The following is a 115,343-nucleotide window of genomic DNA, read 5'->3' as shown; positions in this document are numbered from 1 at the left end:
CGGAACTCCGCATGTCGCACCCTCTCCACGGCAAGATCCAGCACAAGTTCCTTCTGGGCCTTGCGTGCATCTTCCTGCTGCTGGGGGGTGTGTTTCTCTTTTCGCTCAACCTGCACCTGCGCGAGATGCTGCACATCGAGGCCGAGGCCAAGGCGGAACTGGTGTTCTCGCACGTCTCGTCCCTGCAGCAGTATGTGCGCGACACCCTGCGCCCCTCGGTGCGCGGGCACATCCCGGACGAGGACTTTCTGCTGGAGGCCATGAGCACCTCCTTCGTCACCCGCAAGGTGTTCGTGGAACTGAACGGCCAGCGCGACCAGTACCTGTACCGCCGGGTGTCCATGTCGCCGCGCAACCCCGCCTCGCAGGCCAACGAGCTGGAGCGCGAACTCATCACCGGCTTCCGCAACGACGGCGACCTCCGGACGCTGCGCGGCTACCGGGTCATCGACGGGGTGGAGCACTACATCCTGGCCCGGCCCGTGTATTTCGAGGCCGACTGCATGTACTGCCACGGCGACCCGGCGAACGCCCCGCGCGTGCTCCTGGACCGCTACGGCGCCGTGCGCGGCTTCGGCCACAAGACCGGTGACCTTGCGGGCATGGACTTCGTGGGCATGCCCGTGGACAGAAGCGTGCAGCAGGTGCGCGAGGCCATCACCCTGTTCGGCAGTTCGTTCTACGCCGCAGCCGCCGGGGTGTTCCTGCTGATCATCATCTTTTTCAACCGGCTGGTGGTGGCCAACCTGCGCCGCCTGACGGGCATCTTCCGCCAGAACTTCCAGAGCCCCGGCGACAGGAGCATCCTGAACCGGCTGGACGAGGGCGACGAAATCAACTCGCTCATGGAGGCCTTTGGCGCGTTTGCCGCGCACCTGCGCGAGGCCCGCGTGAAGCTGGAGGACTACGCCGCCAACCTCGAGGACAAGGTGCGCGAGCGTACCGAGGACCTCAGCCTGGAAGCTTCGGAGCACCGCACCGACGTGGAGCTGTTCGTGGATCTTTTGGGCGACCTGAACAGCAGTCAGAGCCACGCCGAACTGCTGAAGGGCGCGCTGCCGCGCATTGCCGCCCGCTTCGGGGCCAGCCGGGCCACCTACCTGTGCGCGCCCATGGGCCGCGAACAGTACGCCTGGCCCACACCGCCCGACGCCGACGACGCCACCCGCATGCCCGAAGACTGGCTGAGCGTGGTCAACGCCCGCCAGGTGCGGGTGGAACCGGACCGGGTGCTGGTGCCGGTAAGCACGTCGGATTTCAGCCGGGGGCTCATGGCCCTGTACTGGGAGAACGGCGGCACGCCGGACCTGACGCCGGAAGTGCTGCTGGCCCTTGGGCAGCAGTTGGGCATCGCCATCGAGAATCTGGACGCCATTGACGCGCTGCTGCGCCAGAACCGCCTGCTGGAACTCATTTTCGAGGGCATTTCCGACCCGGTGCTGCTGGTGGAGGAAGGCGGCACGGTGGTGCTGGCCAACACCTCGGCCCGTGCACTGGCCGACGGGGTGCGCCCCGGCGCGCGCATCGGCACGTGGCTGGGCTCCATTTCCGCAAAGGCGCTGGCCGACGGCCACCTTGCGGCGGCCATTGCCGGGCGCGACCCGTCGAACCTGGAACTGGAGCTGCCGGGGCCGTGCGTCATGGCCGTGAGCGTGTACCCCCTGCGCGACGGCGGTGACATGGGCCGCGCCGTGGTCTACCTGCGCGACACCACGCTGGAGCGGCGCGTGCGCGCCCAGATGCAGCAGAGCGAAAAGCTGGCCGCGCTGGGCCAGCTGGCCGCGGGCCTTGCCCACGAGATCAACAACCCCCTCGGGGTCATCAACTGTTACGCCCAGCTGTTGCAGAAGACCCAGAAGGATCCGCAGGCGCAGGAAGACCTGGAGGTCATCGTGCAGCACACCCAGAAGGCCCGGCTGGTGTTGCAGGACCTGCTGGGGCTGGCCCGCGCCAACCGCACGCTGACCGGGCCGTCGGACCTCAACGCCGTGCTGCGCGACATGGCCCAGATATTCCGCGTGCAACTGGAAAGCGCGGGCGCGGACATCGAACTGGACCTGGCGCGCGGGCTGCCCCGCGTGGCGGCGGACACCACCTCGCTGGAGCAGATACTGACCAACCTGCTGGTCAACGCCATCGACGCCATGCCCCAGGGCAAGGGGCGCATCCGGGTGCGCACCGAACCGCTGGAGGCCACGGACTCGGGGCCGGATGGCGGCGACGGTGGACCAGGTGAAGGCGGGACTGGCGGAAATGGCGGAAGTGGCAAGGCAGGGGGCTACGTGCGCCTGACCGTGTCCGACAACGGCCCCGGCATTCCGCCCGAGAACATGACCCAGATTTTCGACCCGTTCTTCACCACCAAGGAAATCGGCAAGGGCACCGGCCTTGGCCTGACCGTGGTGCACGAACTGCTGCGCGACCTGGGCGGCATGGTGGAGGTGACGGGCGAGGGCGGTGCCACGTTTGTGATAACCCTGCCCGTGGCGCCCGAACTGCCCGGGACTTCCGAAAACCGGGACGCCGATGGCGATGACGCCGCCGCCTGCGCCGACCGGACCGGTCAGACAGACAAGGCCGACCGGACTGGCCGGACAGACCAGATCGGCCAGGCAGGCAGGGCCGACCATGAAGGAGATTCCGCATGAGCCCCGCATCAATCCCGTGCTGCGGCAGCGTGCTGGTGGTGGACGACGAACGCGTGTTCGCCGTGGGCCTGGCGCGCCTGCTGTCCACCCAGTTTCCGGACTGGACCTTCGACGTGCGATGCAGCGGAGAGGAAGCCCTTTCCGCGCTGGTCCACGGCGACTATGCCGTGCTGATCACCGACCTGCGCATGCCCGGCCTGTCCGGCCAGACCCTGATGCGGGAAGCCCTGGCCCAGGACCCCGCGCTGACGGTGATCATGCTCACCGCCTTCGGCTCCGTGGAAACGGCGGTGGCCGCGCTGAAGCAGGGGGCCTACGACTTTCTGACCAAGCCCATCGACCAGGAACACCTGTTCCGGGTGGTGGGCAAGGCCATGGAGCGCGGCGTGCTGCTGCGCGAAAACGGCCGCCTGCGCCAGAAGGCCGCCGACGGCGACCTCGGCCCCATGCTCATCGGCAAGAGCCCGGCCATGCAGCGGCTGCGCAAGTCCATCGCGGCGGTGGCCGCGTCGGACTACACGGTGCTCATCCGGGGCGAATCGGGCACCGGCAAGGAACTGGTGGCCCGGGCCGTGCAGTCGCTCAGCCAGCGGGCCGACGGGCCGTTCATCATGGTCAACTGTCCGGCCATTCCGGATGCGCTGCTGGAAAGCGAGCTGTTCGGCCACGTGAAGGGGGCCTTCACCGGCGCGGACAGGAACCGCAAGGGCCTGTTCATGGCGGCGGACAAGGGCACCATCCTGCTGGACGAAATAGGGGACATTCCGGCCTCTGTGCAGAGCAAGCTCTTGCGGGTGATCCAGGAGGGCGAGGTGCGCCCCGTGGGCACCAACGAGGCCCAGCGGGTCAACGTGCGCATCGTGGCCTCCACCAACCGCAACCTGGAAGCCAAGATCGCCGACGGCAGCTTTCGCGAGGACCTGTACTTCCGGCTCAACGTGCTGACCATCAACGTGCCCCCGCTGCGCGAGCGCATCGAGGACATTCCCCACATCGCCTCCCACTTCCTGTTCCGGGTGTGCAACGAACTGGGCGTGCCGGAAAAGGAATTCTCCAACGAGGCGCTGTCCTACCTTTCGTGCCGCCCGTGGCCGGGCAACGTGCGCGAACTGCTGAACCTGGTGCGGCGCATGGCCGTGTTCTGCCCCGGCGAGCGCATCGAGGGGGCCTTCATCCACCGCATGGAACACGGCGCCGACACGGAACCGGAATGCGGGGCGGGCTTTTCGCCCTACAAGGACGCCAAGCAGGTGGCCGTGGACGAATTTACCCGCAGCTACGTGCACCGGCTGCTGGAGCATACCCACGGCAACATTTCCGAGGCCGCGCGCCTCAGCGGGGTGGAACGGTTCACCCTGCAGAAGATCCTGAAACGCATGCACATCGACACGGCGGACTACCGCAGGGGGTAGCGCCATGGGAGAACACGACATGGAAACCGCAACCACCTCCGGGGCCGCCATGACCAACCGCGACACCGTCCCTACCCCCCGGGACCCGGAACTGGAGCGCGTGCTGCAAGGCCTGCTGGCCATGCTGCGCGACGGCGAACGCGACCGCCTGCGCGCCCGCATCGAGGCCGCAGTGGCCGCAGAGGCGCGCGGCGAGGCCGACGACGCTGCCCGGCAACTGCGCTTCGTGCAGGACCTGGACATTCTGGTGCACGTGCACGGCCCGCAGTTCATGTATTCGCGCGGCATCGCCGAAACCCTGCGCGTGGGCGAGGACATCGTGGAGTTGGCGTATGACCTTCAGAAGGCGCTGAAGTAACTCCGAATGGTCTTTTCGCCCGTTGGCGTCCGGCCCGAAGGGCGCGAAGCGTGCCCGTTAGGTGGGCTTGCGAACCTTACGGGCATCGTGCGCAACGCGGTCAAACTTCGCCCGCCAAAGCGCTGCTGTCCCCATCCGTACGGCTCGCAAGCTCGCCTAACGGCTGAGGCGCTTTGCGGACGCCATCCGTAATGCTCGAAGACTCGCATAACGGCTGCCGCACTCCCTCATGGCGGGCTTGTTTTCCTCGCCAACGAACGAAAATCCTCATTCGGATCAATCACTCGTGGCAACATTGCCCGTCGGGATGCTGCACCCGCGCGGCGCGCATGTACCGGCCCTTGCCGGGGGGGCGCCGCGTTTTTCGTCTGCCCACGCTGCTCGTCTCGTCCGTCGGCCATTCCTTCGACATGGTTCCCAAAGGGGTACTATCTACCCTCGCGGACAGTTCTTGCCTTTTCCCCACCAGCGGGCATCATGGCCCTTTCGCAACCCGCAACCGGCCATCGGGCAGGAGCGCCATGAACATCATCGCCATCAACGGCAGCCCGCGCAAGAAATGGAACACCGCCACCCTGCTCCGGAACGCGCTGGAGGGCGCTGCGGAACGGGCCACGCAGGCGGGCCGCACCGCCAGCACCGAGCTGGTGCACCTGTACGAGCACGACTACAAGGGCTGCATCAGCTGCTTTGCCTGCAAGAAGATCGGCGGCAAGAGCTACGGCCATTGTGCGGTGAAGGACGGCCTGACCCCCATTCTGGAGCGCGTGGCCGAGGCCGACGTGCTGCTGCTGGGCTCGCCCATCTATTTCTACACCGAAACCGGCGAGATGCGCTCGTTCCTTGAACGGCTGCTGTTTCCGTACCTGTCCTACACGCCGGGCTACCAGCCGCTGTTTCCGCGTCCGCTGCCCACGGGGCTGGTGTACACCATGAACATCCCCGAAGAAAAAATGGCCGACTACCAGATGGACCGCGCGGTAAAGGCCACCTGGGCGGTCACCCGCAGGATCTTCGGCAGTTGCGAGCTGTTCCTGTGCTCCGACACCTTCCAGTTCGACGACTATTCCAAGTACGTCTCCACCAGCTGGGACCCGGTGGCCAAGGCCAAGCGGCGCGAAGAGGTCTTTCCGCAGGACTGTGCCCGCGCGCGCGAGTTGGGCGCGCTGCTGGTGGATCAGGCCCAGGCCGGGCAGGTGGGACAGGTGGGACAGGCGGAACAGGCCGATTAGGCTGTATGGGCCATGCGGACCGAACGGATCAGACAGGCCGAGCGGGCCATGGCCGCCGGTGACAGTGGTGCTGCCGCCGGGGTGGACACCGGAGCGGCCCGGTCGTAGATACTAGCCTCCACCCCGCATCGTTTTGTTTCGTCGCACTCCGCAACGCGGATGCGCAACGCAACCCGTCCCTGCACGGTTCTTGCGCCGTCCACCCTGGCACGGCACGAGGACGTGCGGGGACGGGCGGCGCGGGCCATCGTTTTTTCCGCGAGGTATCGCAATGCAGTTCACGCCGGTACGGCTGGGAGATGCCGGATCGCCGCGCATGGTGCTGGCCACCGTGTGCATCGCCCAGTTCATGGTGCCGTTCATGCTCACCGCCGTGGGCGTGGCCCTGCCTTCGCTGGGGCGCGACCTGGGCGCGTCCGCCGTGCAGCTGGGCCTTGTGGAGCAGTTGTACGCGTTGGCACTGGCCATGAGCATGCTGGCCTGCGGACGCCTTGGCGACATCGTGGGGCAGCGCCGGGTGCTGCTGCCCGGCCTTGCCGTGTTCACCGGCATTACCCTGCTGGTGGGCCTGGCCCCTTCCGTGGAACTGGTCATGGCCCTGCGCTTCGGGCAGGGCATCGGCGCGGCCATGATGCTGTCCGGCAGCCTGGCGCTGGTGGCGGTGGCCTACCCGCCGGAACTGCGGGGCCGGGTCATAGGCATCGTCTCCGCGTTCACCTATGCCGGGCTGTCCATCGGCCCGGTGCTGGGCGGCTACACCACGGACCACTTCGGTTGGCGCAGCGTGTTCCTGATGGTGGTGCCCCCCGGCCTCGGGGCCACGGCCATGTGCCTGTGGCGCATGCGCCCCCAGCCCGGCGCGGACAAGGGCGCGCACATGGACTGGCCCGGCAGCCTGGTCTACGCGGCGTCGGTGTGCATGGTCATGACCGGGGCCGCCCGCGCCACCTCCGTGCCGCTGGGGCCGGTGCTGATGGCGGCGGGCCTGGCGGGCCTTGTGCTGTTCCTGAAGGTGGAGGGGCGCAGCAAAAGCCCCCTGCTGGACGTGGACCTGCTGCTGCGCAACCGGTTCTTCTCGTTGAGCTGCCTTGCCGCCTTCGGCAACTATGCCGCCGTGTTCGGCGTCACCTTCCTGTTCAGCCTGTTCCTGCAATACGCCAAGGGCCTGCCCCCGCGCGAGGCCGGGCTGATCCTGCTCATCCAGCCGGTGATGCAGGTGCTTACCGCGCCGCTGTCGGGACGACTGTCCGACCGGGCCGACCCCGGCCGCGTGGCCACGGCGGGCATGCTGTTCAGCGCCGCAGGGCTGCTGCTGGCCATGGCCACCCTGTCGCCGGGCATGCCCGTGTGGCTGCTGGCGGCGGAACTGGTGTGCATCGGCATCGGGTTCGGCATCTTCGTCACGGCTAACTCGGTGGCCATCATGAGCAGCGTGGACAAGGCCCACTTCGGCGTGGCCTCCGGCATGGTGGGGGCCATGCGCACCCTGGGCATGGCGTGCAGCATGACCACCGTGTCGCTCATCTTCGCCCTGCATCTGGGCGAGGCCGCCATCACCCCCGCCGTGCTGCCCGAATTCCTGTCCGCCACCCGCACCGGCCTTGCCGTGGCCGCCGTGTTCTCGTGTCTGGGCGTGCTGGTTTCCGTGGGGCGCGGGCGCAAACGGGATTGACGGAACGTCTGAATCCCCCGGCCCCCCTCCCTCCTTCCCCGAAACGTTTTGATTCGGGTGTTACAAGTAAAAAGGCGTCGCAACCAGCTGGTTGCGACGCCTTGCGTTTCGGTGCGTATCTGGAGCGTGCCTACAGCACGGGCAGGTAGCGCTGCAATTCGAACTCGGAGACGTGGGTGCGGTAGGCGTCCCACTCGATGAGCTTGTTGCCCACCAGGTTGGCGTGGGTGTGTTCGCCCAGCACTTCCTGCATCAGGGCGCTGCCCTTCAGTTCCATGGCCGCCTCGTACAGCGAGCCGGGCAGGGATCCGATGCCGTGCTTGGTCAGGTCTTCCTCGCCCATGTGGAAGATGTTGGCTTCCACGGCCTTGGGCAGTTCGTAGCTCTTTTCGATGCCTTCCAGCCCGGCGGCCAGCATCACCGAGAAGGCCAGGTAGGGGTTGCAGGCCGGGTCGGGGCTGCGCAGTTCGATGCGGGTGGCCGCTTCCTTGCCGGGCTTGTACATGGGCACGCGGATGAGGGCCGAACGGTTGCGCTGCGCCCAGGCCAGGTACACCGGGGCCTCGTAGCCGGGCACCAGGCGCTTGTACGAGTTGATCCACTGGTTGGTGACGCAGCAGAACTCGCGCGCGTGCTTCAGCAGGCCCGCGATGTACGAGCGGCATTCGCCCGAAAGGTGGTGCGGGTCGTTGGGGTCGAAGAAGGCGTTGCGCCCGTTGCGGAACAGCGACTGGTGCACGTGCATGCCGCTGCCGTTCTGGCCGAAGATGGGCTTGGGCATGAAGGTGGCGTACACCCCGTGCTTGCGGGCCATTTCCTTGACCACGACCTTGTAGGTCATGACCACGTCGGCCATCTTCATGGCCTCGTTGTAGCGCAGGTCGATCTCGTGCTGCGAGGGGGCCACCTCGTGGTGCGAATACTCCACGGGAATGCCCATGCGCTGCAACGCGAAGATGATGTCGCGCCGCACGTCGTTGCCCAGGTCCAGCGGGGGTGCGTCGAAGTAGCCGCCCGCGTCGATGGGCTGCGGGCACTGCGAACTGGCGAACAGGAAGAACTCCAGTTCCGGGCCCACGTAGTAGGTATAGCCCTTTTGCGCGGCCTTTTCGGTCAGCTTGCGCAGGATGTAGCGGGGGTCGCCCTCGTAGGGGGTGCCGTCGGGGTTGCGCACGTCGCAGAACATGCGCGCCACCGGGCGCTCCATGGGCCGCCAGGCGCAGATCTGGAAGGTGGTGGCGTCGGGGAAGGCCACCATGTCGCTTTCCTCGATGCGGGTGAAGCCCAGGATGGACGAGCCGTCGAAGCCCATGCCTTCCTCGAAGGCGGATTCGAGCTCGCTGGGGGTCACCTGGAAGCTTTTCAGGTTGCCCAGGATGTCCACGAACCAGAACTGGATGAAGCTGACGTTGTATTCCTTGACCGCCCTGATGACATCATCGCCGTTCTTGCAATTGAATACGGGAAAGTCCATGTGCACCTCCTGCAATTGGTGCTTCGCGCCCGGGTCGCGGCCCGGCCGGCCCCGCAAGGCCGTGGTGTGTCTGTAAGTGCCGCGTCGGGTGGCGCGTGTGAAGCCGGACGAAGTTCCGGCAGGAAACAGGTCGGGGCAATGCTAGCCATAGCAGATACGCAAGGGGGGTCAATGAAAAGCCCCCTGCTTGACATCATTGTAAAACAGCATGGGGATGCAGGCGGGGCGCGGTGTTGCGGGGCTTTTCGGGTGCTGGGCTGCCTGCCGAGGGCGGTGCCGGAGGTGCGGACCCGCACGGACAGGAGACGGCATGGCGGGCAGGTGCATGCGCCTTCGGAGTTCGCATGGCGAAGAAGATGGATATCACCACGCGTGTCGCGGAAAAAAGACATGCATTGATTCCTGCGTCGCCCGCCGGAAATTTTCCGGCCACCCCCTAATACCCTGCCCGGTGCTGCCGAAAAGACTGCCAGCGGGGTATGCCACGCCCCCGGGAGCACCGCATGAGCCTGAATATGACCCTTGGTGCGCTGCGCGCGCAGAACGGCCTTTCTCCGTACGGGGAAGGGCTGGGCGCGCTGCTGGGCACGTCTGTCGGGTCGGGCACCGGAGCGGGTGCGCGGGCTTCGGGCCTTTCGCCGGACAAGACCGCCGACGTGTTCGGCGCGGACATCGTGCGCCGGACATCGGTGGTGCCCGCCGCTGCCGCCACTGCGGACACCGCAGACACGAACACCGACGTCACCACGGGCGCCGCGTCCACGGCACCGACCGACGCCGAGCGCGATGCCCTTTCCGGCGCGCTGTCCGGCAGCGTGCGCTGGGTGGCCGACAAGTTCGGCGATGCTGCGGCCACCGCCGTCATGGGCATCGTGTACAAGAGCGTCGGCGATGGCCCGGTGACCGAGGACTCCTTGGGCGAGGGGCTGCTGAACGCCCTGCGCTTCGTGGACCGCCAGTTCGGCACGGCATCGGGCGATGCGTTCATGGCCCAGCTCAATGGCGGCGGGCTCAACAACGCGCTCAACGACTACTTCGACAACGGCCTTTCCGAGCGGTTCATGGTGGCGGGCGCGGGCAACCTTGCCGACGACGCGGTGCAGGGGGCCGAGACCGCCAAGGCCACGCTGGTGCAGCAGGCGGCGGATGGAGATGGCGACGGCGGGGCCGATGCCATGAAGTCGCTGCTGGACATGCTGCGCAAGATGGGCGTGGAGGACGCCACGGAAAACGGTGTCGCCCCCGGTGGCGCTTCGGGTACCGCATCAGGCACCACCGCAGACTCCATGACCAGCCTGCTGTCCGGCGCGCTGTCCTCTCTCTCCGGGCTCTCGGGCTTTACCGGTCAGGCCGGAAGCCGCACGGGCGGGCTTGCCGCCGGGTATGGTCCCACCGGCGCGGCGGCGGAATCCGCAAGTCCCCTCGCCCCCGGCCTGCTGCTGCACGCCAGCGTCTAGCCGTTCCCCGCTCCTGCGCCAGTGGTCGCCCGCCTGTGTTGGTCGACCGCACATCCTCACCGGGCATTGCCCGGTGTTTCCGTTTCGGAAGCCCTGCCGCCCAAGGGCCCCCAGACCCGCTTGCCATGACCGGGCAGAGGCGTATACCGAACTCACCGCCCGCTCAATGAAACGGCGGTGACCGGTGCCCCGTCTGCTCGCGTCAAATCGGACAGGCCGGACAGGCCGAACAGGCCATGACAGGCCATGACAGGCCATGACAGCCCTTCTCCTCGGTGGCCCTTTCCCACGGCATGGCCTTCATGCCCGGCTTCGACACACTCCGCCACTTCCGGGTTTTCCCATGCCCACACCCACCTCCGCATCGCCGTCCCAGACTCCCTCCGCCACGTCATCGTCCGCCCCGTCTTCATCGCCCGGCCCGTCTTCATCGTCCGGCCCGCAGGGCGGCAATTCGTTCCGCGAGATAACGCATATCCCCTCGCTGCCGCGCTTCTGGATCAGCCAGTGTGGCTCGTACCTGGCCTACAACATGCTGGCCGTGGTCATCGGCTGGCAGATCTACGCCATGACCGGCAGCGCCATGCACCTCGGCCTGGTGGGGCTGGCCCAGTTCACCCCGCAATTGCTGCTCACCCTGGTGGTGGGCGGCGTGGCCGACCGCTTCGACCGGCGGCGCATCGCCTTCTGCTGCCAACTGGCCGAAGGGCTGATGGCCGTGGCACTGGCCGTGGGCAGCGCCACGGGCAATCTGACCCCCGCCGGGGTGTTCGCCGGGGCCTTTCTGACCGGCGCGGCCCGCGCCTTCGAACAGCCCGCCATGAACGCCCTGCTGCCCGGCCTGGTGCCGGTGGTGGTGCTGCCGCGCGTGCTGGCCTTTGGCGCGGGGCTGCGCCAGGCGTCCATCATCGCCGGGCCCGCGCTGGGGGGCTTTCTGTGCGCCGCCGGGGCGCAGGTGGGCTACGGGGTGTGCGGCGCGGCGTTCCTGATTGCCTGCGTGGCCATTCTGCTGGTGCGCCGCCCGGACACGGCGGCCAGGCGCGAACCCATGACCCTGCGTTCGCTGTTCGGGGGCGTCGACTACGTGCGGCGCAACCCGGTCATCCTGGGGGCCATCAGCCTGGATCTCTTTTCCGTGCTGCTGGGCGGGGCCACGGCCCTTCTGCCCATCTACGCCAGCGACATCCTGCACACCGGGCCGTGGGGCCTTGGCCTGCTGCGCGCGTCCCCGGCGGTGGGCGCGCTGTGCATGTCGGTGTACCTGGCCCGCGTGCCCATGCGGCGGCGGGTGGGACGACGGCTGTTTGCCGGGGTGGTGGGCTTTGGCGTGGCCACCATCACCTTCGGGCTGTCGCGCAGCTTCCCCCTGTCCATGGCCGCGCTGGCCGCGCTGGGGGCGTGCGACATGATCAGCGTGGTGGTGCGCCAGACGCTGGTGCAGCTGGAAACGCCGGACGAGATGCGCGGCCGGGTCGGCGCGGTGAACTCCGTGTTCATCGGCACCTCCAATCAGCTTGGCGAATTCGAATCCGGGGTCACCGCCGCGTGGTTCGGCGCCACGGGTTCGGTGGTGCTGGGCGGGGTGGGCACCATCGTGGTGGCCCTGTTGTGGATGCGCCTGTTCCCGGCCCTGCTGCGCCGTGACCAGTTGGTGGGCATGCCCGCCGAAAGCCCGGAACAGGGTTCGGAGCAAGGTTCGGCGCAGGCGCCAGACGCCGCGCCAGACTCCGCGTCATACGCACCGGCTGCTTCATGCGAGCAGGACGCGCCGGTTGCGGACGCCCAGCCGGAAACGGCGCGGGCGTCCGGCTAGCCGCACCGTCTCCCTTCCCTTCGTTCTTCCTTTCCGCACGCACAAGGGCCGCGTAGCCGGACGTGTCATGCCCGGCTGCGCGGCCCTTTTACCCTGCCTTTTGCAGTTGGCAGGGCGTGGACTGGTCCAGATTATCGCAACATGCCGTGCGGTTGTTACCGTCGCAACCTGTCCCGCACGGCCACATAGACCGGGATGTGCGCGCTGGCCACCACCTCTTCGGCCACGCTGCCCAGCAGCAGTCGGGCCAGCCCCCCCTTGCCGTGCGAGGCGATGAACAGGCACTCCGCGCCCAGCCGCCTTGCCGTGGCCAGAATGCGCTCCGCCGCCTCTCCCTGCGCCACGTGGCCGCGCGCCCGCACCCCTTCCTGCGCGGCCCGCGCCGCAATGGCCTCCACCACGGCCCTGCCGTGCTCCACTTCCATGTCCGCCGCCAGTTGCCCTTCCGCGGAATCGGGAAAGGCCAGGTCGGCCACGTACAGCACGTGCAGGTCGGCGTCGTGCTCGCGCGCCAGTTGCAGCGCGGTGACGGCGGCATAGGTGCAGTAGCGCGAACCGTCCGTGGCCAGCAGGATGGACCGGAAGCCCAGCACCGCGCCCTGCGGCACCAGCAGCACGTCGCGGTCGCTGTGGCCGATGGTGCGCAGCGGCACGTTGCCGCGCACCAGCCGCCCCAGGGCCGAACGGTCGGCCACGCCCATGGCGACAAGGTCGGCCTTCAGCCTGCGGGCCGTGTCCACGATGACCTCGAAGGGCTCGCCTTCCTCGCACAGGCAGTCGATGTCCATGCCGCGCGCGTTGGCCATTTCCAGCGCGCGGGCCAGGGCCAGTTCGCTGGGCTGGCGCAGCAGGCGCTTCAGGTCCGCCAGGGCGCTGGAGCCAAGGTCGCCGGTGTAGGGCGGCACCACCGAGAGTACCGCCACCCGGCACTTGCGGGTGGCGGCGAACTCCAGGATCTGGTCCAGCGCGTACAGGGAATGTTCATCGCCGGTGACGGGCACCAGCAGACGCTCAAGCCTGCCCATGCGCCTCCTCCCGCGCGGCCGCGCGGCCCTTCCACATGCTGCCGAGAATGATCACCGCGCCCGTCAGCAGGGCCAGGCACATGGACGCGAAGCTGATCTTGCCCAGCACGTCGAGCATTTCGGGCGACATGTCCATAAATCCCAGCTTCACCAGGTAGCGCGGCAGGGCAATGCCACGGCTCACGGCCACGATGAGCATGATCACGGCCATGACCATCTTGATCATGTGCTCGCGCACGTAGGTGGTGCCGATGGCCCCCAGCTGCACGCCCAGCAGCGATCCGCCGAGGATGATCAGCACCAGGCGGATGTCCACCATGCCGTGCATGGCCCAGTTGATGGACCCGCCAAGGCCCATGACGAAGGCGATGACCAGTTCGGTGGCCGATGCCATCAGCCCCGGCACGCCCATGACGTAGATCATGCCGGGCACGCCGATGAACCCGCCCACGGCGATGGTGGCGGCCAGCATGCCGGTGGCGAAGCCCACGGGCAGGGTGAACCACAGCGAAATGCGGATGCCCGAGCGGCGGAAGGTGATCATGGGAGGCAGTTCGATGGATTGCAGGCGCAGGGCCAGGGGCGCGGTGGTTTCCACGCCGCCGCACCGGGCGCAGCGCAGGGCGTCGCGCATGACGTAGCCACCCACCAGCACCAGCACCGCCACGAAGGACAGGCTGACGTACAGGTCCGACCCGACCTGCCCCCACTTTTCCAGAATGACCTGCTGGATGCGGATGCCCAGCTGCACGCCCACGGCGGCGGACGCGGCCATGACCAGCCCCAGCTTCACGTCCACCTGTCCGTAGCGGAAGCGCTTGATGGCCCCCACCAGAGCCTTGGGAAACTTGTGGCACATGTTGCTGGCCACGGCCACGGTGCCGGGCACGCCAAGGCTCATCATGCCGGGGGTCAGCACGAAGGCTCCGCCAGAGCCGATGAACCCGCTGACCAGCCCGCCGATGAAGCCGACGAGGAACAGGAAACAGATGCCCGATGCGGTAAGGTCGATGAACTTTGTGGGGTCCAGTGCAAGGATATCCATGATGCGTCTCCTGAGGGGCGCCGCTAGGCGTTCAGCGTGGCGCGGCGCGCGGCCGGGCGGACGGTGGCGGGCTGGCCGACAGTGGCCGTGGTCGTTTCCGTCTTGCGGGCTGTCTTGCGGGTGGCCTCTATGCCCAGCACGCTCCACAGGTTGCCGGTGAATTCACCGTGCACGTACGAGAACAGGAACACCGTGGCGATGGGCCCGGCGGCCCAGTACGAGCCCTGGGCGAAATGGGCGGCTATGGTGTCCGCGAAGGCGAATACCCCTGCGTACAGGGCGGCGGACAGAATGCCGAAGATGATGGTCTTGCCCCAGGGCTTGCGTGCTGATTGCGTTGCCATTGCTGACTCCCGTGGTGGCGCCGCCTGCGTGACGGCCCGTTGTCCCCGTTGGCGGGGGTTGTCGAGGGCGGTCGCCCTCATTCCACCGTGAACAGTGCAAGGCCGGTGCGGCCCCGCATCAGTTCGCTCTCTTCCGGTTCGCTCAGGATCAACTCGACGCGGCCATGGGCCCGCGCCGCTTCTTCCACTGCTTGGTCCGGCCTTCCGGACGGGGCAAAGCGCACCTCGTGCAGGGCCGCCATGCCCCGCGCGCGCGCCGCTTCCACCCATTCAAGGGCCCCCGCCCGCGCCTGCCGTTCAAAGGCCGCGCGGCGGTAGGCGTCGTGCGATGCATCGCCCACGTGCAGGAACAGCAGGCCGCTGCCCATGCGCCCGGCAAGGCTCAGGGCGTAGCCCGCAAGGCGAGAGGACAGGCCGCAGCCGTGCCCCAGCACCAGGATGCGGCGAACCTGGGCCTCGCCCCGGCGGATCACCGCCCCGGCCAGCAACTGTTCGCCCGCTTCGGCCAGGGCCAGGGCCTCGGCGTAGTCGGCCAGGCGTTCCTCCACGCGCACGGCGGTGGTGGAACGCATGCGGATGTCGCCCTGCCCGGCGTCACCGCCGGTGGCGGTACGGCGAAACCATCTACCGGGCATGGGCGGCCTCCGCGAAAAGAATGCGGGCGGGTGAGTGGTCGGCTGCGCGAAGGAGGCGGGCCGCCCGAGAACAATGGAACAAAGGCATGGTTACTCGGCTCTCAGCACCGGGCGCTGGCGTTGCCCGGCGGTTGCGGTGCGGGACTGCGCACCAGGTGCGGGGGACGCGGGAGATGCGGAAGGCTGGGCCGCCTCCGTGCGGCGGGCCTGGTTGTCCTGGCGGGTGGCGTCGTCGCTTCCGCGCAGCTGCCACACGGCCTCGTCCGGCCTGTTCCGTTCCGCAAAGGCCACTGCGACAAATGCCGACTCGATCGATTCGCGGATGGTTCCCATTTTGCTTCCTCGCGGTTTGTGTGTGCGCATGCATAAACAAGCGCCGTGCCAGAGCGCGCTGCTTCAGGCATGACACTGATTTTATTGTGTATATTGTGAGGTGAGATGTTGCGGATGGCGAGCTCATGGTGTTGCAAAGTGCAACGCCAACTGCTACCAATCCGCGTAACAGGCCGGTTTCGCGCGGGTTCGTGAAAAAAAGCACAGCGTTGCGAAATGCAACGGTGCTTCACTCCGCAACGGTGATGCCGGTCAGGCCCAGAGGGACTGCGAGGAGGCGCGCATGATCTTCTTTCGGCGGCAGGGCGGGGATACCCCGCCAGACGCGTCCGGCGCGGCGGGGCCGGGAGACGGCCAGTCCGGCCAGACTGGCCAGACTGGCCAGGCGGGCCAGCCCGTTCAGGCAGACCCCACCGGCCTGCGCGCCCGATGCGCGGCGGCAGACCTGCCCGATGCGGTGCGCGGGGTGGTGGAGGCGGAAACAGGCCGCATGGAAAAGACCGACGCAGCCGCGCCGGAAAACGCCATCGTCCTCAACTACGTGGAATGCCTGCTGGACCTGCCGTGGAACGGGCTGACCCGCGACAGCCTGGACCTTGCGCGCGCGGCGGCGGTGTTCGACGCCAGCCACGCGGGCCTTGGCCAGGTGCGCGAACGGGTGCTGGAGCATCTGGCGGCGCGCGTGTTGTGCGCCACCCAGCCCGCCGCCGTGCTGGTGGTGGACGATGAACCCATCGCCCGCGACAACGTGGCCCACGTGCTGGCCCGCGAAGGCTACACGGTGGATACGGCGGCCAACGGCGAAGAAGCCCTGGCCCGGCTGGCCCGGCGCCGCTACGACTGCATCGTCACCGACCTGAAGATGGACCGCATGGACGGCATGCAGCTCATGGAGGCGGCCCGGCGGGTGGCCCCGGACACGCGCATCGTGGTGGTGACCGGCTACGCCACGGTGGACACCGCCGTGCAGGCCCTGAAGACCGGCGCGGTGCAGTACCTTTCCAAGCCCATCGACATCGCGGAACTGCGCGCCACCGTGCGCGAGGCCCTGGCCGACCGCACGCAGGGCCTTTCGTCGCGCGCGCCGGTGCTGTGCTTCACCGGGCCGCCCGGCGTGGGCAAGACCTCCGTGGGGCGGGCGCTGGCCGAGGCGCTGGGGCGGCGCTTCTACCGCATGTCGCTGGCCGACCTGCGCGACGAGGCGGAACTGCGCGGCCACCGGCGCACCTACGTGGGAGCCATGCCGGGGCGGATCATCCAGGCCCTGCGCGCCACGGGGGTGCGCAACCCGGTGTTCATGCTGGACGAGATCGACAAGGTGGGACAGGACGCCAAGGGCGACCCGGCCATGGCCCTGCTGGAGGTGCTGGACCCGGAGCAGAACGCCCGCTTCGTGGACCGCTACCTGGAGATACCCTTCGACCTTTCGCAGGTGCTGTTCATCGCCACGGCCAACGGGGTGGAGCGGCTGCGCGGCCCCCTGCTGGACCGCATGGAGGTGGTGGAATTCCACGGCTACGCAGAGGCGGACAAGCTGGACATCGCCACCCGCTTCCTGCTGCCCCGCCAGCTGCGCGAACACGGCCTGACCGCGCCCTATCCGCAGGTGACGCCGGGAGCCCTGTCGCGGATCATCAACGACTACACCAGCGAGGCGGGCGTGCGCGGGCTGGAGCGGGAACTGGCCCGGCTGTGCCGCAAGCTGGCCCGGTTGCGGCTGGAGGCTGGCGGGCATGCGGGAGAACCTGCGGGAGGGCCTGCGGGAGCGACGGGCGCGACTGGACCGAATGAACGAGCTGAACGAGCTGAACGAGTTGAAAGGGCTGAACGGGCGGGCGGCATCGCCTCCGGTACTCCTTCGCCGGACGCCGTGCCCTCGAACACGCTGCTGGTGGACGATGACGTGGCCGCCGCCCTGCTGGGGCCGCCGCGCTACCGGCACGACGCGGCCCACGGCGTGCCCCGCGTGGGCACGGCCACCGGGCTGGTGTGGTCCGAGGCGGGGGGCGAGATCGTGTTCGTGGAGGCGGCCCGCATGGCCGGTTCCGGCCAGCTCATCCTTACCGGCTCGCTGGGCGAGGTGCTGAAGGAATCGGCGCGCATCGCGCTCAGCCACATCCGGGCCGAGGCGGCACACCTGGGCGTGCCGGGTCTCTTCGGGCAGGCGGACCCCGTCCGGGGGGGCCAAGAGGATCCGTCTGGCCCGTCCGGCCTGTCCGGGCACTCCGGCCAGGGCGACACCTCCGCGCAGGACATCCACATCCACATCCCCGCCGGGGGCATCGCCAAGGATGGCCCCTCCGCCGGGCTGACCATCTGCGTGGCCCTTGTCTCGCTGCTGTCGGGCCGTCCGGCGCGGGCCGACGTGGCCCTTTCGGGCGAACTGTCGCTGTCGGGCCGGGTGCTGCCGGTCAGCGGGGTGCGTGAAAAGCTGCTGGCCGCAGCGCGGGCCGGGGCGCGCACCGTGGTGCTGCCCGCCGCCAACGAGGCGGAGGCGCGCGGCCTGCTGGCGGAATTTGCAGCGCGCGGGTCCGGCGGCCTGCCGCAGGTGGCCTTTGCCGCGCGGGTGCAGGATGCGCTGGCCGTGGCCCTGCTGCCCGCCGGGGCAGCAGATGACCGGGGGGGCGCATGCAGTTCCTGATCCGCCGCCTGGCCGCGGGCAACATCCGGCAACTGGTGCTGTTCGGCATCTCGGTGTCCATTCTGGGGTTCTCGCTGCTGGGCGGGCTGTCGTACAACTACCTGCTGCAGATCGAGGACGCACTGGCCCTGGCCGAGGTGGTGGACGACCTGAGCAGCGACATCCTGGAAATCCGCCGCTACGAAAAGAACTACCTGCTCTACGCCATGGAAGAGGACCACGCCGAGAACCTGGTGTTCATCGGTCGGGCGCTGGATGTCATCGAGCGCATCGAGCCGGGTGGCGGCGGCGTGCAGGGCACCGACCTGCGGGGCAGCGACGGGCTGCGCGCCCTGCGCCGCGACCTGCACGGCTACCGCGACACCTTCAGCCGCCTGGGCGAGGTGCAGCTTGCCGGGCAACTGCGCGAACGCGAGCGGGGTGCGCTGCGCGAAGACCTGCGCGAACAGGGCAAGGCGCTGGTGGCGCAGGCCCGCCAGATCGTCACCTACCAGCGCGAGCGCATCCTGGGCATCGTGGGGTCGCTGAAGCACCAGCTGCTGCTGTCCATCGGGGCCATGGTGGGGCTGGCGACGTTCTTTTCGTGGCTCATCGGGCGGCGCATTCTGGGGGCGCTGTCGGTCATTGAGCGTTCGGCCCGGCAGATCGTGCAGGGCAGCCTGGAACAGCTGCCCCTGCCCGCCACCAGCGACGAGACGCGCGGCGTGGTGGAGGCCTTCAACCACATGCTTGTGGAACTGGAGCACCGCCAGAACCAGCTGGTGCAGGAAAAGAAGCTGGCCTCGCTGGGGGTGCTGACATCGGGCATCGCGCACCAGCTGAACAACCCGCTGAACAACATCTCCACCTCGTGCCAGATACTGCGCGAGGAGTTGCGCTACGCCACGGGCGGCAACGGAGCGGATGGCGGGCCCGGCCAGACTGGCGGCTCCGGCGGCGCAGGCGGGACTGGCGCTCTTGATCCGGCCCTGGCCGGGCGCATGCTGGAAAACATCCATCAGGAAGTGCACCGCTCGCGCGACATCGTGAAGGGGCTGCTGGAATTTTCGCGCGAGACGGAATTCTCGCTCAAACCCGTGGCCCTGCGCGACGTGGTGGGCCGCAGCGTGGCGCTGGTGGCCAGCGAGGTGCCCGCGTGCATCGCCATCGACGCCGAGGTGCCCGGAGACATCGTGCTGCCGCTGGACGTGCAGCGGTTTCAGGAAGTGCTGCTGAACCTGCTCATAAACGCCATCCAGGCGGTGCAGGCCGCGCAGGAGCGGGACGGCAACGCGCCGGAAGGAAGCATGGCGGACGGAAGCGCGCCGGAAGGTGGCATGCCGGACGGGAAGGGGCCGGACGAGAAGAGGCCGGACGGCGTAATGCCGGACGGGGCCTGCCCCCGCGCCGGGGCCATCACGGTCACCGCCACGCGCGACGTGGCGGCGCGGCAGGTGGTGCTGCGCGTGGCCGACACGGGCATCGGCATCGGGCCGGAGCACCTTGGCCGCATCTTCGACCCCTTCTTCACGCTGAAGGAGGTGGGCAAGGGCACCGGCCTCGGGCTGTCCGTGGCCTTCGGCATCATCCGCAAGCATGGCGGCTCCATAGGGGTGGAAAGCACCCCCGGCGCGGGCACGTGCTTCACCATCCGGCTGCCGCTGGGCGCGCCGGAACCCACGGGAGACGCGGCATGAACGACACGCCCGGACGGACAACGGGGGCTGCCGCGAAGACGGCGGGCGCCCCTTCGCCCTTCTCGTCCCTGACCACCCCGCACGCTCCGGCCACTCCCGGCCCGGCGCGCATTCTGGTGGTGGACGACGAGGCCATCGCGCGCGACAACCTGGCCCTGGCGCTGGGGCGGCAGGGGCACGAGACGTTCACCGCCGCCAACGGGGCAGAGGCGCTGGAACTGCTGGCCGGGGCGGATTTCGACCTGGTGCTCACCGACCTGATGATGCAGGGCATGGACGGGCTGGACCTGCTGCGCGCGGTGCGGATGCGCCATCCGGACACCGAGGTGGTGGTGGTCACCGGCTACCCCACGGTGAAGACGGCGGTGGAGGCCATGCACGCCGGGGCCTACCACTACCTGCCCAAGCCCTACGACCTGGACGAGGCGCGGGCGCTGGTGCAGAAGGCGCTGGAAAAGCGCCGCCTGAGGCAGGAGGTGGCCCGCCTGCGCGAACAGCTGCGCGAACGGTCGCTGCCCGTGCCCCTGCTGGGGTCCGCGCCGTGCATGCAGGCGCTGAAGCGCACCATCGCGCAGGTGGCCCCGTCGGACGTCACCGTGCTGATCCTGGGCGAGACGGGCACCGGCAAGGAACTGGCCGCGCGCATGGTGCACCTGTTCAGCCGCCGGTCCGAGGCGCGCTTTCTGGCCATCAACTGCGGGGCCTTCAACGAGGAACTGCTGGAAAGCGAACTGTTCGGCCACGAGCAGGGGGCCTTTTCCGGCGCGGTGCGCCAGCGCAAGGGGCTGTTCGAGGCGGCGGAGGGGGGCACCCTGTTCCTCGACGAGGTGGGCGAGATGTCGCTGCCCATGCAGGTCAAGCTGCTGCGCGCGGTGCAGGAACGCACCATCCGCCGGGTGGGCGGCACGGCGGACATTCCCGTGGACGTGCGCCTGCTGGCCGCCACCAACAAGGATCTGGCGGCGGAGGCGGCGGCGGGGCGCTTCCGGTACGACCTGTACTACCGCCTGAACGTGGTGGTGCTGCGCATGCCCCCGCTGGCCGAGCGCATGGAGGACGTGCCCCTGCTGGCCCAGTACTTCGCGGAAAAGGCCGCGCGCGACACGGGCAGGCCCGCCCCGCACATCGCCCCGGAAACGCTGGGCGTGCTGGCCCGCTATCCCTTTCCGGGCAACGTGCGCGAGCTGCACAACATCATCGAACGGGCCGCCGTGCTCTGCGCGGGTGACGTCATCACCCCGGCGGACCTGCCGCCCGACCTGCGGGCGCTGGCCGGGATTGCGGGGGGTGCTGGCGGGAATGGGGGCAAGGGGGGCGCGGCAGGCCCCGCGCTGGTGCTGCGCGCCGACGAGGCAGCCCGCATGCCCGGCGGGGCCGGAGAAGGCATGACGCCCGATGGCCGCCCCATGACCCTGGACGAGAACGAGCGGGCGCACATCGAATGGGTGCTGGAACTGGCGGGCGGCAACCGGACGCAGGCGGCCAAGGTGCTGGACATCGACCGCGCCTCGCTGTGGCGCAAACTGAAGCGCTACGGGCTGTAGCGGGGTGCACGGCCTGTCGGCAGGAACAGGCGGGAACGGGCGGGAACAGGCGGGAACAGGCGGGAACGGGAGGCGACGGAGTGGGAACCGTCTGGACGCACCACCGCCCGCCGTGCCATTCTGCCCACGACGTTACTGCCCGGATGGGGCCAGATGGGGCCGGATGCGACCCGGTGGGCCCCGGTGGGCCCCGGTGGACCCCCATGAGTTCCCCATGAGCCCCGACGGGGCCGGACGGTTCGGTCCCGCCCGCCACCCATGGGCGGCCAGACATCTTTCGTGAGCACAGGAGATTCGCCATAGCACCGCTTCTGGAACTGCGCGGCATCAGCCGCCACTTCACCGTGCGCCGGGGCATGTTCGACCCCACGCCCGCCGTGCTGCGCGCCGTGGACGGCGTATCGCTGACCCTGGACCGGGGGCGCACCCTGGGGCTGGTGGGCGAAAGCGGCTGCGGCAAGTCCACCCTGGCCCGCATGGTGGTGGGGCTGCTGCCCCCCAGCGCGGGGCAGGTGCTGCTGGATGGCCGCCTGTTCGCGGGCACGAATGCTGCGACGGACGGGGGCACGGGGAACGACGGCGCGACCGCCACTGCCGCTGGCCCTGCCAGCCCGGCCATTTCACGCGCCGAGGCCGCGCAACTGGTGCAGATGGTCTTTCAGGATCCCTTCTCGTCGCTGAACCCGCGCCGCACCGTGGGGGCCTCCATAGGAGAGGCGCTGGCCGTGGCCGGTGTGCCCGGGCCGGAACGGCGGGCCAAGGTGGCGGACATGCTGCAACTGGTGGGCCTGCGGGCGGAACACGCCGACCGCTACCCGCACGAGTTTTCCGGCGGCCAGCGCCAGCGCGTGGCCGTGGCCCGCGCCCTGATCACCCACCCGGCGCTGGTGGTGTGCGACGAGCCGGTATCCTCGCTGGATGCATCCGTGCAGGCGCAGGTGCTGAACCTGCTGCGCGAGTTGCAGGAACACATGGGCCTTGCCTACCTGTTCATTTCGCACGACCTTGGCGTGGTGGGCCACATGAGCGACCACGTGGCCGTGATGTACCTTGGCAAGGTGGTGGAGCAAGCCCCGCGCGACGTGCTGTTCGCCGCGCCCGCCCATCCGTACACCCGCGCCCTGCTGGCCTCGGTGCCCGTGCGCGACCCGTCCCGCCGCGCCGAACATCCGGCCCTGTCCGGCGACCTGCCCAGCCCCATCGCCCCGCCGCCCGGCTGTCCCTTTCACCCGCGCTGCCCGCAGGTCATGGACGTGTGCCGCCGTCAGGTGCCCGGCTGGCATGTTGTGGCCGAGGGGCAGCATGCGCGCTGCCACCTGCACGCGCCGGAACTGCCGTCACGGGCGACCGTGTAGCGGCGACGACACGCGTTGCGTCGGGCTGCATCCTGTCCGGTGACGCCCCTTCCCCACTGCTTGTGAAAAAACGGACTTGACGAGCGGCCTTGCCGTCACCATAGTGCGGGTGCCCCGCCGCGCGCCGCGCCACGATCCGATTTCGTGCGGCCCCGCGCGATTGGGGGCCATCGAAGACCACGAACCCCGCCCCGGCAACCCGGAGCAGGGGTGAACACGCCAAGGAGTGTCCATGTCCGCGGAATTCGTCAACGCCATCCATGCCGTCAGCGAAGTGCTGATGTTTGAAAACTGGCTGCGCTTCTATTTCATCACCGAAGAAGGCGAAAAGCTGTTCATCCGCGTGCCGGAAGCGGCGGAAAAGCGCATTCGCGAGGAATATCCCCACCTGTTCGGGCTGCTGGAGCTGCTGAACAACAAGGAGATCACCTACGAAACCTCGCGCGACGCGGTGTGCAGCTTCGTGGCGTCCGACGTGGACGGTTCGCGCATGAAGGCGGGCAGCTCCGAGAAGGTCTTCGACAGCAGCCTGTTCCAGTTCGAGATGCAGCTGTTCAACATCTGGGTGCAGTCGCACGAGGAACAGCTGGACAAGAATTTCCTGGACCTGCGCAAGTGGCAGGAACTGTACGCGGAATGGAAGCGCTCGGACAAGGTCAAGGAATACATGAACGAGCTGAAGGACGCCTCCACCCGCACCGCGCCCGACTGCGATTCGGTGCAGTAGGTAACGGAGCGGGCCGTTTTTCGGCACCCATGCTCTCCCGCTGAAGATCACGATACCCCCAACCGAAAAGTTTGCGGGATGGGGGTCGGGGGGAAGGGGGCTTTTTAAAGCCCCCTTCCCCCCGTTCGTTTTACACGCCCAGCGTGTCCAGCGCGGTTTCAATCTCGGTTCGGGCCGCCAACGGGGCCAGCCAGCGTTCGGGCATCCAGCCAAGGCCGTGCCGCGCGCCGAACAGCATGCCGATGGCAAGGCCGCGCGCGCACGAATCGCCCCCGGCCATGACGTTGTCGATGAGTCCGGTTTCCGGGTCGGCCTCGTGCTTGAGGGCCACGTGCGCCACCCCCAGAAAGGCCCCCTGCATGCCGCACGACTGCCCGAAGCGGGCGATGGCGGCGGGGGTTTCCTCGGCCAGCGACATGTCGGCAAAGGCCAGCCAGTCTTCGGCGGGCAGGGCCGCGTAGCGGGCCGTGGCGGCATGTTCGAAGGCGCCGCGCATGTCCGCCCCGCGCAGCAGCGCCGCGGCGGCGCGGGCCATGAATTCCGCGCCGTCGGCAATGACCGGGCTGCCGTGGGTCATCAGGGTCTGGGCGCGCGCGGCGTTGACCAGCCCTTCTTCGTCTTTGGGATCTGGGCCCAGAACCGCCAGCAGCGGGGCCATGCGGGCCGCCCCGGCAAAGTCGTTAGTGGCGGCGCCGGTCTGTTCGGGCGCGCGCCCGGCGGCGAAGTTGGCCAGGGCCTCGCGGCTGGCCTTGTCCATGTAGCCGGTGTAGCCGCCTTCCATCAGGCCGCGCCACCGCGTGGCGAAATCGGCCAGATCGAAGCCGCCCCTGGCCACCACCGAGCGGAGCAGCAGCAGGGTCTGATCGCCGTAGTGCGACTGGGCGCCCGCGCCCTTGCCGGAATGGTAGTCGTTGAGGGTGGGCGGCAGCAGGTCGGTCACCCGGCCCAGCTGGCGCACGATGCGCCCCTGATCGTATTCCCAGTGCGCCCCCAGCGACAGTGCATCCGCCGCCAGCGACGCCAGAATGGCGCTGCGTATCCTGCTCATGTTCCACCTCGGGGGTTGCGGCCCGCGGCGGCGGGCCGGTGAGCGACACCTTTCCCAACTATACGACACGATGCGCGTCGGGGCCAGAGGCAGCGGCAGGCAGGCGTGGACGCTGCCGCTAGATGTTGCCTGTGGGCGCTGTCGGTAGTCGCTGTCGATAGTCGCTGCCGGTGGACGCGTCCGTGGCGGCGGTGGGCGGCAGCGGCGCGGCAACGGCCGTTGCCCCGCGCAGGGGGCGGCGCAAAACACGAAACGCACGGGGGGCACCGTGCGTTCATTGGCCCGCGCGGGATGGCGGGCCGAAGCGTGCGTGGGGTAAGGAGGGGCCGGGGAGGCCCTTTCGGGCCTCCCCGGTGCCGGAAACCGCTCGCCCGGTTTGCCGGCGGGGGCAGAGGAGGTCAGCTAGCTGAAGCTGACGGTGGGGATGTCCAGGATGGACGGGGATGCCGGGGATATGCGCTGCGCTTCCCGCCAGAGGGCCGCCAGGGCCACGACGGCTTCCCTGTCTTCTTCGGGAAGGGCATCGATAAGGGCATCCAGGGGAGGAGGGGTTGCCGCTGCGTTGCGGCAAATTTCCGGAGTGTGCATGTCTGTTGTGGCTCCTTGTTCCATTACGCCACAAGTAAAGCAGGGACCGTGCCAAACATTTTTAGTGTGCATGTACGGTGTGTTATGGATGTTTTGTTGATGGGGGCGCGGCGGCGCAGGTGCAAACGGCGGCACAGGGCGGGTGCAGTATGTTGCACATCTGCACAAGTGCGACCCCGCATGGGCGTGGGGTGTGGTTGGGTGCTTGTCGTTTGGGGGGCGGGTGGCGTACCACGGTGCCGGAGGTGCACATGACCCGTTCCGGTTCCGATGCTGCCGCCCGGCCTGCTTTGTTCGTGGAGTTGTCCGGCGGCTGCGGCGGTGATGGATTGCCTGCCCTGCGCGACCTGTCGCAGCAGGCGGTGGCACGTGCGCTGGCTCGTGCGCTGGCTTACGCTCCGACTCATGCACCGGGCCATGTTCCGATCCATGTTCCGACTCATGTTTTGGCCCACGCTTCGAACTGCGCCGTGCCCGGCGATGCCCCTTGGCCCGTGGCCGTGGACGGCACGGCGGGCAACGGCCATGATACGTTGTTTCTGGCCCGGCTGGTGGGGGCGCGCGGACTGGTGCACGCCTTCGACGTGCAGCCCAGGGCGCTGGCTCGCACGGCAGAGCGGCTGGCGTCAGAGGGGCTGGAGGAACGCGTGGCGCTGCATGGCCGGGGGCACGAGGAACTGGCGGCGGCGCTGGCGTCGCATGGGGTCTGGCCGCCCCGCATCTTGGCGGCCATGTTCAACCTGGGCTTTCTGCCCGGCAGTGACCGCAGCGTGACCACCCGACCCGAGACCACCCTGACGGCGCTGGAAGCGCTGCTGCCGATGATGGCGCCGGGCGGGCTGATTTCACTGCACGTCTATGCCGGGCACCCCGGCGGCGAGGACGAGGCCGCCGCGCTGGACCGTCGCCTTGCCGCGCTGGATTGGAGCCGGTGGCGGGTGGCCCGCCACGAGTTCGCCAACAAGCCCCGCAACCCGGAACGGTTGCTGCTGGTGCTGCGGCTGCCCGGCCCGGCGTAGCCTTTCGTCATCCAGAAACCCGCGCGCCGCGCCGTCCATGCTGGCCGCAGCTTGAGGCTGCCGGGGGGCCACCGGCCTTTCTGTCCACGGCTATCGGCCTTTCGGGCCACGTGGCCGCCCGGACCGCCCGGACCGTCCAGATCGCCCGGATCACCCGGGTCACCGGGGTCACCCGAAACATGGGCCGCACGGCGACACCAACATACCTCGCGAGCAGATTGCCATGACCACCGATGCTTCCGTGTTTCCCGACCCTTCCGACGACGACCTGTGGCAGGCCGTGCGCGCCGACCTGGAAACCCGCTTTCCCGGCCGCTACGACGAGGCCACCGTGCGCCGAGCCTTCGAGGCGGTGTGCGCGGGCGAGGACGACTATCTGCCCCGGCGCGCCCTGCTCAAGAAGGTGCGCATGGCCTGCATGTGGACCCGCCCCAGCCTGGACGGACGGGCGGAAGGGGCGGAATAGCCCCCGAGGCCGCGCCGTTCCGGGCGCCGACGCCGCGCGCCTGCGCGAGGGGCGACCATGGCGGAAAAGGAAGGCCCGTGCCCGTTCGCCGCGTCCTTTCTGCCTGTACTCAGGGCAGCAGGGGATGGCGGAACAGCGGGTGCGCGGCGTGGCGGTCCAGCAGCGCGGCCAGCCGGTCCCGCTGGGCCGGAGACAGCCCGGCGTGAAATTCCACGAAGGCATCACGCGCGTGCGCGTAGGCCTGTTCGGCCAGCTGGCGCTTGTCCGCGAACAACCGGTCCAGCGCGTCCGGGGCCATGGCCCCGTCGCGGATGGCCGTGTGCAGGCGCTGGCGCAAGGCCGCGTTGTGGCGGCGCAGTTCGTCCATGGTGCGTTCGTGGGCGTCCAGGCGCCGGGCCAGTTGCCGCGCCTCGTCCGGCGCAAGCTCCAGTTCGCGGGCCACGGTGCGTGCCACGCGGCGCATGTCCACCCCGGCCAGGCGCGCGGCAATGCGCCGCCTGTTGTACCACAGCACGCAGAGCACGGTGGCCTTGACCACCCCCACCCCCACGGCGAATTCCCAACTCATGCGGTGTCTCCGGATATGTTCGTGGCGGCAACGCGCGAAAGAAGGCCCGCCTCTCCGCTCAGGGCCGGCCCGGCCGCCACCGGGTTTCGTGGTGCCCGATCATGTCCATCCGGCATGCACGAAAAAGGGGGAAGGGCCAAGGCCCCTCCCCCGTCGTCATTGCTTGCGTGATCCGCGACCCCTGCCCGCCCCATGCTCAATGACGCCAATGACGCCAATGACGCCAACGAGGCCAATCAATCCGGCGGGCAAAAGGCCGATTCGGGCTAGCGGTGGGCTTCCAGATCCTTCAGGAACTCCGGACGCACCTCGAAGCCGCAGGCAGCGGCCTGGTCGGCGAACTGTATGGCCTGGGCGAATTCGCCCCGCTCGAAGTGGGCCAGCGCCAGGTTGTTGTAGGCCGGGCCAAAGCCGGGTTCGCGCTTGATGGCCTCGCGGCTGATCTGGATGGAGGCCTCGTAGTCGCCCTGCATGTAGTAGGCGGCGCCCATGGTGGCCATGGCCTGGATGAAGTCCGGGTCCCACTTCAGGGCCTTTTTCAGGGCCTTGATGGCTTCTTCCGGCTCGCCGCGTTGCAGGTGCACGAAGCCGATGTTGCTCCACGGCACCGGGAACTTGGCACGGCACTGGGCCGCTTCCTCGTTGTAGCGCAGGCAGCCGTCCAGGTCGCCGCGTTGCAGGCAGATGCCGCCAAGCTGCACATAGGCTTCGCCCAGGCGGGGCGAGTTGCGCACGGCGCTCAGGAACGACTCTTCAGCCGCCACGAAGTCGCGCTTGTGCAGCAGGGCCACGCCAAGGTTGTAGTGATGGTTGGCGCAGTTCTCGCTTTTTTCTATTTCGGCCCGCAGGTCGGCGATGTACTCGTCAATGTCATCGTACTTATCCTTCATCGACGTGACCCTCCTTGATCAGAATATTGTAGTACCACACGCAGAAATCGAACACGCCGCGGTACTTTTCGTCCTTGTTGACGATGCCGAGGGCCGTTTCAAGCGCGCCTCGACCGTATTCGTTGGTGTAGTCCTTCTTGTTGGCCGTCTGCAGAAATTCGCGCACAAGCTGCTGGGTGGTGCGCTTGGTGATGTCCTGGCGCGTGTCCAGCGGATCGTTGGGCTTCTGGAAGGGGTCCCAGTTCTCGTAGCCGATGCGCTCCACATACTTGCGCCGCCGGGGGGACATGGCGTCCCATATGGCGCGTTTCTGGACTTCCTCGTCCGGTGTCAGTTCGCGCGTGGTGCTGTCGCGGAACATGGAGCCCGATATGTTGACCATGCTCAGCTCTCCTTCTTCACCGGGCCGATGCCAAGATAGGCATTGTCGTACCTAGTGATCAGCGCCATGGACACCGGCACGTACACCTGGTCCAGTTCGCGGTAGCGCGACTGCACGGCCACCAGTATTTCGTGGCTGAGGCCCGCCAGGCGCTCGTGGATCTTGTCCAGCGCCACGGTGGGATAGCGTCCGCCGGGGGCGAAGCCGGTGCGGCCACAGGTGTGGGCCACGCCGCCGATGGCGGTGGGAATGCCGTACAGGCGGCAGGTGATGGGCCGGTGGGCGTACATGGCGCAGGTGTCGTCGTCGCCCAGCAGGGGGCAACGGATGCGCTCGCGCGCCACTTCCGCCAGCAGCTCTGCGGAATCGCGCCCGGTCAGCGATTCCTTGTACAGGCGGCGCTTCAGGCGCACGGCGTGGCGGTCTGCCGCGTCGGCCCGTTCGAGGATGGCGGAACGCTCCGCGCCGAAGCCGAAGGCCTCGGCAAAGCGCTGGTTCAGGTACATGGCCTCCACCAGGCCGAGGTCGAACAGGGCGTGGCAGCAGTCGCTGCAACCAAGGCCGCAGGTCACGCAGTCGGCGTGCTGCGAACGCACGCGCTCGAACAGCGCATCGGCCTCTGCCACCAGTCGTTCATATTTGGCGAAGATTTCCGTCAGGTCCACGGTCATCCATTCTGCTCCTTGGGGGCCGCGCGTGCGCGACCGTCATGCGATGGCCCGACAGGTTGGCGTATCGGGCGCTGGGCGGTCTCGGTCGTTCTGTGGCCGGAATGCACACCCCAAGGTTGCCGCCGTCTGCCGCCCTGCGGCACGGTCTGCCGGAAAGGCGTGCGGACGGAGGTTCGCGCGGCTCCCGCGCGGGCGTGCGGATGTGCGGGAATACGCGGTGCGGGCGGGCGACACGCCACGGGAAGGCAACCCCCGTTTCCGCTGTGGCGCGGGGCATGCCATGCCCCTGTCCCCCTCGCGGCCCGCGGGACCGCGTGAAAGGCTGGCCCCGAAGTCTGGCCGCGAAGCCTGGCCCCTGTGCGGGCCCTATGCGTGGTCCTGATGCGGCAAATGCCGCCGGACGGCGCAAACGTCGTCCGGCGGCATGACGTGCAGCAAATCCGGAAAGGCGGCGACTAGTTCTCTTCGACGGTGATCGCGCCGGCTTCGCAGACTTCCACGCAGGATTCACAGCCCAGGCATTCTTCTTCGTTCACGGGAACAGCCTTGCCGTCCTGCAGCTCGTAAACTTCGACGGGGCACACGTCCACGCATTCGCCGTCGCCGGTACACTTATCGGTGTCAACAGTAACAGTCCAACCCATGTCATCCTCCAGGCGTGTTTTTCAGCCGACGACGTAGTCGGCTTTTTGGGAACAATTCCCTGTCGTGATTGCGAAAAAACCGCGTCACGACAGGGTTTGACGGCTTACCATCGAAATTGCAGATAGCTGTCGGCAACCGGGGTGTCAAGCTTTGACGCAAATTCTCATCGTTGCGAGACGCGGGATTTCCGGCAGCCGGAAATCCGTGACCCTTCAAGGCTGTTTTTCCACCGGGTTTTTTGTTTGGCGGGATGGCAGGCACAGCCTGCCGGGCGCAAGCCCCTTGCCGCCGCGCCTACACCGCCAGCGAAACATAGTACCCCTTGCCGCCGCGCAGGATGAGCAGGGTCACCTTGCCCGCCAGCCGGTACCGGGCAAACGCCTGGGCAAAGTCGCGGGGGTTGCCCACGCGCACGCTGCCCACCTGGCGCACCACGTCGCCGGGGGCCAGCCCCAGCCGGGCGGCGGGGCTGTTGGGCAGCACGGCATTGATGCGCACCCCCCCGGCGCGCTGGTCCTGCGCATCCTGCACGCGCAGCCCCCAGCGCCGCTCGGCCAGCCGTTCCGCCATTTCCTGCGTGAACACGGCGGGGGTCATGCGCAGGGTGGCCGTCTTGCCTTCGCGCAGCAGGCCCACCTCCAGCGTGTCGCGGTGGGTGTAGTTGCGCAGCAGCATGATGTAGCCGTCCTTGTCTTCCACGGGGTTGCCGTTGATGGACACCAGCACGTCGCCGGGGCGCAGCCCGGCCTTGGCCGCCGGGGTGTCCTGCTGCACCTCGGTCACCAGCATGCCCGAGGCGCGCTTCAGCCCCAGCCACGCCGCCGTGCGCTGGTCGATGTCCTGCCCCAGCACGCCCAGCCACACCGGGTCCACCCGGCCCTGGCCCAGCAGTTCCTCGACCACGCGGCGGGCCTTGTCCACGGGAATGGCGAAGCCGATGCCCTCGCCCTTGGCGTAGACCGCCGTGTTGATGCCGATGAGCTCGCCCATGATGTTCAGCAGCGGGCCGCCGCTGTTGCCGGGGTTGATGGCCGTGTCGGTCTGGATGAGGTCGGTGATCATGCCCTGCTCCACCTTGATGGACCGGCCAAGGGCCGAGACCACGCCGGTGGTCACGGTGTGCGCGAAGCCGAAGGGGTTGCCGATGGCGATGACCGTCTCGCCGGGCATCAGGTCGGACGAGGTGGCCATCTTGATGGCGGGCAGGTTCTGCGCGCCGGGCACGCGCAGCACGGCGATGTCGAAGTCGGTGTCCGAGCCCAGCAGTTCGGCGTCCAGCGACCGGCCATCCAGCAGGTGCACGGCGATGCCCGTGGCCCCGGCGATGACGTGGGCGTTGGTGAGCACGATGCCGGGGTGCCCGCCATCGGGGTTGATGATGACCCCGGAACCCAGGCTGCGCCGGGTCTGGCGCTGGGTGGGCAGGCTGGGGAACATTTCGCGCGCGGCCTCGTCGTCCATCAGGCCGGGGAAGGGGTTGAAATTGCGCTCCACCACCCGCGCGGTGGTGATGTTGACCACGGCGGGGGCCACGGCGTTGACCGCGCGCACCACCGGGGTAAGGCGCGGGCTGTTGTCCGGGATGCCGGGGGGCAGGGCGGGGGAGCGCGGCGTGGGCACGGTGATGGCCGCACGGCCCGGCTGCGAGGACACCGGCTGGTCCGCCTGCAACGGCGCGGGCGGAGATTCCGCCGCCAGCGCGGTACGGGGCGAAAGCGGATGCTGCGCGGCGGGCAGCGCCACGAAGGCGATGGCCAGAAGGGGCAAAACGATACGGGCGGCACGGGCCGCGCCCCTGACGGCACGGCTGACGCAACCCGTGCGCCGGGGCGACATGTCATGGCCGGGCAACTGTCTATGGATGAACATCATGGGTGCTCCCCTGAGGTGGGCGATTTTCGCACGCATCACTATGCGACCTGCGGCGGGCGTCGGCAAGGGGGCAGGGGCGAGGAAGCAGGGGCGTGCGGCGGCAAGGAGCGGCGAGGCCGGGTGGCGCAGGGGCAGCCCGCGCTGCCGTGGGGCCGTGCGCGCCGGAGCAGCCCGCGCTGCCGTGGGGCCGTGGCGCCGGAGGCCTCACGTTCGCTGCCGCATCCCGCCTGCGGGGCGCGGGGGTGAGGCAGAACCGCCAGCGCGGCGGCAGTTGGCCCCGCCCCGCGTTCGCAGGCGCACGCCGCGCCCCGGCTTGCCTTGCCCGGCCCGTGGGGCTACCGTGCGCCGGTTCGCGATCCACACCGACACCCCGGGGGTTCCCATGCCGTCCTTGTCTCCGCAGCTTCTCGATCTCATCGCCGCCATCGACCCCGTGGACCACGGCCACGACCCCGCCGGGCAGGCCCATCTGGACAACCTGACCAAGCCGCGCGGCAGCCTGGGCCGTCTGGAAGACCTGGCCCTGCAACTGCACCGCATTCAGGGCGGCGCGCGCCCCCTGGCCGCCGACCCCGCGCGCATCTTCACCATCGCGGGCGACCACGGCGTGGCCGCCGAGGGCGTCTCGCTGTTTCCGCAGGAAGTGACCCGCCAGATGGTGCTCAACTTCCTGAACGGCGGCGCGGGCATCAACGTGCTGTGCGCCACCGCGGGCATCGACCTGCGCGTGGTGGATGCCGGGTGCCTGGGCGACGACTTCGACCCGCATCCGCAACTCATCCGCCGCAAGGTGGCCCCCGGCACCGCCAACATGACGCACGGCCCGGCCATGACCCGCGAACAGTGCGAGGCCGCCCTGCTGCTGGGCGCCGACCTTGCCGCGCAGGCCGCCGCCGACGGCTGCCGTTGCGTGGGCACCGGCGACATGGGCATCGCCAACACCACGCCCTCCACCGCCCTGTACTGCGCGTACCTTGGCCTGGACCCCGAAGCCGTCACCGGCCCCGGCACGGGCCTGGACGCCCACGGCGTGGCCCGCAAGGCCCGGGTCATCCGCGCCGCCCTTACCGCCAACCGCCGCACCGTCGAATCCGGCGACCCCGTGGACATCCTGGCCGCCGTTGGGGGCCTCGAAATCGCCGCGTTGGCCGGGCTCATCCTTGGCGCGGCCCGCCACCGCATGGTGGCCGTCATCGACGGGTTCATCTCCACCGCCGCGTACACCGCCGCGTGGAAGATCGCCCCCGCCGTGGCCGGGTACTGCGTGTTCAGCCACGCCTCCGCCGAACTGGGCCACAAGGCCATCCTGCACAAGCTGGACATCCGCCCCCTGCTCGACCTCGGCCTGCGCCTCGGCGAAGGCACCGGCGGCGCGCTGTCCATCTTCCTGCTGCGCAGCGCCGCCGACATCTTCGAGAAGATGGCCACCTTCGGCGATGCCGGGGTGGATGCCGGGAAGTAGGGGCACGGCAGAAGGAAAGCAGGAAAGCGTATCGGGGGAGGGAGGAACCACCTCCCTCCTCCACCAAAGCTTTTTGTATGGGGGGTTGGCGTTCGCCGCTTTTCAGGTGCGCTTTACAGGGTCGTACACAACAGCGTGCAGCGGTGGAGGCCGAGGCCTTCATGTCCTTTGCCCATCAGACCAAATGAAAAATTTGGAGGGATGGGGGTCCGGGGGAAGGGAACTTTTTTAAAAGTTCCCTTCCCCCGGTTCGTTTTCATCTTTTCCGCTATTCCTGCGCCAACACCTGTTGGGCATGACTGACCACGTGGTGGGTGAGGGCATCGAGCAGGCGGGTGCGCAGACCCCAGCAGTGCCAGTAGAGGCGGATGGGCACGGCGTGTCCGGGGGCAAGGTCGATCAGGCGTCCATCGGCAAGGTGTTGGCGGGCCTGGGGCAGGGGGATCATGCCGTAGGCAAGGCCCTGGGCCACCACGTCCACGAAGCGTTCGGACGAGGGGATGTAGTGCAGCGGCAGGCTGCGGGCGATGCGGTCGAAGGAGGCGGCGCTAGGCAGCAGGCTGCGCAGGAACTGATGATGCACCTCGTCCGCACGGTTGAAGATCACGGCGGGCGCGCGGCACAGGGCGGCTTCGGTGAGCCCGGCGGGGAACCATTGCGCGGCGAAGTGGGGCGCGGCCAGGCACAGGTAGTCCACCCGGCCCAGCGGAAGGCAGCGACAGCCCTGTACGGCGGCGGCGCGGGTGGACACGGCGGCGGCCACGTGGCCGTCGCGCAGCAGAAGGTGGGTGCGCTCCTGATCGTCCACGGAAAGATCGAGCAGGGCGCGTTCCGCGCGCAGGAACGGGGCCACGGCGTCGGGAAACCACGTGGCCAGGCTGTCGGCGTTCACGGCCACGGGCAGGGTGGTCCATGGGATGTGTGGAATATCGGAGGTTTCCGCGTCTGGAGAATCGGACGCGCCGCCAGCCCCGCCCTCGGGCCGCAGCGCGACGGCAAGGTCGGTTTCCAGCAGGCCCACCTTGTCGCAATGGGCCAGCAGGCGGCGGCCCTCGTCGGTGGCGCGGGCCGGGGTGGCGCGCACCACCAGCACGGTGCCCAGCTGGTCCTCCAGCGCCTTGACCCGCTGCGACACGGCGGACTGCGTCAGGTGCAGCACCCGCGCGGCCCGCTCGAAGCCCCCTTCACGGATGACGGCGGCCACGGCCTCCACAAGTCGATAGTCGAGCATGGCCGATCATTACGTTTGCTTATGCAACAGCACAACAAGTAATTTCACGCATGTCGCGGAACAGGATAGAGCAGGGGCGTCACGGCGGATCGCCGCCCGTGCGGCATGTACTCCGGGGCATCCCCCCGGAGCTGTCTCTCCCGGACACGATCACCGGACACGATCACCGGACATGATCGCCGGACAGGTTCGCCGGAAACGTGCTTTCGGATGACGTGTGCCGTGTGCCGACGGGCGGCGCTCGCCGGGCATCCATTCCTGCTTTTGGAGTTGCGCCATGCACCTTGCACCCTACCTTCAGGGCCTCGGCATCGGGGCCAGCCTGATCATCGCCATCGGCGCGCAGAACGCCTTCGTGCTGACCCAGAGCCTGCGCCGCAACCACCACATGGCCGTGGCCGCGCTGTGCGCGCTTATCGACGTGGTGCTGATCACCGCCGGGGTGGCCGGGGTGGGCACGGCGGTTGCCGCCAGCCCGCTGCTGCGGCAGGGCGCCGCCGTGGGCGGGGCGGTGTTTCTGGCGTGGTTCGGGTTCGGGGCGCTGCGCTCGGCCCTGCGGCCCGGCATCCTTGAAGCCGACAGGGCAGTGGGCGACGGCGGGCGCACCAGCCTGCGCCGGGCGCTGGGGGCCACGCTGGCCGTGTCCCTGCTGAACCCGCACGTGTACCTCGATACCGTGGTCATGCTGGGCGGCATCAGCGGACACTACCCGGCCCCGGAACGCTTTTCCTTCGGCGCGGGCGCGGCCACGGCCTCGTGCCTGTGGTTCCTTGCCCTTGGCGGCTGCGGCAGGGTGCTGGCCCCGCTGTTCCGCAAGCCCGTGGCCTGGCGCGTGCTGGACGGCAGCGTGTGCCTGGTGGTGTGGGGCGTGGCCCTGTCCCTGGCCCGGCAAGCCTGGGCGGGGTAGGAGACAGGACTACTTGCCGGAGTTGTACGCGAGGTACTGAGAAGCGTGCCTTGCTATCTTGGATTTGCCGACGCTGAATCCCAAAACGCGATTGAATAACGCGCCCAAATTTCACCAAATTCTTCAAAGTTAGTTGCTAGGTCGCTGTGAAGTAAATTGAGGCGTCTTACGACTTCTGTAGTATGTGAGACAAGTTTTCCTAAGTCTCCCCATTTTGTGGTGTCTATCCTTTTACATTTTGATAAGGCGTTTTTTTCTTTCCGACTAATATCTACAGGGTGCGCTAGCTTGTCTCTGAAATTAGTAATGCTGTGTAGCATGTCTTTGAAATAGACGTCGTCGATGAGGGAGGAAAGCTCTTCAAGTTCTGCTTGCACATATCCATCTATAAGCATGGAATCCCGCTCTGCGCGTTTATGTAAAGATTGATTAATTAAATTGCGGGAAGGCTCATCTGGTTCTGTAAGATCAATATGCCCAATTCTGAAAAGTTCTGACTTTCTGCGGAGAATAATTTTATGAGCATTTTCTCTGTAAAATTTGTTTGCATTTATAATCGATAGGCTGTCTTTGTCGTTATCCCAAAGCCTCGTTATGATAATTATTCCATAGTTGTGAAGGGAATATTTTATTACTTCTAGCCCATGGGCAGAGAACGTGTTGTCGTATCTAGATATGTAGTCCTTCTCGAATAGTGGAGTGTGGGCCATTTTGGTGACGGCGACCACCTCACGGGTGTCCATATTGATTTTTTGTATACATTTAGTTGCGTATTCGTCCATTTGGTGCCCCGGCGTTATATGGTCATTTGCGCGTTAGTTTTGTGTGATCGTACAGAAAAAGGTGGGTGCATGTCGAGGATGCACCCACCTATGATTACCGAGAGTGTCGTTTTTGTGGCTTGAAAGCCAATCGTTGCTTACCGATCGCCACCTATTCCCGGTCGCGCGGCGTAGCCGGCTCCACCCCAAGGCGGAAGCCCCGGATCTGGTTGCCGTTCATCACCGAGATGACTTCCTGCGCGTAGTCGGCGGGCACTTCCACGAACGACACGCGGTCGCGGATGTCGATGGCCCCGATCATGCGGCCGGGGATGCCGGTTTCGCCCGCGATGGCGCCCACGATGTCGCGCGCGGTGACGCGCATCTTGCGGCCCACGTTCAGGAACAGGCGCACCATGCCGGGTTCGGCGCCGGTGCCTGCGGGGGTCTTTTCACCGCCGGGCACGGCGTCGCCCAGTTCACGGCGCATCAGCAGCTTCAGCAGCGCTGCGGCCATGTCCACGGTGGTCACGTCCTCGTCCAGGAACGATTCCACGATGTCGGTGTACTTTTCCAGTTCGCCCGCCTCGATGTGGCGGCGCACTTCGGCCAGCAGCTGGTTGGTCTTCACCGTGGCCACGTCGCTGGACGTGGGCACCTGGTGCTGCACGATGTGCGCCTTGGTGAACTTCTTGATGTCGCGCAGCTTGTAGAAGTCGCGCCCGGAGACAAAGGTGAACGCCCGGCCCGAACGCCCGGCGCGGCCCGTGCGGCCGATGCGGTGCACGTAGTGTTCGACGGCGTTGGGGATGTCGTAGTTGACCACGGCTTCCACGTCGTCCACGTCGATGCCGCGCGCGGCCACGTCGGTGGCCACCAGGATTTCGATGCCGTTGCTGCGGAAGCGCGCCATCACCCGGTCGCGCTGCGACTGGTTGAGGTTGCCGTGCAGGCCGTCGGCCTGGTAGCCGCGCCCCTGCAGGTGCTGGGTCAGTTCGTCCACCCCGCGCTTGGTCGAGCAGAACACGATGGCGCGCTTGGGGTTGTACAGGTCCAGCACGCGGCACAGGGCCTCCAGCTTCTGGAAGGGCCGCACCTCGTAGTAGATCTGTTCGATGCTGGGCACGGTGACCTGCTTCTGGGTCACCTTGAGGAATTCGGGCGTCTTCAGGAAGCGCTGGGCCATGTCCAGGATGGCCGGGGGCATGGTGGCCGAGAAGAAGACGGTCTGCGCCTCGCCCGGCACTTGGCCCAGGATGTGCTCGATGTCATCGCGAAAGCCCATGTCGAGCATTTCGTCGGCTTCATCCAGCACGGCCATGCGCACCGTGGAAAGGTTGATGGTGCCGCGCTCCATGTGGTCCATGACGCGGCCCGGCGTGCCCACCACCACCTGCGCGCCGCGGCGCAGGGCCTTGAACTGGCGGTCGATGGGCTGGCCGCCGTACACGGGCAGCACGTACAGGCCGCGCTTGCGCGAGGCCAGTTGGGTAAGTTCTTCCGCCACCTGGATGGCCAGTTCGCGCGTGGGGCACAGGATGATGCCCTGGATGTCCTTTTCGCGCGGGTCGATGCGTTCCAGCAGGGGAATGCCGAAGGCGGCGGTCTTGCCGGTGCCGGTCTGGGCCTGGCCGATGACGTCGCGGCCTTCGAGGATGTGGGGGATGGCCAATGCCTGGATGGGCGAGGCTTCTTCGAAGCCCATCTCTTCGATGGCCTTCAGGATTTCCTTGGAAAGGGACAATTCTTCAAAGCGTAAGGTTTCCATTCTCATTCCTTCGTGCGCGGGGCGCTCGGCGGCGCCGCGACGGGAAGTGCGTTGGCGTATCGTGCCAGTGCTTCCTGCTTCCTGTCGGGGGGCAGCCGTTTGACGTGATGCTCGGCCTTCTGTGCGGTGCTGCGGTCAGGGAACGGGGCGGTGGCGATCAGCGTGACCGGGCGGCGCGAGCGCGTGTAGCGCGCGCCCCTGCCCCGGTTGTGTTCGCCAAGGCGCCGTTCCATGTCCGTGGTGACGCCGCAGTACAGCGTCCCGTCGGCACAGCGCACAAGATAGACAACCCATTTGTATGTTACCGCCGCGTGTTCCATGGAGGTACCGAATCGGGGCACACGCCCCGTTCGCTCCGGACCTCCCGCGCACGATGCCAGCCGCACGCGAAACCGGAGGCGATGCCCTGTGCCCGTGGGCCGGAATCCGCATTCCGGCGCGTGGCGCGCAAGGCGTGTTGCAGTGTTGATGATGCGGGTCCGTTGCCGCGAGCGCGCGGCTGGTGCCCGGTCTTTCCCGAAATACTCGCCGCAGGCGTCGGCTTGCGAGGATTCTTTGTCGCTGCGGGGCTTGCCCGGCGGCAAAAAAGATCGCGCGCGATCAGCAGTAGGCGCAGCCCCGGCCATCCTCACCCATGTCCAGGGTGATGGTGTCGCCGGGCTTCATGTCGAACAGCCGACAGTCCGGGGCATGGTTGCGCAGCTGCTCGCGAAAGCGCTCGGTATTCTGTTCCAGCACCGGAAAGGTGCCCCAGTGCATGGGCACCACCGAGCGGGTGCGCAGCATGGCGCTGGCCATGGCCGCCTGCCGTGCGTCCATGGTGAAGGTGCCGCCGATGGGCAGCATGGCAAGGTCGATGGAATGCAGCCGTCCCCACAGCTCCATCGACGCGAAGATGCCCGTGTCACCGGCGTGGTAGAAGGTGAAGCCGCCCGGCATGGTCACGATGTACCCCACGGGTGCGCCGGATTCGGACGAGTGGAAGGCCTGGGTCATGGTGACGCTGACACCCTTGTGCGTCACCGTGCCGCCGATGTTGAAGCCGATGGAGTTCAGCAGCAGGCCGGGGCGCAGCCCTTCATCCAGCAGGCGCTGGGCGGTGCCCACGATGCACCCCAGCAGCGCGCCGGTGGCGTTGCAGATCTGCACCGCCTGGCCCACGTGGTCGCCGTGGTCGTGGGTGACCAGGACGAGGTCGGGCGGGGCGATGTCGCTCCATGGGGTGGACGCCGAGGGGTTGCCCTCGAAGAACGGGTCCACGAGAACGTTGGCCCCAGCGCAGGAAATCTGGAAATTGGCGTGGCCGTGCCATGTGAGGCTGTACTGCATGGTCTGATCCTGCCTTTCCGCAAAAAGGTTTCCGCGCCGCGTGGCCTGTCCCGGTGCAATCCGCGCACGGGGGCCGGTGGCGATGCGGCAGGGGGAGCGCTGTTCCGGTTCCTTGCGGTATCGACGCAATACCGGGGGAACCGGCGTTCCCGTTTCGTGCCGCGCGGGCGGTTCATCGCCGCGCATGCCCGTATACGTTGCGGCACACGGTTGGGCGCGGCCCCGCGCCCGGCTGGTGGCTGTTCGTGCCCGCAAGTGCCCGCAAGTGCCCGCAAGTGTCAGTCCGTGCCGTTCGTGTCGGGCGGTCATCCGTGCCGTGCGCCGCAGGCGCGGCTATTCCGTGTCGGCGGCCTCGCCCCAGCGGGCGGCAAGGGTGTTGGGCACGCCGATCTGGTCCAGAATGCGCCCGGCAAGGTGGTCCAGGATGTCCTGCACGCTGGCGGGCCGGGCGTAAAAGCCGGGGCAGGGCGGCATGATTACGGCGCCCGCCTCGGCGGCGGCCAGCATGTTGCGCAGGTGCACCCGGCTCACCGGCGTTTCGCGCACCACCAGCACCAGCGGGCGGCGCTCCTTCAGGGTGACGTCGGCGGCGCGGTGCAGCAGGTTGCTGCCGGTGCCGTGGGCGATGGCGGCCAGCGTGCTCATGGAGCAGGGGCAGACCACCATGCCGTCGTGCGGCCACGAACCGCTGGACGGCGGCGCGCCGAAGTCGCGCGCGTCGTGGACCACGTCGGCCAGGGCCAGCAGGTCTTCGGCGCGCAGGTCCGATTCCAGCGCCAGCACCTGCCGGGCGGCGTCGGACACCACAAGATGCACCTGCACGCCGCCGGGCAGGGCGGGCGCGGCGTTGCGCAGCCCGCGCAGCAGGGTGACGGCCAGGGGCATGCCGCTGGCGCCGGATATGCCGACCACGAAACGTTTCATGAAATCTCCGGAATCATGCCCGCCTCCCTGGCGCTGCGCGATGCTGCCGCGCGGCGCGCGGACAACCGGCGCATGACCGTGCCCGCTGACGTCCGCAGACATCCTGTGATGCGGATCGGGCCGATGCCGTGCCAGCCGGGGTGCAAGAATCGGACGGACGGCGGTCGGGGCGGGAGGGGCAGCGCGATGGAGGTGGGGGTGGGGCTGTTTTATCGAAAATGTGCACGACGCGCCATGCCTGCAAGGCCGTCCGACACGATTTTTTTCAAGCCCGTCACACATTGGCGGCCATTCGCACGTGTCGGCAGGGGCGGACGCGGCAATTCGGAGTCTGCCGGTCGTGTTCGTGCCGTGGTGGCGGGGAAAGGGCATGCGTCTGGGGCATACGTCTGGGCATACGTCTGGGCATGCGTCTGGGGCATGCGGTGCGCCCGGTGCGCGTCCGGTCCACATATGTCTTGACAGTGCCGGTAGGCAAGCGATAGTTGTCCCGTTTCGCGGGCAATTAGCTCAGATGGATAGAGCGTTGGCCTCCGGAGCCAAAGGCCACAGGTTCGAATCCTGTATTGCCCACCACGCGACCCTTGGGGGCGCTTTCGCAGCACGGCGGAAGCGCCCCTTTTGCGTGCGCTGCCGTTTTCGGCGGCACCCGCCGCCCGCCCGGGCCCCGCGTTTTGCCCCGCGCTTTCCCCCCTTGGCCCCTTCGGCCCCATTTCTGACCCGGTTCTGCAAAAAAATAATGCCTCGTGGCGATTTTTTTTTATCCGTTTTTCCGGACGCGAATGACCGGACACATCCCCATATTAGTGTGACGCATCGCTGTAAAATAGCGAGCAGGCACACTGCATGACGCGGCGCGTCGTACGCCTCCGCATGGCGCCGCACCCGCAACCCACCACCGTACAAGGCAAATGGGCGGAAAGCCGTTTTGCCGCCGGAAGCCGCCGCGCCGCCTGGCAGCCCGTTGTGAGGTTGGGCGTGCCTGAAGCATGCAGTGTGGATGATCGCGCAATGCGCAGTGTTCATAACCATGCAAAATATGCTTGAATAAGTAGGAATAGGAAAAATTTGTCAGAATTTGAATAATATTTCCAATGCATATTGTTATATGTGAATAGCATGTATCCCTTTCGAAAGAGTTTGTAAGTTCCTACAAAAGAGATTTAATTTGTCGATATGAATGGTTATGGCATTGTATTGGCCTCATATTTTTTGGTTGCATATTGATTATATGAGTCTGTTTGTGGTGTAATCTGCATTACATTAATGCAACAAGCATATTGATTGTATAATCAGTGAATTGGTGCGCGTCCCATATTGCGGAATGGGTATGATTTTTCCTTGAAAATATACACCATGTCCGAAAAAAAAGATTTGCCTTCCCTTCTTGAAGTCGTGTTTTCCATGGGCTAATGCGACCATCAAGAGCAAGCCCATGGGCTGGGGCCGGTGCAGGCCCTCATCATAATCCGTAAGGGAGGAGTTTCATGAACTGGGTGCAGAACTACGATCCGCTCTCGAACATCCTTTTGTCGGCACTGGTCGCCGCCGTGCCGCTGTATGTTCTTTTCTACATGCTGGCCGTGCGCCGCGCGAAGGGTCACTTCGCTGCCGCCCTCGGCACCACCGCGGCCGTGCTGCTCGCCATCCTGGTGTGGGGCATGCCCGTGAACCTGGCCGTCAATGCGACCCTGTACGGTGCAGCGTACGGGTTGTTCCCCATCGTCTGGATCGTCATCACGGCGGTGTGGATCTACAACATGACCGTCGAATCCGGCGAATTCGAGATCATCAAGGATTCGCTGGCACGCCTTACCGATGACCGTCGCCTGCAGGCCATCTTCATCGCCTTCGCGTTCGGTTCGTTCATCGAAGGCACCGCCGGTTTCGGCACCCCCGTGGCCATCACCGCGGCCATGCTGGTGGGCCTGGGCTTCAACCCGCTGTACGCCGCGGGTATCTGCCTTATCGCCAACACCGCTCCGGTGGCCTTCGGCGCCATCGGTATTCCGGTCATCGTCGCCGGCCAGGTGTCGGGCCTCGACACCATGCACATCAGCCAGATCGTGGGCCGTCAGCTGCCCTTCCTGTCGATCATCGTGCCCATGTGGCTGTGCGTGACCATGTGCGGCTTCAAGCGCTCGCTCGAAGTGCTGCCCGCCGTCATCGTGGCTGGCGTGTGCTTCGCCGGTTCGCAGTACGCCTTCTCGAACTTCCACGGCCCGACCCTGCCCGACATCATGTCGGCCATCATCACCATCATCGGCCTCGTGCTGCTGCTGCGCGTGTGGAAGCCCGCCTCCACCTGGCACTTCCCCGACGAAACCCCCTCGGCCCTGACCGGCCCCTCGCCTTACTCCTTCGGTGAAATCATCCGCGCCTGGATGCCCTACATCATCCTGGCCATCATGGTGTTCTTCTGGGGCCTGCCCGAAATCAAGCCCTACCTCGACGGCGCCCTGGGCGCTGGCTTCACCCCGCTGGCCGCCAAGGGCTTTGCCTGGCCGGGCCTGCACAACGCCATCGAAAAGACCGCGCCCATCGTGGCCGCCAATGCCCCGTACGGCGCCATGTTCAAGCTGAACATCATCTCCGCCGCCGGTACCGCGATCCTGTTCACCGGCCTTGCCGCGGTGCCCATGATGCCCAAGTACGGTTACGGCCAGGCCATTCCCTGCCTGTTCCGCACCATGCATCAGCTGCGCTTCCCCATCCTGACCATCGCCATGATCCTTGGCCTTGCCCAGATCATGAACTACTCCGGCATGAGCTCGACCATGGGCCTCGCCTTCACCAAGACCGGCTGGCTGTTCCCGTTCTTCTCGCCGCTGCTGGGCTGGCTGGGCGTGTTCCTGACCGGTTCGGACACCTCGTCCAACGCGCTGTTCAGCGGTCTGCAGCGCACCACCGCCACCAGCGTGGGCATGGACCCGCACCTGGCCGTTGCCGCCAACTCTTCGGGTGGCGTTACCGGCAAGATGATCTCGCCCCAGTCCATCTCGGTCGCCACCGCGGCCACCAAGATGGTCGGCCAGGAAGGCCAGCTGTTCCGCTTCACCCTGTGGCACTCCGTCGCGATGACCGCGTTCATCTGCGTGCTGACCATGCTCCAGGCCTACCCGCTGAAGTGGATGCTGCCGTAGCGTGACAGGACTTTCGTCCGAAAGCGCGGGGCGGGCATGAATGCTCCCGCCTGCCCCGCGCCCCGCGTGCACCCGCCGGGCGAAAACAAGCACCCCCTGGACCTGGTCCGGGGGGTGTCCTTTTTTTGGCACAGCCCGTTGAGGGACGAAGCCGGATGCCCCTGACCACGGCTCTCGGCCGCGCCCCGGCAGGGTGTGCCCGGCAACTGGCGTGGCCGTGGCATGGCCGCCGCGTGGTTGCACATGCGGGGCTGGCTGTGGTGGCTGCAACGGGCATCATGGATCGAGCTCCGCGGCTCGAGCGCCAGCGGGCAAAAGCAAGCGGGCCGATCCTGGTGGACCGGCCCGTTGTCGTTGCGGCGGGGTTCGGGCTGGGCTGCCTGTGTGCCGCCCTTGCCCTCGCGCTTTTCAGTTCGCGCCCTTGAGCTCTCGAATGATGCCCCCGATCAGGGCCATCTGTTCCGACAGTTCGCGCACCGCATCGGAGGTGCGGGCCACGCCGTGGGCGGTATCTGCGGTGATGCGGTTTATCTCGTCGATGGACCGGTTGATTTCGTCGCTGGTGGCGGATTGCTGCTCGGCGGCGGTGGCGATGCCCTGAATCTGGTCGGCAGAGGTTTCCACCCCGCGCACGATTTCCTCAAGCGCCTGGCCGGAGGTTCCGGTCAGTTCCACCGCCCGTTCCATGTCCTGCACAGCGCCTTCCACGGCCTGCATGTTCTGGCGCGCCTCGGCCTGGATGGCCCGGATGGAATCGCCCACCTGCTTGGTGGCGCCCATGGTCTTTTCGGCCAGCTTGCGCACCTCGTCAGCCACCACGGCGAACCCGCGCCCGGCATCGCCCGCGCGCGCCGCCTCGATGGCCGCGTTCAGCGCCAGCAGGTTGGTCTGGTCCGCGATGTCCTCGATGACGGTCATGATGGTGCCGATGGACTCGGCCTGGCGGCCCAGGTTGTCCATGTTGGCCTTCAGCCCCATGGTGCGGTCGCGGGTGGCACGCATGGCCTCCATGGAGTGCTGCACGGTGCGTTCGCCGTCCACGGCCTTGTCCCTGGCGGCGGAGCTTTCGGTGGCGGCCTTGCCCGCGTTGCGCGCCACCTCGAGCACGGTGGCGTTCATTTCTTCCATGGCGGTGGCCGTTTCGGCAATGCGCTGGCCCTGCACCCCTGCTCCGTGGCGGATTTCCTCGGTCTGGCGGGCGATTTCGGCGGAGGCGGCGGTAACGTGGGCCACCACGTCCTCCAGCCGCAGCGCGGCGGCCTGCATGCCCTCGCGCTGGGCCACCTCGGCCATGGCGCAGGCGGCCTCAGCCCGGCCCGACGCCTCCTGGGCATCGCGGGCGCGGCGTTCGGCCTCTTCGGTCTTGTGGGTGATTTCGGCGATGTTGCCTTCCAGCGTGGCGGCCATCTCGTCCAGCGCGGTGTAGATCTGGCCGATCTCGTCGCGTCGGGCAAGGCCGATGCGCGTCGCGTAGTCCCCCTGCGAGATGCCCCGCAGGAACGCGGTGACCCGCAGCAGCCCGCGCACCACCAGGCGGTCCATGAACAGCCCCAGCGCCGCCAGTATCACCACCACGGACACGGCCATGACCATGCCGATCTGGAACAGCAGGTCGTTGGCCCCCGCCAGCACCTCGGCCCTGTCGATGATGCCGATGAACCGCCAGCCCAGTCTGGGCGAGGTGAACACCTCGGCCAGGCACCGGGTGCCGCCGATGGAGACCTGCGCCGAGCCGGAGCCGAGATCGAACAGGGTCTTGAAGGCCGGGTCGCCCGCGTCGGCGATGTTCTTGAAGTTCATGGCCTTGTCGCGCGGGTTGGCGACGACGGTGCCGTCGCCCTGCACCAGCAGCACGTAGCCGCTTTTGCCCAGGCGGATGGTGGACATGGCGTCGGAGAGTTCGTTCAGGGTCAGGTCTATGGCGGCCACGGCCACGGCCTCGCCGCCGCGCACGTACGCCTTGGCCACGCTGATCATGGCATCGCCGGTGGTGCCCTTGTAGGCGGCGGTGACCTGCGGTTGCGAGGTGTCCTTCAGCGCCACCTGCCACCACACCCGGGTGCGCGGGTCGTAGCTCTTGCGGGTGCCCTGCACGTTGCTGAGCACGTTGCCGCCCCAGCGGGTGCCCATGTACACGCTGTCGTAGCTGGGATGAGAGGCCTTGATCCACTGCAACAGCGGGCTCATCTGCTGGCCGTAGGCATCGTCCGGGGCGGGGGTGCGGGGCTTTTCCTCGGGGCCGAGGTAGCTGGTCACCCGTTCGTCGATCAGTTCGTTCAGGGGGCTGGCGGCAAGCATGGCCGCGTTGCGCCGGGCGTCGTCCAGCAGAAAGCCCATGGCCCGGTCCACCTGCGTGATCTCGTTGCGGGTGGCGGTGGAAAAGGCGGCCACGGCCTGGTCGCTGACCCGGGCGTGGATGATGGAATAGATGACCACGAAGGGAACGATGACGGCAAGGCAAAGGCCCACGAGCAAGGTAAGCTTGATGGAGCGCATGGGGGTCTCCTGTGGTGTGCCGCACGCGACGGGCCATGGCGTGCCCGCACAGGGGGCGGGGCGGCGCCGCCGCGCGGGATGCGAACCGATGGCCCGGAGTTGGGAGCGAACGGCAATCATTGTATGGGGGCGCCGGATGCGCGGGAAGTATAACCCGCGCCATGCCGGGAATGCGTAACGGATTCCCGACCGCCGGCAGACGGTCGGGTGAACGCGCGTGGGGAGGGGGATGGGGAAGATTGCCGGGAGCGGGAGCGTGAGGGCAACGGTGCGCGAAGCGCCCCATTTCATGAATTGAACGCACAGTCAAGACGGCGAGGGGGGATGGCGGAAAAGGCCGCCAGACGGCGCACGAGGCGGCCACGGCGGCCTTTTTTGGGGCGGGCGTGTCCATGGTGCCCGAGTGATGTGCGGGGGATGGTTTCGGAGCGGGGCCGGATGCAGCCATGCCGTAGGTGGGATGGCGTGTGGCCGAAGCACCGGGCGGGGCGAGGGGCGGTATTTCGTCAGGGACGATACGTCGTCAGCCCTTGTATTTCGTCAGGGTGCTATTTCGCCAGGCCCGGTATGCCGGGCCTGCAGGATGCGCCGCCCCGCGTCGGGTTGGGGGGCACTGCTGCGGCACGGGCCGGCCTGCCCCCGCCCTGTCGTTTCCTGTCGCCGTCCTACCGTCTGCTGACCGCCAGCATGCCCGCCGCGCCGAACAGGATGGTCGCCGTGGCCTTGTGCTGGAGGTGCTCCAGCGACCGGCGCCGCAGCCAGCGGAACACCCGCGCCCCGAACAGGGCGTACGACACCGCGCTGCTGCCCTGAATGACGAAGAAGCTGCCCGCCAGAATGCAGAAATGCGCGGTGTAGTGGGCGGGTTCGATGAACTGCGGAAAGAGCACGGTGAACACCAGAATGGACTTGGGGTTGGACATGCCCGTGGCAAAGCCCAGGCAGAACTGCCTGCGCGGGGTCGGGGCGGGGTGTGCATCGCCCTGGTCCCCGGCCATGGGCACGGCGCGCCAGTTCTTCAGGGCCAGCACCACCAGATAGGCCACCCCCACCCACTTAATGCAGTTGAACACCACCACCGAACCCTGCACGATGGCCCCCAGTCCGAAATACACCACCACCATCTGCACGCAGTAGGCGCACGAGCCGCCCACAATGGCGGGCACGGTGCGGGCAAAGCCGTTGCGCACGCTGGTGGACATGGAGAACATGGTCATGGGCCCCGGCGTGTACGCGATGGCCGTCATGAGCAGGAAATAGGTGAACCAGGTGCCGAATGCCATGTTGCCCTCCCCCGTGTGGCGTGTGGAACGCAAAAAGGCGCAGGGGTTACCCTTTCGGATAACCCCTGCGAAATTCTGGTGGAGCTGAGGAGAATTGAACTCCTGACCTCTTGAATGCCATTCAAGCGCTCTCCCAACTGAGCTACAGCCCCAAGCGGAAGTAGGTTCTTGCCCGAAACCCCTCGGGTTGTCAACAGCGTTGTGCGCATTTCGTGCGAACTGGCCGGATTCCCGGAACGCGTGAGGCGCGTGGGCTCGTGCGGTGGGTGGAGTGCGCCGGGCTGGCCGGGGGGCGGGACGGGCGGCATGTTCGAGGGAGGCCGGGCGTGCGGGACGCATCCCCGCGGGATGTACGGGCCGGGCGGGGAGACGCGCGGCGCCTGCCGGTGGTCTCGTGGGGAGGGGGGAAGGCGGCTGCCTGTCGGCCGGATACATTCCCCCGGGCCGGGTGTCGTGGCGGTTTGCCGCCCGTGTGATGACGGTTCCGCATCCGGCCTGGCCCGGCCTGGCCCGGCCTGGCCCGGCTCGGCCCGGCTCGGCCCGGCTCGGCATTGACGGAAGCGGGCACTGGTCGTACCACAGCCTCGGATATCGCGCCCCACGCGTGGCCTGCGCCGTACCCTGCCGTGCCATATCGTGTCGTGGTGGGGGCATGGTCTGGCGCCGCCTGGCGCTACCCCGGCGCTACTCTGGCGCGCTGTTGTGCCACGCGAGCCTACGCGGCCTCGTGGTCCCCTGCCGCGCCCGGCCCGTGTCCCTTTTCCGCAACCCAAGCATCACCGGGAGTCCCGATGCTCGCATATCCCCGCATAGATCCCGTGGCCGTTTCCATTGGCCCGTTGCAGTTCCGCTGGTACGGGCTGATGTACCTGTTCGGCTTCATCTCCGGCTGGTGGCTGGGCCGCCGCCGCGCGGCGCAGCCCGGCAGTGGCTGGCACCCGCAGCAGGTGGACGACATGGTCACCTGGGCCATCTTCGGCGTGGTGCTGGGGGGGCGGCTGGGCTACATCCTGTTCTACGATCTGGCCTACTACGTCAGCCAGCCCGCGGCCATCTTCCAGATCTGGCACGGGGGCATGTCGTTTCACGGCGGGTTGCTGGGGGTGCTGTTCGCGGTGTGGTTGTACGCCCGGCGCGCCGAGCGCGAATTCCTGTCCGTGGTGGACTTCGTGGCGCCGCTGATTCCGCCGGGGCTGTTCTTTGGCCGCATCGGCAACTTCATCAACGGCGAGCTGTGGGGCGCACCCACCACGCTGCCGTGGGCCATGGTGTTTCCCGACGGCGGCCCCTTTCCCCGTCATCCCTCGCAGTTGTACGAGGCCGTGCTGGAAGGCGTGGTGCTGTTTGCCGCCGTGTGGTGGTTTTCCGGGCGCAAGCGCCCGGTGGGCGCGGTGTCCGGCCTGTTCGGCGTGCTGTATGCGATCTTCCGCTTTGCCGTGGAATTCGTGCGCGAGCCCGATCCGCAACTGGGCTACCTGGCCTTCGGCTGGCTGACCATGGGCCAGGTGCTGTGCCTGCCGCTGTTCGGCGTGGGGATGTGGCTGCTGCTGCGCAACCGTGGGGCGGCGGAAGGGCCTGCCGCCGGATAGCGGGGGGTGACCGCCTGCGCCCACTGCGGCGCGGGCAGGACCGCCCGGCGCGGACGGCCTGCTTCCGGCCTCGCTTTCGGCCCGTTGCCGCCCCGCATCCGATGGACAGCAGGGCCATGGCTGCCGTGATTCTTCCTTTCCCTGCGGGCGGTTTCCGGCTTCTTCCGGCCCCCGCCGGTGTTTTCTCGACGGCAAGGCCGCGCGCGGGTGGACAACCGGGCCACGGCGGCAACGCATGGTCCGGTTCCGCAGTCCTGCAGCCGGGCGCGAACCCTTGCGTGGCGCGGTTTTGTTGACAAAACCGGCATTATGTGGAATGGCGGTGCAGTTGTTTTGCCCCGCCCGCACGGGGTGCGAGAGAACGAGACGGAGGAACCATGGCAAAGGAAGATGCCATCGAGGTTGACGGCGTTGTGCAGGAAGCCCTGCCCAACGCGATGTTCCGTGTGGAGCTCGAAAACGGCCACGAAGTGCTGGCCCACATCTCCGGCAAGATGCGCAAGTTCTACATCCGCATCCTGCCCGGCGACCGTGTGAAGGTAGAGCTTTCGCCGTACGACCTGACGCGTGGCCGCATCACCTACCGCATGAAATAGCCTCCGTCCCGCACCGCGTATTGGCGACCATGGCCCCATCCCCCACCGCTGCATGCCCGCGCATGCCGGACGGAGGTGCGGCGACCCCTTCTGTTCCACGATTCCGTGCCTTGCCCGCCGTTATCGCGTCCCGCGCGACAGTGGCGGGCTTGTTGCGTCCGGCGCATGCCGATGCGCCTGTGTCCGAGCGCCAGTGCGGTGCCAGCCGCCCCGTGGCGGCCCCCGCCGCGCCATCCCCCGCGCATCCCCGTCCCTTGCACCGTGCGCCGCTGCCCCGCACGCTTCCGACGCGCTCCGCACGCCCCGACGCAAGGGGGACGCCCTGCGGCGTCCCCGTATGACCCGGCGTGACCGGGATAGTGTCCGTTGAAGTGGCCAGTCGGGCCAATTGAGCCAGTCGAGCCAGTCGAGCCAATTGAGAGCCAGCCGGGCCAGCCGGGCCGGTTGTCCTCCCGCAGCCGTAGCAGCTTTGTTAGGGCATTGGGCGAAGGCTGCCTGCGGCCACAAGGGGGAGCGGACACGGCCATCACGCGCTGCGCGGCGGTCCGCCCGGGCCGTCCGTTCCCGCGTCGTGCGGCACACCCGGTCCGGATGCGTCTGCCTCGGGCGCGGACACGGGCGCGGGGGCAGCGGCGTGCAGCACTGTCGGGGTGCCTCGGTCGCCGTCCTGACCATCATCATTTGGTCCGGCATCATCCGCATCAGTACCGTCCGCACCTCCACCATCCAGCCCGGCACCGTTGCCGTCCAGCCCCTCGTCTTCTGGCCGGGGGGAGAACAGCATCACGAAGAAGGCGGCCCCGGTGCGGGTGGCGGCATCCAGCGGGCTTTCCACCCAGATGTCGCCGCCGTGGCTCATGACGATGCGGCGGCAGATGGCCAGACCCAGGCCCGCACTGCCGTTCTTGGTGCCGTCGCCGTCGCGGTCCAGGCGGTAGAATCGTTCGAAGATGCGTTCGCGGCTCTTTTCCGGAATGCCCGGCCCCTGATCGCTCACGCACAGGGTCACCCTGCCGTCGGCGGCGGTGGCGGAAACGGCCACCCGCGTCTGCGGGGGGCTGTACTTGATGGCGTTGTCCAGCAGGTTGCGGAACACCTCCACCAGCCCGTCGCGGTCGGCCAGCACCACCAGCGGGGTCGCCCCCACGCCGTTTTCCAGCGTGATTTCCTTGCGCAAGGCCACCGGCTCCAGTTCGCGCACGGTCTGGCGCAGCACTTCCGCAGCGTCCACGCCGGTCAGGGCCACCTTGTCGCCCTTGTGCTCCGAGCGGGCCAGCACCAGCAGGCTGTTGACCATCTTGGTCATGTGGTTGGCGTTCTTGAGGATGGTGCGCAAAAAGGCGGACATCTGGTCGCGCGAGGCGGGCGGCGCCTCCAGCAGCGTTTCCGCGTAGCCCTTGATGCTGGTGAGCGGGGTCTTGAGTTCGTGCGAGACGTTGGCCACGAAGTCGCGGCGGATGCGTTCCAGCTTTTCGCGCTCGCTGATGTCGTGGAACACCAGCACCATGCGCTGGCCAGAGGCATCGCGGAAGGGCACCAGCGAAATCTCGAAGGCGCGGCCCTCTCCCAGGTCGGTCTGCATGCTGGTGCCGCGCGCGTTGGGCGAAACCAGCATTTCGTCCACCATGCGCTGCAGTTCCGGCTTCATGGTGGCTTCCAGCGGGGTGGCCCCCAGCTTGTTGCCAATGCCGGTGAACATGGCGGTGAGCGCGCGGTTCATGGATTCGATGCGCCCGGCGGCGTCCAGCACCATGACCCCTTCGTGCATGCCGTTGAACACGGCCTCCAGCCGTCCTTTTTGCTCGTTCAACTGGTGCAGGTGCTGCTCTATGTTGTGGGCCATGCCGTTGATGGCATGGGCCAGGGGGCGTAGTTCGCGGCCCGGTATGTCGCGGATGCGGCGCCCGTATTCGCCCTGGCCGATGGCCTGGGCCGCCATGGCCATGGTTTCCATGCCGCGCAGCAGGGGCCGCGTGACCACCAGGCCCAGCGCGCCGCTGGCCATGAGCGAGAACAGGAAGGCCCACACCAGCCCCTTTTCCATGCGGTCCAGCCGGTCGTGCACCACCGACAGGGGCAGGGCCAGGCGCAGGGTGCCGGGGTCCAGCCCGGCTATGCCGTCCACCTTGCGGGCGGCGTAGATCAAATCCTTGCCCAGGGTGGCGCTGAAGCGCACGTCGGTGCCCAGCGCGCCGGTGCGGGCCTCCACCACCTCCGGCCGGTTGGCGTGGTCCTCCAGCGTGGACAGACGTTCGAAGGGCACGTCGGAATCGGCCAGCACGTGGCCATCCACGATGTAGGTGATGCGGGTGCCGGTGCGGCGCGAGAGTTCCGTGACCCAGGCATTGAGGTGCCGGTATGACGGAAAGCGCGGGTGCTCGCGCAACAGCCAGTAGGTGGTGTCCACGTCTTCGGCGGCGCGGGCCTTGGCCTCCAGCAGCACGTCGCGGCGCAGGGTCTTGTCGAAATAGAGATAGGGCGGCAGCAGCGCCACGATCAGCAGCAGCCAGGTGCCCACGACGAGCCGTTTGCGCAGGGAGTACTGTTTCATCATCCTTGTCTCGCGCCGGTTCGTGTCGCGCCCGTCACATGGATGTTACAATTCGTCGAACGTGTGTCGGCCCGCGTGCCGGGCGGGATGCCGGGCGGGCGACAGGCGCCTTGCGCCCGCCATGGCGCCGTGCCGGATCATGTCCGGATGAGGTCCGGGTCATGCCCCGATCAGGCGCTGTCCGGGCCGTGAAAGACGCAGCGGTTCTTGCCGGTGCGCTTGGCCGTGTACAGGGCCGCATCCGCCAGATGCAGGGTCGCGGAGACATCGTCCTCGTCGTCGGGCCACACGGCACCGCCCACGGAACACCCCACGCGCACCTCGTTGCCTTCGACGTCGAAGGGCGCGTTGAGCGACGCGATCACCCGTCCGGCCACAAGCATGGCGCCGTCGCGGGGTTGGTCCTTCGGACCAGGCAGCACCATGACGAATTCGTCGCCGCCCAGCCGGGCCACCACGTCGTCATCGCGCAGGCAGCAACGCAGCCGTTCGGCCACCTGCCGCAACAGCGCGTCACCCATCTGATGTCCAAGTGTGTCGTTGACTGCCTTGAATCCGTCAAGGTCCATGAACAGCAGCGCCAGCGTCCGGCCACTCCGGCGGGGCTGGCCCATGGCGTGGGCAAGGTGCTGTTCCAGAGCGCGGCGGTTGGGCAACCCGGTGAGCTTGTCGTGCAGGGCCATGGCCTCCATGCGGTCCAGGGCGTGCTGCTTGCGGGTCAGGGCGTCCACCATGCCCCGCAGCGAGGCGGACAACACCTCGATTTCACGCACGCCGCGCAGTTCGGGTATCTCCGTGTCCTCGCCGTTGCGCAGCCGGTCGGCGGCCTGGGTCAGGCGGTGCAGCGGGTGCGCAACCGGCCCGGCCACGAACCAGCCGATGACCGCGAACAGCAGGCCCATCAGCAGGCCCGCCGCCAGCACGTCGCGTTCCAGCGCCCGAGCCGGGGCATGGGCCGTGGCCAGGGGCTGGCGGGCCAGCACCGTCCAGCCGAGGCCCGGGTAATCCTCGAAGCCGTTGCCCGTGGCGTAGCCGGTCAGGTAGTCCTTGCCGTCGGGCCAGCGTTCCACGCTCCACCCCATGGCACCGGCACGGGCGCGGGCCACGGCGTCGAGCGACAGGGGCGTGCCCGGCGCGGGCGATGAACCCAGCAGCACCGTATTGTCGGCGGCGACGACAAACAGGTCGATGCCCTGATCCACCCGCAACGACTGGAAGATGGTGCGCTCTATCTGGCGGGCCCATTCCCAGCTCAGGTGCGCGGCCAGCACCCCGGCCAGGCGTCCGTCGGGCGTGGCCACGGGCACGCTGATGTCCACGAATTTCATGGGTTCGCCCGTGGGATTGGGAAGCAGTTTGGCCAGCAGCACCGCATCGTGCACGTCGCCCACGAAGGGGCGCCTGCTGCCCATGGAAAAGACGGGCCGCGCGGAAATGTCCGCCCCTTCCAGGATGCGCCCGGTGGAAGCAAGCACCCGGCCCGTGGCATCGGTAAAGCCGACCCACGAGAAGACGGGCAGGGACGTTTGCAGCCGGTCCAGCAGGCGCCCGATGGCCTGCGGGTCCGCCGGGCGGCGCAGGGCGTCCAGTTCGGCCAGGATGTTGATTTCGCCGCGCCGGGCCCACATGGACCGGTCCAGTTTGTCGGCCATCTGCCAGGCGGTTTCGGCCAGCACGTCGCCGATCTGGGCGCGCACCTGCTGCCCGGAGCGGAAACCCGCCAGCAGGGAAAGGACCAGCGACAGGGCAAGGATGAGCAGGGCAAAGGCCAGCACGAGCCGGACGCGGAGGCTGGTGGAGGGGAGATTCATGAACGTCTGTCCTGCGGCGTGGCCGCGTGGCGAAGTGCGGGGAAGGCCCTTGCGGGCGTGGATCTTGCGTGCCGGGGCACAAGGCGGGGCAGTCCGGCGGTGGATGTGCGCGTATGCAGGCGTGTCCACAGACACGCTCACAGACGCGTCCGCAGACGCGTCGGGGGCGCGGCACGGGCCAACACTGCGCTGGCCACGCCCGCTGCATGCGCGATACCCCGCCCCCTCGCAAGGCGTGCCTGCCGGAAGGCGCCGGGGCAGGCGGCCCATGCGCGCCGCCTGCGTTGCGCTCTCGGGTGGAGGGCGGCGAGCCTAGCCCTGCACCGCGCGCAGGAAGCCGTAGATTTCCGTGGGGTGGCTTTCCACGCCGTTGGCCACGTAGCGGCGCACCACGGCCACCTGGTTGCCGCGCGGGGTGACCGATTCGTCCACCAGCAGCACCACGTCGTACGGAGCTTCGGCTTGGGGCTGTTCCAGGGTCAGCCACCATCCGCCGTCCTCGGTCGGTTCGCTGCGCAGGACGTAATGGTCCGGCGGCTGGAAGGCGAAGGCCAGCATGGCCTTCAGGTCGTTGATGCAGAACCGGCCCCGCGCCCGCCCGGCCACGCCCAGGAATTCGCCCTGGGGCGACTGCACCACCAGCGGCAGGGCCAGCAGGTGGCGCGGCGGGTCCTGCGGCGCGAGAAAGGCGGGGTCCGGCGGGGTGGGGGCATCGGACGCCGGGGCGGCCATGCCGCCGGGGAAGGGCACCACCCGACCGCCAGACGGGCCAGTCGGTGCAGACGGGCCAGTCGGGGCTGGGGCGGCGGCTTCTGCCTCGGGCGCGCTGACGGTGGCCTCGTCGCCGGATGTCAGGGTGGACGTCACGGTGGACGTCACGGTGGGCTCCGGTGTGACCGGGGCCGACGTTGCGGGAGCGGCGGACGCGGTACGGGGCGTGCCCACGGGGGCGGAGTGCCCCGTGTCGCCGCCCTCGGAACCGGCCACGACGCCCAGCAGGGACTCGAAGCGCGCGGCCAGGGCCCGCGCCTCGTCCAGCCAGGCGGGGCGGCCCTGCAGGCCGGTCGAACCCGGTGCGCCTCCATCGCCGGAAGCGGGGGCCAGCGCGGTGAGCAGGGTCTCGATGTGCTGCACCCGCTTCAGGATGGCGTTCTGCTGCTGGGTCAGCCCCACCATGCTTTTCGCCAGGTTGCTCACGGCCAGGGTGAAGTCCTGCGGCAGTTCCACCCGCGCGGGCTGCGGCGGGGCGGCGGGCTCTGCGGATTCCGCGTCGTCCCGGTCGCCGCCGGACGGGGCTTCCGGCGCTATCCACGCGAATTCGGCGGCCAGGCGGGCCCGCACCTCTTCCACCGACATGCCCATCTCGAACAGGTCGCGGATGCGCAGCGACACTGCCGCCGCCTCCGCCGTGAAGCGGATGGGCTTGCCCTGGCTGGCCACGGGGATGCAGTCCGGAAACTTGCGGCGGTAGCTTTTGACCGTGGTTTCGGAAACGCCCAGCAGGCGGGCGAGGTCGCGATGGGTCAGGTTGCCTTCGGTCATGGAAATCCTTTGGTGTGTCTCGATGGGTGCAATGATGTGATGCGCGGCGGCGGGGCGTGCGGACGAAGGGGCGGGCGGGCAACGGGGCGAGCCCCGGTGCGAAGGCCCCTGTGCGCCCGGAGCGTGTTCCGCATTCACCGTTCCCGCCGCGCTCGCCACACTCGCCACACCCGCCACCCTCGCCACAGGGACGCGGGTGCGCGTTGCGGCGTTGTGTGCTAGGCTGCATCCATCCGGAATATCCGGCGCGGCAGCCAGGCAGAGGGGGGCGGTCGGCGGGGCGGGGGCAGGGGTTGAACCCCGCCGTGCGAGCGGCTATGGTGCGCGCCCGTTGTCGCGCATCAGGGCAGGCGTGGGGCCAGCCGTGGGGCCAGCCTGGCCACGGCAGGCGGTGCGGTACGCTGCGGGACGCAGCAGGCCGCCTTTTGCCGCCGCGCGTGCATCGCATGCTTATCATGCGGCTATCGGTATTTCAACCTGTGAAGGCAGGGTGTTGCCGCTTTGTCATCGTGCGCTTTCCGTAGGGTTTACGATGCGGAGGCCGAAATTTCACCACCCTGCCCCGACCGCCGTGTTCCCCTTCCGTCACCCGCCGAGGATTGCCATGCACCGTCGTTTTCGCACTTCCGGTCAGCCCAGTCCCCTCCGTCTTTCCCGCCCGCTGTCGTTCGCCGGGGCCTGCCGCCGGGGGCGCGCCCTTGCGGCGTCCCTTGGGCTGATGCTGGCCTGTCTGGCGGCCATCCTGCCCGGATGGCCCCGCACCGCCAGCGCGGCTACGGAACTGACCCTGGCCGTGGTGACCACCCCCGGCTCGGCCCAGCACGTCTGCGCCGAGCGGTTCCGGCAGTTGCTGGAGGAACGCTCGCACGGGGCGTACCGGGTGGTGGTGCACCATTCCGGCACCCTGGGCACCGAGACGGAAATCCTGCAACAATTGCAACTGGGCGGCGTGCAGTTGGCCATCATCACCCTGGGCGTGCTTGATCCGTTCGTGCCCGAGGTGAAGGTGCTGGACTACCCCTTTCTGTTCCGCGACGCGGCAGAGGCCGACCGCGTGCTGGACGGGGCGGCGGGAAGGGCGCTGCTGGATGCGCTGGAACGGGTGGGTCTGAAGGGGCTGCACTTTTCCGAGAACGGCTTCCGCCACCTGACCAACAACGTGCGCCCGGTGCGCAGCGTGGACGACGTGCGCGGGCTGAAGATCCGCGTGCTGGAATCGACTCTGCACCGCGAGCTGTGGCGCGCCCTTGGCGCCAACCCCACGCCCATGGGCTGGCCCATCTACGCCGAATTGCAGCAGGGCACCATCGACGGGCAGGAAAACCCCCTGTGGGTCATGGCGGAATACCGCATGCCAGAGGTGCAGAAATACCTTTCACTGACCGGGCACGTGTATTCCGCCCACGCGGACCTGGCCAACCTGGCATGGTTCAACGGGCTGCCCCCGGCGGAACGCACGCTGGTCATGCAGTGCATGGCAGACGCCGCCACGTACCAGCGGGCCTACAACCGCCAGAAGGACGCCGACTACCTGCGCCGCCTGCGCGAGGCGGGCATGCAGGTGGTGGACGCGCCGGACCTGGCCTCGTTCCGCGCCCGCGCCGATGCGCTGCGCCAGAGCGCCCTGTTTTCCGAACCGCGCACCCGCGACATGCTGGCCCGCGTGCTGGCGGCGGTGGGGCGCCAGGGGGCGGAATGACGGCTGGACGCACTGTCGCATCGCCCCCGGTGCCGACAGCGCCGGACACTGGCGGGGGCCGGGGGCCCGGCCCTGCCGTCACGCGGGCGCTGCTGGCCGTGGCCGCGCGCTGCGATGCCGTGGCCCGCGTCTGGCTGGCCGGGGTTACCCTGGCCATGGCCGGGCTGCTCACCGTGCAGGTGGTGTTTCGCTATGCCTTCAACAATTCGCTGTTCTGGTCGGAGGAACTGGGCCGCGCCCTGCTGGTGCAGCTGACCTTCATCGGCGCGTCGGTGGCGTGGCGGGGCCGGGCGCACATCGGCATGGACGCGCTGGTGGCGCGTTTTTCGCCGCAGTGGGCCTGGCGGGCGCGGCTGCTGGTGCTGTGCGTGTGCGTGGCCTTTTTCGCCGCCGTGGCCTGGCATGGCGCGCGGTTTGCCCTGTTCCTGCTGCCGCAGCAGACGGCGGCCCTTGGGGTATCGCGGGCCGTGGTCTTCGTGGCCGTGCCCGTGGGCGGCGCGCTGCTGACCCTGCACGGGCTGGCGGACCTGCTGGCCCATCTGTGGCCAGGCGCTACAGGCTCTGACGGCGTTGTCGGCACGGGCGGCGCAGCGATGCCGTGCGGTGTGACGGACCGGGACGGGGGCAGGGCCGGGGACGATCCGCTCCTGTCCTCCGCATCTCCCGTCGCGTCCACGTCCTTCAGGATGCCCGCCGCCCCCGCACAAGACGCCCCCGCGCGGGAGGGCCGCTGACATGGTGGGCCTGATCCTGTTCGGCGGCATGGTGCTGCTGTTCGCGCTCAACGCGCCCGTGGCCGTGGCCCTGGGCGGTGCCGCCTTTGCCGCAGTGCTGGCCAAGGGGCTGACCATGCCCGTCGGGCTGGAGCCCATGCTGGCCGTGCAGCGGCTGTACGCCGGGGCCGATTCCTTTCCCCTGCTGGCCGTGCCGCTGTTCATGCTGGCGGGCGAACTGATGTCCGCCGGGGGCATTTCGCGCCGCATCGTGGCCCTGGCCGATGCCCTTGTGGGCCACCTGCCGGGCGGGCTGGCGGCGGTTTCGGTGGTGTCGGCCATGTTCTTCGCCGGGGTGTCCGGTTCCGCCGCCGCCGATACGGCTGCGGTGGGGTCCATCCTCATTCCTGCCATGATCCGGCGCGGCTACCCGGCCCCGCTGGCGGGCGCGGTGCAGGCCGCCGGGGGGTGCATCGGGGTGATCATTCCGCCCAGCATCCCCATGATCGTGTTCGGCGCGCTGACCGGGGCCTCCATCGGGCGGCTGTTCGCGGGCGGGGTGCTGCCGGGGCTGCTCATGGGCGCCTCGCTGGTGGCCCTGTGCGTGGTGGAGGCGCGGCGCACGGGCCGGGTGCCGGAACGGCGCTTCGACGCGCGGGCCCTGTGGCCCGCCATCCGCTCCGGGGCGTGGGCGCTGGGCGCGCCCGCCATCATTCTGGGGACCATCATCGGCGGCGTGGCCACCGCCACCGAATCGGCGGCCATGGCCGTGGCCTATGCCCTGCCCGTGGGGCTGTACGCCCACCGCGAACTGCGCTGGCGCGACCTGCCGCGTCTGGCCCTGTGCGCCGGGGTGACCTCCGCCGTGGTCATGCTGATCATCGCCGCCGCCTCGCTGTTCGGATGGGTGATGGCGCTGGAACGGTTGCCGCAGGCCATCGCGGCGTGGATGCTGTCCCTGTCCGGGGACCGCATCGTGCTGTTGCTGCTGGTGAACCTGCTGCTGCTGGTGGTGGGCACCTTTCTGGAAACCACCGCCGCCATCCTGCTGTTCGTGCCGGTGCTGGTGCCGCTGCTGCCCGCGCTGGGCATCGACCTGGTGCACCTGGGGGTCATCGTGGTGGTGAACCTGGCCATCGGCATGCTGACCCCGCCGCTGGGGGTGTGTCTGGTGGTGTCGTGCTCCATCGCGCGCATCCCGCTTTCCGCCATCAGCCGGGCCATCGTGCCCATGCTGGTGGTGCTGATCGTGGACCTGCTGCTGGTGACCTTCTGCCCGCCGCTGGTGCTCTGGCTGGGCGGGTAGCCCGTACCGGTCCCCGCAGGGGGGAGAGGGGCTGCGCGGGTGCCGCGCGTCTTCTAGTCTGCCGCGTCCTCTCCTTCCGCATCCTCTCCTTCCGCACGGTTGGAACCCGCCCCGGTGGACGGGACGGCGTCGCCCCCTGTCGCGTCCCCGTCATCTTCCCCGCCGAAGCCGCCCACCACGTCCAGAAAGCCGCGCAGCAGGGCGTCGTCCCGCCCGGCCCGCCACACCAGGTCCAGCCGGATATAGGGCAGGCCCGGCGCGCCTCCCGGCACATCGTTGCCTGCCGCCACGTCGCGGTACACCACGCCCTCGCGCGGCTCGCTGCGGGCGGATGCGGGCACGATGGCCGCGCCCACCCCCGCCGCCACCAACGCGCGCTGGGTGTTCAGGCCCACCGCCTCCTGCGGCACCTCGGGCGAGAAGCCTGCCCCGCGACATGCCGCGATGATGGCGTCGTACGCCGCCGGAAACACGCGGCGCGGATAGAGGATCAGCGGCACCCCGGCCAGCGCGGCAAGCGGTACGGTCTCGCGTGCCGCCAGCGGATGGTGCGCGGGCAGGGCCACCACCTGCGGCTCGTGCAGGAACGGGGCATGGTCGAAGCCCTCCGGCAGGCCGTCCAGATTGCGCAAGAGGCCCACGTCCAGTTCGCCGGATTCGATGCGCCGCAATTGCAGCAGGGTGCCCATTTCGCGCAGTTCCAGCCGCACGCCGGGGCAGCGCGCCCGGTAGGCGGCCACCGCCCGGGGAAAGCGCGTGGCCGCCGCGCTGACCACAAAGCCCAGCCGCAGCCGCCCCCGCTCGCCCCGCGCCGTGCCGCGCGCCCGCTCCACCGCCGCGTCCAGCCCGGCCAGCAGGCCGCGCACGTCGTCGCGCAGGGCCTCGCCCGCCGGGGTGGCCCGCACCGTGCGGCTGGTGCGGTCGAACAGGCGCACCCCCAGTTCCTCTTCCAGCGCCTGAATCTGCTGGCTGAGCGGCGGCTGCGAAACATGCATGCGCCGGGCGGCCCGCCCGAAGTGCAGCTCTTCCGCCACGGCCAGAAAGTAGCGCAGCTGGCGCAGCTCCATTATTGATATCTCCTGCATATTGATTGGCGAGAAAATTCGAATTGGACATATCATTCGGTGCGCCGTAGCGTCCAGACCATGCACTCGGCCCCTGTGGCCGGTTGGTGCGTACGGACAGGTGGAGCATGACGGCGGTTCGGGATGGTCCTGGCCGCCCGCTCCATCCCCGGCAACCACACGGAGCATGCCATGTTCGCCCTTGCCCTCATCCAGCCCCGCCCCGACCGGCGCCCGCCCGTGCTGGTGCGTCTGGCCCTGGCCGTGCTGATGGGCGTGGTGCTGGGCGTGGCCATGGGGCTTGGCCCCACGCTGGCTCCGTAACGTTCACCCCGTTCGACCGCCACGCGCCCACGGGTCCGCCTGAAGCCCGGACGCGCGAAACAGGACGCCCCCTACCTGCCGGAGGGGGCGTCTTTTGTCGTGCCGCGAACGGGCGGGGGGCGGATGCGCGGCGCATTGCCGTTGCCCCGGAAGCCGACATTCGGCGCGCCCCAGCCCACGCACCAAAAAGTGCCTGCTTGACCATGCCGTCCGGCAAGATATGCAGGAGACAGTGACCAAACCGCGCCCGGCGTCCGGCAGTGCATTCCTGCGGGGCGGGCGCACAGCCCAGCGAGGTTGCCATGAACGTCCTGATCATCAACGGGCACGAGCCCTATCCCCATTCGCCCGGCGCACTGAACCGACATCTGGTGGAACTGGCCCGCACCACGCTGGAAGGTCTGGGCCACGCCGTGCAGGTGACCGAAACCAGCAAGCCTTACGACGTGGCGGCGGAAGTAGACCGCCACCTGTGGGCGGACAGGATCATCGTGCAGTCGCCGGTGAACTGGATGGGCTTTGCGTGGAGCTGCAAGAGGTACATGGACCAGGTCTATTCCGCCGGTACCGACGGCAGGCTGTGCAAGGGCGACGGCCGCAGCCGCTCCGCGCCGGAGCGGCAGTACGGTTCGGGCGGGGCGCTGCATGGCAGGCAGTACATGCTCTCGCTGACCTTCAACGCGCCCGCCGAGGCCTTTGGCGATGCGGGGCAGTACCTGTTCGGCGGCAAGACCGTGGACGACCTGTTCTTTCCCGCGCACATGAACTTCCGGTTTTTCGGCATGACGCCGCTGCAAACCTTCTGCAGCCATGATGTGGTCAAGAACCCGCGCATCGAGGAAGACTGCGAACGGTACCGGGCGCATTTGACGCGGCTGTTCGGGTAGGGCCTGCCAACGCTCTGGTCTTTTTGCCCTCTGCCAGCGTCAGGGTGATTTTTTATTCCGGTCGAATACGAAAGAGTATACTCTCTCCATAAAAAAACCATCCTTCCTTGGCAGAGAACAAAAATCCTCATAGCGTTGGCAGGCCCAGATGGCCCGGGCGAAGTGCTTGCGCGCATAAAAAAGACGCCCCCACGGCAGGGGGCGTCTTTTTTATGCGGTCTGGCGAAAGAGCGATGCGGCTTACAGCAGCGGAATGTCCCAGTTGAACGGACTGGTCCTGCGCGGCTCGGGCACGGTCAGGGGCGGGTGCTCGTCGATGCGCACGAACAGGGTGTACCCGGCGGCTTCCAGCTGGCCCCGGCGGTCCTCGATGTCCAGCGGCCAGCCGGGGTATATCCAGGTATTCTGTCCGTAGCGCCGGGCCCAGAACACCTCGTTCTTGGGGCTGTTGAACGGCTCGCCCGGCTTCAGCCCCTCCAGGTGGTGGCGGGTGACGCCCATGGGCCAGTAGCCGGACAGCACCACGCCCAGCGGCAGGCAGCTTTGGCGCGGCAGGGCCAGGATGTCTTCTCCGGGCAGTTCGGGGCTGACGATGGCGGCGGCAAAGCCCAGCTTGCGCAGCACGGCCAGCGCCGCCGGGTTGGAGGTGTTGCAGAACGGACCGGCGGTCAGCACCAGGTCGCGCCGGGCGTGCGCATCGCCGAACAGGCCGACCTGCCACGGGGCGTTGAGCACGAAGTGGCGCGCGCCGTCGCGGACGGATTCGCGGGCCATGCGCAGCCACTGGGCTTCCTCGTCCGGCCAGATCACCGGCGGCAGCCACCACGAGATGCGCGGGTACAGCGTGCGCGACACCTCGCGCAGGGCCTTGGGCGACAGCCACAGGCCCATCACCGTGCCGGGGCGTACCCCGGCCTTGCCCTCGCGGCCATGCGGCAGCGAGCCGCGCAGGATCACGTCCAGCGGGCGGGCGGACTTGCCGGGGGCGGGATAGGTGGGGGTGAAGTCCACCGCGCCGCCTTCGCCGCCGCCCCTGCGGTGGCGTTCCAGCTTGGCCTGCCAGCTGCGCACCTCTCGCGTCAGTTCCGGCTCGCGGCGGTCGATGAGGAACACCGGCGTGCCCAGCTTGGGCGTCTTGTGGCGCGGCAGGCGCAGGTTGAAGGTGCCTGCCTTGGGGATGTGGCGGGCCACCGGCAGGGTGGTGTGCCACGATTCGTCCTCGTACCCGATGCGCAGCAGGTCCTGCGGCAGCAGTGCGAAGCGCGGCTTGAAGAAGATGCCCCCTTCCGGGGTCTGGCCCACCTTGCCAGCCAGCAGGCCGGAACTGGTCTGCTCGCCGGGGGCGGTGGGGTCGTCGCCGCGCTGGGGCAGAAAGCGCGAATGGGTGCCGGGACGGCCCAGCGCCATTTCAAGGATGTCCTCGGCCTGCTTGCGGGCCTTGGGGTCGTCCGGATTGTCGCGCAGCAGGCGGTAGGCCGACACCGCGTAGTACACGTAGTGCGGCCCCTTCTTGCGGCCCTCGATCTTCCACGAGGCCATGTGCGGCACCGACAGCAGGGTCTTGGCCAGCACGTCCAGCGAAAGGTCGAGACAGGAGAAGAAGCGCCCCTCGCGGCCCTTCTGGCGGTACACGCGGCGGCACGGCTGCACGCAGCGGCCCCGCAGGCCGCTTTTGCCGCCCATGTAGCTGGACCAGTAGCAGCGGCCCGACACGCAGTAGCACAGCGCCCCGTGCACGAAGAATTCAAGGTCCAGATCGTCCGGGCAGGCAGCCCCGCAGGCGCGGATTTCGTCGATGTTCAGCTCGCGCGGCAGGATCACCCGGCTGGCGCCCAGGTCGCGCGCCACGGTGAGCGCGGCGGGGTGGGTAACGTTGGCCAGCGTGGACAGGTGCAGTTCACCCGTGAACCCGGCCTGCCGGGCGATGTCCAGCATGCCGAGATCCTGCACGATGAGCGCGTCGGGCCGCACGTCGCGGGCCAGGCGGGCCACCAGACGGCCAGCGGCGCCGGGGTCGCCGGGTTTCAGCATGGAGTTCATGGCCACGTAGATGCGGCGGCCCTCGGAATGGGCCAGGTCCGTCAGCGCGGCCAGTTCGCCGGTGGAGAAGTTTTCCGCCTGCATGCGGGCCGAAAAGTGCTTCAGGCCAAGGTACACCGCGTCGGCACCGGCGGCGAATGCGGCCAGCGCGGCCTGCATGTCGCCCGCCGGGGCAAGGATTTCGGGAGTGCGCAGGTTGTCCGCATGGTCAGGCGCGGCGCTGCCGGATGCGGCGGCCCCGGCGGACACGCTGGGGGGCAGCAGTTCCGCCAGTTCCGCATCGCTCAGGCGGGTGCGGTGGTGTTCGCGTTCCGGGGCGCGGTTGTCCACGAATTCGTCGGCCCTGCCTGCGGACTGGGGCGCATTGCCCGAACGCGCGGGGCGCGCGGGACGTTCCGCGCGGGGGCCGGAACGGTCATCACGCCTGTCATCACGCCGGTCATCGCGCCGATCATCACGCCTGTCATCGCGCCGGTCATCACGCCTGTCGTGGCGACGATCCCCATCACGACGGTCCCCGCCACGAGGATCAGTGGTCCAGTCGTCGTTGTCCCGCTTGCCGGAGCGTTTGCCCGACGGTTTGCCGGACTGTCGGTCGGACGGCTTGCCCTGCTGGCCACCCTGCGGACCGCCGGGCCGCTTGCCGCCGCGCGGACCGGCGGGCTTTTTCGTGTCCTGACCGTCTTCCTGCTGCGGACGACGGGGGCGGGTGGGGCGGTCTTCGCGTTCGGCCTGTGCGTCTCTGTCCTTACGGGTCGGGCGGGCCGGGCGAGACTGCTGGTCGTCACGCCCGCGCGAGCGGGGGGCGTCGCCCGTATCGGGCTTGCCGGATTTTTTCTTGCCTGCCGGGCGCTTGGCCGTGGCGGCGGCACCCTTGGGGCCGGATGCGGGGCGTGAAGGCTTGCTGGACATGTATGATTCTCCGCAAGGGGGATGAAATATGCGTGGGGGCTGCCCGCCGGGCGCAAAGGCCGGGAATGGCCGCGAAAGGGGCTGGCCAGGTGATCCGGATGGTCCGGTTGGCCGGGGCAGCGTGGCGGCGGGGACGGATGGCGTCGCGGTGGCCGCACGGGGAGCAGTGCATCTAACCATAGAACGCCCGCATGGCAACCGCAATGGTCCGCGCGGTTTTCCGGCGATGTGCGGGTGGATGCGCTGGCGGCGGCGCGGGACTGGTCCCTGTTCCCCCGCGCGGCGCCCGCTGTCGGTTGCAGTCGGCGGACTTGCGCGGAAGCCCCGGCGGGCCGGAATCCCGCATTTGCACCACCCGCGCGGCTCCGCACCACTTTCCACCGCTTGACCCCGCCCGCCCCGCCGACTACACCCGTATGCACGGGGGGCACGCCCGGTTGCTGTCTCCGGGTGCGCCCGCACCCCGGCGGCCACACGACGCGGCCACATTTTTTTCGAGGACACCATCACCGCCATGAACACACCCGCCTGCACCGACCTGACGGTGCTCGACCTTGTTCCCTTCGGACAGACCGGCGGCGAGGCCCGCTTTTTCGCCCTGCGCCTGGAACGCCCCCAGTGGGCCGACTGGAAGCCCGGCCAGTTCGTCATGCTGCGCCCCGCCGGATGGGCGCTGGACATGCTGTGGGCCCGCCCCTTTTCCATCTGCCGCATCAGCGCGCGCGACCTGGTCATCTTCTTCCAGGTGGTGGGGCGCGGCACCGCGCGCCTTGCCCAGCTGCGCACCGGCGACGTGGTGCACGTGTGGGGCCCGCTGGGCAACGCCTTCGCCATGGAGCCGGATACCCCCACCCTGATGCTGGCCGGGGGCATCGGCATTGCGCCGTTCATCGGCTATGCCCACACCCACCCCAAGCCGTGGAACCTGTGGATGGATTTCGGCCACCGCATGCCGCTGGGGTGCTACCCCTTCGAGAGCATCAACGAAAAGATCATGGCCGACAGCCACCACGAGGAAGGCCCCGAAGACCTTTCGCGGTTCATCGAGACCATGGGCCGCCGGATGCGTGAATTCCGCGACCAGAACGGGCTGGTGCTGGCCTGCGGGCCCACCCCCTTCCTGCGCACGGTGCGCTCGTTCGCTCTGGAATACGGCGTGCGCACGCAGCTTTCGCTGGAAACGCGCATGGCCTGCGGCGTGGGCGCGTGCCTGGGCTGCGTGTGCCGCACCACCGAGCAGTGGCCCGACCCGGCCAGGGCGGGCGGCAACGTGCAGACCTGCACCCAGGGCCCGGTGTTCTGGGCAGAGCAGATCACCTTCGACGACGAAACCGCCGCCCCGCCCACGGCTGCCGATGCGCCGGTGCAGGCTTGCGAACGCTAACGAAATCCTCATTTGGAATCCGCCCCTCCTGGGATCTGGGACATAGGATCTGAAAAGTCATGATCGACATGCACGTTACCCTTCCCGGCGGTCTGCACCCGCTGACCCTGAACAACCCGGTCATGACCGCCTCGGGCACCTTCGGGTACGGGGTGGAGTTCACCCCCTACGGCGACCTGACCAAGCTTGGCGGCATCGTGGTCAAGGGCCTGTCGCTGGCCCCGCGCCGGGGCAACCCCATGCCCCGCGTGGCCGAAACGCCCTGCGGCATGCTGAACGCCGTGGGTTTGCAGAATGACGGCGTCGACTACTTCGTGCGCACCACCCTGCCCAAGCTCCCATGGCGCGAGGTGCCCATCGTGGCCAACCTGTACGCCTGCGACCCCGGCGAATTCGGCGAACTGGCCGCCGTGCTGGCCGCCGAAGAGGGCGTGGCCGCGCTGGAAGTGAACATCTCGTGCCCCAACGTGAAGGAAGGCGGCGTGATCTTCGGCCAGGACCCGCGCCAGGCCGCCAAGGTGACCGAAGCGGTGAAGATGCGCGCGGGCAGCAAGCCGGTCATCGTCAAGCTGTCGCCCAACGTCACCGACATCGCCCACATGGCCCGCGCCGTGGAAGACGCCGGGGCCGACGTGCTGTCCTGCATCAACACCCTGACCGGCATGGGCGTGGACATCAACACCCGCAAGCCCCTGCTGGCCAACGTGGTGGGCGGGTTGTCCGGTCCGGCCATCAAGCCCGTGGCCCTGCGCTGCGTGTGGCAGGTGGCAAAGGCCGTGTCCATTCCGGTCATCGGCATCGGCGGCATCACCAGCGCAGAGGATGTGCTGGAGTTCCTGCTTGTGGGCGCGCATGCCGTGCAGGTGGGCACCGCCAACTTCATCCGCCCCGACTTCGTGTTCCGGCTGGTGGACGACCTGGCCGCCCTGTGCGAGCGCATGGGCATCGAGCAGTGGGATGATTTCAGGGGCACGCTGAAGGTGTAGCGCCCCCACTCTTGAAGGAAACGAAAGCGCCCGGCAATGCCATTGCCGGGCGCTTGTGTTTGATGGCAGCAGCGTGGCGGGTGGAACTCAGCCTTATCCTGTGCGCTGCGGGTGCAGGTATTGCTGCACCTCTTCCATCCGCAGCAGCAGCGTCAGCGGGCTTACGGAAGAGGGGTGGAACCCGCAGCCTGCATAAAAGGTCGCCGCGCGTTCGTGCAACGCATGCACCAGAATGGCCCGGATGCCCGCTATGCCTGCCGCCTGGGCGGTGCGCAGCAGGGCGTCGCGCACCAGCGCCCTGCCAATTCCCCGCCCTTGCATGCCTTGGTCTACGGCAAGACGGGCCAGAATCATTACCGGCACCGGGTCGGGCATGTTGCGCCGGATGCTGCCCGGGGCGATTTCGTGGGCCACGCTGCCCACTGCCAGCGAATAGAAGCCGACTACCCGCGTGCCCTGTTCTACCTGCCCGCCTTTTTCATGCAGGCAGGCCACGTAGGTGCGGGTGGCCTTGCCCTCGTTTCTGGCCGCGCGCGTTCGCAGCCAGTCGTCCAGTGCGGGCTCGCCGCTGCAGAACGCGGTCAGGTCATGTCGCGGGGTCAGAGCTTCCGGGGCGGCAATGCGTCCGTTCATTCGTCGTCATCCCACGGAGCGGGCGTGGCAAGCAGGCGCTTCAGGGCCGGGTTGTCGCGGACTGGTGCATCCAGCGCGGCCTGAAAGGCGTCCCATTGCGCCGTGGAAAGCTGGAAGTGAGACTTTTCCAGCAGCAGTTCCTCGGCGGAGCGAACGGCATGCTCAAGGATGAAGGCCGTGCGGTTCTTGCCCGCCAGCGCAGCGGCCAGATCAATGATGGCCTTCTGCTCCGGGGGAACGCGCAGGTTGATGATGTCGGTGCTTGCCATGGCGGCCTCCTGTGCGGAAAGGCTAAAGCCGGGCGGCGCGATTGTCAATACAATGTATATACCGACGCGAAATTGTGACACGCCCCGCCCCCGGTGCCTCTTCCGATCCCATGCAGACAAAACGGGCCGCGCACCATGCAGTGCGCGGCCCTTGTCTTTTGGTCCGTTTCGGTTCGCCCCGGTTTGTCGGCGTAACCGCCAGAGTCGGCCCTACCCGATCCAGTCGTCGTCTTCCTCGATGGGGGCAAAGCCCCGGCGCATGGTGTTTTCGGTCACGCAGCGCGGGTCCATGAACTGCAACAGGTAGTCGGGGCCGCCGGTCTTGGAGCCGACGCCCGACATCTTGAACCCGCCGAAGGGCTGGCGTTCCACCATGGCTCCGGTGGAGCCGCGGTTCAGGTACAGGTTGCCCACGCGGAATTCGCGGCGGGCCTTGGTCAGGTTTTCGGGGCTGCGCGAGAACACGCCGCCGGTCAGGGCAAAGCGGGTGCCGTTGGCGATGGCCAGCGCCTCGTCAAAGTTCCCCGCGCGCATCACGGCCAGCACCGGGCCGAAGATTTCTTCCTGTGCAATCCGATGATGCGGTTTGATGCCTTCCACGATGGTCAGCGGCACGTAGCAGCCCTCTGCGGGAATGTCGGTGCGCTTCACCAGCACCTTGCCTTCCTGCTCGGCCACCTTCACGTATTCCAGAATGTTCTTTTGCAGCGATGCGTCGGCCACCGGCCCCATGTAGTTGGCCGGGTCTTCCGACGGGCCGATCTTGATGGCCTGCGCCGCCTTGACGAGCCGCTCCACGAAGCGGTCGTAGATGGGGTCCAGCACGATGACCCGCGAGCAGGCCGAGCACTTCTGCCCCTGGAAGCCGAACGCGGAGTTCAGCACCTGCAGCACGGCCTCGTCGAGGTCGGCGTCGTCGTCGATGATGATGGCGTTCTTGCCGCCCATTTCCGCGATGACCCGCTTGCACTGCATCTGGCCGGGCTGCACCCTGGCCGCCTTTTCCTGAATGCGCAGGCCCACTTCCATGGAGCCGGTGAAGCAGATCATGCTCACCTGCGGGTGTTCCACCAGGTAATCGCCCATGACCGAGCTGCGGCCCGGCACGTAGTTGAACACGCCCTCGGGCAGGCCCGCCTCGCGGAAGATTTCCGTAAGGTTGTACCCGATGCGCGAGGCAATGGACGACGGTTTGAAGATCACCGGGTTGCCGGTGACGATGGCGGCGGCGGCCATGCCGATGGCGATGGCGAAGGGGAAGTTCCACGGCGCGATGACCGCGGCAATGCCCTTGGGCTGGTAGAACAGGTGGTTCAGTTCGCCGGGGGCGCGGCCCATGCGGCGCGGCGTGCCCAGGCGCAGCATTTCGTGGGCGTAGTAGTCCAGGAAGTCGATGCCCTCGCCCACGTCATGGAAGGCCTGGTCCCACTGCTTGCCCACTTCCAGCACCTGCCAGGCGGACAGCTCGAACATGCGGCGGCGGGCGATGTCCGCCGCGCGGTGCAGGAACATGGCCCGGTCCGCCGGGGATGTGTCGCGCCAGGCCGGGAAGGCCTTTTGGGCGGCCTCGATGGCGGCGTCCACTTCCGGCTTGCCGCCCTGGCAGACCCGGGCGATGACTTCCGCCGGTTTGGCCGGGTTGGTGGAGGCGATGGTGTCGTCGGTGGTCACGTCCTTGCCGCCGATGAACAGCGGAATCACCCCGCCCGCCTTGCCGCGCACTTCCGCGATGGCGTTCACGAAGCCAGCGCGGTTGGCGGGCAGGGTCAGGTCCAGCATGCTTTCGTTGACGAACGGGGGCAGGCCGTCGGGGCCGGGCTGAGCCGGCGGGGCGGAACGCGGCGGCGGGGCGGCGGCCAGTTCGCGCTCCAGCGTGGCCTGCGGGTTTTCCAGCAGCCGTTCCAGTTCCGCGCCGTCCACGAAGCTCTGGCGCAGGAAGGATTCGTTGGCGGTGTTTTCCAGCAGGCGGCGGACAAGGTAGGCCATGCCGGGGATCAGTTCGCCGTACGGGCAGTACAGGCGCACGCGCCCGGCCACGTTCTTCAGGCCCTTTCGCACCGGTTCGGCCATGCCGTACAGCACCTGGAATTCGTAGCGGTGGGCGGGCACGTTCAGCGCGCGGGCCGTTTCCATCACCGTGGAAATGGTGCGCACGTTGTGCGAGGCGCAGGCGAAGTAGACGAGGTCGTTGTTTTCAAGAATGCGGCGGGCCAGCTTTTCGTAGCAGATGTCCGATTCCGGCTTGCGGGTCCACACGGGAATTTCCCAGCCGTTCTGCTTGGCCATCACCGTTTCGTAGTCCCAGTACGCGCCCTTCACCAGGCGGATGCCGAAGGGCAGCCTTTCGGCGCGGCCCCAGGCCAGCAGCTCGTCCAGGTCGTGTTCGGTGCAGCGCAGGTAGGCCTGAAGCACGATGGACAGGTGCGGGTAGTCGCGGAATTCGGGCATGGTGCGCAGCCGCTTGAACAGTTCCAGCGTCATTTCGCGGTACTTCAGCTGTTCCATGTCGATGCACAAAAAGCCGCCCATCTCCACGATCTTGCGGTAGATGGGCACCATCCGCGACAGGATGCCCTGCACGGACCCTTCCACGTCGCCGGGCTTGGCCTGCGAATAGAGGGCGGAAGGCTTGATGGACACGTTCACCTTGGGGGTGTGGCCCCAGTCCCCCCCGCTCAGGGACGCGCCGGGACCGGAGGTGCCGCCCGTGGAATCGGTCAGCGGGGCCCACTTTGCGTGTTCCCTGGAGATGGCGTCCAGCACTTCCAGGTAGCCGTCGCGGTAGGCGTCGGCTTCTTCCTCGCTCACCGTGGCTTCGCCCAAGAGGTCCACGGTGAAGGCAAAGCCTTCCTTGCGCAGCTTGGCCAGCCCCTTGATGGCTTCCTTGGTGTTTTCGCCGATGATGAAGGTGCGGGCCATGCCTTCGATGTTGGACCGGATGAACTTGCCCATGAGCATGCCGGTGAACGCCCCGCCGAAGCCGGCGGCACCCGCGCCCCACTTGAGCACGGGGGGCACGTCCGCCCCGTCGGCGGAAAAGTATTCGCGGATGTGGCGGGTGAGCGCCTCGGAGGTGTTCAGGTAGGGCAGGACGTCCACGAAGCGGAACAGCTGGACCTTGAAGCCCTCGTTCTGCATGGCCCAGTCCATGACCTTGCCGGTCCAGAAGCCCTTGTTGAAGATGGACGGGGCCTCGCCGCTGATGCTCTTGAAGAATTCCTTGCCGCGCTCGACGATGCGGGCATCAAGATGCTGTTCCATGCGGTTCCTCCTGGGCGTCGCGCGGGTGTGGTCCCGGCGGGTGCGGTGTGGGTGCGAGTCGTGCGGTGTGGTGAAAAGGCTCCTGCTGTGTCGCGCGGCGGCGGGGGCGGGCGGCCCGCTACCCGTACCGTCGTGAGGCATGATTTTTCGATATTCGGAACGGTTGTAGGCGCTGGAATGCCAGAAATCAACCCCGCGCCGGGTCGGAGTGGAGCGGTCGCTCTTGCGTCCAGACGGGCCGGGGCCTGGCGGGCGGCAGGGGCACGGCGGGATGGCGGCAGGGCGGGATGGCGGCAGGGCGGAATGGCGGCAGGGCGGGACGGGGAACGCGCGGCACGCCAAACGGAAAGAGCCACCGACATCCGGTGATGTCGGCGGCTCTCTGTTTCAGTCATGCGGGGCGCGGAGGTGGGAAGTCCTCTGTGAAGGCTGGCAGGTGCGCCCCGGAGATTTCATCCGTATCCGGACTACTGGTTGGACTGGGGCGTCTGGCCGTCATGCATGGGGCCGTGGCCCATGCCCTGGCCGCCCATCATGCCGCCACCCATGCCACCATGACCCATGCCGTGGCCACCCATCATGCCGCCGCCCATGCCCATGTGGCCCATGCGGCCATAACCGGGGTTGACGCCCACTTCCTTTTCCAGGCGTTCGTCAAGGGCGGTGTATTCCTTGCGGATCTGGGTGCGCAGGTCGGACAGTTCGCCCGTCAGCTTGGAAATGGCTTCCGGCTTGGTGTTGGGGTTGCCGGACAGGGCGTTCAGTTCGGTGTGCTTGGCCCAGGCCTTGTCCTTCAGCGGCTGGATGCGGGCGTCCGCTTCCTTGTATATGGCGTCGTACTTGGCCTGCTTTTCCGGGGTCAGGGAGTTGTACACCGCGCCGGTGGCGCAGCGGCCGCCCATGCCGCCCATGCCGCCCATGCGGGCAAAGGCGCTGTCGGTGATGCCGGTGATGGCGAGCAGGCCCGCGAGGGCGACGGTGCCGAGGACGAGATGCTTGGTCTTCATGATGTGTGCTCCTGTGTTGATTCGTTGCCGCCCCGCCTGGCGTCTTCGCTGCATCCGCCGTGGATGGCGTGGCCATGTACTGTGGTGCGGGGCTGGTGCGCTTGTTGCTTGCCCCGGTAAAAGCAACCGGCGTGCCAAGGCGCGGAATATGCGTGTAACATGCCGTGATTGAAGGTTGAAATTTCATTTTCCGCACCCGGAAGGCCCCCGCAAGGCCTGCACGAAAACCGATCAGATGTATAAAAACTATACGCTACCCTCGGGATGGCGTATGAAAATCGAACAGGTGTCGCGGATTCGAACACCCCGCCCCCGGCGGGTACCGCGCACCGCAAGGAAACTTTCCATGCCGAAGGACAACGCAAGCAATACGATCAGGACGGACAGCACGGACGCGGCCCCGCCTGCCGCACGCGAGGGCCAATCTGGCCTGTTCGGGCGTGGCGGGCGCGGCGGCCGTCGGGGCGGGGGTGAAAGCCTGCCCTCGCCGTGGCTGATCATCGGGGCCACGGTTGCCCTGGCCCTGGTGCTGGCCGTGCTTACCGTGCTGAACCATGATGGCGAGCAGGAATCCATGCGCCGCATCCTGTCCGAAAAGGGCGCTTCGCTGATCCGGGCCTTCGAGGCCGGTGCGCGCACCGGCCTGCGCGGGCGCACCGGGGGCGAGCTGCGCTTGCAGATATTGCTGGAGGAAATGGCCGACCAGCCGGACATCCAGTTCATCGCCGTCACCGACAGGCAGGGCGTGGTGCTGGCCCACAGCGACCCGCAGTGGGTTGGCCGCTCCCTGGCCGACCCGGCCACCATGGAGGCCCTGGCCGTGCCCCCGCCGCCCGCTCCTTTGGGGCGCGACGGGCGCGACGGGCGCGATGGGCGCGATGGGGGGGACGTGCGCCAGCAACCCCGCGACGAGGTAGGCTGGCGGCTGATGGAGGCGGGCGGCCAGCGCGCCTTTCTGGTGTACCGCACCTTCATTCCCTTGCGGCCCACGGCGCGCCATATGGGCATGGGCGGCCACATGATGGGCCACGGCATGCGCAGCCCGGAATCCGGCATGGGGTCCATGCCCGGCTGGCTGCGCCGCGAGATGGAGGCCGACACGCTGGCCGAGCGCGACGCCCCGCCCCCGGTCATCATCGTGGCGCTGGACACGGCCCCCTTCGATGCGGCCCGCGCGTCCGACCGCCAGCATACCCTGGTCATGCTGTCCATTCTGGCCCTGCTGGGCGGGGCCGGTGTGCTTTCGCTGCTGTGGTCGCGCCATGCCCGCGCCTCGCGGCGGCTGGTGCGGCAGGCCCAGTCCTTCGCCCTGCACGTGGTCACCAGCCTGCCCGACGGGCTGGTGGTGCTGGACGGCGCGGGCCGCGTGGCCACCTGCAACGCGGCGGCGCGCGACCTGTTGCGTCTGGGCGGTGCGGTGCCCGCCGGGGCCGCGCCGGAAGCGGTGCTGCCCGCCCCGCTGGCGGAGCTGGCCGGGCGGTTGACCGGCGGTGCGCCGGACGGCGGGGACGCCGATGCCGCCCCGTCCCTGGGGGCGGAGGTGACCCTGGACTGCCCCGTGGTGGGCGGCCCGCCCGTGCCCATGAGCGTGCGCGGGGTGCGCATTGCCGCCGGGGATGCCGCCGATGCCGGGGCCATCCTGATCCTGCGCGACCTGCGCGAGGTGCGCCGCCTGCAAGACGAGGTGCGCCGCCGTGAAAAGCTGGCCGCCATCGGCAGCCTGGCCGCCGGGGTGGCCCACGAGCTGCGCAACCCGCTCAGCTCCATCAAGGGCTACGCCACCTATTTCGGCAGCCGCTTCGACGAGGGCAGCGAAGACCGCGAGGCGGCGCGGGTGATGGTGCAGGAGGTGGAACGGCTGAACCGGGTCATCTCCGACCTCATCGGGCTGGCCCGGCCCTCGGACATCGCCCCCCGCCCGGTGGACGCCGGATTCCTGGTGCACCACGTGCTGCGGCTGGTGCGGCAGGACGCCGCCCACCGGGGCGTGACCGTGCGGGTGGAGCCCGACGGCGCCCCGGAAGGTGTCCCGGACAATGCACTGGCCGGTGCGCAGGACGGCGCGGTCGGCAGCCTGCCCCGCGCGCTTCTGGACCCGGACCGCTTCTCGCAGGCGCTGCTCAATGTGTTCCTGAACGCGCTGGAGGCCATGCCGAGCGGCGGGGAGCTGTCCGTGCGCCTTGCCGCCGCGCCGGGCAACCGCATTGCGGTTGCGGTGCGCGACACGGGCACCGGCATCGCGCCGGAGCATCTGGCCACCATCTTCGACCCCTATTTCACCACCAAAAGTCAGGGCACGGGCCTCGGCCTCGCCATCGTGCACAAGATCGTGGAGGCTCACGGCGGCGAGGTTTCGCTGCGGTCCGCCCTCGGTCAGGGCACGGAGATCACCTTTCTGCTGCCCGCCGAGCAGGCGACGGGGCAGGGGCACGCGCAGGACGCGGCAGGCCCCGGCGCGGATGATGCCGCTTCCGCCACCGCCCCGGCGGCATCCCCCGCCGCGCCCTCCGCATCCGGTGCGTCCTCGACATCCGGCGCGCGCGCAGCTTCAACCCGGGTCGGCAATCCCGCAAAGGATGACAAGCCATGAGCACCGCCACCATCCTCATCGTGGACGACGACGCGGCGCACCGCTCCATGCTGCGCACCATGTTGCGCGGCTGGGGCTACGCCACCGAAGAGGCCGACGACGGCGATTCCGCCGTGGACAAGGTGCGCCAGCGCGCCTGGGACGCCGTGCTCATGGACGTGCGCATGGCCCGCATGGACGGCATAGCGGCGCTGCACCACATCCTGGACTGGAACCCGGCCACGCCCGTGCTGATCATGACGGCCTTCTCGTCGGTGGATACCGCCGTGGAGGCACTGCGCACCGGGGCCTACGACTACCTGATCAAGCCGCTGGATTTCGACGTGCTGCGCCACACCTTGGAACGGGCGCTGGATCACACCCGCCTGGCCAGCGAAAACCGCGAACTGCGCGAGCGGCTGTCGTCGCAGGGTGGGGCGGGGGCGCCGGGCGCGCCGCACGGCATCATCGGTCGCAGCGCGCCCATGCACGAACTGGTGGAGATGATCGCCACGGTGGCCCCGTCCGAGGCCACCGTGCTCATTACAGGCGAATCGGGCACCGGCAAGGAACTGGTGGCCCGCGCCCTGCACGCGGCCAGTCACCGGAGCAGCCGTCCGCTGGTCACCGTGAACTGCGCCGCGCTGACCGAAACCCTGCTGGAATCGGAACTGTTCGGCCACGAGCGCGGGGCCTTCACCGGGGCCGACCGGCGGCGCGAAGGGCGCTTCGTGCAGGCCGACGGCGGCACCCTGTTTCTGGACGAGATAGGCGAAATGCCCCTGACGTTGCAGGCAAAACTGCTGCGCGCCCTGCAACAGGGCGAGGTGCAGCGGGTGGGCAGCGACACGCCGCTCACCGTGGACGTGCGGGTCATTGCCGCCACCAACCGAGACTTGCGCGAAGAGGCGGCGGCGGGGCGGTTCAGGGAAGACCTGTACTACCGGCTCAACGTCATTGCCGTGCACGTGCCCGCCCTGCGCGAGCGCGCGGGCGACGTGCCCCTGCTGGCCGCGTTCTTCCTGGATCGGTACACCGAAAAGAACCGCAAGCACCTCAAGGGGTTCACCCCGCAGGCCATGGATATGCTGCTGCGCCACGACTGGCCGGGCAACGTGCGCGAACTGGAAAACGCCATCGAGCGCGCCGTGATTCTGGCCACCGGCGACTACGTGACCGAGCGCGAACTGCCGCTGCATTTCGGAGGCGGAGGGAACGGGACTGCCGGAAGCGGCGGAGACAGCGGAAGCGGTGCAAACGCCGGGGCGGGTGCGGGGAACGCCACCGCCGACGGCGACGGGCTGGCCCCCTATGCCGGGCTGTCGCTGGAGGATCTGGAACGCCGGGCCATCATCGCCACCCTGCGCGAAACCGGCGACAACAAGAGCGAGGCCGCGCGCCGTCTGGGCATCACCCGCGCCACCCTGCACAACAAACTGAAGAAGTACGATCTGGAGTAGGAAGGGAAACGCTGGAAACAACGCGGGGGAAGGAACCTTTCGCTCTGCGGTCGCCATCCGTAAGACTCGCGCGTCATGCACCATATCCGTGGGTTCGCGAGGTGACCGAACGGTCACGCATTGTGTCTTTCGAGTCGGCCTTCGCGCTCGCCTAACGGCTGCCGCAAAGGGTTCCTTCCCTCGCACCCCCAACGTTGCTGTCGGCATCCGTAATGTTCGCGCGTTGCGTACAATGACCGTAGGACTCGCGATCTCGCCAACGGCCCCGCTTCGCGCCCTTCGGGGCGATGTATGCGCTCACATAACGGCTGCCGCTCCTCCCGACTTTTCATTTGGTCCGTTGTGTCGGGAAGGTGGACGTGCGGCGGTGGGATTCCTTGCCGGAACGAAAGGGGCAAGGGAAGAAGGAGGATTGCCCGCTACAGGCCCGCGCGGGAGAAAATCTCTCCCGCCCGCACTGCGCCCATGCGGGCCATGAACAGTTCGCGCAGGGCGCGGATGTCGGCGGCGCGGGGAATGACCCCCCGCGTGAAGGGGACGGCCCACGGCTCGCCGCACAGCAGGGCGCGCGCCCAGGCCCGCACCTCGGATTCGAAGAAGGATGGGTTGTCGCGCACGATGCGCGCCTTGGCCCTGCCGTCGTCGGCGCGGGCCGCGTGCGAGTAGTTGGCGTCATGGAAAACGTAGTGCAGCAGCGGCTGCGCCACGCGCACCACGCCGAACCCTGCCATGGCCGCCTGCACCCAGAAGTCCCAGTCCTCGTATGTCGTTGCGGTGCGAAAGCCCCGGCTGGCCTGCCACACCTCGCGCCGCATCAGCGACGTGGTGGGGAACAGGTTCTGGGTGCGCAACAGGTCCGGATGAAAGTCCGGCACCCGCACCACCCGCGATCCGGCGGGTGATTCCTCGATGTAGTCCACGCAGGCGATGTGCGGACCGGGCAGGGGGCCGGGGGCGCGGGTTTGCTCGTCCGGCCCGCAGGGCTCCGTCAGGGCAGCGTGGGTATGACGCAGAAAGTCCGGGGCCAGGTAGTCGTCCGGGTCGCAGAACAGCAGGAAGGAGCCACGCGCGGCCTTTGCCCCGGCGTTGCGCACCGGGCCGGGCCTGCCCACGCGTGGCAGGGCCAGCACGCGAAACGCCGCCCACGGGCCGTCGGCCTGCCAGCCGCGGGCACGCTGGACCGAATCGTCGCTGCTGGCATCATCCACGAAGACCACTTCCACCGCGTCGGGCGAAAAGGTCTGCGCGGCCAGCGAGCCGAAGAAGCGGTCGAGAAAGCGTCCGTAGTTGTGGTTGGGCACCACCACGGAAATGTGCGGCGCGTGCATGGCGCTGCCCCCTGCTGTTCCTGCTGCCACCTGTTGCCACCGGGCGCCCGGCGTTCACCGGTGCCCCCTGTGTTTCCTGCCGCCAACCATGACCGCGTGAAGGGCCGGGCGCACAGGGTGTTCGCTGGTCTTTTCGGTGTGACGGCGCAAAGGTTTAGCGCCCCCGGCGTAAAAACCGGGGGCGCCGGAAAGGCGGGAGACCGCTGGGGACGGGCCGGGGTTGGGAAAGGCCCGGTGACAATGCCGGGCGGGATGCCGGATGGCGCGGTGGCGCGGATGGCCGGGTCAGCGGGTGGCGATGGCCGCGCCCGTGCCCACCATTACCGCGCCCGCGCCGCGATGCAGCAGCCGGGTGGCGCGCGGGGTGGACAGCATGCGCCGGGCGCGCGCGGCCATCACCGCGTAGCCGCCCAGCACGCAGCCCACCACGGCAACCGTGGTGGCGGCCACCAGCGCGGCTCCCGTGGCGTCCAGTGTGCGCATGTCCACGAAGGTGGGCAGAAAACCCACGTAGAAGACGATGACCTTGGGGTTGCCGAGGGTCAGGGCCAGGCCGCCGCAGGCGGTGCGCAACAGGCGTAACAGGCGCAATCGTGTTGGCGGGGCCAGAGGCGCGGTGTCGCACGCGGAGCCCGCGCCGGGGGCAGGATTCTCCGACGCCGCTTCTCCGGGCGCGGCGTGGGGCCGGGCCGTGGCCGCGCCGCGCCACAGGCCGATGCCCAGCCAGATCAGGTAGGCCGCGCCGCCAAGGCGCACCACCAGGAACAGCTCGCCCATGCTTTCCGCCAGCACGGTCAGCCCGGCCATGGCCAGCAGCAGAAAGACCATGTCGCCGCAGATGATGCCCGCCGTAAGGGCCAGCGCCGTGGGCAGGCCGCGCCCCAGGGCGGCGGACAGCACGGCGAACACGCCGGGGCCGGGTGTGATGGCCAGGATGAACAGGGCCACGGCCAGGGCGGCAAGGGAATGGATGGTCATGGATCCTCCGGGCAGGCCCCGCCCTCACGAGGGCAGGGGGTGGCGTGGCGTACGGCTGTGGTGGGCATGCGGCAGGGGGGGGGCCGCCAGCGAGTTTGCCAGGCTAGTTCGCCAGACGTGCCCGCCAGACGTGCTTGCCAGACGCGTTTGTACATTTATGGATGCGACGGGGCAGGCTGGTGGCGCGCGGGCGCGTTGCCGTCGGAAGCCCGTCCTGCATAGCCTTGCGCGGTACGGCAGGCAAGCGGTGTGCGGTGTTGCACCCCTGTGGCCGCTCCGTTGCCCCTCGACAAGGTGGGGGTCCTGCCGCTACGGTGCGCCTTGTGCCCGACCGTTTCACGCTTTCGTGAATCGGCCCGATTCGCTCATGTCCGATTCGCTCATGTACGGCCTGCCCCTGCCTGTTCCGGTCATGGCCGTTCCGTTCACGCAGTTGCGCGCATCCCGCGCGGAGACGCCATGTCCACTCCCCCGTCCGGCACACCGTCCGCGCCGCATGCCGCAGCCGCCGCCGGTTCCGGTACCCCCGCATCCCCTCCTGCGCCCGCTCCTGATGGCGACATGGAACACGTCCGCCGGTTCATCGCCGAGCGCGACATGTTCGCCAAGCACCTGGGCATCGAGATCACCGAGGCCGCGCGCGGCTACGCCCGCGCCGTCATGCCCCTGGATGCGCACCACCGCAACGGCGTGGGCATGGCCCACGGCGGGGCCATCTTTGCCGTGGCCGACCTGGCCTTTGCCGTGGCCTGCAACACGCGGGGCAGGGTCAGCGTGAACCTGAACACCTCCATCTCGTTCCTGGCGCCCGGCAAGCGCGGGCCGCTGACGGCCGAGGCGCGCGAGATCAGCGCCGCCCGGCGGGTGGCCACCTACGAAATCCGCATCACCGACGGCGAAGGCACGCTCATCGCCATCTGCCAGGCCACCGCCTACAGCAAGGACCAGCCGGTGCCCGGCATGGATTCCGCCGGCAAATCCCGGAGCGCGGACTAGCCGCACCATCCACCACAGGGAAGCCGCAACGCCCACCCCGTACCGGAAGACGCACGCATGAAACTACGAATGGAATGCATCTTTCGAGACCGGGTGGGCATCGTGTCCGACCTTTCCTCGCTGCTGGCCGGGCAGGCGCTGTCCATCGTCTCCATGGAAGTGGAGCGCCGCCCCGGCGGTGCGGCGGCCACCCCCTCCACGTGCGCCATTTCCGGCCTGACCCCCGGCCCGGCTTCCGCCCCCTCTCCGGTCCCTGCCCCGGCTCACGCCCCTGCGCCCGGCATGGACCGCGCCTTCGTGTACCTGGAGGCGGACAGCTCGCGCGACGTGGACCGCGCCGCCCTGTTCGAGACGCTGGGCCGCATCCCCGATCTGCTGGAATTCCGCATCGTGGACACCCTGCCCGCCGAGGAGCGCGCCAACCGCTTTCTGGTGCTGCTGGACAACCTGCGCGACGGGGTGCTGTCCATCGACGCCGAGGGGCGGGTGACCTCCATCAACAAGGTGGCCCGCGAGGCCTACGGGTGTGCCGGGGCACCGGGCGTGTCCGGTACATCGGGCTCGCCGGGCGGCACCCCCGCCGCCGACCTGTCCGGCCTGCCGCTGGACGCACTGGGCCTGCCCGACCGGGGCATCCTGGATTGCCTGTCCGGGCGCGAACTGGTGGACGCCAAGCGCGAGGTGGCCACCCCGGGCGGCGGGCGGCTGCAATTCTTTGTCACCCGCAGGCCCATCCGCGACGGCGAAGGGCGCATCATCGGCGCGGTGGAAGTGGCCCGCGACATGCGCGAAATCCGCAAGCTGGCCCGCTCCATCACCGAGCCCGCGCAGGTGACCTTCGGCGACATCGTGGGCCAGCACCCGGCCATCGGCTTTGCCATTTCGTTTGCCCGGCGCGTGGCCGCCGCCGATTCCATCATCGCCATCCGGGGTGAAAGCGGCACCGGCAAGGAGCTGTTCGCGCGGGCCATCCACACCGCCAGCGGGCGGCAGGGGCCGTTCGTGCCGGTGAACTGCGCGGCCTTGCCGGAACAGCTGCTGGAAAGCGAGCTGTTCGGCTACGAGGCCGGAGCCTTCACCGGCGGGCGGCGCGAGGGCAAGCCCGGCCTGTTCGAGACGGCGCGCGGCGGCACGGTGCTGCTGGACGAGATAGGCGACATGCCGCTGGCCTCGCAGGCCAAGATGTTGCGGGTGATGCAGGAGGGCAGCGTGCGCCGGGTGGGCGGCACGGCGGAGGTGCCCGTGGACGTGCGCATCATCACCGCCACCAACCGCACCCTGGAGCGGCTGGTGGAGGAAGGGCGCTTCCGGCAGGACCTGTACTACCGCATCAACGTGTTGCCCATTCACATTCCGCCGCTGAAGGAACGGCCCGAGGACATCGCCGTGCTGGCCGAGCACTTTCTGCTGGGGCTGGCCGCCCGGCTGGGCGGGCCGGTGCGCACCCTTTCGCCGGGGGCGCTGGCGCGCCTTGCGGGCCACCACTGGCCGGGCAACGTGCGCGAACTGAAGAACGTGGTGGAACGCGCCGCCATCCTGTGCCCGGACGATGCGGTGGGTGCGCGGTTCATCCTGTTTGCCCACGAGCTGGAAGGCGGGCTGTTCGGCGAGTCGGCCCGGCTGGCCGACGGCGTGGCCGATACCGTGGCCGATGCGGCGGCGCTGGCCTCTGGCCACGAGCATCATGGGGATGGCGAGGGGCGGCTCAAGGACATGATTGCCGTTTTTGAAAAACGGATCATCGTCGATGCCGTGGCCGCCGCAGGCAGTGTGCGCAAGGCGGCGAGAAAGCTTGGAATTTCCCATACCGCCCTGCTCGACAAGCTGCGGCGGCATGGTTTGAGAATGGTCTGAAAACTTACCAGCGGTCCGAAATGTTTCCACGCTCCCTGCGGCATCATTTCGGGTTTTATGCGCTGTTTATTTGAACAGTGGTCTGATTTATTTCCACTTTGGGTGCGATGCCTGGCCGTGCCGCTTCCATTCCCCGCCGTTCCCCTTCCCTGCCCCTCTTCTTTTTGCACACGCAACTCACTGGTCCGATTTGCGTTTTTGTGACTCGCCCGGAAATTTCGGCGTTTCGTCCGATTTTCCGGCAAGTTGGCAAGGCGTTTGCTTTGGTGGGGCTGCGCCCGCGCGGGCGCGCCCTGTCCGGGGTTTTCACAGCGCACCGCAACGCACCGCAACGCGCCGCACCACCGGCGTATCTGGAGGCTCAGATGATCGTTGGCATCCTGAAGGAGATCAAGAAGGAAGAAAACCGCGTCGCCATGACCCCCGCCGGGGTCGAGGTGATGGTGCACGCCGGGCACACCCTGCTGGTGGAAAAGAACGCCGGTGCGGGCAGCGGCTTTGCCGACGAAGCCTACGTGGAAGCGGGCGCCACCATCGTGGCCACCCCGGCCGAAATTTACGCCAAGTCCGACATGGTCATGCACGTCAAGGAGCCGCAGGCGTCCGAATACGGCATGATCCGCCCCGGCCAGATCGTGTTCACCTACCTGCACCTTGCCGCCGACGAACCGCAGACCCAGGCCCTGATCAAGAGCGGCGCGGTGTGCATCGCCTACGAAACCATCCAGAAGGCCGACGGCAGCCTGCCCCTGCTCACCCCCATGAGCGAAGTGGCTGGCCGCATGGCCATCCAGCAGGGCGCCAAGTACCTGGAAATGGCCCAGGGCGGCAACGGCGTGCTGCTGGGCGGCGTGCCCGGCGTGGACCCCGGCACCGTGGTGGTCATCGGCGGCGGCGTGGTGGGCACCCATGCGGCCCGCATGGCCTGCGGCCTGGGCGCCAAGGTGTACATCCTGGACATGAACCTGGACCGCCTGCGCCACCTCAGCGAAGTGATGCCCTCCAACTGCTTCCCGCTCATGTCTTCCCCGGCCACCGTGCGCAAGCTGGTGCGCGAGGCCGACGTGGTGGTGGGCGCGGTGCTGGTTACCGGCGCCAAGGCCCCCAAGCTGGTCACCCGCGACATGCTGAAGACCATGAAGAAGGGCGCCGTGATGGTGGACGTGGCCATCGACCAGGGCGGCTGCTTCGAAACCTCGAAGGCCACCACCCATACCGACCCCACCTTCGTGGTGGACGGCGTGGTGCACTACTGCGTGGCTAACATGCCCGGCGCGGTGGCCAAGACCTCTACCCTGGCCCTGACCAACGCCACCCTGCCCTACGCGCTGACCATCGCCAACAAGGGCTGGAAGCGCGCCATGCAGGACAGCTGCGAAATCGCCAAGGGCGCCAACGTCATCGACGGCAAGATCACCTTCAAGGGCGTGGCCGAGGCCTTTGGCCTGGACTACGTTTCCGTGGATACCTTCCTGAATTAGTCCCCCTTCCGGGCGGACCTGATGCTGCACCTCCGCGCGGGGCCGGGCGGACCGCCCGCCGCCCGGCCCGCGCACCGCATTTCCCCGACCCCTGCCTTTGCATTCCCGGCCCGTCGCGGACGTTCGTCGCGTCCACGACCAAAGGCCCGCCCTACGGGGGGCGGGCCTTTTTTCTTTGGTGTCTGATGTCGCCCCGGCGGGGCACGGGAACAAGGCGGCGCGTACCGGCTACTGGATGCGGTGCCGGAACAGCCACCCGGCGGCGGCCATGCACACCGCGCCGATGAGCGCCAGCGGCCACAACTGCGGGGCCAGCAGTGTCAGGTCCGCCCCTTCCAGAAACACCCCCCGCACCACGATGAGTATGTAGCGCATGGGGTTCACCAGGGTCAGCCACTGCACCGGCTCGGCCATGTTGGCGATGGGCGTGGCGAAGCCGGAAAGGATGGCGGCGGGCATGGTGAACAGGAACATGCCCAGCAGCCCCTGTTGCATGGTCACGGACAGGGACGAGATCATCAGGCCGATGCCCACCACCGAGAACAGGAACAGCACCAGCCCGGCGTACAGGGTCAGCAGGCTGCCGCGCAGGGGCACCCCGAACCAGAACACCGCCATGGCCACGATGAGCGAGGCCTCGAACAGCCCCACCAGAAAGCCGGGGGCCGCCTTGCCGATCAGCAGTTCCGTGGGCCGGTAGGGGGTGACCAGCATCTGGTCGAAGGTGCCCTGTTCGCGCTCGCGGGCCACGGACAGGGCGGTGATTATCAGCGTGACCACCATGGTCACCATGACCACGATGCCCGGCACGAAAAACCACCGGCTGAGCAGGTTGGGGTTGTGCCACGCCCGCGTCAGCAGCGTGGAGGGCCGGGGTTGCCCGCCGTGGGCGGCCACGTAACGCGCGCCATAGTCGTCCACGATGGAGGCCATGTAGTTGAGGGCAAGCCCGGCGGTATTGGAGTTGCGGCCATCGGCGATGGCCTGGACCACTGCCTGCGAGGGGGCCACGGACGGGGCAGGGGCAGGGACGGTGGAGGTCGCGGCGGTGCCGGAAGAATCCCCGCCGCTGCCCGCATCGGCGGCGACCGGTTGCCCCACCCCGCCGCGCAGGGTCAGGGCGCGCTCGAAGCCCTGCCCGATGCGCAGCACCAGCCGTACCTGTCCGGCGTCGAGCAGTCGGGCCATGTCCGCATCGCGGTGCAGGTATTCCACCACGCGGAAGGTGGGCGACCCGGCCACCCGCGCGGCCAGTTCGCGCGAGGCCGCGCTGCGGTCCTCGTCGTAGATGGCGCAGGGCACGTCCACCAGGTCGAAGGTGGCGGCATAGCCGAAGATGATGGTCTGGAGCAGCGGCGGCAGGATGACCACGGTGCGGCTTTTGGGGTCTTTCAGCAGGGTCAGGAATTCCTTGGCGATGAGCGCCAGCAGGCGGTGCAGCAGGGCCAGCGGGCCGGACTGCGCGGAGTGGCGGTCGTACCGGTCAGGCTGGCCGGAAGTGCGCGCGGGGGGGGATGCGGTGGTGCGGTCGTGCATGGTGTATCCCCTAGTCCAGCCGTTTGCGACACCGCAGCCTCGCCACGGTAAGAAAGAAGAACGCCAGCGCGGCAAGGGCCAGCGCGTTGGGCACGATGACCTCCCATACCTCGCCCGCCAGAAAGATGGTCTTCAGCAGGGTGGCGAAGTAGCGCGCCGCAATGACGTACGACACCGCCTGCACGAAGCCGGGCGTGCTTTCCAGGTCGAAGATGAACCCCGACAGGAACAGCGCGGGCAGAAAGGTGGCCAGCAGCGCGGCCTGACCGGCGATGAACTGGTTGCGCGCCAGCACCGAGATGAACAGCCCCATGCCCAGCGCGGCGGTGAGGAACAGCGACGAGGCCCCGGCCAGCACCGCCAGCGAACCGCGCAGGGGCACCCCGAACAGGTACAGGGCCATGATTACGGTCAGCACCATGCCCCCCATGCCCAGCACGAAATAGGGCAGCAGCTTGCCGGTGAGCAGTTCGCCCATGCGCACCGGGGTCACCAGCAGGGCCTCCATGGTGCCGCGTTCCCACTCGCGGGCCATGACCATGGCGGTCAGCAGGGCGCCAGTCAGGGTCATGATCAGCACCATCAGCCCGGGCACCAGAAAGTAGCGGCTGTCCGAGGTGGGGTTGAACCACATGCGCGTGGCCAGCCGCACCGCCGGAACCTGCCCGGCAGCGGCGACGCGCCCGGACAGCCAGCTTTGCCACACGCTGGTGACGTAGCCGGACACGGTGCGGGCGTTGTTGGGGTCCACCCCGTTGACGATGAGCTGCACCGGCACGGTGCCCGCATCGCCTGCCGGGGGCGCGCCGTCGGGGCGTGCCGCCCCGCCGGTGGCGCCACCGGTGGCATCGGACAGGCGGCGGGCAAAGTCGGATTGCAGGTGCACGATGGCGTCCACCCGCCCGGCGCGCAGGTCTTGTTCCGCCCGGCGCATGTCGGTGACCACGCGGGGGCGGAAGGTGTCGGCCAGCAGCAGGCGCGCGGCGAATTCCATGGCCTCCGGCCCCAGATCGTCGGTCACGATGGCCACGGGCACGTCGCGGGCGTCCAGGCTGATGCCGTAGCCGAACAGGAACAGCAGCACCACCGGCATGACCAGCGCGATGGCGATGGCGCTGGGGTCGCGCACCACTTGCAGCCATTCCTTGCGCAGCAGGCCGCGCATGCGCAGCAGCAGGCCGCGCAGGGCGCTGGGGCGGATGTCCTGCGCTTGTCCGGCGGGGACGGGATGGGCGGCGTCCGGGGTGCCGGAGAGGGGGAGCATGCCGGGCCCGGAAGACGGCGCGGTCTGACCGGGCGTGCCAGCCACGTCAGCCACGCCCTTCACGCCAGTCGCCCCAGTCGCGCCGGGCGCCTTGGCCCTGTGCCGTTCCGCCAGCGCGATGAAGGCCCGTTCTATGGTGGCCTGGCCGGAGGCGTGCCCCGGCGCATCCCGCTGGCCGTCGTCCCTTTGCGCAGCTTCGCGCGGGCCGTCCGTTGTCTCGTCCGCCGCTGGCGCCAGGGCGCGGATTTCCGCCGGGGTGCCCAGGGCCAGCACCTCGCCGCCCACCAGAATGGCCATGCGGTCGCAGTATTCCGCCTCGTCCAGGAAGTGGGTGGTGACGATGACCGTGACGCCCGACTCCGCCAGCGCGGTGATGCGCCGCCAGAATTCGCGCCGGGCCAGCGGGTCCACGCCCGAGGTGGCCTCGTCCAGGAACAGGATGTCCGGCTCGTGCATCAGGGCGCAGGCCATGGCCAGCCGCTGGCGGTAGCCCAGCGAAAGGTCGCCGCTCTGGGCGTCGGCCACGTCGGCCAGGTCGAAGTCGCGCAGGGCCCAGGCCATGCGCGCATCGCGCGCGGCTCCGTACAGGCCATAGGCGCTGGCGAAGAAACGCAGGTTTTCCAGCACGGAAAGCTGTCCGTACAGCGAAAACTTCTGGGCCACGTAGCCCACCCGGCGGCGGGCGGCGGCGGGTGCGCGGCGCAGGTCCACCCCGGCCACGCGCAGGCTGCCGCCGGTGGGCGGCAGCAGGCCGCAGAGCATCCGGAAGATGGTGGATTTGCCCGCGCCGTTGGGGCCCAGCAAACCGAAGATTTCGCCGCGCCGCACGTCGAAGCTGGCCCCCTTCACGGCCATGAACGTGCCGAAGCGGCGCTCCAGGCCGCGCACCTCGATGACCGGCGTGCTGTCCAGGTGGCTGTCCGGGTGGCTGTCCGGGTGACTGTTCGGGGGTTCGGCAGCCTGTGCGGATGGTTGGCCCGGCGCGGGACAATCCGGTGCGTCTGTTGCAGATGCGTATGGGGCAGGGGTGGCGGCGGGCAGGGCGTCCCGCCCCGGCGCGGGCCTGTCGTCCGTGCCCGCCTCTTGCGGGAGGGCGGCGAACAGGGCCAGAAAACCGTCCTCGAAGCCGGGTGCGCGGGGGTGCAGGCGGCCGATTGTGCCCGGTGCGGATTCCCCTTCCGTCAGCAGCCCGCTTTCCACCAGCGCCCGTGCCGCCTGCGGGGTTTCCGTCAGCAGGCGCACCCCGCCCGCGTGCAGCACGGCGTCGGTCACGCCGGGGGCCGCGGACAGCAAGGTCTGGGCCGTGCGGGCGCGCATGGCCGGGGTGACGAACCACGTCCGGCCCGTGAGCGGGCGGGTGAAGTGGCCGGGCGCGCCGTCGCCCACCAGTCGCCCGTGGTGCATGATGGCCACCCGGTCGCAGTGCTCCGCCTCATCCAGATAGGCGGTGCTGACCAGCACGGTGATGCCGTGCTCGCGCACCAGCGAGAACACGATGTTCCACAGCTCGCGCCGCGACAGCGGGTCCACGCCCACGGTAGGTTCGTCCAGCAGCAGCAGGCGGGGCGAGCGCACCAGGGTGCAGGCCAGCCCCAGCTTCTGCTTCATGCCGCCGGAAAGCCGCCCGGCCAGCCGGTCGAGAAACGGGGCAAGGCCGGTCATGCGCATCAGCGCGGGCCAGCGTTCGGCCTTCTGCGCGGCGGATACCCCGTGCAGGTCGGCGTACAGGGAAAGGTTTTCGGCCACGGAAAGGTCTTCGTACAGGCCGAAGCGCTGGGGCATGTACCCGATGGCCGACTGCACGGCCTGCGCCTGCGCCACCGTGTCGCGGCCCAGCACGGTCAGGCTGCCCGCGTCGGGCAGCAGCAGCCCGGCGGCCAGGCGCAGCAGGGTGGTCTTGCCCGCGCCGTCCGGCCCCAGCAGGCCGTTGATGGTGCCGGGCGCGAGATCCAGGGTCACGTCGTCCACGGCGCGGACGACCGCTCCCCCGGCGCCCGGCGCGGGAAAGGTCCGGCACAGCCCGCGTGCGGCAAACACGGGCGAAGGGGCTGTCATTGCGGGGCTCCGGCCTGCGCGGCGGGAGACGCTGCGACCGTGGCGTTGGCCTGGCTTGCCTCGCCGGTACGCACGGGCACCACGTGGCCCTCGCGCAGGGTTACCGTGGCGGGCATGCCCAGGCGCAGCACGTCGTCGGGGTCGCGCACGAACACACGGGCCTCGTACACCAGCGAGGTGCGCAGTTCCGGCGTTTCCACGTTGCGGGGGGTGAATTCCGCCGTGGGCGAGATGAACCCCAGCCAGCCTTCCAGCGGCTGGCCGGGCCGCGCGTCGATGCCCACCTCTGCGGGCATGCCTTCGTGCACCCGGCCAAGCTGGGTTTCCGTCAGGTAGGCGCGCACCCATTTGGGGTCGGTAATGGCCACGGTGCACACCGGGCGCTGGGCAGAGGCCATGTCGCCCGGCTCCAGCAGGCGCGAGCGCACCACCCCGGACGAGGGGGCGCGCAGTTCGCTGTCCGCGCGGCGCTGCTCCAGCACGGCCAGGTCGGCCCGCTGGGCGGCCAGCGCGGCGCGGGCCTCGTCGATGTCCTCGCGCCGGGGGCCTTCCTCCACCAGGGCCAGCTGGGCCTGGGCCACCCGCAGGCGGGCGGCGGCGCGGTCGTGCGCGGCCAGGGCGTCGTCCACGTCCTGCTCGCGCGCGGCCCCGGTGCCGGACAGGGCGCGCAGCCGGTCGTAGGTGCGGCGGGCGTTGTCCAGTTCCACGGCGGCGGCATCGGCATCGGCGCGGGCGCGGCGTTTTTCCTGCGGGCGCGATCCGTTTTCCAGCCGGGCCAGCGCGGCGGCCTGGGCGACCACGCGGGCCTTGGCGCGGGAAATCTCGCGGTCCAGGCGGTCCGTTTCCAGCACGGCCACCAGCGCGCCGGGGGCCAGCCGGTCGCCTTCGCGGGCCAGCACGCGGGCCACCCGTTCGGCGTCCTTGAAGGCCAGGGAAACCTGGCGCAGGTCCACGTTGCCGTACAGCACCACCGGCCCCGCGTCGGGCGCGGGGCGCAGGGCGCGCCAGGCCAGCACGCCGCCGACCATGCACAGCGCCAGCACGGCGAGGACGAGAATGCGTTTCTTCATGCGCTGCTCCGGGGACACGCAGGGGCGCGTGGTGTCAGTTCCAGAATGGTGACGCCAGCCTAGTTGGCTGTCGGACAGAAGTCAAATTCAAATTTTAATTTTGAATTTGACACCAGCCCTGCGCTCATCCTATAGCATGAGCATGAAGAAGTCGCCCGGTCAGAGTAGCAACCACGGTGTCAGCCCACGGCAGGGCCGTGAACAGGGTCGCGAGCAGGGCCGTGACTCCACCCGCCAGCGCCTGCTGGAGGCGGCGGGCATGGCCTTTGCCGAGCACGGCTACGACCGGGCCACCGGCAAGGAAATCTGCGAGCGGGCCGGGGCCAACCCCGCGGCCATCAACTACCATTTCGGCGGCAAGGACAAGCTGTATGCCGCCGCCCTGCACGAGGCGCACCGCCGCTTTCTCACCGCAGAGGACCTGCGTGCGGCGCTGCCGCCCGGCACGCCCCCGGCGGAACGTGTGGGCATCATCATCCGCGACCTGCTGTCCAACCTGCTCACCACGGACCCTTCCGCCTGGCAGCTCAAGCTGATGACCCAGGAAATGATGCGGCCCACGCCCTTCCTGGACGAACTGGTGCGCGTCGAGATCGTGCCCAAGTCCATGTTTCTGCGCGGGGCGGTGGCCGACCTGCTGGGGCAGCCCGACAGCCATCCGTCCGTGCAGTTTTCGTGCATGAACATCATTGCCCTGTGCCTCAGCCAGTACCTGAACCGCGAGATTTTCAGCCGGGTGTTTCCCGGTCTTGCCCTTTCGGCGGACGGACTGGAACTGCTCACCGCACACACCCTGTCCTTCGTCACCGGCGGGCTGCGGCAGGTGGCCGCCACATTGCCGGGGTTGCCGGGGTCGCCCTTGCCGCAGGAGAAACCATGAACGCCGACCACGCTCCGGAACGACGCACCCGCTCCTTCCGCCTTTCCCGTTGTGGCGGATGGCTGCCCCTCGGCTTGATGCCGTCTGGCCTTTTGGCAACCGGCCTGATGGTAACCGTCCTTGCGCTGTCCGGTTGCGCCGTGGGGCCGGACTACGACCGCCCCGCCCCGCCCGCCGCGCCCACGGAATGGAGCGCGGCCAAGACCCGTCCCGATATTTCCGGTGATGTTTCCGGCAGCGGCGCCCCTGCCGAGTCTGCCGGTTCGGTGGCCACCCGCGCCGCCGTGAGCGTCGCCACCCCGGACGGCCAGTGGTGGGAACGCATGGGCGACCCGCAGCTGTCGGAACTGGTGGCCATGGCCGTGGGGCACAACAACGACGCCCTCATGGCCGCCGCCAACCTGCGCGAGGCCCGCGCCGTGGTGGGCGTGGCCCGTGGCGCCCTGCTGCCGGCAGCGGCGGCGGGCGGCAGCTTCGAGCGCAGCCGGGTAAGCACCAACACCCTTACCGGGCAATCGCTGGAAATGGCCCGCATGCCCATTGAAAGCGACCTGTACCAGGCCGGGTTCGACGCCCGGTGGGAAATAGACATCTTTGGCGGCGCCCGGCGCGGCGTGGAAGCGGCCCGCGCCCGGCAGCAGGCGGCGGAGGCGGGGTTGTCCGACGTGCTGCTTTCGGTGGCGGCGGAAACGGCCCGCGCCTACGTGGAGTTGCGCGGCGCGCAGGCCCGGCTGGACGTGGCCGAACGCAACGCAGAGGCCCAGCGGCGCACCCTGGAGCTGGTGCGGCTGCGCCGCGACGTGGGCGTGGCCAGCGACATGAACGTGTTGCAGGCCGAGGCCCAGTTGCAGCGCACCGAGGCCCTGGTGCCCCCGCTGCGCGCCGCCACGGATGCCGCCATCCACCGGCTGGGTGTGCTGTGCGGCCTGCCCCCGGCGGCACTGCGCGACCGGCTGGCCCCGCGCGCGCCCCTGCCCGCCGTGCCCGACCTGGTGCCCGTGGGCCTGCCTTCGGACCTTCTGCTGCGCCGCCCGGACATCCGCCGGGTGGAGCATGAACTGCACGCGGCCACGGCGGACATAGGCCAGCGCGAGGCGGACCTGTTTCCCAAGTTCTCGCTCACCGGTTCTTACGGGCTGAACAGCATTCATTTTTCCGACCTGTTCCGCGACGACAGCCGCGCCTGGACCATCATGCCCGGCGTGCGCTGGGCCATCTTCGAGGGGGGGCGCACCCGCGCCGCCGTGGCCGCGCTGGAGGCCCGGCGCGAGGCCACCCTGGAGCGCTGGCGCAAGACCGTGCTGGTGGCCTTTGAAGAGGTGGAAACCTCGCTGGCCCGCTACGCCGAAGCGTTCGTGGAACGCGAGCGGCTGGCCCGTTCGCTGGAGGCGCAGGCCGAGGCCACCCGGCTGGCCAAGGTGCGCTACACGGAAGGCGTGGACGACCTGCTGACCGTGCTGGACGCCGAGCGCCGCCAGCTGGAAGTGGAAGAGGCCCTGGCCCGCAGCCGCTCCGGCGTGCTGCTGCATCTGGTGTCGCTGTACAAGGCCCTGGGGGGCGGCTGGCCCGAGGGAAGTGCGGGGGCCGGACCTGATGCGGCGCCGGACCCGGCGGCCACTTCTGCCGTTTCTGCCACTTCTGCCACTTCTGCCACTTCTGCCACTTCTGCCACTTCTGTAAGTGGAGCCGCTGGCGCGGCCTCGCCGCAGTAGCCCCGACAACGGCACGGCGCTGCCGTGTCCCCGAAAGGGGCTTGCGCGGGGGCGCGCTCCGTGCCATGACGGCGCACCGTCCGGTGGTGCCTGTCCGGTACCGCGCGGTGTCGGGCGCCATGCCCTCGGGGCGGCACCTGGCACATTTCCCTCCCGTTCCTTTTTCCGGACGGAACAGACCGTTGCAAAGGAGGCCCCATGCCCGTCATTCCCATGATCCTGACAGTGCTCGGCGCGTGGCTGTGGTACCAGGCATTCGTGGCGTGGAAGCGCCACAAGGCCGGTGACCCCAAGGCCCGGAACGTGGCCATCGTCTGCGTGGTGGGCGCGGTTGTCGCCATGGTCGGCGGCGTGCTGGGCGGCCTGCCCCGCTAGGCACGGCCTATCGCCGTCCGCACCGCACGAATGAAAAACGCGGCGTCTTCCTGCGAAGACGCCGCGTTTTCGTTATGGCAGGGGGAGTGCGGCGTGCACCGCCTTACCGCCCGTTCGTTCCTTCGTCCGCCCGTCGGGCTGTCAGTCCGTGGTTTCGGGGCGGCAGGGTTCGCACCCCGCCTCGCCGCCGTCCTGGCTGCCCAGGGCATTCAGTTTGTCCAGCAGGCGCAGCATCACCGCGTGGGCGATGACCACATGTTCCTCGGGAATGTCGTCCATCAGTTCGTCCCGCAGGGCAAAACCGGTGTCCAGCATGGCGTCGTAGACCGGGCGGGCCTGGTCGGTCAGGGCCACCAGCTTCACCCGGCGGTCGGTTTCCGACGGCTGGCGACGCACCCAACCTTCCTTTTCCATGCGGTCCAGCAGCCGCACCAGGGTGGGGCCTTCCACGCCCAGCAGTTCGGCCACGCGGCCCTGCGGCAGCGTGCCGTGTTCGGACAGCAGCCAGATGACCACCCAACTGGTGTCGGACAGCCCCATGGGACGGAAGCGCCGGTCGAACTCGGCCCGCCAGGCGCGGCCCAGTTCCTTCACGGTGTGGCCGAAGCCGTGCGTGCCATGGCGCTCGGCCCGGTCCACACGGCAACGGCGACAGCGAAGGGCGTCGCTCATTGCGCGGCCGCCACGGGCTTTTCAGGCTGGGGCGCGGCTTCGGACGCGTCTGCTGCATGTGGGGCCTGCGGGGCAATGCCCGCCCAGCCGCCGCCCAGTGCGCGGTACACATCCACCACAGCTGTCAGCTGGTCGCGCCGGGCCGACGCCAGCGAAACCTCGGCCTGGAACAGGCTGCGTTCGGCGTCCAGCACCTCGAGGTAGCTGGAATAGCCGTTGTCGTAGCGCAGCTTGGCAAGGCGCAGCGAGCGGCGCAACGCCTCCACCTGCGTGGTCTGCGCTTCCACCACCTCACGGGCCTTGCGGTTGGCCACCAGGGCGTTCTGGGCTTCGCGGAAGGCGTCCTGCACGGCCTTTTCGTACCCGGCCAGCGCGGCGCGCTGGCGCGCTTCCGCCGCTTCCACCCCGGCCTTGACCCGGCCAAAGTCGAAGATGGGCATGGAAACGCTGCCCGCGTACCGCCACGTGCCCGCCGGGCCGGTGAACAGCCGGGTGAGGTCGCTGCTTTCGTAGCCCAGCAGGCCGGTAAGCGAGATGGACGGAAAGTAGGCCGCCTTGGCCACGCCGATGCGCGCGCTGGCCGCCGCCAGTTGCTGTTCCGCCTGGGCCAGGTCCGGGCGGCGTTCCAGCAGGGCCGAAGGCAGCCCGGCGGGCACGCTGGGGGGCACGGGCGCTGTGTCCACGGCCAGGCCGCGTTCCACGGTGCCGGTCACGATGTCGCGCGGGCTTCTGCCGGTAAGCACGGCCAGCGCCGTTTCGGTGGCGGATACGCCGTTTTCCAGCGTGTGCACGCTGGAGCGGGCGGACGCTGCCTCCGCCTCGGCCTGGCGGTAGTCCAGTTCGCTGGTCAGGCCCAGTTCATGGCGCACCTTGCGCAGTTCCTGCGTGGATTCGCGCGAGGCCAGCGTGTTGCGGGCGATCTGGAGTTGCTGGTCGTAGGCGCGCAGGTCGAAGTAGGTGCGGGCCACTTCGGAAACCAGAGCCAGACGCACGGTGTCGCGCGCGGCCATGGTGGACAGCAGGTCGGCCCGCGCCGCCTCGCTGGCGCGGCGGTAGCGGCCCCACAGGTCCATTTCGTACGACAGGGCGCCGCCCGCGTTGTGCAGATCCTGCACGCGGGTGGATTCATCGAACGAATTGAAGCCGTCCAGCGAATAGCGCTGGCGCTGCGATGCGCCCTGCGCGTCGATGCGGGGCATCTGGTTGGCCCGGGCAAGGCCCAGCTGGGCGCGGGCCTCGTCCACGTTGGCGATGGCCTTGGCCAGGTCGCGGTTGTGGTCCAGTGCCGAGGCCACCAGGGCATCCAGTGCCGGATCGCCGAAGCCCTTCCACCAGCCGTCCTGCACGGTGCCCGTGTCCGCAGTGCCCGCGCGCCAGGCGTCGGGCAGGTCCATGGCGGGGCGGGCGTGGTCGGGGCCGAAGGAGCACCCGGCCAGCGTGGCCGCCAGCATGGCCGTTGCCAGCATGGCCGCCAGCCGCCGGGGGGCCGGGCGTGCCGGGGCGGCCGCATGCCGCCCCTTGCCGTATGTGAAGCCCGTCAGGCCCGTCAGGCCCGTCAGGCCAGTCATGCCAGTCAGGCCAGTCATGCTAGTCATGGCGCTTCTCCTTGTTGCAGGCGTCGTCGCCCGCGCCCGCCACGTTGTCCGGCGGCAGGTCTTCGAAGGCCGAGTGGCGTTCCTCTTCGCAGTACTTGCCCACGGCCATGGTGCGCATGGCCTCGGTGCCGCGCATGCGTTCGCTCACGCCCATGATCAACCGGTAGAACATGGGGATGAAGAAGGTGGCGATGAAGGTCGCCGCCAGCATCCCGCCGATGACGCCGGTGCCGATGGAGTGGCGGCTGGCCGCGCCCGCGCCGCTGCTGATGGCCAGCGGCACGCAGCCCAGCACGAAGGCCAGCGAGGTCATGATGATGGGGCGGAAGCGCAGGCGGGCGGCCTCGATGGCCGATTCCACCAGCGAAAGCCCCTCGTGCCGCTTGATCACCGCGAATTCCACGATGAGGATGGCGTTCTTGGCCGCAAGGCCGATGAGCGTGACCAGCGAGATCTGCAGGTACACGTCGTTGGCAAGGCCGCGCAGCCACACTGCGGAGATGGCCCCGAACAGGGCGAACGGCACGGCCATGATGACCGCCAGCGGCAGCGACCACTTTTCGTACTGCGCCGCCAGGATCAGGAAGACCATGACCAGGCCCAGCACGAACACCAGCGACGACGAGCCGCCGGTCTGCTTTTCCTGGTAGGCGGAACCGGACCAGGCCAGGGTGTATTCCGGCGGCATGACCTCCGCCGCCACTTCTTCGATGGCGGCGATGGCCTGGCCGGAGCTGTACCCGGGGGCGGGGCCGCCCACCACCTTGGCGGCGGGGAACACGTTGAAGCGCTCCACCACTTCGGGGCCGGTCACTTCCTGCACGTCCACCAGCGAGGTGAGGGGGATCATCTCGCCCGAGGTGGCCCGCACGAACACGTTGGCCACGTCCGCCGGGCGGGCGCGGAAGTCGGCCTCGGACTGCATCTGCACCTTGAAGGTGCGACCGAACTTGTTGAAGTCGTTCACGTAGCTGGCGCCAAAGGTGGCCTGCATGGTGTCGAAGATGGTGTTCACCGGCACGCCCAGGGCCTTTGCCTTGTTGCGGTCCAGGCTGATGAACAGCTGCGGCGCGTTGGCGCTGAAGGTGGTCTGCACGCCCGCCAGTTCAGGCCGCTTGGAGGCGGCGGCGATGAACTTGCCCACCATGCCCGCCAGGGCCTTGCTGTCGCCTTCGCCGCGGTTCTGCACGTACAGTTCGAAGCCGCCGGTGTTGCTCATGCCCGAGATGGGCGGCGGGTTGAAGGCCAGCACGATGCCTTCCGGCACGCCCATGCCCACGCCGAACACCTTGCGGGCGTAGTCGAACGAAGACTGCCCCGCGCCCTTGCGCTCGTCCCACGGCTTCAGCGGCACGAACGAGGTGACGAAGTTGGGCTTGGGCACCCCGGACAGCAGGTCGTAGCCGGTCAGGGTGATCAGGTTGGCCACGCGGGGGTCTTCCATGTGGCTCTTGTCCATCAGGTCGGCCACCACGCGGGTGCGTTGCAGGCTGGCCCCGTCGGGCAGGATGGACAGGCCGATGATGTAGCCCTGGTCTTCGTCCGGGGCGAGGCCGCCGGGCACCACCTGGAAGAGATGCCAGGTCGCGCCGCCCAGGCAGGCGAACAGCACCAGCGCAAGGCCCGCGCGGCGGATCAGGAAGGCCACCCCGCCGGTGTAGCGGTGGGTGACGCGTTCGAACCAGTTGTTGAACCAGCGGAAGAACGCGGGCGGCTCATGATGGCCGGGCTTCAGCATCAGCGCGCACAGGGCGGGCGTCAGCGTCAGGGCCACCAGGCCGGAGATGACCACCGACACCGCGATGGTGATGGCGAACTGCTTGTACATCTGCCCGGCAAGGCCGCCCATGAAGGCCACGGGAACGAACACCGAGCACAGCACCAGCACGATGGCGATGACCGGCCCGGTCACTTCCTCCATGGCCTTGATGGTGGCCTTGCGCGGCGTCAGCCGCTCGGAGGACATGATGCGTTCCACGTTTTCCAGCACCACGATGGCGTCGTCCACCACGATGCCGATGGCCAGCACCAGACCGAACAATGTCAGCGTGTTGATGGAGAAGCCCAGCGCGTACATGCCCGCGAAGGTGCCCACGATGGACACCGGCACCGCAAGGCAGGGGATGAGCGTGGCCCGCCAGTTCTGCAGGAACAGGAACACCACCAGGAACACCAGCACCATGGCTTCCACCAGGGTGTGCACCACCTCGGTGATGGAGATGCGCACGAACTTGGTGGTGTCGTAGGGGATGGAGTAGCTGATGCCGTCGGGGAAGCGCTGCGACAGCTCCTGCATCTTTGCGTCCACGCGGTCGGCGGTTTCCAGCGCGTTGGCGCCGGGCGTCAGGAACACGCCCACGGCCACGGTGGGCTTGCCGTTGAGCTGGGTGCGGACGTCGTAGTCCTTGGCGCCCAGTTCCACGCGGGCCACGTGCTTGAGCAGCAGGGTGGAGCCGTCGGGCTCTGCCCGCAGGATGATGTTTTCGAATTCCTCGGGGTTGGTCAGGCGCCCCTTGGTGGTGACCAGGTAGTTCAGTTCCAGCGGGCTGCTGGACGGTTCCTGGCCGATGCGCCCGGCGGCGAACTGGGCGTTCTGCTCGCGGATGGCCAGCGCCACGTCGCCGGGGGTCAGCTTGAGCTGGGCCAGCTTGTCCGGGTGCAGCCAGATGCGCATGGAATAGTCCTTGGCGCCGAAGATGGAGGCATCGCCAACGCCCGGAAGGCGCTTCAGCTCGTCCACCACGTTCACCAGGACGTAGTTGCTGATGTAGACCGAATCGTACCGCCCGTCGGGCGAGAACATGTTCACCACCTGAAGGATCGAGGGCGACCGCTTGGTCACGGTGACGCCCTGGCGGCGCACTTCCTCGGGCAGGGATGCGGTGGCGGCCTGCACGCGGTTGTTGACGTTGATGGTGGCCTGGTCGGGGTCGGTGCCCACGGCGAAGGACACGGAAATGGTCATCTGGCCGTTACCGGCGCTGACCGAGTTCATGTACAGCATGCCGTCCACGCCGTTGATCTGCTGTTCCAGCGGCGAGGCCACCGTGGCCGCGATGACCTCGGGGCTGGCGCCGGGATACACGGCGGAGACGATGACCTGCGGCGGAACGATTTCCGGGTACTGCGCGATGGGCAGCGCTCGCATGGCCATGAACCCCGCCAGCATGATCACGATGGAGATCACGCACGCGAAGATGGGGCGATGGATGAAGAAACGCGATATCATGGCAAATCCTGCTGAGGGCGCGGGCTAGGAACCCTGGTTTGCGGCCTTGGTCGCGTTTCCTGCGGGGGCCCCGTTCTGGCCGTTCTGGCCGGTTTGGGCTTCGCGCGGCTGGCCGATGGTCACCGGCTGGCCGGGGCGCACCTTCAGAAGGCCTTCGACCACGATGCGTTCACCGGGGGCCAGGCCCTTTTCCACGATGTACTGGTTGTCGATGGGCAGGCTGATTTCCACGGGGCGCGGCTGGGCGATGTCGCCTTCGCCGATCACCCACACCATGGGGCCCTGCTGGGTTTGCAGCACGGCGCGCTGGGGAATGGCCAGGGCGTTGTTGTAGACGGCGCCGCTCATGACCACGCGCACGAACTGGCCGGGCAGCACTTCCGCCTCGGGGTTGGGGAATTCGGCGCGCACGCGGATGGTGCCGGTCAGCGGGTCCACCAGCGGGTCGATGAAGTTCACCGTGCCGGTGCGCTTGTAGGTGGAGCCGTCGATGAGCCGCACGGTGACGTCGTAGCCCTTCTTGGGCAGGGTGATGCGCCCTTCCTCGCGCATGCGGCGCAGCCGGAACAGGTCCACGCTGGGCGCGGAGAAGTTCACGTACACCGGGTCCACCTTGGATATGGTGGTCAGCAGGCTGCCTTCGGCGGTGGTGGTGACCAGGCTGCCCTCGGAGCGGGTTTCCTTGCTGGTCATGCCCGAAATGGGGGCTTCGACGCGGGTGTAGCCAAGGTTGATGCGCGCGGTCTTCACGCGGGCGCGCGCTTCTTCCAGCGCGGCCTTGGCCGAATCGAACTCGGCCACGGCGTCGTCGCGGTCCTTCTGGCTGACGGCGTTCTCGCGGTACAGGGGCAGCACGCGGTCGCGGTTGCTCTGGGCGCTTTGCAGGCGCGCCTCGGCCTGGGCCTGCTGGCCCAGCGCCTGGTCAAGGTCGGCCTTGAACGGTTCGGGGTCGATGTCGAACATCAGGTCGCCCTTCTTCACCGGGCGGCCTTCGGCGTAGGCGCGGCGCAGCAGGATGCCGCCCACGCGGGCGCGCACTTCCACCTCGCGCGAACCGGCCGTCTGGCCCACGTATTCGTAGGTCAGGGGCAGGTCGCGCGGCTGCACCTGCTGCACCACCACCAGGGGGGCGGGCATGGCCTTGGGCGCGGCGGATTCGTCCTTGCACCCGGTCAGCACGGCGGAAAGGGCCAGGACCAGGGCAAGCAGGCCCATGTGCAGGGCGGGCAGGGGCCGCGCCATGGCGGCGGCTCCGGCGCGGGCGCGGGGGGAAGGAATGGGGAAGCGGTGTTGCATGGGGTGGTTCCTCCTCGGCGCGGCGCGGGATGCGCCGGTGCGCCGACATGCGGGGCGGTTGGGTGTGTCTGTCGGAGTTCCGGCTGGTCGTGCCTGCCCGCGTTGCGACGGTGCGGGCCGGGAACGGGGGAATCCGGTAGGGTGCTATTCGGTAGTGTGCTATCGAAGTTTCGCGTTCTACATGGGGCTGCGGTGGCCGTCAACACCGTGCCGCCTCACTGTCCGGGGGGCGGTCGTTGCCCGTGGCGTCGCGCCGGGCGGGGTTGCCGCAAGCGGCGAGGCGGCGTGGCGTGCCCGGAATGCCACCCTGCGTCAGGCCGTGGGCGGTCCGGTTGTCTGGCAGGCGGCGGTGCCGGACATGGCCATGATGCCCCCCAGGGTGAAGCGGGTTACCCCTTCGGCGATGCGGTGCAACGCCTCCGGGGTCAGTTCCTCGTGTCCGTAGAAATGGACGATGGCGGCGCGGCCACTGTAGTGGAACGAAATGTGCCCGAAAATGGCCAGCAAGCAGGTGCGCAGCACGTCCGGGTCGTCCGCCGCCGGACCCAGCAGCCCGCGCAGGATGTCGGCCAGCAGGTCGTTGACCGGGGCGATGTGCTCGCGCAGCAGCCCGTCGCAGGCCGGGGTGGGGTCGATGAGTTCCAGCGACACCAGCTTGCCGTGCGCCTGGCTGACCGGGTCGTCGCCGCCGCCCAGGATGCGCTGCACCAGCCCGTGCACGAAGGCCCGCAGGCGCTCCCCGGGCGGGGAGGCGGGCGTTACGCCCACGTCCAGCGGAAAGGCGGCCTGGCAGGTGCGCATGTAGTGGTCCAGCATGGCGGCGTACAGGTTGTCCTTGCCGCCGAAATGATAGTTGACGGCGGCCACGTTGGCCCCGGCCCGACGGCAGATTTCGCGCACCGTGGCGGCGTTGTAGCCGTGCTCGGCAAACACCTCGGCGGCGGCGGCCAGCAGCCGTTCGCGCGTGCCCTGATCCTGCCTGCCGGACTGGTCCGGCCTGTCCTTGTCCGTCCTGGGCGGTCCGTCAAGCCTGTCCGGTCCGTCAAGCCTGTCCGGGGCGTCAAGCCTGCCCAGTCCATCGGGCAGGGACGTGCACTGGCGGTGATCCTGCCGTCCGTTCATGCGGCCATGGTCGCTCATTGCCCGCCCCCTGTCGTTTCACTGCTTGCCAACATCGTTTCAAATTCGGAATTCAATCATTGTTTGAAGCGTGGATATGCCTCCGGATGGTCCCTGTCAAGCTCCGTCCCGCTCCACGTGCGCCTGTCCTGTCGTCCTGACGTGCCGACTGATCCCTGCGCGAGGGGAGGGGAAAGGCGCGGCAGGGGTGATTGCAGACAGGGGATGCCATGGTGCCATGTCGTGGGCGGGGGGGAATGATTTTCCGTTCCGGGGGGCGGCGGCGCGCGGCCCCCCCGCGCGCCGCGCCCGCATGGGCGGATCAGTCCGCCGCAGCCTCGCCCCAGGCGCGCATGCTCTTGGCCACCTTCTTGCGCACGCCCTGCCAGGTATGGCGGGTAAGCGCGGAATGCTCCATGGCGTCCAGCATCTTGCGGTACATGGGCAGGGGCGCGGCAAAGCTCATTTCGTCGGTCTTCATGAACTTGCGGGCCGAAAGGTCGAACCCGCCGATCACCGCCCGTTCCTCGCCGCGCTGCTGGTAGGCCAGCGGCCAGGCAATGAGGGCGCCGCACCCCGCGCTGAAGGGCGAGGCCACGGCGTTGTGGTTGCCCGTGGCGTAGCAGGCCAGCGAAAACAGACCGTTGAGCGCCTCTGGCCGGACGAAGAAGGCCACCACCAACGGTTCCTCGCCGCCGTCGAACTGGTGCAGCGGCTTGAGCACGCAGTACTTGGCCGGGGCTTCCGGGGGCATGGTGTCATCCATGAAGGCGCGCATGGACGGATGGTCGGGCAGGTAGTGCTCGCCTTCCATGGGGGTGCCGGGAATGCCGGTGGTCACGTAGCAGATGTTGGTTTCCAGATAGGGCCGGTACATGCCGGAGTAAAAGCCGCCGCCCATGCAGCCGCATGCCTCGTGGCTGATCCACGCCGCCCGCTTTTTCCTGCGGGCCAGCCAGACATTGCCGAGCAGGCAGGAAAATTCGTTGGCAAAGGCCTTGTGCCAGTCGATCTGACCGGCGGCCTCGCGGTCGCGGGTAAAGATTTCACCGGGCTTGGGACCAAAGCCGTCTGCGGGCTTTGCGTCGGTGTAGTGCACGCCGAAGGGTTCCTCGTCGTGGCCCAGCAGTTCCAGCAGGCGTTGGGTGCGTTCGATGACGTTCTGCATGGTCTTCCTCCCGTGTTGGTGGGAATGGCAGGGCCGCACTGCGGCCCGGATCTCCATGTGGCGGACGGGCTGCGGGTGTGGCCCGGCGGTCCGTCGCGGCCGGTCGGTCCGGCTTTTTGGCTCAGCTGGCGGGCTCGGCGGCGAATCGGCGGTCAAGGCCGCGCAGGGTGTCCTTCACCGTGGCCAGCACCCGCATGCAGGTGGCGTGGTCCTGCGGGCTGACGTCCTGCAGCAGCAGGACCAGGGCTTCCTCGGCCACGGCGCGGCTGCGTTCCTTCAGGGCATCGCCCGCCTGCGTGGCGGTGACGACCTTGCGCCGGGCGTCGTCCGGGTAAGGGCTGCGGGTAATCAGCCCCTTGTCCTCCATGGTGGCCAGCAGGCGGCTCATGCCCGTCTTGTCCATGCACAGGGCGTGGGTCAGTTCGTCCTGCCCGATGGCGCCCCGGTTCCACACGAAAACCATGACCCCCCACTGCTCGCCGGTCAGGTCGATGCCCGCCAGGGCCATGCGGCGACGCAGAAAGGCCGCCATGAGGCGGCTGGCCGTGAAGGTCATGAAGCCGAGGGAGCCTTCCGGGTCGAAAAGGAAGTTGTTCATGTCAACCATTGTAGATCAATGGTTGTCGATGTCAACTGTTGGGGCGCCGCAATGCGGGGGCGAGACACATGCGCGAGGCGCGCGGGGCAGGCCGGGCAAGCGGGCGGGTGCGACGGGGCACGCGCTGCAAGCGGGCACGGCGCAGGTGCGCGGGGCGCACCCCGCGACGACGATGGGCGGAAAGGGACAGGGAGCGTCGGCCCGGCGCGGGGTCTAGCAGGCCCCGGCGCGGGCCGTGGCGGGCAAGGGGCGGCCCGTCTGCGTCTCCTGCTCCATCTGGCAGTGCACGCACAGCCGGGTGGTGGGGCGGGCCAGCAGGCGGGGCAGGGGAATGTCGTCGCCGCAGGCGTCGCACACGCCGTAGTCGCGGCTGTCCATGGCGCGCAGCACGCCTTCGATTTCGCGGATGCGCCGCCCGGCGCGGTCCAGAAGGGTCATGCTGAGGGTCAGTTCGCTGACGCGCGAGGCGAATTCGTTTTCGTCGGCGCAGGCTTCCACGCCGCCCTCCACCAGCAGCTGGCGGCGCAGGTGGGTCAGTTCGGCTTCGAGGCGGCGGCGGATTTCGGCGTGGTGGCGGTCGGTCATGGCGCGTTCCTTCCGTGGCGCGGCGCTGGCTGGCGGTCCGCGCGAGCTGCGGGGCATCCTGCTGGCCTGCGGCCTGTTGGCCTGTTAGGTGGACGTCCCCGGTTTCCGGACACTGCCCCTTCTGCCCCACGGGCGGCATTGCTGCGCGACGGCGCGGCGACGGGCCGCCGACAATCGGGTGACGCCCGCATCGTCCACTCCCCGCCCTGTTCCCCTTCACGCAATGTTCACCGACCGGTCATGGCTTCTCCGCGCGGCGCGTCTATCCATGCATGCGACAGGACTCCATTTCGCGGAACAGGCACGCAGCCGCCACGGCACGCAAGCCGCCCGCCGTGTGCCGTTACCCGGCATCGCGGACCCGCGCGACGCGGCCCGGTGCCCTCCGCGCCACCCGTCTCCGGCCAGTTGGCCGCCCAGGAGGACGCATGGACATGCTCCGCCCCCGCACCCCCGCCGCTTCAGCTCCGCATCATCATATGATGGATACGCCGCCGGACCCGATGGGCGGGGCGGCTTCCGCCCCATTTCCGGCGTGTCCGGAGCATTCGGCGCATCCGGAGCATCCCCGTTCGCTGGTGCCCGCCGCCGCCCGGCGCATTCCCGCGCCGCTGCGCATTCCGCTGCTGCACCTGCTGGGCGTGGGCCGCATCGACTCGCTGTACCGGTCCATGCCGCAGGGCGGAACGCCACTGGACTTCGCCCGCCTGGCCCTGGACGTGCTGGGGGTGTCCGTGCGGGCAGAGGCCGAGGGCTTCGAGGGCGTGCCCGCCACCGGCCCGCTCGTGATGGTGGCCAACCATCCCTTCGGCGCGCTGGAGGGACTGGTGCTGGCCAGGGCCTTGCTGCCGGTGCGGCCCGGCCTGCGCTTTCTGGCCAACTACATGCTGGCGGCGGTGCCGGAACTGCGCGAACTGATCTTTTCCGTGGATCCCTTCGGCGGGGACGGGGCGCAGCGCCGCAACATGGCGGGCCTGCGCCAGGCCATCCGCCACGTGGGCGAGGGCGGCGCGCTGGTGGTGTTCCCTTCGGGCACGGTGTCGCACCTGCAACCCTCGCGGCGCGAGATCACCGACCCCACGTGGCAGTCCACGGTGGGGCGGCTGGTGCGCCGCACCGGGGCCGACGCCCTGCCCCTGTACTTTCACGGGCGCAATTCCATGCTCTTCAACCTGATGGGCCTGTTGCACCCCGCAGCGCGCACGGCCATGCTGCCCAAGGAACTGCTGCGCAAGCGCAACACCACGGTCACCCTCAGCGTGGGGCGGCCCGTGGCCGCCGCCACCCTGAACGAACTGCCCGACGACGCAGCGCGCACCGCCTACCTGCGCATGCGCTGCTACGCCCTGAAACCCAGGCCGCGCCGGGTGCTGTCCCTGCCCCTGTCCATCCCCAAGTCCCTGCCCCTGCTCCTGCCGAGGAAAAGTGGCGCCGTGCCCGATGCCGTGGGCACTGCCGCCTCCGTTTCCGCCAGCCCCGCCAGCCCGGCGGCACGGCGCATGCGGCCCATCGCCGCCGCCCGCCCGCTGGAACTGCTGGAGGCGGAACTGGCGGCCATCCCGCCCGCAGACGTGCTGCTGCGCGAGGGGCCGTGGACCATCGTGGAAACCTCGGCGGACCGTTCGCCGGAACTGGTCCGCGAGATAGGCCGCCTGCGCGAGGTGACCTTTCGCGCGGTGGGCGAGGGCAGCGGCGCGCCGCTGGATCTCGACGCCTTTGACGCCGACTACCGCCACCTGATCCTGTGGCACGAGGACGACCGCGCCCTGGCCGGGGCCTACCGCCTGGGCGAGGTGGATGCCATCCTTGATGCGCAGGGCCAGCGCGGCCTGTATTCCACGTCGCTGTTCCGGTTCCGTCCGGAATTCTTCGGCGGCGCGCCCGCGCTGGAACTGGGCCGGGCCTTCGTGGCGGCGGACTACCAGCGCGACTACGCCCCCCTGCTGCTGCTGTGGAAGGGCATCGGCCGGTTCATCCTGAAGCGGCCCGGCGTGCGCCGCCTGTTCGGGCCGGTAAGCGTCAGCCTGGACTATACCCCGTACTCGCTGAACGCCATCATGGACTACCTGACCCGCCACCATGGCTGCCCGGCCACGGCCCGGCTGGTGCGGGGGCGCGCCACGCCCTCGCTGCGCCAGCCCGGCTGCCTGCGGCGCATCGAGCCCGCCGGGCTGGACTGGAACGGGCTGTGCGCGCTGGTGCGCGACATGGAAGGCGGGCGCACCATTCCCATCCTGTTCAAGCACTACCTGAAGCTGGGCGGACGCATCGCCACCTTCCACGTGGACCGCGCCTTCGGCTCGCTGGACGCCTTCCTGATCATCGACCTGCTGGAATCGCCGCCCCGCATGCTGCAACGCTTCATGGGCGCGGACGGGCTGGAACGCTACTACGCCCAGACCTCGCGCGACACCGGAGAGGGCGCCCCCGGGATGGAAGATGGGGCCGGTGCGGCCGGTTCGAACGGCAGGGGCGGGCTGGCCGCCGCGTCCGGGGGGGCATAGGTGACCGCCCAGTTGCTCTCCCGGTTGACAGATGCCGCCATGCGGGTACCCTTGCCGCCATATACCGGTGTAATGCCGCGCACGCCGCACGGTGGCGGCGCGGGCCGCAGGGGGCTGCGCGCCGTCCTGTCCGCGGGTCGGAACATGGGCGGCGGCATGCGCCGCGCGGCGGGACATGCGGCGGACTGTGCCGCGGGGTGCATGCTGCGCCTGTGCGCACTGCGCGGGCCTGCTCCCGCGCCCTGTCCCGCCCTGCCCGCGTGCGTGCCCGTCCGTGTTCCCCGCGCACTGTCGCGAGGGGCCGCGCGGCCGCCGGAAACGGAGGCATCCATGATCTACGTGGTCAGCGCCTGTCTGGCGGGCGTGGCCTGCCGCTTCGACGGAGAGGCCAACCCCCGCGAGGGGGTCATCGAACTGGTGCGGCAAGGGCTGGCCCTGCCGGTCTGTCCGGAACAACTGGGCGGGTTGCCCACGCCGCGACCGCCGTGCGAACTGCGCGACGGCAAGGTGCTGTGCCGCGAGGCCGACGGAACCCTGTCCGACGCCACGGACGCCTTTGTCAGGGGCGCCGAGGAAGGCGTGCGCCTAGCCCTGTTGGCGGGCTGCACCGAGGCCATCCTGAAGGCGCGCTCGCCCTCGTGCGGGTGCGGGCGCATCTACGACGGCACCTTCACGCGGACGCTGGTGGCGGGCGACGGCCTGTTCGCCGATGCCCTGCGCGCGGCGGGCATCACGGTGCGCTGCGACGAATAGTCCGTTCCGAATGGCGCGCCGGGTGCGCCGGGCACGGAACTTTCATAGCCGGAAAGGGAGCATGCTCCCTTTCCGGCTGCGTTCGTTTCGCGTGGGGAGGGGACATGGTGCCGCAAGGAGGGCGGCGTGCGCAGTGCAACGCGCAAGCGGGCCTCCCGTGCCTCCAGCGAGACGCTCCCCGTGTCGATGCCGTGGGCAGGCGGGTTGCGCAAGCCGGTCACGTCCGTCGCGGGCACATGCGCAAGGCTGGCGGGGTGTATGCATTTTGCACACGTGCAGCCCGTTTGTGCAAAAAACATGTGCATAGCGTTGCACAACAAAAGTCTGCACATTTTCTCGAAAAATCATAACACGCTGAAAATATGTGTTTTCATCGTTTGGCACGCCCTGTGCTAATTCTCCTTCAGCGCATGACAACGCTGCCCTTCGCAGAGTGCAAGCCCTAGCCTGATTCCCCTGATTCCCCTGACCGCCGCGACCCGCCGGTCGCGGCGGTCCCCCCCTCCCCGGGCACTACGGTGGAGACGCGGGACGGAACAGGAACACGCAAGGGACGAGGCGCCCGAAGGCAACCCCCACGTGCGGCCCGGCACGTTCCGGGCGGCAGGGGAACTCCGCGAGACCCTTCGCGGATACGGTGGACGTGTGGCGTCCCGTTCCCCCACCGCTCCTGGCCCCTCTCCGGTTCCCCCTCGCGGAGAAGGGCACGGGCAATGAATTCGCGGCAACGGCCGCCGGGCCAAGGCGACGGCCCGGACGACCGAAGCGATACGGGAGCACCGGCACACAGCCGCAACGCACCCGCACTGTGCAGGACCGACCTCCTCCTGTCCGCACGGTATCTCCAGCCGGGGGCTTGGAGCCCCCGGAAGCGACCAGCGGCCGCCACGGCGACCGAAGACATAGTGCCCAAAGCACACGAGACAGCGACCAGCCCAAACTCCTCCTTCGTTGATGCAGTGACCGCAGGGGCGGCGGGACAGCCCACCCGCCGCCCCCCCTTGGACCCCCAGCCTTGTTCCCCCCTTGCAGTCTTGGACATCCGACCCCCTTGCGGAACCCCGGCCACCGTGGCCGGGGTTCTGTTTTTGGCGGTGGCGGGCCGCCGGGCGGGTGGAACGGCTGGTGTCCGGATACACGGAAGGGCAGGCACCCCGTCATGTGGCAAGATGGCGGGCTGGCAGCAGCCCGCCAGTATCTTTGGGGACGGTATCGACCCGGTGATGTTCGCGCGCGTCGCTTCCCCCTGCCCGCGGCCTGCCGGATTCGCCGTGTCGCGCCGTTGCGCCCCGGTCCCTCCGTGCCCCCGTGCCTCGGTCTCTCGGTCCCTCGGTCACGTTGACACCGCTCGCCCCGCGCGACTACCATCACGCGGGATTCCGGGGCGTCCGCACGCTGCCGGAGCTTTAGCCCGCAAATTCCCACAGCCCCAGAAGGACAGGCATGGACAGCTACATCGTTCGCGGCATCCTCATCGGCGGTTCCCTCGGCGTGTTCGCGGCGCTGCTGGGCCTTAGCGACAGCATTCCCCGCGCCTTCGGCGTGGGCATGATCGGCGGGTTTCTGGCGGGCATCACCCTGGAACGCCGCCGCAGGAAGTAGCCCGCGCCCCGCCGTTTCCTTTCGTTTTTCCGCAGCGCCATTTCCGCGCCCTGCGCGTCACGCGGCGCAGGGCGCGCAGGGCCAATGCAAACGGGCCGCCCCGGCAATGCCGGAGCGGCCCGTGTCGCGTCGTGCGCGGTGCGGCCAGCTATTTCTTGGTCTTGGCCGCCGCCTCCAGCGCCATGTCCACGGCGTCGGAGAACAGGTCCAGCGGCAGGGAGCCGCGAATGACCAGGTCGTTGACCAGGAAGTACGGGGTGCCCTGCACGTTCAGCGCGCGGGCCTCGGCCATGTCTTCCTCTATGGAATCCTTGACCTTCTTGCCCTTGATGTCCTGGGCCAGGCGCTTCATGTCCAGCCCGGCGTCGGCGGCGGCCTTCTTGAGGAAGGGCTCGCCCTCGGCCACCAGCTTTTCGCGGTCGCGGAACACGGTTTCGTAGAACGCCCAGGCCTTCTTGCCGTCCTGCAGGCCCGCCGCCACGTGGTATTCCGAGGCCAGGCGCGCGTTGTCGTGGCTGTCCAGCGGCATGTGCTTGAAGACGTAGCGCACCTTGTCCTTGTAGTTGGCCAGCAGCAGTTCCATGGTGCCCGCGGCCTGCTGGCAGTAGGGACAGGTGAAGTCGGAGTAGGCAATGATGGTCACCGGCGCGTTGGCCGGGCCGCGCATGGGCCGCCCTTCCAGGTTGGCCTTCTTGGGCTGGGTCTGGTCCACCTGCCACTGGGCGATGAGCGCCTTCTTGCGGCGCACGTTGGAACCCTGCTGGGCGATTTCCAGCACGGTTTCGCTGTTGTCGCGCAGCACCTGCATGATCAGTTCGGGATTTTCCTTCAGCAGGTCGCGCAGGGCGGCCTTCAGTTCCTCGTTGGAGGCTGCCTGCGCGGGCGCGGGAACCGTCGAGGTGGCGGCAAGGGTCAGCGCCAGCAGCAGGGCAATGAACAGGGTGCGGAGCATGCGTCTTCTCCCGGAAAAGGGGGGGGATGTGGGCAGGGCAGGCGCCGCCGGAGGGCATGGCCGGATCGGGCCGGAGACCGGACCGGCAAGGCGCGGGCGGCGTGCGACGGTACCCGCCTCTTCTACACGCCCGCGATGGCGGGGGCAAGTTTGCGGGTGCTTGCCGACGCTGGCGCGCAAGACGGCGGGCCGGGGCGAAGGGTGCGGGATGGCGCGATGCAGGGCGGGGCGGAGCACGGTGCGGGATTTTGATTGAAGGCGGGCGGCGGCGACAACGCGGCAAGGAGGTGTCCGCGCCGCCGCCGCACGCCCGGTCTACCGTCGGCGTGTGGGTGGGGAAAGAAGGGGATGCGGGGTGATTGGCGGCCTCAAGCCATGCCGAACCACCGTGCACAGGCCACGGCGGCCATGCCCACGGCAATGGTGCCGAAGAAGCTGCCCGTGCGCCACGCCACCAGCGTGGCGGGCACGGCGGCCAGCAGGTACAGGTTGTCGGCGGTGATGTGCACCGCGCCCTGTTTCACGATCAGGTCCGGGGCCAGCAGGGCGGCCAGCACCGCGGGCGGCACGAAGGAGAGCCAGCGGGTGATGACGGGGTTCAGTTCGCGCTGCGACAGCAGTTGCAGGGGCACGGCGCGGGGGATGTAGGTGACGGCAAGCATGCCGCACAACATCAGGAAGAAGGTGGTGGTCATGTCCGGTCTCCTCGCGGCGCGCGGCTACAGGGTGGGGGCGCGGCTCGCGCCGTCGGGTTCCGCCAGATCGGGCAGCCCGGCAAGGCCATTCGCCTTGTCCGGCCCGTTCTGTTCGTTCGGCCCGTTCAATCCGTCCGATTCCGCCGCGTTGGCGGTGTTGTGCCCGCCCTTGCGCTGCGCCGCATCTGCCTTGGTGGGCAGCAGGGTGCACAGGGTGGCCGCGCAGACCGTGGCGATGATCACGTTCCACTGCCCGGCCCCGGCCAGCGCCAGCAACACGGACAGCCCACCGGCCAGCACGGCGGCCAGCGCGAAGCGCCGCGCCTTGCGGCAGTACGGCAGCAGCAGGGCGATGAACATGGCGGGCAGGGCGTAGTCCAGCCCCAGCGGGCGCACGTCGGCCACCAGTTCGCTGCCGAACACGCCGATGATGGTGCCCATGACCCACGCGGACTGCGCGGTCATGTTCAGGGCCAGGGTTTCGGCGCGGGGCGGTTCGGGCCGGGTGTCCCCGGGGGTGGAGGGCAGGCGGCTGACGTGCAGGGCAAAGGTTTCATCCGTCAGCTGGAAGGCGAACAGCGCTTGCAGCGCGCGCGGCCAGCGGCGCAGGGCCGGGGCCAGCGCGGCGGACATGAGCAGGTGGCGCAGGTTGACCACGAAGGTGGTCAGCACCACCGTGGCCGGGGATGCCCCGCCCGCCAGCAGGCTGACCGAAATGAGCTGGGCGGACCCGGCGAAGACCATCAGCGACATGCACACTGCGCCCGACGCGGGCATGCCGGTCTTGCGGGCCAGCACCCCGAAGGCGAAGGCCACCGGCACGTAGCCGAGCACGATGGGCAGGGCCTGGCGCATGCCGGACAGCACGGCGGCCAGGCGGGACGCGGGCATGATGCCTGCTGAATGGCGTGATGACGGCGCGTGGGTCGTGCCGGGCGACGAAGCGGTATCCATGGTGCAACCTCCGGGTTGCACCTGACCATGAAATCTGTCACCTGAACAGATACAGTCAAACGGAAAAACAAGCATAACAGATGGCGCGGGCACCGGGTTTCGACTGGTCAGCCACGCCCATCCCGCGCATCAACCCGCCCCGCCACTGCCCACCGCTCCTGCAAGGAGGCCCCATGCCCGCCCGCTCCTTTGCCGCGCCAGCCCCCGGTATCAATCCGGCCCCCTGTATGGACGGGGACGCCGGTTCCGATGCTTCCGCCGTTACAGGCAGCACGCCCGCCGCCGATGCCGCCGCCTTCCACTACCATCGGGTGGAGCGCCACGTGACGGACATGATCCAGTCCGGCAGGTTTCGCCCCGGCGACCGGTTGCCATCGCTGCGCGGGCTGTCCACCTCCATGGGGCTGTCCATCGCCACCGTGGGGCACGCCTATCTGGAACTGGAGCGCAAGGGCATCATCGAGGCGCGGCCCCGTTCCGGTTATTTCGTGCGCCAGGGCATGCGCGGCCTGCCCGTGCCGCAGGCCCGCCCGGCCCCGCCCACCGGCCCGCGCGAGGTGAACCGCGCCCGGCTCATCTCCACCGTGCTCGAAGCCGTGGGCAACCGCGACCTGGTGCCCTTCGGCGTGCTGTGCCCGGACGAAACGCTGCTGCCGGGCCGGGCGCTGGGGCGCATCCTGTCCGAGGTGATGCGCTCGCGCGCGGGCGAGGCCGCCGCCTACGCCACCATTCCCGGCGACCTGGAACTGCGCCGCCAGATCGCCTGGCGGCATCGCGAATGCGGCGTGGGCGCGGGGCCGGACGACATCCTTATCACCAACGGCGCGGTGGAGGCGCTGTACATCGCCCTGCGCTGCCTGACCCGGCCCGGCGACATCGTGATGATCCAGTCGCCCACCTACTACTGCTTCCTGCAACTCATCGAATCGCTGGGGCTGCGCGCCATCGAGGTGCCCAGCACGCCGGAGGCGGGCGTGGACCCGCGCGACGTGCGGCACATCCTGGACCGGCACCGGGTGGCGGCGTGCGCCTTTTCGCCCAACTTCAACAACCCGGACGGCAGCCTGACCCCCGACGACGCCAAGCGCGAAATCCTGGACATGCTGGCCGGGCGGGGCATCCACCTCATAGAGGACGACGTGTCCACGGACCTGCACTACGGCCCCTCGCGCCCGTCCACCTTTCTGCAATGGGACGTGCACGGGCTGGTCACGCTGTGCTCGTCGTTCTCCAAGACCGTGGCGCCGGGCTTTCGCATGGGCTGGATGGTCACCGGGCGCATCGGCGAGCGCGCGCGGGAGATAAAGGCCACCACCAATGTCTGCGGGGCCACCCTGACCCAGTTCGCCATGGCCGAATACCTGCGACAGGGGCTGTTCGAGCGGCAGCTGCGCCGCCTGCGCACGGCCTTTTCGCGCCAGATGCAGGCCATGCGCATGCACCTTGCGGACTGCTTTCCGCCCGGTACCGGGGTGACCCGGCCCGAGGGCGGCGGCGTGCTGTGGGTGGAACTGCCGCCCGGCACCGACGGGGTGGAACTGTTCTTCCGCGCGCGGCAGGCGGGCATATCCGTGGCGCCGGGGGCCGTGTTCAGCACGCAGGAAAAGTTCGCCAACTACCTGCGCCTTGGCTGCAACGGCCTGTGGAACGAGCGCATGGCCGAAGGGCTGCGCACCCTGGGGCGGCTGGCCGGGGAGTGCCGGACGGGCGCGGGAGCGGGGTAGGAACGGGGCTGGGTGAAGTCGGGGTGTGCAGGGCTGGGGCGGAGCCGGGGCAGGCAGGGCACGGCATAGGAATATGGAAGGCATGGCACGGCCGGAGGAGTGATCCTCCGGCCCGTTGCGTTTGTGCCAGAGAGATGGCGTGGGGGGGGGCAGGCGGCTGTTCGGCTGCCCAGTGTGCGTGTTGCCGGGTACGTGGCGGATTTCATGCCGTGTGCCCCGACACGTCCTTTCGCATCGTTTTATGTTTTTTGCGTCATGTCCGGGCACCCTTGGGACCACCCCGCAACCCCCTTCCGATCCCCCTGTGGCCGGATGTGCCCGCAAGGCATGGGATACGCTGACTCCGCGCCATTGGGGCGTGCATTTCCTCTGGCGGCGGGGCGCCTGCAACCCGCCCCGCCGCTTTGCCTGCGCCACGTTGGCACGCCTTATGGGGTCCCAAGCATCACATCCATCTATACACGGAGGCGCGTATGACCTCCGGCTTGTTCACGTCCGGACTGAAGAACGCTGACGACCCCCGCCGCCGCAAGCTGGCGGGTTCGCTGGAAGGGGCGGTGGGCCGCGCCCGTTCGGCGCGCACCATGCAGGATTGGTATGGAGAACTGGTACAGGGCATCCGCACCATCGACGCCTTTGGCCACGACGGGCAGGGCATGTTGCCCGACGACGAGGACAAGGACTGGCGGCAGCGCTTCCAGCGCACCATGTTCGACGACACCGGCGTTCACGAACTGCAAGATTATGCCGGGTTCCGGCAGCCCCGCGACCGGGGGTACGACGTGTTGCAGGAAGAACGCATGCGCGACATTTTCGAACGCAGGAACGTCCCGCAGTTGGAACGGCAGATTCCGGAGACCGAAAAGGAGAGGCGGCTTCCCAGGCTCCGCGAGGTGACAGGTGAAGAGCGCACCTTGCCGGGCACTGCCGAAACCAGGGGCGAGTTGGTTCCGCTTTCGCACAACGCCGGAAGCGGCTCCGTCCCCGAACGTAACAACGCGCCGGGCACGCGTTGGTGGGAACGCGCCATGGAGGCGGCCTTTCCGCAGGACGTGCATCCTTGGCAGCGGCGTACGCCTTCTGCCGGGCAGGAGCGTTCGCCCCGCGTTGACGCAATGTTGCGGCAATGGCCCGGCGCACCGGATGCGACGAGCGACGACGATCTGGCGCTGCGCGGCGGCACGGCCCCGACGCGGGAAACGCAGGATGATCCCTTTGCGGGCACCCTGATGGCGGCCAACCGCAACGGCAGCGCCCGGCAGAACCGCAGCGCCATGGATGCGGGGGGCGGCGCAGGACGCGGATCAGCAGGCGGCAAGGCCACGCCGGGCCGCCGTACCCCGCCATTGGAGGATTTCGCCGACCCTTCGAAGAACATCCTGCGGCCGGACAAGATACTGGACTACTACCGCAAGCCCGGCGACATCACCGCCTTGCACGAAACCACGGCCAAGGGATTGGAAACCGTATCCCAATCGGGGTCGTGCGGGCCGTACCAGTTGACCGGGGGGACGCTGGGAGATTTCATGAAAAGCCGTGAAGCGGCGAACCTGCCGGAAGAATACCGAGCACTGAAGGACGACCCCAAGGCCATTGCCGCCGCATGGCCGGAAATGGCCCGCAAGCATCCTGACGCGTTGGCCGCCGCCAACGAGGCGTTTATTCAGAGGACGCATTACCAACCGACACTGAAAGCCTTTGAAAAAGCAGGGCTTGATACTGGATCGGAGGTCATTCAAAATGCGGCGTACTCCATGGGGGTACTCAGAGGGCCGAACGCATTTTCGAAAAACGTGGTGAAGCATCTTCCGGATAGCGACACACTGAGGAAGATGGGTGTGGAAGAGCAGTTGGATGTATTGGGTAAGGCGTTCAAGACGGGGTATAAGGGGGATACTGAAGTTGAGAAAAGAGTTGACTACGAGTTTAATGGGAATTTGAAAAATCTCCAGCAAGCATTGGAACCCAAAGCGGAGGCTTCAGGTGGTGAGGAGTAGGATTGCGCATTTTGCAATGCTTGTTTTTTTTCTCTTCTATGCACAAGGCGATGCATCATGTGATGAAGGACATGTTTCCCGCACAGGAATAGTGAGCAGGGGATCGATATATTACTCTGGGACAAGCTCCGGGCTGGGGATTGACCCACGAGTTACGCGTAGTATCCATGCAGTCTGCGCATTCGGTGATCTGTGCCGTATAGTGGGTGTAGAAAAAAAAATAGAGCGCCTTGGCAACGAGTTTGTCCTTGTCAGTTCGGTGCGGCGTCTTGTGGCAGCAACACCTGGGGATTTCGACGTAACAGGCGTTCTTGGCAGGCAGACGGATGGCTATCTGTTTTTGAGCTCCCCGCAGGTCACGGAGGACAATCTGGTAATTCCCGAAGGTTTTCCTCTGGAAAGCAAGGTGCGGGCCGTGTGTGCGGAAGGTGACGTATGCCGGGTCCGAGGCAAAGGCACGCGAGACCCCTCATGGTGGCAGATGGTCATGCCCTCGGAATTGCACGAGGTGGAACTGGTGCGGCGCGCCCGTCTGGTGACGGTGGAAATGACGGGGGCCTATTCCGGCGGCAGCATGGGCAATTTCGATATCGTCGGGGATGAGGAGGGCCAGTTTCTCGACGGGTTGGAGCGGTTCGCGCATACCCCCGTGGGGCGCACCATGCCTTCCTGCGAGCGGTACCGGGTGGTCGCGCTGGTACGGGATACCGACCCCCACCGCGTGGTGGACCTGCTGGCCGTGGGTTGCGCCCGTCCGGACAAGGATGACATTCCGGCGGCGGTGGAGGGTGGGCCGCAATAAGCGGCGCATGCCGGGGACAGGCGGGCGCGGGAAAGGATACCACCAGACGTCCGGACAGGTCGCGTGCGGTTGCCGGACTGGGAACATGGGGTGAAACCACGCAAACGGGCCGGAGGAGTGATCCTTCGGCCCGTGGTGTTTGCAGGAGATGGGGTGACGTGGACGCGCAGGTCGGTGCGCGGGCTACCGCATCAGCGGGTCGGTGTCGCTTTCCGGCGCGAAGAAGAAGGCGGTGTCGAAGGGGCCGAAGCTGCCGGTGTCCGCCATGATGGTGAAGAATTCCACCCTGCCGTAGCGGCGCAGGCGTTCTTCGGTCACGCCGTTGCGGGCGTAGTAGTCTGCGCGGGGCTGCGGGTTGCGGGTTTCCGTCAGGTCGTACACGGCCTCGTCGGTTTCTCCCCAGGCGTGCAGCACCCATTTGCCGTGCAGGTGCAGCCAGGCGTGCACCACGCGGCAGTCCTCGCATTCGCTGGCCACTTCCAGCGCGGCGTCGAAGCAGGACGGACGGTGCGCCCCGGTGGCGCACTGGCAGTCGTGGTCATGGGCGTGATCGTGGCCGCAGCCGCAGGCATCGGATGTGGGGGGCTGGAAAGGATCGTGGCTGTGCATGGGGTATCCTTGCGCGCCGCGTGGCGGCGGTGGTGCGTGACGGTGGTTGAGGACGTCTCGGATGGTTGCGGGCGTCCCGGCAGGATGCGCAGCGCGCGTTGCGGGGCTGCGCGCGGTGGGGCAGATGTCTGGCCCGCTCCGCCCTGCCCAGTCCAGTCCTGTGACGGTGCGCTGAAAGGGGGGCGCGCGTCAAGATGGCGGCATGCGGATGGCGCACCACCCGCGCGGGCTGGGGCGCGGACGCGCGCGGCAGGGATGTCTGTTGCCGTTCGTTGCGGCCCGCTGTTCCCGGCATTGACGCCACCATTGCCGTTGGAGCCGGGGCCACGCCTTGTCCAGTGCCCCCGTGGGGGCCGCTTGGATTTCGTGTGTATTGTCGGCGTGTGTGTGCCCGTCGCCCCGTCATCTTGCCACCCGCAGCGTTCGCGCGGCGGAGCCGTCGCGTCACGCCCCGGCGGCATGCCCTTCACCCAGCGCCAGCAGGGCCGCCCCCAGGGCGTTGCCCACGTCGTAGCGGGCCGGAAAGGTAACCGTTGTGCCCAGCGCACGCGCCACGGCTGGCAGCAGGTGGCGCGATGCCGCGCCGATGCCCACCATGGGCACCCCCAGCGACACGTTGACCCGCAGCAGGGCATGCCGGTGCCGCTGGGCCAGATAGGCCGCGAAGTTGCCGCCCACCTCGCGCCGGGCCACATGCTGGACCACGGCATCCTCAATGCGCTGGCTGGCGGCGGCCAGCACGGCGCGGGCCGCGTCCTGTGGGGTGTTGGGTGGGGTATTGGGCGAGGTATTGGGCGTGGTGTGCAGAGCGCCGGGAACGGTTGCCGACGCGGCGGCGGTCTCCGCCCCGGCCTCGGCATCACCCCGCGCGTCCTTGCCCCGGACATCCTCGCCCCCCGCAACGGGCGGCAGCAGTGCGGCCAGCGCCCGCGCCCCGGCCAGTGCGGCGGCGGCATTGCCCGCTCCGGGCGGCAGATCAGGCACATCGGAAAGATCCAGCAGGCCCAGCACGTGCAGGGCATCTGTGGGGGTGAACCCGGCCACCTGCACGGCACGCTGGCGCGCCAGCCGGTCGATGGCCCGCTCCAGCGTGCTTTCCGGCAGGCGCAGCGCGCGTAGCAGGTCGCCCGCCGGGGTGGGGCCGTGGGCGTTCAGGTGGTCCAGCACAGCGCGTTCGGCGGCGTCAGCGAATGGGCCTGATGGAGCGGACGGGGCGGATGGCGCGGACTGGGCAGCCCCCTCCTTTTCATCGCATGCGTCCTCACGGCGCGCGGGACAGATGCACCGCGCCAGACCCCCGGCGCGCAGCCATTGTGCCGGGTCCGGCAGGGGACCGGCCATGCACAGCGGCACCACCCGCAACGGCCCCACGGACAGCGTGCCGTCCGCATCCGGTCGCACCAGGCTGTCGCCCCCCACGCCCACAGTGAACATTTCCACGGCTTCCACGTGGGTTTCCCAGTCGCCCACCACCATGCCGTCGGCCTGGATGACCGGGCGGCCCCGGCGCAGC

General features: G+C 68.6%; 89 protein-coding genes and 2 tRNA genes (1 of these 91 only partly in view). 41 read left to right on the top strand and 50 right to left on the bottom strand.

The features are described from left to right. Nucleotides 1–11 precede the first annotated feature (11 nt). From K6142_RS14785 to K6142_RS14765, 5 genes are all read left to right on the top strand, one after another. On the top strand, nt 12–2,648 hold the full coding sequence (locus K6142_RS14785) for a DUF3365 domain-containing protein (protein ID WP_223380922.1): 2,637 nt from the start codon (nt 12–14) through the stop codon (nt 2,646–2,648). After that, complete coding sequence (locus K6142_RS14780) at nt 2,645–4,060, top strand: sigma-54-dependent transcriptional regulator (protein WP_012613209.1); 1,416 nt, start codon at nt 2,645–2,647, stop codon at nt 4,058–4,060. The genes K6142_RS14785 and K6142_RS14780 overlap by 4 nt, the downstream gene beginning before the upstream one ends. A gap of 19 nt (nt 4,061–4,079) precedes the next feature. Further along, complete coding sequence (locus K6142_RS14775; RefSeq protein WP_223290260.1) at nt 4,080–4,418, top strand: hypothetical protein; 339 nt, start codon at nt 4,080–4,082, stop codon at nt 4,416–4,418. Between the two features lie 521 nt (nt 4,419–4,939). Next, the gene (locus K6142_RS14770) at nt 4,940–5,650 is read left to right on the top strand and encodes a flavodoxin family protein (RefSeq protein ID WP_190244106.1); all 711 of its coding nucleotides are present in this window, start codon (nt 4,940–4,942) and stop codon (nt 5,648–5,650) included. A gap of 271 nt (nt 5,651–5,921) precedes the next feature. Next, nucleotides 5,922–7,322: an MFS transporter gene (locus K6142_RS14765; RefSeq protein ID WP_190244107.1), complete on the top strand. Its 1,401-nt coding sequence runs from the start codon at nt 5,922–5,924 to the stop codon at nt 7,320–7,322. A gap of 130 nt (nt 7,323–7,452) precedes the next feature. On the opposite strand, the gene K6142_RS14760 is transcribed toward K6142_RS14765, so the two are convergent. Next, complete coding sequence (locus K6142_RS14760; protein ID WP_012613213.1) at nt 7,453–8,796, bottom strand: glutamine synthetase family protein; 1,344 nt, start codon at nt 8,794–8,796, stop codon at nt 7,453–7,455. 503 nt (nt 8,797–9,299) lie between these two features. Here K6142_RS14760 and K6142_RS14755 point away from each other — a divergent pair. Together K6142_RS14755 and K6142_RS14750 are read left to right on the top strand one after the other, a co-directional pair. After that, nucleotides 9,300–10,253, top strand: a complete 954-nt coding sequence (locus K6142_RS14755) for a hypothetical protein (RefSeq protein WP_190244108.1) — start codon at nt 9,300–9,302, stop codon at nt 10,251–10,253. Between the two features lie 343 nt (nt 10,254–10,596). Beyond that, the gene (locus K6142_RS14750) at nt 10,597–12,066 is read left to right on the top strand and encodes an MFS transporter (RefSeq protein WP_190244109.1); all 1,470 of its coding nucleotides are present in this window, start codon (nt 10,597–10,599) and stop codon (nt 12,064–12,066) included. A 155-nt stretch (nt 12,067–12,221) separates the two neighbouring features. Here the strand turns inward: K6142_RS14750 and K6142_RS14745 are convergent, their stop codons facing one another. The 5 genes from K6142_RS14745 to K6142_RS14725 all read right to left on the bottom strand — a co-directional run bounded on the left by K6142_RS14745 (nt 12,222) and on the right by K6142_RS14725 (nt 15,448). Next, nucleotides 12,222–13,091, bottom strand: a complete 870-nt coding sequence (locus tag K6142_RS14745; protein WP_190244110.1) for a universal stress protein — start codon at nt 13,089–13,091, stop codon at nt 12,222–12,224. After that, nucleotides 13,078–14,136, bottom strand: coding sequence for a sulfite exporter TauE/SafE family protein (locus K6142_RS14740; RefSeq protein WP_190244111.1), 1,059 nt, complete (start codon nt 14,134–14,136; stop codon nt 13,078–13,080). Before K6142_RS14740 ends, K6142_RS14745 begins: the two co-directional genes overlap by 14 nt. Before the next feature lie 23 nt (nt 14,137–14,159). Further along, the gene (locus K6142_RS14735; RefSeq protein ID WP_012613218.1) at nt 14,160–14,480 is read right to left on the bottom strand and encodes a hypothetical protein; all 321 of its coding nucleotides are present in this window, start codon (nt 14,478–14,480) and stop codon (nt 14,160–14,162) included. 77 nt (nt 14,481–14,557) lie between these two features. After that, entirely contained in the window at nt 14,558–15,115 is a 558-nt protein-coding gene (locus K6142_RS14730) for a hypothetical protein (protein WP_190244112.1), read from the bottom strand. Nucleotides 15,116–15,205: 90 nt separating this feature from the next. Further along, nucleotides 15,206–15,448, bottom strand: coding sequence for a hypothetical protein (locus K6142_RS14725; protein WP_190244113.1), 243 nt, complete (start codon nt 15,446–15,448; stop codon nt 15,206–15,208). 283 nt (nt 15,449–15,731) lie between these two features. Here K6142_RS14725 and K6142_RS14720 point away from each other — a divergent pair, with 283 nt between their 5' ends. From K6142_RS14720 to K6142_RS14700, 5 genes are all read left to right on the top strand, one after another. Beyond that, complete coding sequence (locus K6142_RS14720) at nt 15,732–18,089, top strand: S16 family serine protease (RefSeq protein WP_223380921.1); 2,358 nt, start codon at nt 15,732–15,734, stop codon at nt 18,087–18,089. Next, the gene (locus K6142_RS14715) at nt 18,077–19,765 is read left to right on the top strand and encodes a sensor histidine kinase (RefSeq protein WP_190245768.1); all 1,689 of its coding nucleotides are present in this window, start codon (nt 18,077–18,079) and stop codon (nt 19,763–19,765) included. The genes K6142_RS14720 and K6142_RS14715 overlap by 13 nt, the downstream gene beginning before the upstream one ends. Beyond that, nucleotides 19,762–21,309 (top strand): sigma-54-dependent transcriptional regulator, encoded by a 1,548-nt coding sequence (locus K6142_RS14710; protein WP_223290449.1) that lies wholly within the window; start codon nt 19,762–19,764, stop codon nt 21,307–21,309. The genes K6142_RS14715 and K6142_RS14710 overlap by 4 nt, the downstream gene beginning before the upstream one ends. A 356-nt stretch (nt 21,310–21,665) precedes the next feature. Further along, complete coding sequence (locus K6142_RS14705; RefSeq protein ID WP_223290448.1) at nt 21,666–22,664, top strand: ABC transporter ATP-binding protein; 999 nt, start codon at nt 21,666–21,668, stop codon at nt 22,662–22,664. A 232-nt stretch (nt 22,665–22,896) separates the two neighbouring features. Next, the gene (locus tag K6142_RS14700) at nt 22,897–23,391 is read left to right on the top strand and encodes a hypothetical protein (protein WP_190245767.1); all 495 of its coding nucleotides are present in this window, start codon (nt 22,897–22,899) and stop codon (nt 23,389–23,391) included. Between the two features lie 130 nt (nt 23,392–23,521). Here the strand turns inward: K6142_RS14700 and K6142_RS14695 are convergent, their stop codons facing one another. Further along, nucleotides 23,522–24,439, bottom strand: a complete 918-nt coding sequence (locus tag K6142_RS14695; RefSeq protein WP_190245766.1) for an ADP-ribosylglycohydrolase family protein — start codon at nt 24,437–24,439, stop codon at nt 23,522–23,524. A gap of 402 nt (nt 24,440–24,841) precedes the next feature. Next, nucleotides 24,842–25,027, bottom strand: a complete 186-nt coding sequence (locus K6142_RS14690) for a hypothetical protein (RefSeq protein ID WP_012613227.1) — start codon at nt 25,025–25,027, stop codon at nt 24,842–24,844. Nucleotides 25,028–25,473: 446 nt separating this feature from the next. Between K6142_RS14690 and K6142_RS14685 the strand changes: the two genes are divergently transcribed. Next, the gene (locus tag K6142_RS14685) at nt 25,474–26,046 is read left to right on the top strand and encodes a tRNA (mnm(5)s(2)U34)-methyltransferase (RefSeq protein WP_223380920.1); all 573 of its coding nucleotides are present in this window, start codon (nt 25,474–25,476) and stop codon (nt 26,044–26,046) included. Nucleotides 26,047–26,269: 223 nt separating this feature from the next. Continuing rightward, a complete protein-coding gene (locus K6142_RS14680; protein ID WP_012613229.1) occupies nt 26,270–26,512 on the top strand; it encodes a hypothetical protein in 243 nt (80 codons plus the stop codon). A gap of 109 nt (nt 26,513–26,621) precedes the next feature. Here K6142_RS14680 and K6142_RS14675 read toward each other — a convergent pair whose 3' ends face one another. From K6142_RS14675 to K6142_RS16615, 6 genes are all read right to left on the bottom strand, one after another. Continuing rightward, entirely contained in the window at nt 26,622–27,080 is a 459-nt protein-coding gene (locus K6142_RS14675; RefSeq protein ID WP_190245764.1) for a periplasmic heavy metal sensor, read from the bottom strand. A 266-nt stretch (nt 27,081–27,346) separates the two neighbouring features. Then, nucleotides 27,347–27,970: a tetratricopeptide repeat protein gene (locus K6142_RS14670; RefSeq protein ID WP_190245763.1), complete on the bottom strand. Its 624-nt coding sequence runs from the start codon at nt 27,968–27,970 to the stop codon at nt 27,347–27,349. Beyond that, the gene (locus K6142_RS14665) at nt 27,960–28,352 is read right to left on the bottom strand and encodes a hypothetical protein (RefSeq protein WP_007525518.1); all 393 of its coding nucleotides are present in this window, start codon (nt 28,350–28,352) and stop codon (nt 27,960–27,962) included. Before K6142_RS14665 ends, K6142_RS14670 begins: the two co-directional genes overlap by 11 nt. 2 nt (nt 28,353–28,354) lie before the next feature. Further along, nucleotides 28,355–29,023: a YkgJ family cysteine cluster protein gene (locus K6142_RS14660; protein WP_012613232.1), complete on the bottom strand. Its 669-nt coding sequence runs from the start codon at nt 29,021–29,023 to the stop codon at nt 28,355–28,357. Nucleotides 29,024–29,478: 455 nt separating this feature from the next. After that, nucleotides 29,479–29,667 (bottom strand): ferredoxin, encoded by a 189-nt coding sequence (locus K6142_RS14655; RefSeq protein WP_007525515.1) that lies wholly within the window; start codon nt 29,665–29,667, stop codon nt 29,479–29,481. Between the two features lie 295 nt (nt 29,668–29,962). Then, nucleotides 29,963–31,540 carry a trypsin-like peptidase domain-containing protein gene (locus K6142_RS16615; RefSeq protein ID WP_190245762.1) on the bottom strand — a complete coding sequence of 526 codons (1,578 nt, stop codon included), beginning with the start codon at nt 31,538–31,540 and terminating at the stop codon, nt 29,963–29,965. Between the two features lie 382 nt (nt 31,541–31,922). On the opposite strand from K6142_RS16615, the gene cobT reads away from it, so the two are divergent. Then, nucleotides 31,923–33,002 carry a nicotinate-nucleotide--dimethylbenzimidazole phosphoribosyltransferase gene (cobT, locus tag K6142_RS14640; protein ID WP_411722710.1) on the top strand — a complete coding sequence of 360 codons (1,080 nt, stop codon included), beginning with the start codon at nt 31,923–31,925 and terminating at the stop codon, nt 33,000–33,002. A gap of 268 nt (nt 33,003–33,270) precedes the next feature. Here cobT and K6142_RS14635 read toward each other — a convergent pair whose 3' ends face one another. Continuing rightward, complete coding sequence (locus K6142_RS14635) at nt 33,271–34,233, bottom strand: LysR family transcriptional regulator ArgP (RefSeq protein ID WP_190245259.1); 963 nt, start codon at nt 34,231–34,233, stop codon at nt 33,271–33,273. A gap of 277 nt (nt 34,234–34,510) precedes the next feature. On the opposite strand from K6142_RS14635, the gene K6142_RS14630 reads away from it, so the two are divergent. Then, the gene (locus K6142_RS14630; RefSeq protein ID WP_190245258.1) at nt 34,511–35,140 is read left to right on the top strand and encodes a LysE/ArgO family amino acid transporter; all 630 of its coding nucleotides are present in this window, start codon (nt 34,511–34,513) and stop codon (nt 35,138–35,140) included. Between the two features lie 53 nt (nt 35,141–35,193). Here K6142_RS14630 and K6142_RS14625 read toward each other — a convergent pair whose 3' ends face one another. The 5 genes from K6142_RS14625 to K6142_RS14605 all read right to left on the bottom strand — a co-directional run bounded on the left by K6142_RS14625 (nt 35,194) and on the right by K6142_RS14605 (nt 39,922). Beyond that, nucleotides 35,194–35,922, bottom strand: coding sequence for a hypothetical protein (locus K6142_RS14625; protein WP_190245257.1), 729 nt, complete (start codon nt 35,920–35,922; stop codon nt 35,194–35,196). A 151-nt stretch (nt 35,923–36,073) separates the two neighbouring features. Beyond that, nucleotides 36,074–37,669, bottom strand: a complete 1,596-nt coding sequence (locus tag K6142_RS14620) for a DEAD/DEAH box helicase (RefSeq protein WP_190245256.1) — start codon at nt 37,667–37,669, stop codon at nt 36,074–36,076. Between the two features lie 2 nt (nt 37,670–37,671). Then, complete coding sequence (locus K6142_RS14615) at nt 37,672–37,989, bottom strand: GIY-YIG nuclease family protein (protein ID WP_012613238.1); 318 nt, start codon at nt 37,987–37,989, stop codon at nt 37,672–37,674. 280 nt (nt 37,990–38,269) lie between these two features. Continuing rightward, a complete protein-coding gene (locus K6142_RS14610; protein ID WP_190245255.1) occupies nt 38,270–38,998 on the bottom strand; it encodes a metal-dependent hydrolase in 729 nt (242 codons plus the stop codon). Nucleotides 38,999–39,331: 333 nt separating this feature from the next. Then, entirely contained in the window at nt 39,332–39,922 is a 591-nt protein-coding gene (locus K6142_RS14605) for a UbiX family flavin prenyltransferase (protein ID WP_190245254.1), read from the bottom strand. Nucleotides 39,923–40,421: 499 nt separating this feature from the next. Here K6142_RS14605 and K6142_RS14600 point away from each other — a divergent pair. After that, a tRNA-Arg gene (locus K6142_RS14600) sits at nt 40,422–40,498 on the top strand. Between the two features lie 911 nt (nt 40,499–41,409). Continuing rightward, complete coding sequence (locus K6142_RS14595) at nt 41,410–43,065, top strand: L-lactate permease (RefSeq protein ID WP_190245253.1); 1,656 nt, start codon at nt 41,410–41,412, stop codon at nt 43,063–43,065. A 408-nt stretch (nt 43,066–43,473) separates the two neighbouring features. Here K6142_RS14595 and K6142_RS14590 read toward each other — a convergent pair whose 3' ends face one another. The 3 genes from K6142_RS14590 to K6142_RS14580 all read right to left on the bottom strand — a co-directional run bounded on the left by K6142_RS14590 (nt 43,474) and on the right by K6142_RS14580 (nt 46,996). Further along, nucleotides 43,474–45,561, bottom strand: a complete 2,088-nt coding sequence (locus K6142_RS14590) for a methyl-accepting chemotaxis protein (protein WP_190245252.1) — start codon at nt 45,559–45,561, stop codon at nt 43,474–43,476. A 665-nt stretch (nt 45,562–46,226) separates the two neighbouring features. Beyond that, a complete protein-coding gene (locus tag K6142_RS14585) occupies nt 46,227–46,844 on the bottom strand; it encodes a LysE family translocator (RefSeq protein WP_190245251.1) in 618 nt (205 codons plus the stop codon). Nucleotides 46,845–46,920: 76 nt separating this feature from the next. Beyond that, nucleotides 46,921–46,996: transfer RNA gene (locus K6142_RS14580), tRNA-Ala, on the bottom strand. A 639-nt stretch (nt 46,997–47,635) separates the two neighbouring features. On the opposite strand from K6142_RS14580, the gene lgt reads away from it, so the two are divergent. Together lgt and infA are read left to right on the top strand one after the other, a co-directional pair. Then, a complete protein-coding gene (gene lgt / locus K6142_RS14575) occupies nt 47,636–48,433 on the top strand; it encodes a prolipoprotein diacylglyceryl transferase (protein WP_190245250.1) in 798 nt (265 codons plus the stop codon). A gap of 377 nt (nt 48,434–48,810) precedes the next feature. Next, entirely contained in the window at nt 48,811–49,029 is a 219-nt protein-coding gene (gene infA / locus K6142_RS14570; protein WP_007525542.1) for a translation initiation factor IF-1, read from the top strand. Between the two features lie 526 nt (nt 49,030–49,555). On the opposite strand, the gene K6142_RS14565 is transcribed toward infA, so the two are convergent. The 3 genes from K6142_RS14565 to K6142_RS14555 form a co-directional block, all read right to left on the bottom strand. Next, the gene (locus K6142_RS14565; protein WP_190245249.1) at nt 49,556–51,583 is read right to left on the bottom strand and encodes an ATP-binding protein; all 2,028 of its coding nucleotides are present in this window, start codon (nt 51,581–51,583) and stop codon (nt 49,556–49,558) included. 167 nt (nt 51,584–51,750) lie between these two features. Next, nucleotides 51,751–53,391, bottom strand: coding sequence for a GGDEF domain-containing protein (locus tag K6142_RS14560; protein ID WP_190245248.1), 1,641 nt, complete (start codon nt 53,389–53,391; stop codon nt 51,751–51,753). Nucleotides 53,392–53,703: 312 nt separating this feature from the next. Beyond that, complete coding sequence (locus K6142_RS14555) at nt 53,704–54,933, bottom strand: MerR family transcriptional regulator (protein WP_190245247.1); 1,230 nt, start codon at nt 54,931–54,933, stop codon at nt 53,704–53,706. Nucleotides 54,934–55,537: 604 nt separating this feature from the next. Between K6142_RS14555 and K6142_RS14550 the strand changes: the two genes are divergently transcribed. Genes K6142_RS14550 through K6142_RS14540 form a run of 3 tightly spaced genes read left to right on the top strand, consistent with a single transcriptional unit; the run spans nt 55,538 to nt 58,651 of the window. Further along, nucleotides 55,538–56,632 (top strand): TRAP transporter substrate-binding protein, encoded by a 1,095-nt coding sequence (locus K6142_RS14550; RefSeq protein ID WP_223290391.1) that lies wholly within the window; start codon nt 55,538–55,540, stop codon nt 56,630–56,632. Then, nucleotides 56,629–57,366, top strand: a complete 738-nt coding sequence (locus K6142_RS14545; RefSeq protein WP_223380919.1) for a TRAP transporter small permease — start codon at nt 56,629–56,631, stop codon at nt 57,364–57,366. Before K6142_RS14550 ends, K6142_RS14545 begins: the two co-directional genes overlap by 4 nt. A gap of 1 nt (nt 57,367) precedes the next feature. Beyond that, the gene (locus K6142_RS14540) at nt 57,368–58,651 is read left to right on the top strand and encodes a TRAP transporter large permease (protein WP_190246097.1); all 1,284 of its coding nucleotides are present in this window, start codon (nt 57,368–57,370) and stop codon (nt 58,649–58,651) included. A gap of 53 nt (nt 58,652–58,704) precedes the next feature. On the opposite strand, the gene K6142_RS14535 is transcribed toward K6142_RS14540, so the two are convergent. Next, the gene (locus K6142_RS14535) at nt 58,705–59,718 is read right to left on the bottom strand and encodes a LysR family transcriptional regulator (protein WP_223380918.1); all 1,014 of its coding nucleotides are present in this window, start codon (nt 59,716–59,718) and stop codon (nt 58,705–58,707) included. Nucleotides 59,719–59,907: 189 nt separating this feature from the next. Here K6142_RS14535 and K6142_RS16610 point away from each other — a divergent pair, with 189 nt between their 5' ends. Beyond that, nucleotides 59,908–60,039 (top strand): hypothetical protein, encoded by a 132-nt coding sequence (locus tag K6142_RS16610; RefSeq protein WP_263284425.1) that lies wholly within the window; start codon nt 59,908–59,910, stop codon nt 60,037–60,039. 302 nt (nt 60,040–60,341) lie between these two features. Beyond that, nucleotides 60,342–60,926, top strand: a complete 585-nt coding sequence (locus K6142_RS14530) for an NAD(P)H-dependent oxidoreductase (protein ID WP_190245785.1) — start codon at nt 60,342–60,344, stop codon at nt 60,924–60,926. Nucleotides 60,927–61,166: 240 nt separating this feature from the next. Here K6142_RS14530 and K6142_RS14525 read toward each other — a convergent pair whose 3' ends face one another. Then, the gene (locus tag K6142_RS14525; RefSeq protein WP_190245787.1) at nt 61,167–63,296 is read right to left on the bottom strand and encodes a peptidase U32 family protein; all 2,130 of its coding nucleotides are present in this window, start codon (nt 63,294–63,296) and stop codon (nt 61,167–61,169) included. 1,096 nt (nt 63,297–64,392) lie between these two features. On the opposite strand from K6142_RS14525, the gene K6142_RS14520 reads away from it, so the two are divergent. Then, nucleotides 64,393–65,262, top strand: a complete 870-nt coding sequence (locus K6142_RS14520) for a dihydroorotate dehydrogenase electron transfer subunit (RefSeq protein WP_007525564.1) — start codon at nt 64,393–64,395, stop codon at nt 65,260–65,262. A 59-nt stretch (nt 65,263–65,321) separates the two neighbouring features. Further along, nucleotides 65,322–66,248 carry a dihydroorotate dehydrogenase gene (locus K6142_RS14515; RefSeq protein ID WP_190245784.1) on the top strand — a complete coding sequence of 309 codons (927 nt, stop codon included), beginning with the start codon at nt 65,322–65,324 and terminating at the stop codon, nt 66,246–66,248. Nucleotides 66,249–66,341: 93 nt separating this feature from the next. Here the strand turns inward: K6142_RS14515 and K6142_RS14510 are convergent, their stop codons facing one another. The 4 genes from K6142_RS14510 to K6142_RS14495 form a co-directional block, all read right to left on the bottom strand. Continuing rightward, nucleotides 66,342–66,881 carry a GNAT family N-acetyltransferase gene (locus K6142_RS14510; protein ID WP_190245783.1) on the bottom strand — a complete coding sequence of 180 codons (540 nt, stop codon included), beginning with the start codon at nt 66,879–66,881 and terminating at the stop codon, nt 66,342–66,344. Continuing rightward, nucleotides 66,878–67,150, bottom strand: a complete 273-nt coding sequence (locus tag K6142_RS14505; protein WP_190245782.1) for a DUF1778 domain-containing protein — start codon at nt 67,148–67,150, stop codon at nt 66,878–66,880. Before K6142_RS14505 ends, K6142_RS14510 begins: the two co-directional genes overlap by 4 nt. A 210-nt stretch (nt 67,151–67,360) precedes the next feature. Next, on the bottom strand, nt 67,361–70,411 hold the full coding sequence (pruA, locus tag K6142_RS14500; protein ID WP_190245781.1) for an L-glutamate gamma-semialdehyde dehydrogenase: 3,051 nt from the start codon (nt 70,409–70,411) through the stop codon (nt 67,361–67,363). A 467-nt stretch (nt 70,412–70,878) separates the two neighbouring features. Then, nucleotides 70,879–71,418: a periplasmic heavy metal sensor gene (locus tag K6142_RS14495; protein ID WP_190245780.1), complete on the bottom strand. Its 540-nt coding sequence runs from the start codon at nt 71,416–71,418 to the stop codon at nt 70,879–70,881. Nucleotides 71,419–71,764: 346 nt separating this feature from the next. Here K6142_RS14495 and K6142_RS14490 point away from each other — a divergent pair, with 346 nt between their 5' ends. Then, a complete protein-coding gene (locus K6142_RS14490; RefSeq protein WP_223380917.1) occupies nt 71,765–74,008 on the top strand; it encodes an ATP-binding protein in 2,244 nt (747 codons plus the stop codon). Next, nucleotides 74,005–75,447, top strand: a complete 1,443-nt coding sequence (locus K6142_RS14485) for a sigma-54-dependent transcriptional regulator (protein WP_190245736.1) — start codon at nt 74,005–74,007, stop codon at nt 75,445–75,447. Before K6142_RS14490 ends, K6142_RS14485 begins: the two co-directional genes overlap by 4 nt. 419 nt (nt 75,448–75,866) lie before the next feature. Here K6142_RS14485 and K6142_RS14480 read toward each other — a convergent pair whose 3' ends face one another. Beyond that, nucleotides 75,867–76,775 (bottom strand): glycosyltransferase family 2 protein, encoded by a 909-nt coding sequence (locus K6142_RS14480; protein ID WP_190245737.1) that lies wholly within the window; start codon nt 76,773–76,775, stop codon nt 75,867–75,869. 285 nt (nt 76,776–77,060) lie between these two features. After that, complete coding sequence (locus K6142_RS14475) at nt 77,061–77,753, bottom strand: LysE family translocator (RefSeq protein WP_190245738.1); 693 nt, start codon at nt 77,751–77,753, stop codon at nt 77,061–77,063. Between the two features lie 459 nt (nt 77,754–78,212). On the opposite strand from K6142_RS14475, the gene K6142_RS14470 reads away from it, so the two are divergent. From K6142_RS14470 to ald, 3 genes are all read left to right on the top strand, one after another. Then, the gene (locus K6142_RS14470; RefSeq protein ID WP_223290443.1) at nt 78,213–78,749 is read left to right on the top strand and encodes a PaaI family thioesterase; all 537 of its coding nucleotides are present in this window, start codon (nt 78,213–78,215) and stop codon (nt 78,747–78,749) included. A gap of 57 nt (nt 78,750–78,806) precedes the next feature. Beyond that, the gene (locus K6142_RS14465) at nt 78,807–80,603 is read left to right on the top strand and encodes a sigma-54 interaction domain-containing protein (protein WP_190245739.1); all 1,797 of its coding nucleotides are present in this window, start codon (nt 78,807–78,809) and stop codon (nt 80,601–80,603) included. A 365-nt stretch (nt 80,604–80,968) separates the two neighbouring features. After that, entirely contained in the window at nt 80,969–82,084 is a 1,116-nt protein-coding gene (gene ald / locus K6142_RS14460) for an alanine dehydrogenase (protein WP_190245740.1), read from the top strand. Nucleotides 82,085–82,312: 228 nt separating this feature from the next. On the opposite strand, the gene K6142_RS14455 is transcribed toward ald, so the two are convergent. From K6142_RS14455 to K6142_RS14445, 3 genes are read right to left on the bottom strand one after another with little or no spacing between them, the layout of a single operon-like run. Beyond that, nucleotides 82,313–83,620 (bottom strand): ABC transporter permease, encoded by a 1,308-nt coding sequence (locus K6142_RS14455; protein WP_223290444.1) that lies wholly within the window; start codon nt 83,618–83,620, stop codon nt 82,313–82,315. Between the two features lie 10 nt (nt 83,621–83,630). After that, nucleotides 83,631–86,939 (bottom strand): ATP-binding cassette domain-containing protein, encoded by a 3,309-nt coding sequence (locus tag K6142_RS14450; RefSeq protein ID WP_190245741.1) that lies wholly within the window; start codon nt 86,937–86,939, stop codon nt 83,631–83,633. Further along, entirely contained in the window at nt 86,936–88,009 is a 1,074-nt protein-coding gene (locus K6142_RS14445; RefSeq protein WP_223380916.1) for an HlyD family efflux transporter periplasmic adaptor subunit, read from the bottom strand. The genes K6142_RS14450 and K6142_RS14445 overlap by 4 nt, the downstream gene beginning before the upstream one ends. A gap of 142 nt (nt 88,010–88,151) precedes the next feature. Here K6142_RS14445 and K6142_RS14440 point away from each other — a divergent pair, with 142 nt between their 5' ends. From K6142_RS14440 to K6142_RS14430, 3 genes are all read left to right on the top strand, one after another. Beyond that, complete coding sequence (locus K6142_RS14440) at nt 88,152–88,889, top strand: TetR/AcrR family transcriptional regulator (protein ID WP_223290509.1); 738 nt, start codon at nt 88,152–88,154, stop codon at nt 88,887–88,889. Next, nucleotides 88,886–90,601: an efflux transporter outer membrane subunit gene (locus K6142_RS14435; RefSeq protein WP_223380915.1), complete on the top strand. Its 1,716-nt coding sequence runs from the start codon at nt 88,886–88,888 to the stop codon at nt 90,599–90,601. The genes K6142_RS14440 and K6142_RS14435 overlap by 4 nt, the downstream gene beginning before the upstream one ends. Before the next feature lie 198 nt (nt 90,602–90,799). Beyond that, nucleotides 90,800–90,976 carry a hypothetical protein gene (locus tag K6142_RS14430; protein ID WP_190245746.1) on the top strand — a complete coding sequence of 59 codons (177 nt, stop codon included), beginning with the start codon at nt 90,800–90,802 and terminating at the stop codon, nt 90,974–90,976. Between the two features lie 141 nt (nt 90,977–91,117). On the opposite strand, the gene K6142_RS14425 is transcribed toward K6142_RS14430, so the two are convergent. The 8 genes from K6142_RS14425 to K6142_RS14390 all read right to left on the bottom strand — a co-directional run bounded on the left by K6142_RS14425 (nt 91,118) and on the right by K6142_RS14390 (nt 101,238). After that, nucleotides 91,118–91,648 (bottom strand): MarR family winged helix-turn-helix transcriptional regulator, encoded by a 531-nt coding sequence (locus K6142_RS14425; protein WP_190245747.1) that lies wholly within the window; start codon nt 91,646–91,648, stop codon nt 91,118–91,120. After that, on the bottom strand, nt 91,645–93,243 hold the full coding sequence (locus K6142_RS14420; RefSeq protein ID WP_223290445.1) for an efflux transporter outer membrane subunit: 1,599 nt from the start codon (nt 93,241–93,243) through the stop codon (nt 91,645–91,647). Before K6142_RS14420 ends, K6142_RS14425 begins: the two co-directional genes overlap by 4 nt. Continuing rightward, nucleotides 93,236–96,472, bottom strand: a complete 3,237-nt coding sequence (locus K6142_RS14415; RefSeq protein WP_190245748.1) for an efflux RND transporter permease subunit — start codon at nt 96,470–96,472, stop codon at nt 93,236–93,238. Before K6142_RS14415 ends, K6142_RS14420 begins: the two co-directional genes overlap by 8 nt. 24 nt (nt 96,473–96,496) lie before the next feature. Further along, on the bottom strand, nt 96,497–97,714 hold the full coding sequence (locus K6142_RS14410; RefSeq protein ID WP_190245753.1) for an efflux RND transporter periplasmic adaptor subunit: 1,218 nt from the start codon (nt 97,712–97,714) through the stop codon (nt 96,497–96,499). 366 nt (nt 97,715–98,080) lie between these two features. Beyond that, nucleotides 98,081–98,908 carry a TetR/AcrR family transcriptional regulator gene (locus tag K6142_RS14405; RefSeq protein ID WP_190245749.1) on the bottom strand — a complete coding sequence of 276 codons (828 nt, stop codon included), beginning with the start codon at nt 98,906–98,908 and terminating at the stop codon, nt 98,081–98,083. Nucleotides 98,909–99,209: 301 nt separating this feature from the next. After that, nucleotides 99,210–100,055, bottom strand: a complete 846-nt coding sequence (locus K6142_RS14400; RefSeq protein ID WP_190245750.1) for a DUF169 domain-containing protein — start codon at nt 100,053–100,055, stop codon at nt 99,210–99,212. Between the two features lie 121 nt (nt 100,056–100,176). Beyond that, a complete protein-coding gene (locus tag K6142_RS14395) occupies nt 100,177–100,653 on the bottom strand; it encodes a MarR family winged helix-turn-helix transcriptional regulator (RefSeq protein ID WP_155860547.1) in 477 nt (158 codons plus the stop codon). Between the two features lie 213 nt (nt 100,654–100,866). Beyond that, a complete protein-coding gene (locus K6142_RS14390) occupies nt 100,867–101,238 on the bottom strand; it encodes a TraR/DksA family transcriptional regulator (protein ID WP_041727555.1) in 372 nt (123 codons plus the stop codon). Nucleotides 101,239–101,666: 428 nt separating this feature from the next. Here K6142_RS14390 and K6142_RS14385 point away from each other — a divergent pair, with 428 nt between their 5' ends. The 3 genes from K6142_RS14385 to K6142_RS14375 all read left to right on the top strand — a co-directional run bounded on the left by K6142_RS14385 (nt 101,667) and on the right by K6142_RS14375 (nt 106,097). Then, nucleotides 101,667–103,742, top strand: coding sequence for a lysophospholipid acyltransferase family protein (locus K6142_RS14385; protein ID WP_223290447.1), 2,076 nt, complete (start codon nt 101,667–101,669; stop codon nt 103,740–103,742). A 330-nt stretch (nt 103,743–104,072) separates the two neighbouring features. After that, on the top strand, nt 104,073–104,495 hold the full coding sequence (locus K6142_RS14380; RefSeq protein WP_012613280.1) for a DUF523 domain-containing protein: 423 nt from the start codon (nt 104,073–104,075) through the stop codon (nt 104,493–104,495). A gap of 1,443 nt (nt 104,496–105,938) precedes the next feature. Then, nucleotides 105,939–106,097 carry a hypothetical protein gene (locus K6142_RS14375; RefSeq protein ID WP_007525600.1) on the top strand — a complete coding sequence of 53 codons (159 nt, stop codon included), beginning with the start codon at nt 105,939–105,941 and terminating at the stop codon, nt 106,095–106,097. A 148-nt stretch (nt 106,098–106,245) separates the two neighbouring features. On the opposite strand, the gene K6142_RS14370 is transcribed toward K6142_RS14375, so the two are convergent. The 3 genes from K6142_RS14370 to K6142_RS14360 form a co-directional block, all read right to left on the bottom strand. Then, on the bottom strand, nt 106,246–107,049 hold the full coding sequence (locus K6142_RS14370) for a DsbA family protein (RefSeq protein ID WP_012613281.1): 804 nt from the start codon (nt 107,047–107,049) through the stop codon (nt 106,246–106,248). 368 nt (nt 107,050–107,417) lie between these two features. Then, on the bottom strand, nt 107,418–107,744 hold the full coding sequence (locus K6142_RS14365) for an AzlD domain-containing protein (protein WP_012613282.1): 327 nt from the start codon (nt 107,742–107,744) through the stop codon (nt 107,418–107,420). A gap of 24 nt (nt 107,745–107,768) precedes the next feature. Beyond that, a complete protein-coding gene (locus tag K6142_RS14360) occupies nt 107,769–108,635 on the bottom strand; it encodes an AzlC family ABC transporter permease (RefSeq protein WP_190245879.1) in 867 nt (288 codons plus the stop codon). Between the two features lie 236 nt (nt 108,636–108,871). On the opposite strand from K6142_RS14360, the gene K6142_RS14355 reads away from it, so the two are divergent. The 3 genes from K6142_RS14355 (at nt 108,872) to K6142_RS14345 (ending at nt 113,221) form a co-directional block, all read left to right on the top strand. Then, nucleotides 108,872–110,422 (top strand): PLP-dependent aminotransferase family protein, encoded by a 1,551-nt coding sequence (locus K6142_RS14355; RefSeq protein WP_190245878.1) that lies wholly within the window; start codon nt 108,872–108,874, stop codon nt 110,420–110,422. Nucleotides 110,423–110,895: 473 nt separating this feature from the next. Then, the gene (locus K6142_RS14350; RefSeq protein WP_190245877.1) at nt 110,896–112,419 is read left to right on the top strand and encodes a hypothetical protein; all 1,524 of its coding nucleotides are present in this window, start codon (nt 110,896–110,898) and stop codon (nt 112,417–112,419) included. 487 nt (nt 112,420–112,906) lie between these two features. Then, the gene (locus K6142_RS14345) at nt 112,907–113,221 is read left to right on the top strand and encodes a hypothetical protein (RefSeq protein WP_190245876.1); all 315 of its coding nucleotides are present in this window, start codon (nt 112,907–112,909) and stop codon (nt 113,219–113,221) included. 183 nt (nt 113,222–113,404) lie between these two features. Here the strand turns inward: K6142_RS14345 and K6142_RS14340 are convergent, their stop codons facing one another. Together K6142_RS14340 and K6142_RS14335 are read right to left on the bottom strand one after the other, a co-directional pair. After that, nucleotides 113,405–113,830 carry a hypothetical protein gene (locus K6142_RS14340; RefSeq protein ID WP_190245875.1) on the bottom strand — a complete coding sequence of 142 codons (426 nt, stop codon included), beginning with the start codon at nt 113,828–113,830 and terminating at the stop codon, nt 113,405–113,407. Nucleotides 113,831–114,274: 444 nt separating this feature from the next. Beyond that, nucleotides 114,275–115,343, bottom strand: the final stretch of a protein-coding gene (locus tag K6142_RS14335) for a hydantoinase/oxoprolinase N-terminal domain-containing protein (protein ID WP_223380914.1). 1,121 nt of this gene lie beyond the right edge of the window; only the last 1,069 of its 2,190 coding nucleotides appear in the window; its start codon lies off the right edge, out of view; its stop codon occupies nt 114,275–114,277.

The organism is Nitratidesulfovibrio sp. SRB-5 (assembly GCF_019931275.1).
GTDB lineage: Bacteria > Desulfobacterota > Desulfovibrionia > Desulfovibrionales > Desulfovibrionaceae > Cupidesulfovibrio.
This window is presented reverse-complemented; position numbering and strand designations above follow the sequence as displayed.

Excerpts from the sequence above, each read along its gene's own strand:
- K6142_RS14775 (WP_223290260.1), top strand. The coding sequence starts at position 4,080 with ATGGAAACCGCAACCACCTCCGGGGCCGCCATGACCAACCGCGACACC.
- K6142_RS14380 (WP_012613280.1), top strand. The coding sequence starts at position 104,073 with ATGATCTACGTGGTCAGCGCCTGTCTGGCGGGCGTGGCCTGCCGCTTC.
- K6142_RS14495 (WP_190245780.1), bottom strand. The coding sequence starts at position 71,418 with ATGAAGACCAAGCATCTCGTCCTCGGCACCGTCGCCCTCGCGGGCCTG.
- K6142_RS14405 (WP_190245749.1), bottom strand. The coding sequence starts at position 98,908 with ATGAGCGACCATGGCCGCATGAACGGACGGCAGGATCACCGCCAGTGC.
- K6142_RS14370 (WP_012613281.1), bottom strand. The coding sequence starts at position 107,049 with ATGCTCCGCACCCTGTTCATTGCCCTGCTGCTGGCGCTGACCCTTGCC.
- K6142_RS14620 (WP_190245256.1), bottom strand. The coding sequence starts at position 37,669 with ATGGAAACCTTACGCTTTGAAGAATTGTCCCTTTCCAAGGAAATCCTG.
- K6142_RS14400 (WP_190245750.1), bottom strand. The coding sequence starts at position 100,055 with ATGCAGAACGTCATCGAACGCACCCAACGCCTGCTGGAACTGCTGGGC.
- K6142_RS14750 (WP_190244109.1), top strand. The coding sequence starts at position 10,597 with ATGCCCACACCCACCTCCGCATCGCCGTCCCAGACTCCCTCCGCCACG.
- K6142_RS14355 (WP_190245878.1), top strand. The coding sequence starts at position 108,872 with ATGCCCGCCCGCTCCTTTGCCGCGCCAGCCCCCGGTATCAATCCGGCC.
- K6142_RS14475 (WP_190245738.1), bottom strand. The coding sequence starts at position 77,753 with ATGACCATCCATTCCCTTGCCGCCCTGGCCGTGGCCCTGTTCATCCTG.
- K6142_RS14730 (WP_190244112.1), bottom strand. The coding sequence starts at position 15,115 with ATGCCCGGTAGATGGTTTCGCCGTACCGCCACCGGCGGTGACGCCGGG.
- K6142_RS14770 (WP_190244106.1), top strand. The coding sequence starts at position 4,940 with ATGAACATCATCGCCATCAACGGCAGCCCGCGCAAGAAATGGAACACC.
- K6142_RS14695 (WP_190245766.1), bottom strand. The coding sequence starts at position 24,439 with ATGAGCAGGATACGCAGCGCCATTCTGGCGTCGCTGGCGGCGGATGCA.
- K6142_RS14470 (WP_223290443.1), top strand. The coding sequence starts at position 78,213 with ATGTCCACTCCCCCGTCCGGCACACCGTCCGCGCCGCATGCCGCAGCC.
- K6142_RS14435 (WP_223380915.1), top strand. The coding sequence starts at position 88,886 with ATGAACGCCGACCACGCTCCGGAACGACGCACCCGCTCCTTCCGCCTT.
- K6142_RS14345 (WP_190245876.1), top strand. The coding sequence starts at position 112,907 with ATGCCCTCGGAATTGCACGAGGTGGAACTGGTGCGGCGCGCCCGTCTG.
- K6142_RS14740 (WP_190244111.1), bottom strand. The coding sequence starts at position 14,136 with ATGGATATCCTTGCACTGGACCCCACAAAGTTCATCGACCTTACCGCA.
- K6142_RS14765 (WP_190244107.1), top strand. The coding sequence starts at position 5,922 with ATGCAGTTCACGCCGGTACGGCTGGGAGATGCCGGATCGCCGCGCATG.
- K6142_RS14450 (WP_190245741.1), bottom strand. The coding sequence starts at position 86,939 with ATGACAGCCCCTTCGCCCGTGTTTGCCGCACGCGGGCTGTGCCGGACC.
- K6142_RS14690 (WP_012613227.1), bottom strand. The coding sequence starts at position 25,027 with ATGCACACTCCGGAAATTTGCCGCAACGCAGCGGCAACCCCTCCTCCC.
- K6142_RS16615 (WP_190245762.1), bottom strand. The coding sequence starts at position 31,540 with ATGATGTTCATCCATAGACAGTTGCCCGGCCATGACATGTCGCCCCGG.
- K6142_RS14675 (WP_190245764.1), bottom strand. The coding sequence starts at position 27,080 with ATGAGTTGGGAATTCGCCGTGGGGGTGGGGGTGGTCAAGGCCACCGTG.
- K6142_RS14720 (WP_223380921.1), top strand. The coding sequence starts at position 15,732 with ATGATCTTCTTTCGGCGGCAGGGCGGGGATACCCCGCCAGACGCGTCC.
- K6142_RS14670 (WP_190245763.1), bottom strand. The coding sequence starts at position 27,970 with ATGAAGGATAAGTACGATGACATTGACGAGTACATCGCCGACCTGCGG.
- K6142_RS14455 (WP_223290444.1), bottom strand. The coding sequence starts at position 83,620 with ATGCACGACCGCACCACCGCATCCCCCCCCGCGCGCACTTCCGGCCAG.
- K6142_RS14655 (WP_007525515.1), bottom strand. The coding sequence starts at position 29,667 with ATGGGTTGGACTGTTACTGTTGACACCGATAAGTGTACCGGCGACGGC.
- K6142_RS14665 (WP_007525518.1), bottom strand. The coding sequence starts at position 28,352 with ATGGTCAACATATCGGGCTCCATGTTCCGCGACAGCACCACGCGCGAA.
- K6142_RS14535 (WP_223380918.1), bottom strand. The coding sequence starts at position 59,718 with ATGGAGCTGCGCCAGCTGCGCTACTTTCTGGCCGTGGCGGAAGAGCTG.
- K6142_RS14755 (WP_190244108.1), top strand. The coding sequence starts at position 9,300 with ATGAGCCTGAATATGACCCTTGGTGCGCTGCGCGCGCAGAACGGCCTT.
- infA (WP_007525542.1), top strand. The coding sequence starts at position 48,811 with ATGGCAAAGGAAGATGCCATCGAGGTTGACGGCGTTGTGCAGGAAGCC.
- K6142_RS16610 (WP_263284425.1), top strand. The coding sequence starts at position 59,908 with ATGTTCGCCCTTGCCCTCATCCAGCCCCGCCCCGACCGGCGCCCGCCC.
- K6142_RS14340 (WP_190245875.1), bottom strand. The coding sequence starts at position 113,830 with ATGCACAGCCACGATCCTTTCCAGCCCCCCACATCCGATGCCTGCGGC.
- K6142_RS14780 (WP_012613209.1), top strand. The coding sequence starts at position 2,645 with ATGAGCCCCGCATCAATCCCGTGCTGCGGCAGCGTGCTGGTGGTGGAC.
- K6142_RS14430 (WP_190245746.1), top strand. The coding sequence starts at position 90,800 with ATGCCCGTCATTCCCATGATCCTGACAGTGCTCGGCGCGTGGCTGTGG.
- K6142_RS14760 (WP_012613213.1), bottom strand. The coding sequence starts at position 8,796 with ATGGACTTTCCCGTATTCAATTGCAAGAACGGCGATGATGTCATCAGG.
- ald (WP_190245740.1), top strand. The coding sequence starts at position 80,969 with ATGATCGTTGGCATCCTGAAGGAGATCAAGAAGGAAGAAAACCGCGTC.
- lgt (WP_190245250.1), top strand. The coding sequence starts at position 47,636 with ATGCTCGCATATCCCCGCATAGATCCCGTGGCCGTTTCCATTGGCCCG.
- K6142_RS14420 (WP_223290445.1), bottom strand. The coding sequence starts at position 93,243 with ATGACTAGCATGACTGGCCTGACTGGCATGACTGGCCTGACGGGCCTG.
- pruA (WP_190245781.1), bottom strand. The coding sequence starts at position 70,411 with ATGGAACAGCATCTTGATGCCCGCATCGTCGAGCGCGGCAAGGAATTC.
- K6142_RS14425 (WP_190245747.1), bottom strand. The coding sequence starts at position 91,648 with ATGAGCGACGCCCTTCGCTGTCGCCGTTGCCGTGTGGACCGGGCCGAG.
- K6142_RS14745 (WP_190244110.1), bottom strand. The coding sequence starts at position 13,091 with ATGGGCAGGCTTGAGCGTCTGCTGGTGCCCGTCACCGGCGATGAACAT.
- K6142_RS14725 (WP_190244113.1), bottom strand. The coding sequence starts at position 15,448 with ATGGGAACCATCCGCGAATCGATCGAGTCGGCATTTGTCGCAGTGGCC.
- K6142_RS14550 (WP_223290391.1), top strand. The coding sequence starts at position 55,538 with ATGCACCGTCGTTTTCGCACTTCCGGTCAGCCCAGTCCCCTCCGTCTT.
- K6142_RS14705 (WP_223290448.1), top strand. The coding sequence starts at position 21,666 with ATGTTCGACCCCACGCCCGCCGTGCTGCGCGCCGTGGACGGCGTATCG.
- K6142_RS14560 (WP_190245248.1), bottom strand. The coding sequence starts at position 53,391 with ATGAATCTCCCCTCCACCAGCCTCCGCGTCCGGCTCGTGCTGGCCTTT.
- K6142_RS14590 (WP_190245252.1), bottom strand. The coding sequence starts at position 45,561 with ATGCGCTCCATCAAGCTTACCTTGCTCGTGGGCCTTTGCCTTGCCGTC.
- cobT (WP_411722710.1), top strand. The coding sequence starts at position 31,923 with ATGCCGTCCTTGTCTCCGCAGCTTCTCGATCTCATCGCCGCCATCGAC.
- K6142_RS14350 (WP_190245877.1), top strand. The coding sequence starts at position 110,896 with ATGACCTCCGGCTTGTTCACGTCCGGACTGAAGAACGCTGACGACCCC.
- K6142_RS14700 (WP_190245767.1), top strand. The coding sequence starts at position 22,897 with ATGTCCGCGGAATTCGTCAACGCCATCCATGCCGTCAGCGAAGTGCTG.
- K6142_RS14565 (WP_190245249.1), bottom strand. The coding sequence starts at position 51,583 with ATGATGAAACAGTACTCCCTGCGCAAACGGCTCGTCGTGGGCACCTGG.
- K6142_RS14680 (WP_012613229.1), top strand. The coding sequence starts at position 26,270 with ATGACCACCGATGCTTCCGTGTTTCCCGACCCTTCCGACGACGACCTG.
- K6142_RS14595 (WP_190245253.1), top strand. The coding sequence starts at position 41,410 with ATGAACTGGGTGCAGAACTACGATCCGCTCTCGAACATCCTTTTGTCG.
- K6142_RS14465 (WP_190245739.1), top strand. The coding sequence starts at position 78,807 with ATGAAACTACGAATGGAATGCATCTTTCGAGACCGGGTGGGCATCGTG.
- K6142_RS14555 (WP_190245247.1), bottom strand. The coding sequence starts at position 54,933 with ATGACCGAAGGCAACCTGACCCATCGCGACCTCGCCCGCCTGCTGGGC.
- K6142_RS14485 (WP_190245736.1), top strand. The coding sequence starts at position 74,005 with ATGAGCACCGCCACCATCCTCATCGTGGACGACGACGCGGCGCACCGC.
- K6142_RS14715 (WP_190245768.1), top strand. The coding sequence starts at position 18,077 with ATGCAGTTCCTGATCCGCCGCCTGGCCGCGGGCAACATCCGGCAACTG.
- K6142_RS14365 (WP_012613282.1), bottom strand. The coding sequence starts at position 107,744 with ATGACCACCACCTTCTTCCTGATGTTGTGCGGCATGCTTGCCGTCACC.
- K6142_RS14625 (WP_190245257.1), bottom strand. The coding sequence starts at position 35,922 with ATGGACGAATACGCAACTAAATGTATACAAAAAATCAATATGGACACC.
- K6142_RS14480 (WP_190245737.1), bottom strand. The coding sequence starts at position 76,775 with ATGCACGCGCCGCACATTTCCGTGGTGGTGCCCAACCACAACTACGGA.
- K6142_RS14735 (WP_012613218.1), bottom strand. The coding sequence starts at position 14,480 with ATGGCAACGCAATCAGCACGCAAGCCCTGGGGCAAGACCATCATCTTC.
- K6142_RS14375 (WP_007525600.1), top strand. The coding sequence starts at position 105,939 with ATGGACAGCTACATCGTTCGCGGCATCCTCATCGGCGGTTCCCTCGGC.
- K6142_RS14785 (WP_223380922.1), top strand. The coding sequence starts at position 12 with ATGTCGCACCCTCTCCACGGCAAGATCCAGCACAAGTTCCTTCTGGGC.
- K6142_RS14635 (WP_190245259.1), bottom strand. The coding sequence starts at position 34,233 with ATGCTCGACTATCGACTTGTGGAGGCCGTGGCCGCCGTCATCCGTGAA.
- K6142_RS14605 (WP_190245254.1), bottom strand. The coding sequence starts at position 39,922 with ATGAAACGTTTCGTGGTCGGCATATCCGGCGCCAGCGGCATGCCCCTG.
- K6142_RS14545 (WP_223380919.1), top strand. The coding sequence starts at position 56,629 with ATGACGGCTGGACGCACTGTCGCATCGCCCCCGGTGCCGACAGCGCCG.
- K6142_RS14410 (WP_190245753.1), bottom strand. The coding sequence starts at position 97,714 with ATGGCGCGGCCCCTGCCCGCCCTGCACATGGGCCTGCTTGCCCTGGTC.
- K6142_RS14395 (WP_155860547.1), bottom strand. The coding sequence starts at position 100,653 with ATGAACAACTTCCTTTTCGACCCGGAAGGCTCCCTCGGCTTCATGACC.
- K6142_RS14660 (WP_012613232.1), bottom strand. The coding sequence starts at position 29,023 with ATGACCGTGGACCTGACGGAAATCTTCGCCAAATATGAACGACTGGTG.
- K6142_RS14530 (WP_190245785.1), top strand. The coding sequence starts at position 60,342 with ATGAACGTCCTGATCATCAACGGGCACGAGCCCTATCCCCATTCGCCC.
- K6142_RS14440 (WP_223290509.1), top strand. The coding sequence starts at position 88,152 with ATGAAGAAGTCGCCCGGTCAGAGTAGCAACCACGGTGTCAGCCCACGG.
- K6142_RS14360 (WP_190245879.1), bottom strand. The coding sequence starts at position 108,635 with ATGCCCGCGTCCCGCCTGGCCGCCGTGCTGTCCGGCATGCGCCAGGCC.
- K6142_RS14610 (WP_190245255.1), bottom strand. The coding sequence starts at position 38,998 with ATGCAGTACAGCCTCACATGGCACGGCCACGCCAATTTCCAGATTTCC.
- K6142_RS14390 (WP_041727555.1), bottom strand. The coding sequence starts at position 101,238 with ATGACCGACCGCCACCACGCCGAAATCCGCCGCCGCCTCGAAGCCGAA.
- K6142_RS14415 (WP_190245748.1), bottom strand. The coding sequence starts at position 96,472 with ATGATATCGCGTTTCTTCATCCATCGCCCCATCTTCGCGTGCGTGATC.
- K6142_RS14585 (WP_190245251.1), bottom strand. The coding sequence starts at position 46,844 with ATGGCATTCGGCACCTGGTTCACCTATTTCCTGCTCATGACGGCCATC.
- K6142_RS14445 (WP_223380916.1), bottom strand. The coding sequence starts at position 88,009 with ATGAAGAAACGCATTCTCGTCCTCGCCGTGCTGGCGCTGTGCATGGTC.
- K6142_RS14520 (WP_007525564.1), top strand. The coding sequence starts at position 64,393 with ATGAACACACCCGCCTGCACCGACCTGACGGTGCTCGACCTTGTTCCC.
- K6142_RS14510 (WP_190245783.1), bottom strand. The coding sequence starts at position 66,881 with ATGAACGGACGCATTGCCGCCCCGGAAGCTCTGACCCCGCGACATGAC.
- K6142_RS14710 (WP_223290449.1), top strand. The coding sequence starts at position 19,762 with ATGAACGACACGCCCGGACGGACAACGGGGGCTGCCGCGAAGACGGCG.
- K6142_RS14615 (WP_012613238.1), bottom strand. The coding sequence starts at position 37,989 with ATGGAACACGCGGCGGTAACATACAAATGGGTTGTCTATCTTGTGCGC.
- K6142_RS14385 (WP_223290447.1), top strand. The coding sequence starts at position 101,667 with ATGGACATGCTCCGCCCCCGCACCCCCGCCGCTTCAGCTCCGCATCAT.
- K6142_RS14540 (WP_190246097.1), top strand. The coding sequence starts at position 57,368 with ATGGTGGGCCTGATCCTGTTCGGCGGCATGGTGCTGCTGTTCGCGCTC.
- K6142_RS14505 (WP_190245782.1), bottom strand. The coding sequence starts at position 67,150 with ATGGCAAGCACCGACATCATCAACCTGCGCGTTCCCCCGGAGCAGAAG.
- K6142_RS14490 (WP_223380917.1), top strand. The coding sequence starts at position 71,765 with ATGCCGAAGGACAACGCAAGCAATACGATCAGGACGGACAGCACGGAC.
- K6142_RS14515 (WP_190245784.1), top strand. The coding sequence starts at position 65,322 with ATGATCGACATGCACGTTACCCTTCCCGGCGGTCTGCACCCGCTGACC.
- K6142_RS14630 (WP_190245258.1), top strand. The coding sequence starts at position 34,511 with ATGCACCTTGCACCCTACCTTCAGGGCCTCGGCATCGGGGCCAGCCTG.